We start from the raw sequence: 115,343 nt of genomic DNA, 5'->3' as shown, positions 1-115,343 counted from the left end.
GCCGCGGAGAACGGCGTGGACACCGTCCTGGTCATCCCGCCGCTGCCCTACCGCGCCGCGGCCGAGGTAGTCCAGCGGATCTGGCGCGCGGTGGCCGATTCGCCGGGCGAGCCGTCGACCGCCGGGCTGTTCGCGCTCGTCGCCGAGGTGCGCGACCTCGTCGTCGCGGCCGAGCGCGGCGCGTCGCCGCGCCCGCGCGCCGACCTCGACGTCGTCTTCTTCCACCGTCCGCTCGCCAGAAGGGCTGCCCGCCGATGACCGCGAAGCGCAACCGGATGCGGGAGCTCGTCAAGAGCTGGTTCACCGCGCAGGCCGAGCACATCACCGTCGAGTTCATCCCCGACGGCACGCCCCCGACCCCGGGCGACGGGTACCTGCGGCTGTGGCTGGTGGAGGGCTTCCTGGCGCAGCGGGTCAGCTGGACCCGCGAGCACTTCCCCGTCCTGCACGGCGGGGTGACCCTGCAGTTCCTCGGCGGCGAGGCGACCCCGTTCACCCGGTTCACGCGCACCGGCGGCGAGCTGACCACCCCTGGCGCGTTCCTGAACTACCCGATGACCCCGCTCGTGCCGTTCGCAGGCGGGACGGTGGAGGTCGAGGCGGCGCTCTACCGGGCCTCCGACGGCGGTCCGCTGGACACCGCGGTGGCGATCGCGGGCAACCTCGCCTCGCTGGTGGGCCCGCCGCTGTCCACCGCGGCGGCGGTCGCGGAGAAGGTGTCGGACGGCATCGCCACCGTGGTGGCCGGGCAGGCGGAGAGCCCCGTGCTCGGCGTGCACTGGGGCATGTCGGCCGCGGACGGCGGGCCGCAGGTGGCCCCGGGCTACCTCGCGGTGGTCAACGGGCACCCGCGCGACTACGCGGGCAAGCTGCGCATCGTCGACGACCGGCTGCACGGCGAGGACGGCCAGCTCACCGGCGTCGATTTCCTGGTGCTGCGGGTGGAATGCCTGCTCGAACGCGACGACTGGGCCTTCCCGGAACTGGAGCGCCTGCGGGTGGCGGCGCAGAAGGCGCTGGTGTTCGGGGAGACCGAGGCGTACGAGTACCACCTCAAGCTGGCGGTCACCACCGCGCTGGAATGCCCTGATCTCAGCCGCATCGACGCCCTGCGGGTCGCCAAGAAGGTGCGCGAGAGCATCGACGCCGCCAAGGAACTCGGCTTCGCCGCCCCCGCAGACGAGCTGTCCCTGGACCCGATCGCCCCGCACACGCTGCCCGGCAGGCACGAGGTGGCCGGGCTGACCGCGGCCGACCTGCTCGCCTAGCCGGGCGGCGGACGAGCCCCGCGGGCCTCGTCCGCCGCTTCGCGCGGGTTACCGCGGCCTGCTGGCCGTCATCGGGCCAACGAGGGCTCCGCGGCCGTCCACGACAAGAACTCGACACCGCTGGACAATGAGATGTCCAGCTTTTGTCCTGGTTTCTTCGAGTCGCGGACGAATACGCGGGCGGCTTCCCTGCGCACTTCCACGCAGTCGCCGCCGAAACAGAACGAACTGCGCCGCCACGGTGCTCCGGACTCCATGTTGACCGCCCCTCGAAGTCGACCGGCAATTCCGTCGCCCATTATTCGACGAGGTCAGGGCCGCGGATATCCGCCGAGCGGAGGGGACGCCGCCGCCGCTCGCTCGCCGGTGTGATGACCGCGCCCACGATCGAGTACCGTTCACAATCGGTGCACATCGATCCCCACCCGCTCCCACCTCTCCCCCACGCCCGCAGGGCGAGTGCAGATGCGCGAGCGATCGGGTAGCCTGCGGGTACAGCGCTAATCTGCGGTACGGCAGATTAGCTCACCGCTAGCTCGAATGGCGGTCACCCGTCCGAGTGATACGAGGAGTGAGGATGGACCGCCCGCCCGCCTCCAGCCCCCGCGTGGAGCGGGAGCGGCTGGCCGAGCTGCTGCGCAAACTGCGCGAGCGCAGCGGGTTGAACCAGGCCGAGGTGGCCGCGCGCACCGGGTGGTCGATGTCGAAGGTGCAACGCGCGGAGACCGCCGTGGTGAGCATATCCGCCAAGGACACCCAGGCGCTGCTCGACGTTTACGAGGTCGCCGACCCCGAACTCGCCCGGCGCATGCTGGCGATGGCCAAGGCGTCCCGGCGCCGCGACTCGTTCACCCCCTACAAAAGGTTCTTCAGCGCCGAATACCAGGACCTGCTCTCCTACGAGGAGTCGGCGACGGCCATCCGGTCGCTCAACTGCTTCGGCCTGCCCGGCCTGCTCCAGACCCAGGAGTACGCGCGGGCGCTGCTGTCGGTGAAGCACTCCGGGCCCAAGCTCGACGCGCTGGTCGAGGCCCGCGCCGTCCGCCAGCGCATCCTGGCCCAGCCCGGCGCGCCGACCTTCGAGTTCATCGTCGACGAGGCGCTGCTGCACCGCCAGGTCGGCGGGCGCGCCGCGCTGGCCCGCCAGCTCGACCACCTGCGGCGCGCGGCCCGGCGGCCCACCACCGCGCTGCGCGTGCTGCCCTTCGGCGCCGACGCCCACCTCGGGCACTGGGAGCAGTTCCTGGTCATCGACGTGCCCGGCGACGCGGCCGGGCGGGCGGCGGTGGAGACGATCGTCTACCGGGAGATCGGCGAGTCCGAGCAGCTGGTGCGCGGTGACGCCGACCGCATCGCCGAGTACGAGGCCGGATACGCCGCGGCCGCCGCCCAGGCGTTGGGCGTCGCGGACTCCCTGGACGTGCTCGACCGGCTCCGGCGTCGGCTGGACGACCCCGCGGAGGCAGCGCGACCCTTACCGAGGTGACCACCCGCGTCCGCAGGCAGCGCTCCCCCGCCCACCCCCCGGAGTACCGATGCCCAGCCTCCCCCCGAACCCGCACACCCCGTGCCGCCACCCCCCTGGCGGCGACATCAGCCCCCCGGCCTGGTCGGACCGGGCCTGGGACCAGCTCAGGCACCTGTGGCAGGACCGGTGGTGCGCCTACGGCGTGGTGACCCGCCTGGCGACGCGGCCGCTGGTGCTCGGTGGCGCGCTGGGGACGGCGCTGCTGTGCTACTACGAGCCGCTGGCGCTAGGAATCATGGCCGTTGGCGGTCTGCTCACGGCTGAAGTTGACCTGCTCACCCGACCGAAGAAGCGCCCGTGACCGGCGCTGGGCGATGAACTCCAGCACGTCGTCGACCTTCAGGCCGAACCCGATGGGCACCGCGAGCGCCAGGAGCAGCGCCAGCGCGGCGCTGCCGGTCAGCGCGTGGACCACCAGCACGACCAGCGCCGTGGCCGCGCCGCTGGCGATCCAGACGACGGCGCGGGGTGGGGGATCCTCAGCCACGGGCACCCCCGCGGGCCGAACCAGCCATGATCGAACCATCCCTGGGACCGGGGATCGGGTCGGGGTGCGGCGCCCGTGATCGGGCTCGCAGGCAGGCGATCCTGCCACAGCGGTCCGACCGCATGCTCACCACCACCAAGGGTCGCTTCCGGGCGCGACGCCGTTACACCATGACAGCTCAACCCCGCAACGCCTAGCCATACTCGCCGGTCGGCCCCCGATAGGACGAAACTTCGGGCCCGATTGCGCATCCACCGACAAATCCCTGACAACTGCGCCACCGAGCGGCTGCGGCAAGATTGCCCGGTGGAGACCTTCAAGCGGACGCCCTTGCAGCTGTTCACGCTCCCCCAGCACTTCGTGATCCCGCTGTTCCAGCGCACCTACGTCTGGAAGGAAGCCGAGCAGTGGGAACCCCTCTGGCAGGACATCCGCCGCGTGGCCGAACTGCGCATCGCCGAGCCGCACCAGCACCAGCAGCACTTCCTCGGGGCCGTCGTCCTGCAGGCCGACGCCGCGGGCACCAGCCGGGTGACGACCTGGAACGTCATCGACGGCCAGCAGCGGCTGACGACGCTGCAACTGCTGATGGACGCGACCGCCGCCGTGCTGGAGCAGACGGGCGGCGCCCGGCTCGCCAGCCAGCTCTCCGCGCTGACCCACAACTCCCCCAACTTCATCCCCGAGGGCGAGAGCTGCCTCAAGCTGCGCCACCTCAACTCCGACCGGGATCCGTTCGACGAGGTGATGACCGCCGAGCCGCCGGTCGACCACGCGAGCCTCAAGCACGCGGAATCGCAGATCACCAAGGCCCACCAGTACTTCAGCACGGCCGTGGTCGAGTGGCTGGGCGATCCGTCGGGTGAGGGGTTCGCCGTCCGGGCGGAGCAGTTGGCGACGGTTCTCCAAACGGATCTGCACCTGGTGACGATCGAGCTGGCGGCGGCGGAGAACTCCCAGGAGATCTTCGAAACCCCTCAACGCCCGCGGCACGCCGCTGACCGCGGCCGACCTGGTGCGCAACTTCGTCTTCCAGCAGTTGGCGGCCGAAGGGGCCGACACGAAGGCCGCCTACCAGCGGGACTGGCCGTTCGAGGCGAAGTTCTGGACCAAGCAGGTCAGCGCGGGACGCTACTCGCTCAGCCGCAGCTCCCTGTTCCTCAACCAGTGGTTGATGTCGCGCTTGGGCGAGGAGATCGGCCCGCAGTCCACTTTCGCCCGCTTCAAGTCCTACGTGGCCCAGCGCGGCGGGAAGGTCGCGGACCTGCTGCCGGTGCTCAAGCGGCAGGCCGACCTGTACGAGGCGTGGACCGAGGCGGCGGCTCGGCCCAGCGGCGACCTCGGTGTGGTCGAGATGGCGGTCTACCGGATGCAGGCGAGCGGGGTCGAACTCCTCAAGCCGCTGCTGATCTGGCTGCACGAGCCGGGCCGGGACCTGTCGCCCGCGGTCGTCGACCGGATCGTCACCGCGGCGGAGAGCTGGGTGGTGCGCCGCCAACTGCTCCGGCTCACCAGCTCCAACCTCGGCCGCACCGTCGCCGACATCATCAAGGCGCACTCGGCGACCCCGGCGGCCGACCTCGCCGGCCACATCATCGCCCACCTGGCGCGCTTGGACGTCACCAGCACGTACTGGCCGGGCGACGACGAGATCCGCACGGCCCTGGCCACCGAGGCCGCCTACCGCCGCTTCCCCCGGGTCCGCCTGCGCACGTACCTGGAGGCGATCGAGAACGCCTACCGCGCGGAAACCGGTCAGCCCCAAGTGGAGCGGGCGGGCTTCCCGATCGAGCACATCCTGCCGCAGAAGTGGTCCGACCACTGGCCCGCCGAGGACGAGCAGGAGCGGCAGGCCCGAGTCCACCGCCTGGGCAACCTGACCCTGCTCACCCACTCCCTCAACGCCAAGCTCTCGAACGCGCGGTGGGAGGACAAGCGCAAAGCCCTCCTCCACCACAACACCCTCAACCTCACCGGCCGCATCGTGGACGAACCCGAGTGGACCGAATCCCAGATCGATCGGCGCACGGCCGCCATGATCGACGCCCTGCTGCGGATCTGGCCGGTCCCCGCGGGCCACCAGGGCCACGTGGTCGACCCGCAGGCGAAGGCCCAGGACTGGGTCCAGCTCAAGCACCTGATGTCGGCAGGCCTGCTGGCGCCGGGCACCAAGCTCCACGCCACCCACCGCGACCACACCCACGTCGAGGCGACCATCACCCCCGAAGCCCACATCACCTTCCACGGCAAGCGCTTCGACACCCCGTCCGGCGCCGCCCGCCACCTCCGCCAGAGCCCCACCAACGGCTGGTACTTCTGGTCCCTCCCCGACGGCCGCCGCCTCAAGGACATCCGAGCGGAGTTCGCCAAACTGACCCCGGGCCCTTGACCGCTCACCTCCCACCCGGCGGCCGAGCAGCCCTCCGTCCGGCGAGGACCAGCCCCTTGATCTGCTCGGCCGCGCGCTCGGGGTCCACGTGCTCCCAGACGCGGACCACGACCCACCCCGCGGCGGCCAGCATCTGGTCGGTGTCGCGGTCCCGGCGGACGACGCCGCGGAGCTTGCGGCGCCACCAGGCGGTGTTGCTCTTCGGCAGGTGCGCGTGATCGGGGCAGGAGTGCCAGAAGCACCCGTCGACGAACACCGCGATTCGCGGGCCGCGGAGCAGGATGTCGACGCGCCTGCGCCGGTCGCCGCCCGGCACGGCCCGGTCCACCACGAACCGCAGCCCGACCCGGTGCAGGGCGCGGCGCAGCGCCAGCTCCGGCCCGGTGCCGGTCCTGCGGGTCCGCCGCATCACCCGGGCCGTCGCCTGCGATGACGCGAGCGGCGTCGGGCCGGGGTCGAAGTACTGGTACACGGAGCAAGGATGGCGGTGGGGCCCGACAAGAGCGGACCCCATGGCTGGTACTCCGCATCGGGGGCAGGCGGGCTGCTACTGCGGATTGCCGTCTGGGTGGTCGGCTAGGGATTTGCGGTACTCCGCTAGGTCGATCTCGTACTGGAGGCGCTTCTGCTCGTACTCCGCCCACGCCGTCGTGTCTTGTTGGCCGCCGGGGCTGCCGGGTGGGGTGCCGTAGGAGCCGACGGGGCGGTAGGTGGTGGTGGCGTTGGGGAGGGGGGTTGGGGTCGGGGTGAAGGTGTCGACGTAGAAGCTGCGTTGGCTGATGTCGTTGCGGAGGTGGCGGCCGGATGCGCTGAGGTCGTCGGCATCGATGTCGACTTCGAGGTCGGTCTGGGTGGTCATCGCGGACATGAACTGGCGGAAGGCGGCGCCGGTGTTCACCTGGGCGCGGATGAAGCAGGCGCGGAGGTGGCTGACCGTCTGGATGCCGAGCTTCTTGGCCACGTGGGTGAGGCCGGGCAGGGTGTTGGACTCCCAGACGAAGCCGGGGGTCTGGGTGAAGGCGACGTCGTAGTCGCACTGGACGAGGAGGTTGAGGGTCAGCCAGCAGACGTAGCACGGGACCTTGGTGCCGCTGATGGTCGCGCCGGTCGTCCAGCCCGCCGTCACCAGGGTCATCGCCAAGGCCTGCTCGGCGTGCCAGCCGGTCTTGGTCGGGGTCTCCACGAGGATGACCGCGTACTTGTGCTGCGGGGCGGCGACGTAGGCCGCGGCGGCGTCCGGGGTGAACGGGCCGAGCATCTGGAGCTGGTTGCGGGCCTGGTGCTGGAGCACGTTGAGGATCGACTGGATGCCCTTGCGGGAGCCGTGGTCGACGTGGTGGCCGGTCTCGTACTCGGCCAGCATGTTCGCGCCGTCGGTCTGCTGCGGGGTCAGCGGGTCGGTGCTGGCCGGGTCGAGGGCGAGGGCCTGGCCCGCGGCGCCGATCCGGTACGGGCGGGCCTTCTCCGGCAGGGCGTTGACGGGCTGGATGTCGCGCGCCGCCTCCTCCAGGAACGCCTTGAGCACCTCGCCGCGGAACTCCCGGATCTTCTCCTGGGCGTTGGCCGCCACGAACACCCGGTCGTTGACGAGCATGGACTGGTACTCCATGTCGCTGACGCGGCTCATGAAGATGTGGGCGAGGTGGCCGAGCAGCTGCAGGGCCTGCTCGCCCACCTTGAACCCCGGGTTGACGGCGAACACCTCGCCGTCGCGGTCGCTGACCCCGCCCTTGCGGTTGCCGAACGGGTGCTCCAGCCCCCGCCCGCCCTCGCGCAGGAAGCTGCGGAACTCGTCCTGCACGTTCTCGCCCTCGCCCTTGTGCGTCAGCTGGGAGACCCCGGTCTGCGCGGTGTCGCTCGTGCTCTCTTGCTCGATCCGACGCCGCTTGGACCGCTGCAGGGCCTCGTGCATCCCCTGGGCGATCTTCCGGTTGGTCTCGCCGGTCCGGTCCAGCGGGGCGGTGCGGGACGGCACGTCGGTGTCGTAGCGGTCGAAGTTGGCCACGAGCGTCGTCGCCCGCTGCTGGAGCACCGCCAGCACGGAGGGGTGGACCGGCTGGTCGAGCTTGGGCACCGCGCTGCGCCGGTGGGAGACCGGTGGCTGCGGCGCCTCGGGCTCCTCGCGCTTGCGCTTCATCCCGCCCCCGGCGGGGTTCGGGGCGTCTGGCTGCAGGCTCACGCTCGCCTCCTCACGGACCGGTCAGTCGGTCGGCAGCTCGGCGGCCACCGCCCGCTGCAAGGCGTCGATGATCTCCTCGTTGGACATCTCCTCCGGCGAGATGCCCAGCGCCCGCACGTCCGCGATCGCGGCGGCGATGGCCTCGTCGAGCGCGGTGTCGAGGTCCAACGGCTGCTGGACCCGCTTGGGCGCCATGTCCGGCGTCCACCCGGCGCTGTCGGTGGGCCGCTGCGCTCCGGTGTGGACGTACTTCCACACCGCGTCGACGGTGTCGTAGCCGTGCCACCAGCCGGGGTGGTCGTCGCCGGGGACCGGCTCGACTTCGACGTACCGCGGTGGGTGGGCGGGGTCGCGGTGCTCGGTCTCCGGTCCGGTGTGGGCGAGCGGTTCTGGGTCGGACTCCGGTTCGGCGTGGGTGCGCGGCGGTTCCGGGTGATCGGTTCCCGGTTCGGCGTGGGTGGCCGCGGCTGCCGCGTGCTCCCAGCCGTCGACCAGGTGCTCCAGCAGGGTGACAAGGGCTTGCGGGTCTGCGTCGGTGCTGATGACCTGCCAGAACTCGCTGTCCTCCGCCGGGTCGAGCCAGCCGCCGTCGGCGCTGGTGAAGACCAGCTCCAGCGTCCGGTCGTCCGCGTCCAGCCAGGCGAAGTCGGGGGCGGCCGGGAAGAACGCGCCCAGCCGCCCCACCAGCGGGCGGTGCCTGCCGTCGTCGGCCTCCGCCGCGGCCCGGATCAGGACCTTGGCCCGCTGGACCAGCTCGTCGGTCGGTCTCGTCATGGTCACCGCCCCGGATCGCGTCGTCCCACGCTAGGAGCGGGGCGATCCGGCGGCAGCACCCGAGGAGGCAGCGCAACGCGCGTCGGCGGCTGCCCCTTCGGGCGGCTGTGCTAGGGTCACCGCAACTGACTGGGAGGTGAGTTGATGTCTGACGCAGCGACCGTTGCCGCGTGCAACGTCTACCGGACCATCCTCACGCCCAGGATCCCGGCCTGAGACCGGGGTCCCCTGAATCCAAGGGTTCCTCAGTTGTCCAACACCATCTGGACCACCCGTCCGGAAACGCCCGAAGACATCCCCGCGATCCGCGAGATCACCCTCGCCGCCTTCCCCACCCCGCTGGAGGCGGGGATCGTCGACGCCCTGCGCGCCGACGCGGCGGCGTGGATCGACGGGCTGTCCATGCTCGCCACCGACCCCGACGGCACGCCGGTCGGGTACGCCCTGCTGACCCGGTGCCACATCGATGACGCGCCCGCCCTCGCCCTCGCCCCCTGCGCCGTGCTGCCCGCGGCCCAGCGCGGCGGCGCGGGCTCGGCCGCCATCCGGGCCGCGCTCGCCGCGGCCCGCGACCTCGGCGAACACGCCGTGGTCGTGCTGGGCCACCCCGAGTACTACCCGAGGTTCGGCTTCACCCCGGCCTCCGGGTTCGGCATCCATGCACCGTTCGAGGTGCCGGATGAGGCCATGATGGCGATGACCCTGGACGACTCGCGCCCGCTTCCCGCGGGCACGATCCGCTACCCGGCCGCCTTCGGCGTCTGATCCCCTGGTGCAGGCCCCGCCCCCGGGCGGGGCCTGCACCCCGGGTCGGGCCTCACCCGGGCGGGGAGATCGAGTTGCCCGTGGGGGTGGACGTGGGTTGTAGTGCTGGTCGGGCATCCTCCGGGCACCCCCTGGTGCGATCATCGGTGCCGTCCGGATGGGAAGGTGGGGCATGAGCACGTCGGTGCGGGCGCGTCGGAAGTCGTGGCGGTCGCTCAGCGGTAGGCAGCGCGGCGTCGTGGTCGCCTTGGGGGCGGTTCAGGTCGCGCTGGCGGCGGCGGCGTGGGCGGATCTGGCGCGGCGGCCCGCGGCGCAGGTGCGGGGCAGCAAGCGCTGGTGGGCGTGGGGCATCGCGGTGAACTTCGTCGGGCCGATCGCGTACCTGCGGTGGGGGCGTCGCTAGGTGACCGAGCTGAGCGACACCCGCGCCGCCTACGACGGCGTCGCCTCCCTCTACGCCGAGCTGTTCAGCGACATCCTCGCGTCCCTGCCGCTGGAGCGCGCCCTGCTGGCGGCGTTCGCCGACCTCGTGACCGGCCCGGTCGCCGACGTCGGCTGCGGCCCCGGCCACCTGACCGCCCACCTGCACTCCCTCGGCGTGGACGCCTTCGGCATCGACCTGTCCCCCGCGATGATCGCCACCGCCCGCGAAGCCCACCCCCACCTGCGCTTCACCGAAGGCTCCCTGACCGCCATCGACGTCCCCGACGGCGCCCTCGGCGGCATCCTGGCCTCCTACTCCACCATCCACACCCACCCCGACGACCTCCCCGCGGCCTTCACCGAGTTCGCCCGGGCCCTCACCCCAGGCGGCCACCTCCTCCTCGGCTTCTTCGCCACCGACGACCCGCTGCCGCAGGCGTTCGACCACAAGGTCACCCGCGCCTACCGCTGGTCCCCCGACACCCTCGCGGCCCTGCTGACCCAGGCGGGCCTCACCGAGGTCGCCCGCCTGCGCCGCGAACCCCTGGAGGGCGAGCGCTTCCACCAAGCGCACCTGCTGTTCCGCAAGCGGTCCTGAGCTAGAGCTCCCCGCCGGGTGGGAGGTCGTACCGGTACCGGGTCAGCGCGAGCCGGTTCGCTTCCGGCCGCCAGTCGCGCCAGATGCGCATGGACCCGCCTGCCGCCTGGGGCTTCCCGTCCTCGCCCTCGGTTATGGCGATCTGGTCGACCACCACCAGATCCGTCGGGTGGTGGTTGTGGGCGTGGGTCACCTCGTTCACGGTGAGCTCGACCGCCCCGACGGCCAGCACGCTCCCCTTCACCTCGACGTGGCGCTCCCGCCCGAGTCCCAGGACGAGCAGGTCGTACGGCTTGCCGAGCTCGCATGAACGGGAGTAGATCGGCGACTCCACCGACCCCTTGAGATCGTCGTGCACCGCCCGCACGACCGAGCCCAGCTCGGCGAGCCGGGCGGAGTCCACGGGGTTTGGCCAGCTTGTGGAAGCCGTCGCACGGCATGCGCCACCCCTTCCCGGTGGTGGGGACGCCGCGGGCGCGCCAGGAGTAGGACTCCTCCTCCGCCAGCGGGCCGGTCACGACCGACCAGCCGACGAGGGCGGGCTTGCCGCGCAGCGACTTGTGCCAGTGGAGCACCACATCGCCCGGCCTGGTCTCCGTCACCAGGGTGTACGACCACGTCTCGCCGCCGGTGCCGGTGCGCTGGGGTGCGTTCAGGTCGGCGCCGACGTCCGGGCGGTCGGTGATCTCCATCCAGTTGCGCTCCGCGGGACGACCTGCCCACCAGTCATTTATTCGCATGACTGCATCTTTGCCGATCCCGCGGCGCGCCCATCCCGTTGGCTCGACCCCGTAACGCCGGTCGGTGGGGAGCGACACTTGCGGGTATGGGCGATCATCTGCAGGTGCGGGTGGAGACCGTCGAGGTGGATGCCGCTGGGGGGCGGCAGATCGCGGCTCGGGGGCGGGCTTCGGAGTTGTTGGCGGATCGGCGGGGGGAGGTGCAGGACGGGATCCGGGCGGCGGTGGCGATGGTGCGGGACGCGATGGCCGAGGAGCGGGCCGATGGGGACGGGTGGCGGGTGTCGAGCATCGAGGCGACCTTCGGGATCTCGTTGGCCGCGGAGGCGGGGGTGATCTTGACCAAGGCGTCCGCCGAGGCGTCGTTCGAGGTGACGCTGACCATCGAACGCGGGTGAGCTACTGGGTCGGCCTGCGGCGGGACGGGCTGCGGGTGGGGGCGGGGTTCCTGGTGACCCGGCGCCACGTCGTCACCGCGGCGCACTGCGCGGGCGGGGGCGGCGACCTGGTGGCCGAGTTCGACGACGGCTTCGCGGTGGCCGCCGCGGTCGCCGAGGTGGTCAAGGGGGCGGATCTGGCCCTGCTGCGCCTCGACGGGCTCGCGCCGACCCGGCCTGCCCGGCTGGGGCGGGCCGCCGCTGGCGACCAGTGGCGGGCACCCGCCCGGCCGATGAGCACGGACCCGCGGCTGTCCGGGCAGGTCGTGGAGCCCGCCCTGCAGTACGAGTGCGTCGCGGGCGAGCAGCTCGAAGTGCTCCAGCTGCGCTGCGACGTGGAGCTCGGGACGTACCGCGGGTACTCGGGCGGGCCGGTCGAGTCGCGGTCCGCGGTGGTCGGGCTCCTGCTGGAGCAGTACCCGGACCGCCAGGACCCCGAGCGCTTCGCCGGGGTGCTGTTCGCCGCGACCACCGCCGAGATCTTCCGCCGGTTCGAGTGCCTGCGCGGGCCGAGCCCCACCGAGGACGTGCTCGCCGACGCGGGCGACGTGCTGCGCCAGGGCCGAGACTGGTTGGAGCAGGGGCTGATCAGCCCATCGGCGTTGGAGGTACTGCAAGTCCGCGTCGCCCGCAGCGTGGTCGACCAGACGATCGGCCGGAGCGCGCCATGAGCGAACGACCCACCCTCGCCCGCGCCGCGCACCTGCGCTCGCGCGGCATGCTCGACCAAGCCGCCGACGTGCTGCGCCGGATGATCGACGCGCGCGTGGACCTGCCCGCGGCGCGCATCGCCTTGGCGGTCGTGCTGGCGGACCGCGGCGACGAGGCCGCCGCGGAGTCGCTGCTCGATGCGGTGTTCCCCCGCACGGGACCGGACGACCCGGTGCGCGCGGCCGTTGCCGCGCTGCGCCAAGGGAAAGCGGAGCTCGCCGCCCGGCACATCGCCGAGGCCGAAGCCCGCCGCTGGGGTGATCCAGCCGGGCTGGCCGCCGCCCGCGCCGCGTTGGGCCAGCTCACCGGCGACCGGTTCCGCTGGGCCGCGATCCTGGACCGGCAGCGGGAGGTGGTGCGCCACCCGCAGGTCTCGGCCGAGCTGGCCGCGATCGACGCGGCGACCACCCGGCTGTCCGCCGAGTTCGGCCTCGCCGCCACCGCAGGCGACCGGGTGGCGATGGCGCGGCTGCTGGAGTCGCTGGAGATCACCGCCCAGCGCGCGGCCGCCATCCTGGGCGCATCGCACCCGACGGCCTACGCCAGCGCGGCCGCGCTCGCGTCCGCGGAGTTCCGCGCCCACCCCCGCTCCGACGCGAACCTGCGCAGGCTGGCCCTGCTCACCACCCTCGACCTGGGCCGGGACCACCCCCAGGCGGTGACCGCCCACCTCAACGCGGCGGTGGCGGGCTTCGAGGTGGCCCGCGCCGAGCGCCGGGACCTCGCCGAAGCGCTGGGCGAGCTGCGCAGCAGCGCGCGGGCCGCCGAGGACGTCCTCGGCCCCGACCACCCGACCACGGTCATCGCCTGGTCCAACGCGGCGTCGGCGGAGTTCGACGCCGCCCGGATCGGCGGTGATCCGCGCAAGCTGGCCGAGGTGCTCGACACGCTCACCACGACCGCCGGTCGGGTGGTCGCCGCGTTCGGCCGCGACCACCCAACCGCGCGCGTCCTCGACCGGGAGATCGCGCTGTGCCGGGATCAGGCCGGAGCGGGCGCGGGGACTTTGCTGACGCGCACCATCACCAGCACCGGCTTCGGCGATGACTACGTGTCCGTGGACCAAGCCGACCAGCTGATCAACCGGCGGCCGGCAACCCGGCTCCGGCAAGCCATCATCAACCACCTCGACCACTTCCGCACGGTCCAAGACCTCTACGACGAGTTGCGGAGCCAGGGCGAGGAGACGGGACTGACCACGGTCTACCGGACCGTGCGGGCGCTGGCCGACGACGGCGCGGTCGAGGTGAGGCACGCCCCCAGCGGGGAAACCCTGTACCGGCGTCCCGCGGCCATCCACCACCTGGTGTGCCGCTCGTGCGGTCGCACGGTCGAGGTCGCGGGTCCTGCGGTGGAGCAGTGGGCGAGCCGGGTCGCTGCGGAGCACGGCTTCACCGACATCAGCCCGAGCGTCGAGCTGTTCGGCCTGTGCGACAACTGCGGAGGAAACCCGTGGGACTAGGCGAGTCGGCACCGCGGCCGACCCCCTGCGGCTACCGTCGGCCCATGAGGGCTGGAGGTTCCCCGCGGGTGCGCGTCGGCCTCGCCGTCTTCGTCCTCGCCGCGCCGGTGCTGGCGGTCGCGCCGCCCGCCGCCGCACCCGCGCCGCCGCGCCTCGTCGCCGTCGAGCGCGGGTCGACGGGCCTGGACGAGCGCACCGCCCGCGCCTGGCACTGCGCCCGCGCGCTCGACCGGCCCGGCGGCGAGCAGGTCGCCAAGCAGGCGTGCGGCACCGGCAGCACCCGGGTCGGGTTCGGCCGCACCAAGGTCTACCTGCCGCGCTACGCCCTGTGCCGCCACCAGGACAGCAACATCTACCTCTGCGATCAGCAGGGCGGGACGTAGGGCAGGTCGGCGAAGTGCTCGGCCCACTGGTCGGGGGTCAGCGGGGCGTGCGCGCAGGCGGCCGCCGCGGCCAGCTCCGGGTCCAGCGGCCATCGCCGCAGCCGCACCGGCGACGCGCCCCGGTACTCCAGCCCGCTCGCGCTCTTGCTGTCGTGGGCGAAGACGAACGCGCCGACCGCGCCTGTGCCTGCGAGCGAGGCGATGCGGCGCGGCGCGGCGGGCTCGGTGATGTCCCAGAACGCGACCGCGCCGTGGCTGCTGCCGACCACCAGGGTGCGCCCGTCGGGGCTCACCGCCGTGTCGTTGACGATGCCTGGGACGTCGACGCGGGCCAGCTCCCGCGGCGGGCCCGCGGTGTCCCAGATGGTGACCGTGCCGTTCTCCCCGCCGAGCACCAGCCGCCGCCCGTCCGGCAGGAACGACAGGCTGGTGATCGCGTCCTCGTCGCCGGGGTCCAGCACGGCGGGCTGCCCCGGCCGGTCGAGGCGGGCGGCGTCCCAGACCAGCACCGAGCCGCCGACCAGCCTGCCGTCCTGCCAGCTCACGTCGGCCTGGGCGAGCAGGCCGCTGCGGTCGCTGTAGGCCACGTCCCAGTCCCCGCCCGGCAGGCGCGCGGCCTGGCGCGGCGAGCGCGGGTCGGACACGTCCCAGAGCCGGATCACCGCGCCCGGCCGCCATTCCCCGCCCGAGCGCTCGACGTCGACGGTCACCAGCACCCGCCCGCCGGGGCTCAGCGAGCAGATCAGCCCGCGCACCGGCAGCTGCCCGAGCTCGACGGGGCGCACGGGGTCGGCGATGTCCCACAGCCGCACGGCGGCGTCGCCGTCCTGGGTCACGGCGGTGCGGCCGTCGGCGGTGAAGTCGGCGCCGGAGGCCCCGCGCAGCGTGCCGAGGTTGCGGTCGGCGCGGAGCTGGGCGGTGTCGGTCACGGTGTTCTGCACGAGGACCATGCCGGGCACGGGTGTGGGCAGGGCGGCGCCGATCAGCTGCTCGGCGCCCGCGGCGTCGGTGGTGGCGACCAGGCTGGCGAAGGCGGCAGGCGACGGGTCGAGCCGGTAGGCCGCCAGGCTCAGCTGCGCGGCGCGGCCGGGATCGCTGCGGCTCAGCTCCACGGCGTCGCCTGCGACCTTGAGCGAGAGCGCGACGTCGCGCCGCCGCTGGGCCGTCCCGACCGCGGTCACCGCCAGCGCGGTGGCGACGACCGCGGCGACCAGCAGCACCGCCAGCACGCCGACGAGGTTGTGCAGCAGGCGGGTGCGCCTGCGCAGGGCCAGCCGCTCGCGCTCCTCCGCCGCGCCGCAGGCGACGAGGAAGGCGTGCTCGCGGCTGTTGGGCCGACCGCCGCCTGCGACCCACTCCCGGGCGACGGCCAGCCGCGCCCCGCGGTAGAGCGCGCCGGGGTCGCGGTCGTGCTGCACCCAGATCCGGGTGGCCTCGGCCAGCTCGCGGTGCACCCGCTGGCCGTCGCGGTCGGCGGCCAGCCAGCCGCCCAGCCGCGGCCAGGCCCGGATCAGCGCCTCGTGGCTGATCTCGATGCCGTCGTGGGCGCGCACCAGCAACCGCGCCTCGGTGAGGCGGTCGAGCACGACGGCGGTGCTCGGGTCGTCGTCGAGCTCGTCGGCGGGGACGCGGCGCTTGGTGTCCTCGGTGCGGTCGCCCAGCGCGACCAGGCGGCGGAACAGGTCCTTGGCGATGAGCCTGCCGCGGGCGTCGAGGGCGCGGAAGGCGGTCTCGGCGGTCTTGGCCAGCGCGCCGTCGATGCCGCCGCTGGCGGCGTAGGCGGTGGCGGTGAGGGTGGAACCCCTGCGCCTGCGCCAGGTCTCCAGCAGCGCGTGCGACAGCAGCGGCAGCGCGCCGGGGCGGCCGTGCGCCTGGGCGACCAGCGTGGTCAGCAGGGCGCTCTCGACGGTCAGCCCGGCCTGCGCCGCGGGCCCGGTGATGGCCCGGCGCAGCTCCTCCGCGGTCATCGGGCCGACCAGGACTTGGGCGTTGCGCAGGGCCGCGGCCAGCTCGGGGTGGGTGCCGCAGTGGGCGTAGAAGTCGGCGCGGACGCCGATCACCACCCGGCAGCGGTCGCCGTCGGCGGCGGCGAGCAGGGCGGTGATCGCCCGCGCCCGCTCCTGCGCGTCCTGGCAGAGGGTGAACATCTCCTCGAACTGGTCGACCACTAGCAGCAGCTCGGCGCCCTCGGGCAGCGCGGCGACCGCCTGCCGCAGCAGGCAGCGCAGCGCGGCGGGGTCGGCGGCCAGCTCGGCGCGGACCGCGCCCGCCGTGGCGCCGAGCAGCGCGGCCACGTGCACCGCGCACTCCTCCAGCGGGTGCGCGCCGGGCGTGAGGATCAGGGCGGGTCCGCGCTGCGCCCACCGCGCCAACAACCCGGCGCGCAGCGCGGACGACTTGCCCGCCCCCGACGCGCCGAACACGCCGAGGAACCGGTGCCCGCCCACCTGCTCGACCAGCTCGTCGACCAGCCGCTCGCGGCCGAAGAACCGGCCCGCGTCGGCCTGGCCGTAGGTGGCCAGGCCGACATAGGGGCCGCCGTCGGCCGGGGAGGGCGCGGCGGCGTCGTCGAGCTCGTCGGCCAGCGCCCGCCAACGCCGTCCCCACTCCTCGACGTCGCCGCCGCACACCCGGGCGTAGGCCAGGGTGACCTCCAGCGTCGGCAGCCGCTTGCCGCCCGCCGCCTCGGCCAGGGTCGACGCCGCGAAGTGCGCGTCGACCGCCATCCGCCGGTAGGGCGGGCAACCGGCTCGCCGCCGGAGCTGCCGCAGGTCTGCGGCGAAATCCACCAGCGGCGAGCCGTCCCGGTCCAGCGGGCGCTCGGGTCGAGGCACCGGTGATTCCCCCTCTCGTTGCCCAGGGTGGCCGTGTCCATCCCCCCACCACCCCGCTTCGGTGCGGAACAACCCGATCGCACCAAGGGGAATCCGCTGGACGGGTAGCGCGGGTCGCCGGGCTGCGGCCCCTGCCGGTCGACCCGCCCCAGGCCCGGGTCCACCACCGCAGGGCATCCCTTCCGAACCGCGCTGCCGAGCGGCGTCCCGTTCCGCCCTGGCCCCACAGGTCTACCGCGGTCACCGTTGTTCGCGCCCGACCTGAGCAGCCCGAACAACACGCGCCGGACAACGCGGGAGGCGGTCAGGTCCGGGCGGCGGTGACGAGGTTCCGCGCCGCCGCCGTCACCGGTTCGACCGCTGCGGCCAGCTCGGCGAGGGCGGCGCCGAGGCCGCTGAGGATGGTCGGGTCGGGCGCGGGGGCGGTGGCCTTGGCGAGGAGTTCGGCGGCCACAGCGCGGGCGGGCTCGGACAGCTCGCCGCGGTGGTCGTCGACAGCGGTGCGCAGGGCGGCGACGAGCGCGGGGAGATCCCCGCCCGCCACGGCCCGGGCGCGGGTGCCGACCGCCGCCGCGCCGATGGCGACCGAGCCGCCGAAGACCTGGAACCCGCGGTTGCCGTTCATCTGGCCGCCTTCGCCTGGGTGTGCTGGGTGGCGCGGGCCTGGTCGCCGACGGCGAGGGCGCCGACGTTGCTGACGCCGCCGGTCTGGATGACGCCGGAGTTGAGGATCGTGGTCTGCCTGCTGCGCAGGTCGGAGGTGTCGACGCCGTGGTGGTCGAGGAACTCGATGGCCGCGTCGAGCACCAGCCGCTCCACCAGTTTGAACGAGCGCTCGGCGTCGAGGAACTGGAACTCGGTGTGGAAGGACGCCGCGGCGGCGGCCTCGCGCGGGGAATAGCCCGCGCCGTAGTGGAAGTGCGGGTCGGCGATGGCGGCCTTGACCTGCTTGCGGTCGGTCCGGCGCACCGAGCGGCGGGTGGGCCCCGGGATCGGGGTGAACGGCGCGGCGACCAGCTGCAGCGGGCTCGACACCACATCGCCCAGCCAGACCGAGGCCCGCTCCAGGAACCCCGGCTCGCTCTCGGCCAGCAGCAGGTCGGCGCCGACCGGGTGCAGCAGCGTCCGCTCGCACTCGAAGTACAGCAGCTCCGCGTGGGCGGTGAAGCGCAGGAACGTGCTGGCGACCACCAGCCCGGCCGACGACGCCGCGTGCACGCACAGGTAGGTGCGCACCGGGCCGGGCAGCTCCGACCGCCACCGCTGCACATCCTCCGCGGAGGCCGTCTGCACCGGCGGGGCGGCCCGGTCGGGCAGCAGGGCGGGGTTGCCGATCAGCGTGCCGCCGTCGGCGAACACCCGGTCCGCCAGGACCAGCCCGACGAGCGGCACGCCGTGGGTCAGCGGGCTGCCGCGGTCGGCGGCGTCGGCCAGCCGCGCTGAGACGTAGGCGGTCAGCTCCGCGCCGGAGAAGCGGCTCAGCGGGGCGGGCGAGCCGGACAGGGTGTCCTCGGCGGAGCGCACCGCCAGAGCGAAGGACCAGCCGTCGACCGGCTTGCCGCAGCCGACGAAGGGCCGGTCGAGGAAGATGGTCACGTTGCCCTTCTGGGCGTCGGCCAAGGCGTGCAGGCGCGGGTGCGCCCACTCGGGCGCGGGCAGCGGGAAGCCGTGGCCGTCGCGGAAGCGGCCGCGTTCGAGGTGCGCGGCCCGCGACTCCAGTTCCCCGCGCCGCAGCCGCACCACGACCGCCCCCGCGACGAGGCCGATCAGCCCGACGGGGTGGACGAGGGTCAGCCCGACGGTGAACACCAGGACCCCGACGAGCCAGTTGCGGTAGCGCCGCTTGATGCGCAGCACGGTCAGGCAGTGCAGGGCGACCAGGACGGTGTCCACCCCGGGCGAATGCGCCGCCGCGGTCAGCCGCCCGGTGAATAGCAGCGCCGTCGTGGTCTTGGCGAAGCGGGCGCTGTGGTACACCCCGCGGCACAGCAGCCGGGTGATCTCGGTGTCGGCCGGGGTGCCCGGCCACGCCGGGTCGGCCGACACCGACCCGATCCCGCGCGGCCACACCTGCTCGCGGTCGCGCCGGGCCCGCGCGACGAGCAGCGTGACGGCCATCAGGAGCAGCGCCAGGACGAGCCCGCCGCCGCCGTCTTCGAAGAAGTCCTCAAGGGCGTCGAACAGGTCGTCGAAGATGTCGTCCACAATCGGCTCCCATCGGCCAATGCGACCTCAGCCGCTGTCATCTTCGCGTGCTGGCTGGTCTTGCGCGCGGGCCGGAAGCAGGTTGGAAACCCCGGTGTGCCGGTTCAGCCCGAGCGTGCGAGGTCGTCCAGGGCCCGCTGCACGCGGTCGGCGTCGTCGGGCCGGTGCTTGTCGCGGTAGAGGCGCAGGGCCTGCTGCCAGGCTTGCCGCGCCTGCTCGGGCTGGCCGATGGCGGCGTGGATCTCGCCGATGCGGTCGAGGGTGTCGGCTTGGAAGTAGGTGGCCTTGTGCGCGCGGAAGACGGCGAGGGCCGCGGTGCAGTGGGCGAGCGCGTCGTGCGGCCTGCCGGTGCGCTGGGCCAGGTAGCCGAGGCTGGCCAGGGTGTTGGCCTCGCCCACCCGGTAGTCGTGCCTGCGGCACAGGTCGAGCGCGGCCTGGCAGTGGGTGCGGGCGAGGTGGAAGTCGCCCAGGCGGGTGGAGAACCAGCCGACGGCGTTGAGCATGGCGGCTTCGCGCACCGGCTGGCCGAGGGCGCGGTAGAGCCGCAGCGCGCTGATGGCGTGTTCGAGGGCCTTGCGGTCGTCGCGCCGTCCCCACGCCCAGGTGAGGATGCGGTGGGCGTGGGCTCGGGACATCGGGTCGTCGGCTTCCTCGGCGACGCGCAGGGCTTGGTCGAGCTGGTCGAGGGCGGCGTCGTGCTCGCCGAGGTTGAGGTGGCAGTCGCCGAGGAGGCGATGGGCCAGGGAGAGCACCGCGGGGTCGCCGCACTCCCGGGCCGCGGCCAGGCCCAGCCGCCAGGTGGTGCGCCACTGGTGCAGGTGGGCCCAGCGGTAGTGGAAGGTGTCCAGCGACCAGGCCAGCTGGCAGACCAGCTTGTGCCAGCCCAGCGCGGCGGCCAGGTGCAGGGCGGCCAGCAGGCAGGCGTGCTCGGCCTCCAGCCAGGCGGCCGCCGGGGCGTGGTGGCGCAGCGGGAGCGGGTGGCAGTCGGGTGGGCGGGGGTCGATGCGGATCTGGTGGCGGTGCGGGTTCAGCAGGCGGTCGGCCTGGTGGGCGGTGTGCAGCAGGAAGTCCAGCAGGCGGCGCAGGGCGGCGTGCCTGCTCCCCTCGGTCAGGTGCAGGTGGCCTTGCTCGCCCGCGTAGAGGCGCAGCAGGTCGTGGAAGCGGTAGCGGCCGAACACCGGCTGGCTCACCAGGTGCGCGGTCTCCAGCTCCCGCAGCAGCGCCCGGGTCTCGGCCACCGGCAGCCCGGCCAGCGCGGCCGCGGCGGGCAGGCTGATGTCCGGGCCGGGCGCGAGCCCCAGCAGGGCCAGCAGCGTGGCGGCCCGGTCGGGCAGGGCCTCGACCGACCAGGAGAAGACCGCGCGCAGGTTCAGCGGGATCTCCCCCGCGTTCAGCCCGTCGAGCCGGGTCTTCTGGTCCCGCAGCTCCTCGGCCAGCGCCGCCAGCGGGAACTCCGGGTGGGTGAGCGCGCGGGCGGCGACGATGCTCAGCGCCAGCGGCAGCCCCGCGCAGCACCCCAGCAGCTCCGCCACGGCCTCCGGTTCCGCGGCCACCCGCTCGGCGCCGAGGTGGTCGACCAGCAGTTGCCGCGCTTCCTCCGCCGAGAGCACGTTCAGATCGATGGACCTGGCCCCGTGCACGGTGACCAGCCCGACGAGGTGCCTGCGGCTGGTCACCAGCACCGTGCACGACCGGCTCCCCGGCAGCAGCGGCACCACCTGGGCGGTGTCGCGGGCGTTGTCGAGCACGATCAGCATCCGCCGGTCCGCCACGAGGCTCCGGTAGAGACCGACCTGGGCGTCGAGGTCCACCGGCAGCTTCGTCGGGTCCTCCCCCAGCGCGTGCAGGAACCCGCGCATCGCCTCCGCCGCCGACATCGGCTCCCCCGACGGCGAGAACCCCCGCAGGTCCACGAACAACTGCCCATCCGGGAACCGCGCCGCCTGCTCGTGCGCCCACCGCACCGACAGCCACGTCTTCCCGATCCCGCCCGCACCGCCGATGGCCGAGATCACCACCGTCGCCCCCGACTCCGCGGCCTCCTCCAGCAGCGCGGTCAGCACCGCCAGCTCCGCCGCGCGTCCGGCGAACCACCGCGGCGGCAACGGGAGCTGGCGGGGGACGACCGCATTCGCCGCGCCGCCGAGGTGGATTCCGCCGTGCACGGCGCCGGCCTGGATGACCGGGCCCGCGGTCGTCACCGCCAGCTCGTTGCTGGTCGTCTCACCTGCCCCCGAACCCGTCATGCCCGCTCCCCGAGTCCATGGCCCCTGGCGCGCGAGTGATCACTATAACCTGGTTGGGAAAGAGGAATAAGCTACGACAATCAGCCACATCCCGCGGTGGTGACACCGTTTCCGGCTATTCCCGGAAATGGCGTCATCCGGCGTCGAGCTGGGCGTTGATCATGGATTCGAGCGCGGCGCGGCCGGGTGCGCCCAGGGCGTCCCCGAGCGCGGCGTGCAGGTGGTCGAAGGGGTCGGCGGCGGGCAGCTCCGCCAGCCGCTCGGCGAGTTCGGGGACTGTCCACAGTGCTCCGTCCTTGGTGATCCCCGGTCCGGCGGACCAGCCGCGGTTGAGGGTGATGGTCCCGCCGCGCACGGACAGCACCTGGCCGGTCAGCGGGCAGCCGGGGCTGACCAGGTAGGTCACCAGCGGGGCGACGACGGCGGGGTCTTTCGGGTCCAGTTCCCCTTCCGGCGCGGCCCGGTCCATGCCGGGCACGGGTGCGGTCAGGCGGGTGCGGACCATCGACGGGCTGACGCAGTTGACCCGCACGCCGAACCGGCGCAGCTCCAGCGCGTGGACGGTGGTCATGGCGGCGACCGCGGCGTTGGCGGCGGCGTAGTTCGACTGGCCCGGCAAGGGGTTGAGGGTGCCGGAGCCGGAGGCGGTGTTGACGATGGCGCGGTCGACACCCGCTCCCCCGGACCGCCAGTGCCGCGCCGCCCAGTGGCTGACGGCGAAGGTCCCCTTCAGCTTGACCGCCACCACGGCGTCGAACTCGGCTTCGCTGAGGTGCTCCAGCCCCTTGTTGACCTCGATGGCCGCGTTGTTGACCACCGCGTGCAGGTCGCCGAACTCGGCGACGGCGCGGTCGACCATGCGCCGGGCGTCGGCCCAGTCGGCGACGCTGCCGGTGTCGGCGACCGCCCGGCCGCCCCGCGCGCGGATCTCCTCGACCACCGCGGCGGCCACCCCCGTGTCGCCGCCGCGCCCGTCGACCGCCACACCGGGGTCGTTGACCACCACGTTCGCGCCTGCCGCCGCCAGGTGCAGCGCCTCGGCGCGCCCGATCCCCCGGCCTGCGCCGGTCACCAGCACGGTGCGCCCGCTCATCACGTGTCCGCTCATGCAGGCGAGATTACTACACCGAGTGCATCAATGCATTTGGTGTACTTATTCTCGCGGTGCACTAGGCTGGGCTGGTGACGGACGAGGCCGGACGCCGGGAGCGCAAGAAGCAGTTGACGCGGCGGTCCCTGGTGGAAGCCGCCGTGCGCCTGTTCGCCGAGCGGGGCTACGAGCAGACCAGCGTCGCCGACATCGCCGAGGCGGCCGACGTCAGCAAGCGCACCTTCTTCCTGCACTTCGCCACGAAGGAGGACGTCCTGCTCGCCGACGCCACCACGCGCGTCGACCTCGCCGTGCGGGCCATCGAGGAACGCGCGCCCGACGCCCCGTTGCGCGCGGCCCTGGCCGAGGCGGTGCGCAGGATGGTCACCGACGCCGCCGTCGGCGACCTGCCCAACGGCCTCGCCGCGCTCCGCGCCCGCCTGGTGGTCACCACGCCCGCCGTGCAGGCCCGCGTGCTGCACACCACGTTCACCGCCCAGACCCGCATCGCCGACGCCCTGCGGGCGGCGTATCCCGCCACTATGGACGCGATCACCGCCGCGACCGTCGTCGGCGCGGTCATGGGCGCGGTCAGCGCCGCGGCCGTGGCGAGCATCCAGCAGGGCGACCCGCCGGAGCGGACCCGCGCCGCGATGCTCACCGCCGCCGACACCGCGCTGCGCTGCGTCGAACCGGAGGCGGGCTGACCACAGTGGACTGTCGGTGCGCGCGGGCGCCGGACCGGTACCACTGGACCGCGAGGACGGCGGCGAGGGCGAGCTCCACCAGGTCTCCGCCGTAGTACATGAGTTGGGCGCCCGCCTGGAGGTCCGCGACCGGGTAGGTGGTGCCGGGCGGGGGCTCGGCGTAGAGGGACTTGGCGAGGACGGCGTGGGCGGCGCCTGCGGTCAGGAGGGTCAGGCCGCGCCAGGCGAGGCTCCAGCGGTGGCGCAGCGGGTCGAGCTGGCAGACGGCGAAGGTGAACAGCAGACCGGCCAGCAGGACGTGGACCTGCACCAGGGGGTGGTGGAGCGCGGCGGCGAGCGGGGTGCGGTAGAGCAACCACAGGCCGCCGACGTCCAGCAGCGCGGCCACGGGCGGGAAGAGCAGCCACCGGACCACCGACCAGCCCCCCGCACGCACGAACGCCCGACGAAGGCGACCCGGCGGCAGGGCGCGCAGGAGGAGCGTGAGGGGACGGCCCAGGACCAGCAGCAGCGGCGCAGCCATCGCCACGAGGAGGTGCTGGGCCATGTGACCGGTGAACGGCCCACCCGGCAGCGGCCCCATCCCCGCCCACACCAGCGCCGCACCCCCGCCAACGAACGAGACGTCCCGCGACACCGGCCACCCATGCCCCCGCCCCCGCACCCAACCCGCAGCGATGAGGTACACACCCACCACGACCACGGCCACCACCACCGCGATGGAGGCCACGTGCGGATGGTGAACGCCAGACATCAGCGACCTGCCCGCACGACCAGGAAACCGCCGAGCGCCAGCAGAGGCACACCCACAACCACGACCACCACCACAACGGAAGCCACCAGCAGGTGGCAGGCGCCGGACATCAGCGGCCCACCCCGCACGGCCAAGAACCCGCAGAGAGGCAGCAGAAGCACACCCACGGCGACCACCACCGCGACGAAGGCCCCTGCGGGTGGCGCTTACCGGACATCAGCGTTCCGCCCGCACGGCCAAGGAGCCTCCGAGCGCCAGCAGGAGCGCTGGCCCCCGCCCACTACCGCGACGGAAGCCACCTGCCGGTGGCGGGCACCGGGCATCAGCGGCGTGCGCGCACGGCCAAGAGGCGCGGAAAGCCAGCAGGAGCACACCCACGGCCACAGCACGACGGAGGCCGCTGGCAGGTGGCAGGCACGGGACGTCAGCGGCCTGCACGCGCGGCCAGGAAACCGCCGAGCGCCAGCAGAAGCGCCAGCCCCCGGCCCCTACCGCGACGGAAGCCACCTGCCGGTGGCGGGCACCGGGCATCAGCGGCTTGCGCGCACGGCCAGGAAACCGCCGAGGGTGAGTAGGAGCAGTCCAGTGCCGTTCCATGCCAAGTCGTAGGGCAGGAGGTCGACGTTGTAGCGGATTTGGTGGATGCGTAGGAGTTTGTGGTCCACGATGCCGTCGAACAGCTGGAAGGCGCCCAGGCCCAGGAACAGGCCCGCCCAGGCGTGGGCCGGTGAGAGGGTTCGGCGGCGGAGCAGGTCGGCGAGCAGGGTGAAGCCTGCGACCAAGCCGACGAGTTCGGCGGTGTGCAGCAGGCCGTCGGAGAGCAGGCCCACGGTTGGCGTCGCGCGGTCGTAGAAGTGGTGCCAGGCCAGGAGCTGGTGGAAGACGATCTCGTCGATCGCGGCCATCCCGGCGGCCCCCAGCAGGGCGCACACCCACAGCGAGCGCCCCGGACGGGTCCGGTGGGGCGAAGACCCGGCCGGGGGCGCGCCGCTGGTGGGCACCCGTCAGGCCAGTCGGGGCAGGGGGACCAGTTCGGTGACCGAGTACGGGGCCAGGCGCACCCGCAGGTCGTCCGGTGCTCGGCGGGGCGTCACCAGGCGCGGCGGGTGTGTGCGGCCTGCGAGCAGGCTGTTCGCCCAGCGGGCGACCCGGTTCGGCGCGGGGACGACCTCGCCGCCCAGCCAGCCCTGCACGATCAGGTCCTCGCCGCTGTGCGTCTCGACCGCGGCGGCCCACCCGCGTTCGCCGTCCCACAGCAGCGCCGCGTCCCGGTCCGGGAAGCCCGGCAGCCGCCCGTCGAGCGCCAGGTAGGCGCCCAGCGGCTCGGACTGCACGTAGGAGCTCTCGCCGGTCAGGCCGAGCCGCTCGGTCACCGCTCGGATGTAGCCGTGCAACCCGCGCACCAGTGCGTCGTCGAAGTCCAACTCCACGATTTCGCCGTCCTCTTCACCCCAGGGGCTCAGCGCCTCTGCTCGACGCACCTGCGAGGTTCCCGCAGCCGCCCGCGGTCAAACCCCCACCCCCTGTGAAGGCGGGCACACGCTCAGGCGGGAACGGCGTCGACTTCCCCGCCGGAGCGCCGCTTCCGGCGCGCATTGACGGCGGCCAACACCAGCGCCAAGGCGATGAGCACCGCACCTCGCAGCCACACGGTCAGGTCGATCTGGGTCATCAGCAGCACGCACGAGCCGATGCCCAGCCACGGGACCAGCGTGGGGACGCGGAAGTGGTCGGTGTCCGCGGAATCCCGGCGCAGGACGATGACGGCCACGTTGACGACGGTGAACACGATCACCAGCAGCAGCACCAGGGTCTCGGCCAGCGCCGCCACCTGGCCGGTCAGCGCCAGCACCAGCGACAGGGCGGTGGTGGCCAGGACCGCGATCCACGGCGTCCTGCGGTTGGGCAGCACCCGGGTCAGCGGCGACGGCAGCAGCCCGTCGCCCGCCATCCCGTAGGCGAGCCGGGAGGACATGATGCCGGTGAGCAGCGCCCCGTTCGCCACCGCGATCAGCGCGATCACGCCGAACAGCCAGGTCGGCACCCCGCCCGCGGCGCGCACGACCTCCATCAGCGGCCCGCTCGACGCGGCCAGCTGGCCGGTGGGCACCGAGGCGCTGGTGACGATCCCGATGAGCAGGTACACCGCCCCGGCGGTGGCCAGCGCGCCGAAGAGGGCGCGCGGGAACGAGCGGCGCGGGTCCTTGGTCTCCTCGGCGAGGTTGACCGAGGTCTCGAAGCCGACGAAGGAGTAGTAGGCCAGCACCGCACCGGCCAGCACGGCCCCGAACGGGCCCGCCTCCGGCGTGCCGACCTGGACCAGCCGCCCGAGGTCGGCGTCGCCGCGCAGGATGACCCACAGGCCCAGGCCGATCACCAGCAGCAGCCCGCTGACCTCGATGGCGGTGGCGACGACGTTGGCACGCAAGGATTCGCGGATGCCGTAGATGTTGAGCAGCGCCAGCCCGCCGAGGAAGACCGCGACCACGAGCGCGACCGGCAGCGAGACGAACTCGGCGAGGTAGTCGCCGCCGAAGGCCCGCGCGAGCGCCGCGACGGACACGATGCCCGCGGCGAGCATGCAGAAGCCGGTGAACGTCGCCGCCGCGGGGCCGAAGGCCAGGTTCGCGTAGTGCGACGCGCCACCGGCGCGCGGGTACTTGGTGGCCAGCTCGGCGTAGGAGCCCGCGGTGAGCCCGGCCAGCACCAGCGCCAGGACCAGCGGCAGCCAGACCGCGCCGCCGGAGGCGCCGGTGACCTCGCCGATCAGGACGTAGACACCGGCGCCGAGGATGTCCCCCAGGATGAACGTGAACAGCAGGGGCGTGGAGATCGCGCGCCGCAGAGGAACCGACATGCCCCAAGTCTCATGGGGACGCGCCCGCTCCGCATGACGCACTCGATCATGTCAGCTCCGCGGCCGGGCGGGTGGGACGAACACCGGGACCGGCGGGCCCGCGTGCTGGCGGGGCAGGGCGCGGGACTCGGTCGCGCGGTGGCTGAACTCCACCGGCTGGGCGCGGTCCGGGGTGGACGGGTAGGTCTTGGACATGGGCAACTCCTTGGTTGGTAAGGAAGATCTCAGCTGTGGCGGTGCAGGCGCTCGGCCAGGGCCGGGCGGCTGAGGCGGGCGGGGCGCGCGCACCGGGCGGGTGCGCGGCGGGCGAGGGAGTCGGCGACCAGGCGGGCCACCTCGGCAGGCGGCGGCACCACGGCGCCGGAGCGGGCGAGCACGATCGGCGGCTCGCCGGGCGCGGTCTCGATCGAGACCGCCCAGCCGCGCGACTCGGCCCAGACCAGCATGACCTCGCGGCCGGGGTGGTCGGGCGAGCGGCCGGTGAGGGCGAGGTAGGCGGTCGCGGTGTCGGTGACCTCCCAGGTGGTGCCCTCGGCGGGGACGCCGAGCAGGTCGGCGATGGCCTCGACGTAGCCCGCGAGCGCGCGGCCCAGCGAGTGGGTGCAGTCCGCGGTGCGGTCCGCCGGTGGCCCGGTCAGGACCGGGGTGGTGCTGCGTGGCAAGTGGACTCCGTCCAGCTCGGGAAAGCCTGCTCGCGGGCGCTGAGCGCAACCGAGAGGTGAATCGCCGGGCAACCGGGCACAACAACCGGGCCTCGCGATGACGGGGCGGCGATGCGGCTCCCGTTCACCGCCCAGTGTACGGCATCGATCGCCCCTGCGGTGGTTGTCGCGTACTTTCCCGCTCCCCAGCAGACTGAAACGCATGGGTGCGACGGTGTGGGTGGTGGCGGGGGCGCCGGGGGCCGGGAAGAGCACGGTGGCCTCGGCGCTGCTGGCCGTCCTCGACCCCGTGCCCGCCCTGCTGGACAAGGACACCGCCTACGGGGGCTTCGTGGCCGCCACGCTCGCCGCCGCGGGCAGGCCGCCGGGTGAGCGCGAGGGGCCGTGGTACGACGAGCACATCAAGGCGCACGAGTACGCCGGGCTCACCGCGCTCGCGCGCGAGATCAGCGGGCACGGCTGCCCGGTGCTGCTGTCGGGCCCGTTCACCGGCCAGATCCGCGACCCCGAGCGGTGGGCCGGGTGGGTGGCCGAGCTGGGCGGGGATGTCCGGTTGGTCTGGGTCCGCTCGGACGCGGCGACCCTGCGCGCCCGCCTGCTGGCCCGGGGGTCGCCGCGCGACACCGGCAAGCTCGCCGACTTCGCCGCCTTCACCGCCCGCATGCGGCCGGACGAGCCGCCGCCGGTGCCGCACCGGGAGATCGACAACCGCGCGGGCGCCCCGCCGATCCCCGACCAGGTGCGCGCACTGGTCCGCGATCTGGGTTGATACCGTCAACAACCACATCGCGGCTGCGCGCTCGGCCACCCCGCTGACCTGCGGCGAAGCCCGAGTCGCCGGCATCGGCCGCGGCTCAATTCTGTGAAAACACGTATCCCCCACTCGGTTTAGATACGTGCATCTGCGTGTTGCCCGGCGCTGAGCGGCCGTTTCATCCTTTCGGCCATGTCCGTCGATCCCTAACAGCAGCGGTGCTACCGGCCGCGCACTGTCCAAGCGGGCCGTGGTCGCGGCCCATTCCCGGTTAGGCGAAAGGCACATGCCCCCAACTGATCCGGCGCCCACCGCGCTCGTCGGCCGCGAGGACGAGCTGAGCAGGCTGCGGGCGGCGATCCGGCGCCCGCCCGCCCTCGTCCAGGTCGAGGGCGAGGCCGGGGTCGGCAAGAGCAGGCTGGTCCGCGAGCTGGTGGAGCTGGCGGGGCCGGGCGACCCCGCGGTGCTGGTCGGCTGCTGCCAGCACCTGCGCGAGCCGTTCATCCTCGGCGCGGTGCTGGAGGCGCTGCGGCGGGCGCGGCCCAGGCTGGCCCGCTGCCGGGAGCTGAACCCGGTCACCTCGGTGCTGCGCGCGGCCGTGCCGGAGCTGGCCGACCTGCTGCCGCCGCTGCCTGCGGAGATCGGCGACCCGGCGTTCGACCGGCACCTGCTGTTCCGGGCCGTCCGCGAGGTGCTGGTGGCCGTCGGGCCGACCCTGCTGGTGATCGAGGACCTGCACTGGGCCGACGACGGCACGCTGCAGCTGCTGCGGTTCCTGATGGCCGACCCGCCGCCGGAGCTGGCGGTGCTGGTGACCTACCGGCGCGAGGACGTGCCGGGCGGGATGCCGCTGGGCGCGGCGTACCGGCCGGGGGCCGGGGTGACCGCGGAGATCGTGGCGCTGCGGCCGCTGGACCCCGCCCAGGTGCAGGAGCTGGCCTCGGTGCTCCTGGGCGGGGCCGCGGTGGGCCGGGAGTTCGCCGCCGCGCTGCACGAGCACACCGCAGGGCTGCCGTTCGTCATCGAGGAGGTGCTGCGCTCGGACCGGGCCTGGGACGACGCGGTCGACGCGCGGCGGTGGGCGGAGCGGGCCGAGGTGCCGGTGCTGCTGGGCGAGGCGGTGGCCGAGCGGCTGGCGGTGCTGTCCCCGGACGCGGGCAGGCTGGTCCGCGCCGCCGCCGCGTTCGCCATCCCGGCCTCGATCGAGGTGCTGGGGGCGGTCGCCGAACTGGCTGGCGACCGGCTGCGCGCGGCGGCCGACGAGGTGCTGACCTGCGCGCTGCTGCGCGACGCAGGCGACGGCACGTGCGCCTTCCGCCACGCCCTCGCGCGGCAGGCGGTGTACGCGACGATGAGCCCCATCGAGCGCGCGGACCTGCACCGGCGGGCGGTGCGCCTGCTGGCCGCCATGAGCCCGCCGCCGCTGGTGCAGCTCGCCGAGCACAGCAGGCTGGCCAACCGGCGCGCCGACTGGCTGGCCTACGGCGAGGCCGCCGCCGACCAGGCGCTGGCCGTCTCCGACGGGATGGCGGCCTCGCCGCTGCTGCGGCTGCTGCTGGCCGAGCCCGGGCTGGCGGGCGCCGACGTCGACCGGCTCGGGGTGAAGCTGGGCGAGGCGGCCCTGCTCGGCCTGGACGTGCCCAGCTCGGCCGCGGTGCTCAAGCGGCTGCTGGTGGACGGCAGGCTCTCCGCGGCCGCCCGCGGGCAGGTCCGGATGCAGCTGGGGCTGCTGCTGCCGCGGGTGCTGCACGGCCTGGTCGAGGGGCGCGCCCAGCTCGAACTGGCCGTCGACGAGCTCGGCGCGCGCCCGGACCTGGCGGCCAAGTGCATGAGCGCGCTGGCCCAGCCGTTCGCAGGCGACACGCCCCTGCCGTCGCTGCTGCCCTGGCTGCTCAAGGCCGATGCGGCCATCGACCAGTGCGCCGACCAGGAGCAGAAGATCTCGCTGCTGGCCAACGTCGTCGGCTCGCTGGTGGCCATCGGCGACCCGGACGCGGGCGACCGGCTGGCCGCGCTGCCGCCGGTCCCGCGCACGCTCGGCGAGCAGCGGCAGATCGCCAGGGCGCACTGCAACCTGGGCGACTCGCTGACGATGACCGGCAGGCTCCGCGCGGCCGACGAGCACCTGCGGTTCGGGGTGAAGCTGGCCGAGGAGAGCGGCGCGCTGTACGTGCTGAGCACCGCGCGCAGCACCCGCATCCGGCTGGACTGGTTCCTGGGGGCCTGGGACGGCCTGGCCGACCGGGCCAGGTCGCTGCTGGTGGAGTACCGGGAGCTGACCGCCGTGGCCACCGAGCTGAACCTGGTGCTCGGCCAGCTCGCCCTCGCGCGCGGGGAGTGGGAGGCCGCGCGCGCCCACCTGGTGGAGACCGGCGTCCGCACGCCGCGGGAGTCGATCACCCACATCGCCCTCGGCGGCAGCGCCGGGCTGATCCGGCTGGCGCTGCGCGACGAGGACGTCGTGCTGGCGGTGGTGGAGGCCGACGCGGGCGTGGCGCTGCTGCGGCGCAAGGAGGTGTGGGCCTGGGCCGGTGAGCTGGCCCCGGCCGCCGTGGACGCCTACCTGGCCGCGGGCCGGGTGCTCGACGCCGAGGACCTGGTGCGGTCGGTGGCCGCGGGCATCAGCGACCGCGCCGCCCCGCTGGCCGCGGCCGCGCTGCACACCTGCCGCGGCGCGATCGCCGAGCACGCGGGCCGCTCGGGCGAGGCGCACCACAGCGCGGCCGCCCGGGCGTACGAGGAGCTGGGCGCGCCCTACCTGGCCGCGCTGGCCTGGGAGCGGGCCGACGCCCACCTGCTGGACGCCTGCGGCGAGCCCGCGATCGCCGCCTACACCCGCTCGGCCGAGCGCTACCACGCCCTGGGGGCCACCCACGACGCCGCCCGGTGCAGGCACCTGCTGCGCTCGCTCGGCATCGCCACGCCGTCGCGGCAGGGCAGGCGCGGCTACGGCAACCGCCTGTCGCCGCGGGAGAGCGAGGTGGCCCGCCTGCTGGCCGCCGGGCACACCAACAACGAGATCGCCCAGACGCTGTTCCTGTCCCCGCGCACGGTCGAGCAGCACGCCTCGCGGGTCCTGCGCAAGCTCAACGTCAGCTCGCGCCGCGAGATCCGCATGGCCGACGTGCGCTGATCGTCCGCTGTGGACAGCGGGGCCATCACCCCGGTGGAGGGGCCATCAATCGAAGGCATACCTGTTCACCCCCGCGCGCGTCGGGTACGAATGGGATGCCCGCCGAAGGAGGAGCCCCATGCCAGCGCCCGAGCACCCGAGCCGGTCCTTCGCCGGGGTGCTCGACGCCGCGATCACCGCGCGCGGGTGCACCCTGGACCGCCTCCGCCGCGGCCTCGCCGAGCGCGGGGTGGCCATCAGCATCGCCACGCTGAGCTACTGGCGGCGGGGGCTGCGGCAGCCCGAGGGCGAGCGCTCCCGCCGCGCGGTCCCCCTCATCGAGCAGTTGCTCGACCTGCCGCCGGGCGCGCTCAGCAGCCGGGTCGGCCCGCCGCGCCCGCGGGGGCGCTGGGTCAGCCGGGCCGACGCCACGCCGATCTCCGGGCTGATCGCCAAGCTGGCCACGCCCGGCGACGGCCGCCGTGCGCTGGTGTCGGTGCACGACGTGTTCACCGTGACCGAGTACGGCACCGAGCGCGGTGTGCGCTCGCGCATCGTCCTGCGCGGCCTCGGCGGGCGGGTCACCCGCTACGTGGTCGGCTACCAGTCCGACCACCCGGGGCTGGTGCCCGCGCTGACCGATGTGGACTACGCGAGCCTGGGCCGGGTGCTCACCGACGCCGAAGCCGGGTTCCTGGCCGTCGAGCTGATCCTCGACCGGCCCATCCGGGGCGGGGAGCACGCCGTGCTGGAGTACGGGTTCGGGTTCCGGGCTACCCCGCCGGTGGCCTGCTACTTCCGCAACCTGCGCAAGCCCGTCAGCGAGTACACCCAGCTCATCCGGTTCGAGGGCCGCCCGCCCGCGTTCTGCACGAGCTATTGGCAGGTCAACTCGACCGCGCCGGTCCAGATGGGCAAACCCGTGCGGATGGGCCGGTCCCGGGACTTCTGCGCGGTCGTGCGCGACGGGCGCTGCGGGATCATCGGCGCGGACTGGCGGTGGTGAGCGGTCAGCGGGTGGCGCGCAGCAGGTCGAGGTGCGGGGCGTGCTCGCGGACGAAGGCCCGGTAGGCGTCGCGGGCGAACTCGACCAGCTCGGGCAGCCTGCGGGCCAGCGCGCCGTCGCGGGGGCAGAGCATGATGTGCCGCTGCCACAACGGCCTGCCCGCGAGCGGGCGCACGACCACGCCCTCGCCCGGGTAGTAGACCGGCTGGCACGGCGCGACGGCCCGGCCTGCCGCGATGAGCGTGCGGACGGTGTCGGCGTTGGGGGTGGTGTAGGGGACCTCGGGGGTGAAGCCGTGCCGGGCGCAGGCGATGTGGAAGCTGTCCGGCCACCCGGCCCCGTTCGGCGGGCTCAGCGCCCAGCTGCGGTCGGCGAGGTCGCCCAGGGCGATCTCCGCCTGGTCGGCCAGCGGGTCGGTGCTGGGGAGGGCGACGCATACCGGCTCCTCGACCAGCACCTCGCACAGCAGCGCCTGGTGGGCGGGCAGCTCGAACCCCGGCAGGTCCGTCGTGGTCACCAAATCGAGCTTGCCCGCGGCGAGCATGTCGCGCAGCAGCAGCGGCGAGTACTCCATCGTCAGCCGCACCTCGGCGGCGGGCAGCTCCTCCCCCATCCGGTCGGCCAGCCCCAGCAGCACCGACCCGGCCGACCCGCCGACGGTGACCACCGGCTTGGTCCGCTCGGCGAACTGGGCCGCACCGCTGCGCAGCTCGTCGACCGCGGCGAGGATGGCGCGGGCGCGCAGCAGCACGTACTCCCCGACCGGGGTCAGCTCCACGCCTGCCGGGCTGCGGGTGAACAGCGGGGCCCCGATCTCGGCCTCCATCCGGCGCAGCCGCACCGAGAGCGCGGGCTGGGACAGCCCGAGCTGGGCGGAGGCCCGCGTCAGGCTCCCGGTCTCGGCGATCACGGCGACCGTGCGCAGGTGGCGGACCTCCAATTCCATCGGGGGAGTGTAGGTCGGCCCCCTGCCGACCTCAACCACGTTCGGCGACCGGGAGGACACGCTGCCGGGGTCAGCCAGCCAGGACCGACGCCGCGATCCGGCGCAGGCCCGCGGTGATCTCCTCCGGGGTCAGCCCCCGTTCGCGGCGCTGGTGGTCGTAGAGCTCGGGGGCCAGCGGGGCGAGCAGGGCGTCGGCCAGGGCGTCGGGGGCGGGGACGGCGGCGGCGACCAGCAGGGAGCGGACGTGGGCGCGCCAGAAGGCGTAGGCGCCGGTGGTGAAGCGGGCGCGGCCGGTTTCCGCGCCGAGCGCGAGGTGGCCGTGGTCCTCCAGCAGGTCGACCATCGCGGCGTAGAACGCGGCCAGGCGCTCGGGCGGGGGCGCGCCGGGGCCGAGCGGGGGCGGGCCGGCCATCAGGTGCTCCTGCAGCCGCCGCTCGTGCTCGTCGAGCAGGGCCAGGGCGATGGCGGCGACGTCGGGGTAGCGGCGGTAGAGGGTGCCGCGGCCGACCCCGGCGGCGCGGGCGATCTCCTCCATCGTCACCGGGCGCCGCTGGGCGAACAGCTCCTCGGCGGCGGCCAGCACCTTCGCCCGGTTGCGGGCGGCGTCGGCGCGCTCCCTCGGCGGGTCCGCGCCGAGCAGGTCCTTCCGGTGGCTCACCCGGTCAGCCTACTAACCGGACAGCGCGTCCGCTTGTGCTACGGTCAAGTGGACACAGCGTCCACTTAAGGAGGTCCGCATGCCGTCCCTGCTGCGCATCGACTCCAGCGCCCGCCGCGACTCGTTCTCCCGGCGGCTGGGCGAGGCGTTCGCCGAGGGCTGGGGCGAGGGCGGCGGGCACTGCGCCCACCGCGACCTCGCCGCCGAACCGGTCCCGCCGATCGACCAGGCGTGGACGGAGATCTGCGACAACCTGCTGCGCGGCCGGATCACCGAGATCCACCGCTACCCGGAGGCGGTGCGCACGCCCGAGCAGGCGGCGGCGTGGGCGGTCGTGCGGCCGCTGCTGGCCGAGCTGGTGGCCGCCGACGTGGTGGGGATCGGCGCGCCGATGTACAACTTCGGCATCCCCGCGGCGCTCAAGGCGTGGCTCGACCAGGTGACCTTCCCCAGGATGTCCTTGCGCGGCAAGCGGTTCGCCGTGCTCGGCGCGCGCGGTGGGACCTACGCGCCAGGCACCCCGCGAGCACCCTACGACCACCACGAGCGCTACCTGCGGGACTTCTTCCGCGGGCACTTCGGCGTCGACGACCCGGTCTTCATCACCGCCGAGCTGGTCAACGCCCGGGTCGACCCGCTGCTGCGCGTCCTGCGCGGCAAGCACGAGGAGTCGGCGGACCGGGCCCTGCGCGCGGCGCGCGAGCTGGGCCGGGAGTGGGCGCGGTGAGCTGGCTGCTGCTGGTGCTCGCGGGGCTGGTCGAGGTGGCGTGGTCGCAGAGCATCAAGCCCACGGAGAACTTCACCAGGCTGTGGCCGACGGTGCTGTGCTTCCTGCTCGCGACCGGGGCCGTGTACCTGCTGTCGAAGGCGATGGACGGCATCCCGGTCGGGACGGCCTACGCGGTGTTCACCGGAATCGGCGCGGTGGGGGCCGTCGTCCTCGGGGTCGTCGTCCACCGCGATCCGGTGACGGCAGGCCGGGCGGTCGCGCTCGGCCTGATCCTCGGCGGCGTGGTGCTGGCGTATGTCGCCGAATCCCGGCCGCAGGCGTGAGCCGTCCGGCACGATGGCACGGGTGAAGTCCCTCCGCGCCGCCCTGGACATCGTCACCGCGCCCTTCGACCCGGAGGGCTACCTGCGCAGGCGGCGGGCCCGCGGCGGCGACCCGGTGGTGGTGCGGGTACCGGGGTCGGGGCGCATGGTGATCACCGGCGACCCGGAGGGGGCGCGGGAGCTGTTCACCGGTCCGGTGGAGCTGTTCGGGGTGGCCCGGCCGAACATGGTGGAGCCGCTGCTCGGACCCGGGTCGCTGATCATGGTCGACGGCGAGCGGCACCGGCAGGAGCGGCGGCTGCTCACCCCGCCGTTCCACGGCAGGCGGATGCGCGCGTACGGGGCGATCATGCAGCAGGTGGCGCTGGACCGGCTGGCCCGCTGCCGGGTCGGCGAGCCGGTCGACCTGCAGCGGCTCGCGCACACCATCACGCTGGCGGTCATCGTGCGGGCGATCTTCGGCATCGAGGGCGGCGCCCGGGGCGAGCGGTTCGCCGCGGCGACCGCGCGGCTGCTCGCCGGGCACACCCCCGCGCTCGCGCTGCCCGCGTTCCGCCGCACGCTGGGCAGGCTCGGCCCGGCCGCGCGGCTGCGCGCCCGGCTCGCCGAGTTCGACGCGCTGCTCACCACCGAGATCGAAGCCCGGCGGGCCAGCGGCGTCGAGGACCGCGACGACATCCTCTCCCTGCTGCTGGGCGCCCGCTACGACGACGGCAGCGGCCTCTCCCCCGCCGACCTGCTCGACGAGCTGCGCACGATGGTCGTGGCAGGCCACGAGACCACGGCGACCTCCCTGGCCTGGGCGCTGTACCACCTGCACCGCGACCCGGAGGCGGAGCGGCGGCTGCGGGCGGAGCTGTCCCCGCTCGGCCCCCTCCCCACCCCCGACGACCTGGCCGCCCTGCCGTACCTCGGCGCGGTGTGCCAGGAGGCGCTGCGCCTGCACCCGGTGGTGCCGATGGTCGCCCGCATGCTCACCGCGCCGTGGCGCTTCCGCGGCATCGACCTGGTCGCAGGCGACACGGCGGCCGTCGCCACCTCGCTGCTGCACCACAACCCCGACATCTGGCCCGACCCGATGGCCTTCCGCCCGGACCGCTTCCTGGACCGCAAGCCGCGCTCGCACGAGTACGCCCCGTTCGGCGGCGGCCACCGGCGGTGCCTGGGCGCGGCCTTCGGCGAGCACGAGCTCCGCATCGTCCTGGGCACCCTGGTCAGCACGGCCGGCTTCACCCTGTCCCCGGCCGACCGCGCCCGCCCGGTCCCCCGGCCCCGCCCGCACAGCATCACCCTGGGCCCCAGCCGCGCCCTCACGCTCACCTACACCGACCCCGTGGCCGCCGATCGCTGACCCGAGCCGCGGGTCAGCCCGACACCGCCTCGCACAGCGGCTTCGGCCGCTGGACCACGGCGAGGACGGCGGGCTCGCCGCGGTCGGGGACGGGATGGCCCGGCAGCTCGCGGATGGCGTCGGAGAGGGCGGGGAAGACCGGGATCGAGGCGGCGGCCTCGCTCATCCGCAGCAGGCGCAGCGCCGTGCGGTCGTGGGCCACCACGCCGAAGCGGCTGCCGTGGGATGAGGCCCGGTAGGCGGCCTCGACCAGCAGGCGCAGGCCGGTGACGGCGAGGAAGGTGACCTCGGCCAAGTCCACCACGACGATCTCGGCGTCGGCGGCGGCCAGCGCGTCGGCGAACTGCGGCGCCGTGCTCAGGTCGACGTCGCCCGCGACCTTGATGACGAGCACGTCGGAGCGGTAGCGCACCCGCTGAGCGCGGAAGGTGGTGCTTGCGTGCATGCGAAACTGCCCTCTGGTCCTGGCCGGTCGCCCTGAGACCGGCTGCCGCAATATGCCTCTGCGCCGCGTGCCCTAAACGCCCTGTTCTGCCGTGAAGTGGCGCACCACCATCGCCGACAGCGCGGCCACGTCCGCATCGACCATCGGCGCGCCGGTCATGCCCATCCGGTGCAGCAGCGTGCCGACGATGACGTCGATGAGCAGCAGGACCCGGTGCGTCGGCTCGGCCAGCGCCTCCTCCAGGACCAGCCGGTAGGGGTCCTGCAGGCGCGACGAGAGGATCTCCCGCAGCCCGGCGTCGCTCACGGCGTCGACGAACACGCCCGCGAACGCCTCGCCGACCCCGGGTTCGGCGATCTTGGCCGCGGCCCAGCGGATGGCCGAGGCGATCAGCTCGGCCCGGTCGTCCCCGACCAGCGGGACGGGGCCGAAGGCGTCGAGGAGGCAGTCGGTGATCAGCGCGCCCTTGGAGGGCCAGCGCCGGTAGAGCGTCGTCTTGGCCACGCCCGCCGCCGCCGCGATGCGGTCCATGGTCGCGCCCGCGTAGCCCAGCTCGTGGACCGTGCGCAGGGTCGCGGCGAAGACCTCGGCGTCGATGCCCGCCCGCGGCCTCCCGGGCGACCTGGTCGGTCTCATGGCACCACGATACCCAATTCGCTACCATCGGTATCGCTACTAGCGGTAGCGTAATCCGAGGAGGGGACCATGCACGACGCCGTGCGCGCCGAGCGACCACCGCTGGGCATCCGCCTGGTGCACGCCCTGACCAGGGACCGGGACTGGTCGGCGGCGACGCCCGATGAGCTGATCGCCTACCGGGAGGCGGAGAACCGCAAGCGGTCGTCCAGGCTGATCCGGGTGGTCACCGGCTTCCCGGACCGGGAGGCTGTGATCGGCTGGCAGGAGATGGCGCTGCCCGACCGGACCGTCGCCGTCCGGGTGCACCGACCGCGGTCCGGCGGGGTGCTGCCGCTGGTGGTGCACGTGCACGGCGGCGGGTTCGTCGGCACCGCGGCGCAGAGCGACTGGGTGAACAGCCACCTCGCCGCCCGGCTGCCCGCCGTCGTCGTCTCCGTCGAGCACCGGCTCATCGACCCCGCGACGCCGCTGCCCGCCGCGGCCGCCGACGGCTGGGACGTGCTGCGGCACGTGGTCTCGCACGCGGCGGACTGGGGCGTGGACCCGCAGCGGGTGGCGGTCTTCGGGGAGAGCACCGGCGGGCTGATCGCCGCCCTGGCCGCGATCACCGCCCGGGACACCGGCGTGCCGCTGCGGGCCCAGGTGCTGGTCAACCCCGCGTTGGACGTGACCGACGCCGCGTACGACCACCCCTCCATCACCCGCCATGCGCGCAGCCCGATGCTGAAGATCGACGACCTGCGGCTGTTGCAGCGGATGGCCGTGCCCGCGGGCGACGACCCGCGCCGCTGGTCGCCGCTTCAGGCCGACGACCTCAGTGGCCTGGCCCCGGCGCTGGTGGTCGTGCCGACCGTCGACCCGATCGCCGACCACGGCCGCCGCTACGCCGAGCGCCTGCTGACCGCGGGCACGCCCGCCCGGCTCTCCGAGCACCCCGGCGCGACGCACGCCTTCCTCAGCACCCCCGGCCTGGTCCCCCAGGCGAAGGCCGCGCGGACGGCGGTCACCGCCTTCCTCCGCGCTCGGCTCCAGCCTGCCGACGAGTCCGCGCGCGGGATGGCGGCGGAGCGATGAGCCAGGCTCCAGCACTGCCCCGCGACGCGCGGAAAGAGGGGCCGCCGGTGGCCGCCCTCGATTCTGCCGAGCAGGCGCCGAAGCTGGGCTCGTTGCTGCGTCCCCACCTGCCCGGGTTCACCGCCGTGGTGCTCCTCCAGGTCGTGGGGGCGGTGGCGGGGTTGGCGCCGCTGCTGGCCGTGGCCGAGCTGGGGCGGACGCTGCTGGCGCCCGGCCCGATCGACAGCGGTCACGTGCGGTTCGTGGTGATCGCGGGGGCGGTGGGCATGGTCGTGCGGCTGGCGTTCACCGCGGCGGCCTCCGGCGTCGGGCACCTGCTCGACGACCGGGTGCAGTTGGACCTGCGCAGGCGGCTGGCCGGGCGGTTGGGGCGGGCGCCGCTGGGCTGGTTCTCCCGGCGGCGCACCGGCGAGCTGGCCAAGGTGGTCGGCGACGACGTGGCCGCCGTGCACCCGGTCATCGCCCACACCCCCGGTGAGCTGGTCGCCGCGTTCGTGGTGCCGCTGGTGTCGCTGGTCTACCTGTTCACCGTCGACTGGCGGCTGACGCTGATCACGCTCATCCCCGTTGCGCTGGCGGTGGCGATGGTCCCGCTGATGATGACCCCGACCCGCCTGCGCGAGCAGGAGGAGTTCGACGCGGCGATGGGGCGCATCGCCACCTCGGTGGTGGAGTTCGTCCAGGGCATCGCGGTGGTCAAGGCGTTCGGCGGGGGTGAGCGCGCCCACCGGGGATTCCGGACGGCCGTGGACGCCTTCGTCGGCAGCTTCCTGCGGATGGTGCGCGGGCTGTCGGGGATCGCCGCCGCCATGCAGGTGGCGCTGTCGCCGCCGTTCGTGCTGCTGGTCATGCTCGTCGGCGGCGCAGCGCTGGTGGCCTCGGGCGGGCTCGCCCCCGCCGACCTGCTGCCGTTCCTGCTGCTCGGCCTCGGCCTGACCGCGCCCGTCGCGGCCCTCGGCCACGGCTTCGACGACCTGCAGGCCGCCCGCCGGGCCATCGGCCGCATCCAGGACGTGCTGGCGGTGCCCGCGCTGCCGCAGCCCGAACGCCCGCTCGCCCCGCAGGGCCACCGGGTGGAGCTGCGCGGTGTCCACTTCGGATACGAGGCGGACCGCGACGTGCTGCGGGGCGTCGATCTGGTCCTCGAACCCGGGACGGTCACCGCGTTGGTGGGGCACTCGGGGAGCGGGAAGTCCACATTGGTCCAACTGCTGCCGCGCTTCTTCGACCCGACAGCCGGGTCGGTGTCCATCGGCGGGGTCGACCTGCGCTCCGTCGACAGCCGCGAGCTGCACCGGCTGGTCGCCTTCGTCTTCCAGGACGTCCGCCTGCTGCGCGCGTCGGTCGCCGACAACATCGCGCTGGCGGTCCCGCACGCCGACCGCGCCGAGATCATCCGGGCCGCGCGGCTGGCCGAGATCCACGATCGGATCACCGAGCTGCCGCACGGCTACGACACCGTCCTCGGCGCGGAGGCCACCCTCTCCGGCGGCGAGGCCCAGCGGGTGGCGATCGCCCGGGCCCTCCTCGCCGACCCCCCGATCCTGGTCCTCGACGAGGCCACGGCCTTCGCCGACCCCCGCACCGAACAGGCCGTCCGCCGAGCCCTGGCCACCCGCCAGGGCGACCGCACCACCCTGGTCATCGCCCACCGAATGGCCACAATCGCCGACGCAGACACCGTCGTAGTCCTCGACGGCGGCGTCGTCGCCGAACACGGCCCACCCGCCGAACTGCTGGCCGCAAACGGCCCGTTCGCAGCGTTCTGGCGCACCTATGAGGAAAGTGAGACCGGATGATCTCCACGTTGCTGCGGGTGCTCGGCCCCGGGTTCGCCCGGCCGGTGCGGCGGACCGCGGCGTTGATGACGGTGACCGCGGTGGCCGAGGGGGCCTCCTACGCGCTGCTGGTTCCGGTGTTGCGGGCGCTGTTCGGGGGCGATCCTGCCGGGGCGTGGCCGTGGCTGGGCGGATTCGGCGGTGCGGTCGCGCTCTACGCGGTGCTGCGCTACCTCAGCGACCTGTCCGGGTTCCGGGTCGGGACGACGTTGCTGCGGGGGATGTACCACCGGCTCGGCGACCATCTGGCTCGGCTGCCCGTCGGGTGGTACAGCACAGCGCGGGTCGGGGAGGTGTCGGTGCTGGCGGGCAAGGGTGTTCTGCGGAGCATGAGCGTGATCGCGCATCTGCTCGCGCCGTACATCTCCGCGTGCGTGACGCCGCTCGCGGTCGTCGCGGTGATGCTGGCCTACGACTGGCGGCTGGGGCTGGCCGCGCTGGCCGCCGCCCCAGTCGTGGTGGTGGTCCAGCGGTGGAGCGGGCGGGCGATGGCGACGAGGGACGCCGAGCGGGCCGCGCGTGACCACGACGCGACGGCGCGGGTGGTCGAGTACCTGCAGGCGCAGCCGGTGCTGCGGGCGGGCGGGCGCACCGGCGAGCGGTTCCGGCTGCTGGACGACTCGCTGACCGACCTGCAACGCGCGTCGCGGCGGACCGTGCTCGCGGCGCTGCCCGGGGTGGTCGGACTGGTAATGGTCGTGCAGGCAGCGTTCACCGCGCTGCTGGTCCTGGGGGCCTACCTGGCCGTCGGCGGGGGCATCGGGGTCGCGGAGGTGCTGGCGGTCCTGGTGCTGGCCGCCCGCTGCGCCGACCCGGTGCTGTCGCTGTCGGACCTCGGCGGGCAGCTGCGCGTGGCGCGGGCCGAGCTGGACCGGCTCGACGCCGTGCTGCGCACCGAGCCGCTGCCGCAGGCGGCCGAGCCCGTCCGGCCCGAGGGCGACGACGTGGAGTTCGACGGGGTGACGTTCCGCCACGGGGATCGGGTGGTGCTCGACGGCCTGTCGCTGGCCGTGCCGCAGGGGCGGCGGGTGGCGGTCGTGGGGCCGTCGGGCGCGGGGAAGACGACGCTGCTGCACCTGCTGGCCCGCTTCCACGACGTGCACGGGGGCGCGGTGCGCATCGGCGGGGTCGACGTGCGGGCGATGGACCCCGACGAGCTGATGTCCCGGATCGCGATCGTCTTCCAGGACGTCTACCTGTTCGACGGCACCATCGAGGAGAACATCCGCATCGGCCGCCCTGACGCGACCGACGCGCAGGTCCGGGCGGCGGCGAGCGCGGCGGGCCTGGACGAGGTGGTCGCCCGCCTGCCCGACGGCTGGTCGACGACCGTCGGCGAGGGCGGCGCCCGGCTCTCCGGCGGCGAGCGCCAGCGCGTCTCCATCGCCCGGGCCCTGGTCAAGGACGCCCCGATCGTCCTGCTGGACGAGGTGACCTCCGCGCTGGACCCGATCAGCGAAGCCGCCGTCCACCGCGGCATCGAACGCCTCATGGCGGGCCGAACGGTGCTGATGGTCGCCCACCGCCTCCGCACCGTCCAACGCGCCGACCACATCGCCTTCCTCGACAACGGCCGCGTAGTCGAGTCAGGCACCCACACCGACCTCCTCCGCAAAGGCGGCCGCTACGCCGACTTCTGGGCCATCTCGACCGCCTCACCCACCACCTGACACCACTCCGGCCGCGCCGAGCACCCGATGCGCAGGGCGTTCGGCGCGGCCGGTGAGGCGCTAAGCCGACTTCTGGGCCAGGTCGACCTCCTCGTCCGGTGGGGGGTGCCTTGGGGTGGGGGTGGAGCGGCGGGTGGCGGTGTGGAGCATGGCGGTGAAGACGATGAGCCAGAGGGTGGCGGCGGGCCAGGCTTCGGCGTGGCCGAGGGTGATCAGCCAGCCTGCGTTGGTGGCCTTGCCGAGTTCGGTGGTGGCGACGGCGTGCATGCCGACCGGGAAGACCATGCTCCAGAGCGCGGTCTGGTAGCGCACCGGCACGCCTTGGCGCAGGTGGCGCCAGGCCGTCAGGGCGATCAGGAGGGGGATCAGCCAGGTGCCGAACGACCACAGGGCCGCGCACACCGTCACCACCGCGCCCGGGGGCAGCAGGTGGACCGGCTGCGGCTGGGCGAGCTTGGCCCCCGCCAGCACCGAGATCGCGGCCGCGCCCATGAACACCCAGTAGGGCGGGGTGATGTCGGCGGGGTGCAGCAGGAGCCGGGCCAGGACGAGGGCGGCGATGAGCGGGTAGAGCAGCAGGCCGATGCCCCAGCACGCGGTGGCGAGGGCGGTCAGCGGGGCCGTGCCGGTGGCCGCGCCCAGGTCTGCGGCGGCGACGGCGACCGACTGGGTGCCCACGACCCAGAGGAACCAGGTGCCGTCGACGGCGGTGAGGCCGCCGCGGACCCGGCGGGTGATCATGGCGAACGGGATGCCGTGGGCCAGGACCAGCCAGCTCAGCGCGCCTGCGCCGAGCAGGACGGCGGCGGCGGGGTGCCAGCGCTCGGCCGTCGCCCGCCCGGCCAGCACGTCCGACGCCGCGGTCATAGCCAGGAAGGCGAAGCCGCGCTCCCCCGCCAGCCGGGCCACCACCGGCCGGGGCGGGCGCAGGCAGGTGGCGACCAGCAGGGCGAGGTAGCCCGCCGCGGCGACGGCGAGCAGCGCGGCGGAGAGCACCCGCACGTCCCGCAGCGCGGTCGACAGGATGCCGGTCGCCATGACGAACGCGAACGCGCCGGGGTCCGCCGCCCGCGGCGCGGTCAGGTTTCGTTCCACCCGCGTGGGCCTGGTCGGGTGGTGAGCCTGCGGGAGTCGCGCACGCGGTAGACCAGGTACGGCCGGAACAGGTACTGCACCGGGGCGGTGAGGGCGTGGACGAGCCTGCCGTAGGGCACCAGGGCCAGCAGGACCATGCCCGCGAGCGTGTGCAGCTGGTAGGACAGCGGCACGTCGACCATGAGCTCCGGGTGCGGGTGCAGGGTCAGGATGCCGCGGGTCCACGGGGCGATGGTGGCCCGGTAGTCGTAGCCACCGCCGCCGTTGGTCAGGACGGTGGCGGCCATGCCCAGCAGCAGCGCGGCCCCCAGCACGGCGTAGACCACCAGGTCGCCGCGGGTGGTGGCGGTGCGGACGGCCGGGGTGCGCCAGCGCCGCCAGGCGAGCAGGCCGAGCCCGGCGGTGGCGGCCGCCCCGGACAGCGTGCCCAGGCCGAGCGCGGCCAGGTGGTAGAGGTGGTCGTCGACGCCTGCGAACTCGGTGACGGCCTTGGGGACCAGCAGGCCCGCGACGTGCCCGCCGAGCACGAGCAGCAGGCCGAAGTGGAACACCGGGCTGGCGACGCGCAGCAGCCGGGACTCGTGCAGCTGGGAGCTGCGGCTGGTGATGCCGAAGCGGTCGTGCCGGAAGCGCCAGACGACGCCGCCGACGAGCACGGCGATGGCCAGGTAGGGCAGGACCGTCCATTCCAGGACAGACAGGGGGGTCATGGCTTGCCTTTCGCGGGCACGGTGTCGAGCACCGCGGCGACGGCCGATGCGTAGGGCGTGCCCAGGTCGGCCAGGCGCTGGTGCAGGGTGTGGAGCGCGGGGCGGAACTCGGCGACGACGCGCTCGCCCGCCTGCCCGCCGCGGGCGGCGAACTCCAGCACCATCGGCAGGTAGTCGGGCAGCTCGTCCTCGGGCGGGTGGAACCCGCCGCTGCGGTAGCGGGACTTGAGCTCGGCCAGGGACCGGCCGCGGCGGCGGGTGTCGCCGTCGGTGTACCAGGTGAGGTAGAGGCAGCGGCGGGCGCGGGTGTCGAACACCTCGACGTAGTGCCGCTCGGCCGCGCCGGGGTCGCTGTCGCGCAGGTGCGCCAGGACCGGGGCCAGCAGCGCCGCGGCGCCCGGCGGCGTCTCGGCCAGGCACTCGTGCAGCAGCGGGAGGCGGTCGCGCAGGGCGGCGTCCGGGTAGTGCAGGCACCACGCGGCGATCTGGCGCACCAGCGCCCGTCCGTCCGCTGTGGACTTGCGGAGCCTCATCGGCGGAACAGCCCGTCCGGCCGGCTGCCCGAGCTCCAGGTGAACAGCTCGGTCGGCCCGGAGCGCGCCCCGCCGCCCATGCCGGGGCCGCCGTCGGTGTCCAGCGAGCAGCCGGTGGCGATGCCCTCCAGCGCGTGCGCGCGGCCGATGCCCGCGGTGGGGATGACGTAGCGCTCGTCGTACCTGGCCAGCGCCAGCAGCCGGTACAGGTCGCGCACGGCATCGCCGAACATGCCGACCGCAGCGGCGGCTTTGGTGTCCGGGCGCTCGCCGAGGTTGACCGCCCGCATGTGCGAGCGCATGGCGGCCAGCTTGCGCAGGGCCAGCTCGACGGGCCCGGTGTCGCCCGCGGTGAACAGCTCGGCCAGGTACTCCACCGGGATGCGCAGGGCGTCGATCGCCCCGAAGAGGTTGTCGGCGGACTCCCCGTCGAAGCCGGTCTCGGCCAGGGCGTCGACCACCGGGGACAGCGGCGGGATGTACCAGACCATCGGCAGCGTGCGGTACTCCGGGTGCAGCGGCAGCGCGACGCGGTGCTCGACGATCAGCGAGCGCACCGGCGAGCGCTGCGCTGCGGTGATCCAGTCGTGCGGGATGCCCGCGCGCTCGGCCGCCGCGACCACCTCGGGGTCGTCCGGGTCGAGGAACACCCCCAGCTGGGCGGGGTAGAGCCGCTGTTCGTCGCGCACCGACGCGGCCGCGCCCACCCGGTCGGCGTCGTAGAGCAGCACGCCGATGTAGCGCAGCCGACCGACGCAGGTCTCCGCGCACACCGTCGGCTCGCCGACTTCCAGCCGCGGGTAGCAGAAGGTGCACTTCTCGGCCTTGCCGGTGCGGTGGTTGAAGTACACCTTCTTGTACGGGCAGCCGCTCACGCACCGCCGCCAGCCCCGGCAGCGGTCCTGGTCGACCAGCACCACGCCGTCCTCGACCCGCTTGTAGATCGCCCCGGACGGGCAGGAGGCGACGCAGGAGGGGTTGAGGCAGTGCTCGCAGATGCGCGGCAGGTAGAACATGAACGCCTGCTCGTACTCGAACTTGATGCGCTGCCCGGTCTTCTCCCGCAGCCTGCGCACCACCGGGTCGTCGGCGCCGTGCTCGGGCGTGCCGCCGAGGCTGTCCTCCCAGTTCGGCCCCCACTCCACGCTGGTCGGGGCCCCGGTGATGGCCGAGGTGGGCCGGGCGACGGGGGTGTCGTCGCCGAGCGGGGCGTCGGTGAGGGTGCGGTAGTCGTAGGTCCAGGGCTGGTAGTAGTCGTCGAGGGCGGGCATCGCCGGGTTGGCGAACAGCGACGCCAGGCCGCGGAGCCTGCCGCCGCCGCGCAGGCGCAGCCGCCCGCGCCGGGTCAGCTCCCAGCCGCCGCGCCAGCGGTCTTGGTCCTCGTACCGGCGCGGGTAGCCCTGGCCCGGCTTGGTCTCGACGTTGTTGAACCAGGCGTACTCCACGCCGGACCGGTTGGTCCACGTCTGCTTGCAGGTGACCGAGCAGGTGTGGCACCCGATGCACTTGTCGAGGTTCATCACCATCGCGATCTGCGCCATGACCCGCATCAGTAGGTCACCTCCTGGGAGCGGCGGCGGATCACGGTGACCTCGTCGCGCTGGTTGCCGGTGGGGCCGTGGTAGTTGAGCGCGAAGCTCTGCTGGGCGTAGCCGCCGATGAGGTGGGTGGGCTTGATGCGCAGCTGGGTCAGCGAGTTGTGGACGCCGCCGCGCTTGCCGGTCTCCTGGCTGCGCGGCACGTTCACCGTGCGCTCCTGGGCGTGGTAGAGGAAGACGGTGCCCGGCGGCATCCGGTGGGACACGATCGCCCGGGCGACGACGACGCCGTTGCGGTTGACCGCCTCGATCCAGTCGTTGTCGGACACCTCGATCGCCGCCGCGTCCTGCGGGCTGATCCAGAACGCGGGCCCGCCCCGGGAGAGGGTGAGCATCAGCGGGTTGTCCTGGTACTCGGTGTGGATCGACCACTTGGAGTGCGGGGTGAGGTAGCGGACCACCACCTCCCGGCCGTGGGGCCCGATCCGCGGCTCGCCCGCGATGCGGTGCTGGTCCAGCGGCGGCCGGTAGACCGGCAGCTGCTCGCCCAGCTCGGCGATCCACTCGTGGTCGAGGTAGACGTGCTGGCGGCCGGTCAGGGTGTGCCAGGGCTTGAGGCGCTCGACGTTGATGGTGAACGGGGCGTAGCGCCGCCCGCCCGACTCGTCGCCGGACCACTCCGGGCTGGTGGTGACCGAGGCGGGCCGCGAGCGGGTGTCGGCGAAGGTGACCCGGTGCCCGGCGGCGTGCTCGGCGAGGTCGGCCAGCGGCTTGCCCACCCGGGCCTCCACCGCGCGGAAGCCCTCGACGGCCAGCCTGCCGTTGGTGGTGCCCGACAGCGCGAGGATCGCGTCGGCGGCGCGCTGGTCGGTGTCGATCAGCGGCCTGCCCGCGGCCGGGCCGCCTGCGGCGACGCCGTTGCCGGCGGCCAGCCAGCGCAGCTCCGGCTCGACCTCGACGGTGTAGCCCTTGACGGTCGCGCCGAGCTTGTCCAGCAGCGGCCCGAGGGTCGCCAGCTTCGCCGCGACGGCCGGGTAGTCGCGCTCCACCACCGTCAGCGTGGGGAAGGTGCGCCCGGGCAGGGGCTCGCCGTCGCCTGCGCGCCAGTCGCGGACCGCGCCGCCGGGCTGGGCCGTCTCGCCGGGGGTGTCGTGCAGCAGCGCGGTGGCGACCACGTCCCGCCGCACGCCGAGGTGGGTCTTGGCCAGCTCGCTGAACCGGGCGGCGATGGTGTGGAAGATGTCGAAGTCGGTGCGGGTCTGCCACGGCGGGTCGACCGCGGCGTTGAAGGAGTGCACGAACGGGTGCATGTCCGTGCTGGACAGGTCGTGCTTCTCGTACCAGGTGGCCGCGGGCAGCACCAGGTCGGCGAACAGCGTGGTGCTGGTGTGCCGGAAGTCCAGCGCCAGCAGCAGGTCGAGCTTGCCCTCGGGGGCCTGCTCCCGCCAGCGCACCGAGCGCGGGCGCGCCGCTTCGGGCACCTCCTCGGCGCGCAGGTTCGACGCGGTGCCGAGCAGGTGCCGCAGGAAGTACTCGTTGCCCTTGGCCGAGGAGCCCAGCAGGTTCGACCGCCACACGGTGAGCACGCGCGGCCAGTTCTCCGGCGCGTCCGGGTCCTCGCAGGCGAAGCCCAGCCTGCCCGCCCGCAGCTCGGCGAGCACGTGCTCGCCCGCGTCGACCCCGGCTCCGACGGCCTCCTCGGCCAGGTCGAGCGGGTTGCGGTCGAAGGTCGGGTAGGACGGCATCCAGCCCAGCCGGGTCGCGGTGGCCAGGCAGTCGGCGACCGCGGCCCCCGCCAGCCTGCCGGGCGCGCCGGGCCAGGTCAGGGCGTCGGTGGTCAGGCCGTCGTAGCGCCACTGGTCGGTGTGGGTGTACCAATAGCCGGTGCCGATCATCTGCCGCGGCGGCCTGCACCAGTCCAGCGCGCCCGCGAGCGTGGTCCACCCGGTGAGCGGGCGCACCTTCTCCTGGCCGACGTAGTGCGCCCAGCCGCCGCCGTTGCGGCCCTGGCAGCCGGTGAGCAGCAGCAGGGTCAGGAAGCAGCGGTAGATCGTGTCGGAGTGGAACCAGTGGTTGGTGCCCGCGCCCATGACGATCATGCACCGGCCGCCGGAGCGCAGCGCGGTGTCGGCGAACTCCCGGGCGATGCGCGCCACCCGCTCGGCCGGGACGCCGGTCAGCTCCTCCTGCCAGCCCGGGGTGCCCGGGGCGGTGGCGTCGGCGTAGTCGGCGGGCCACTGCCCGGGCAGGCCCGCGCGGCCCACCCCGTACTGGGCCAGCAGCAGGTCGAAGACGGTGGTGACCAGGTGCCCGCCGATCTCGCGCACCGGGACGCCGCGCACCACGGCCGTCCCGGTCCCGTCGGGCTCGTCGAACCGCGGCAGCGCCACGGCCGCGGTCTGCGCCCCGCTGCCGTGGAGGGTTAGGGCGGGGGTGACCCCGGCCAGGTCGAGGTTCCAGCGGCCCGGCTCGCCGTCCCAGCGGAAGCCGAGCGAGCCGTTGGGGGCCAGCGGCTCGCCGGTCGCCTCGTCCACCAGCACCGTCCGCCACCGCGCCCCGGGCGACTCGTCGCCGAGGTCGGCCGCGCTGAGGAAGCGGCCGGGGACGTGCTGGCCGTCGGCGGTGGCCAGGGTGACCAGGAACGGCAGGTCGGTGTAGCGGCGCACGTAGTCGGCGAAGGCGGGCACGGTCCGATCCACGAAGAACTCCCGCAGCAGCACGTGGCCCATCGCTATAGCCAGCGCCGCGTCGGTGCCCGGGTGCGGGGCTAGCCACTCGTCGGCGAAGGTGGTGGCGTCGGAGTAGTCCGGGGAGACGACCACGACCTTCTGGCCGCGGTAGCGCGCCTCGGCCATGAAGTGCGCGTCCGGGGTGCGGGTCACCGGGATGTTGGAGCCCCACATCATCAGGTACGCCGCGTCCCACCAGTCCGCGGACTCCGGCACGTCGGTCTGGTCGCCGAACACCTGCGGCGAGGCGATCGGCAGGTCGGCGTACCAGTCGTAGAAGGACAGCATCGGCGCGCCGATCAGCGCCATGAACCGGGAGCCCACGGCGTGGGAGACCATCGACATCGCCGGGATCGGGGAGAAGCCCGCGACCCGGTCGGGGCCGTACCGCTTGATGGTGTGCACGTGCGCCGCGGCGGCCAGCTCCGCGGCCTCGGCCCACGGCACGCGCACCAGGCCGCCCTTGCCCCTGGCCCGCTGGTAGGCCCGCCGCTTCACCGGGTCGTCCACGATCGACGCCCAGGCCAGCACCGGGTCGCCGTGCACGCGCATGGCCTCCCGGTACATCTCCACCAGCACGCCGCGGGCGTAGGGGTAGCGGATGCGGGTCGGCGAGTAGGAGTACCAGGAGAACGACGCGCCGCGCGGGCAGCCGCGCGGCTCGTACTCCGGCCGGTCCGGCCCGATCGACGGGTAGTCCACGTCCTGGGTCTCCCAGGTGATGATCCCGTCCTTGACGTAGACCTTCCACCGGCACGAGCCGGTGCAGTTGACCCCGTGCGTGGAGGGGACCACCTTGTCGTGGCTCCACCGGTCCCGGTAGAAGCCGTCGGCGCCGCCGCCGCGGAAGACCGCGCGCAGGTCGTCGGTGCTCTCCTCCTTGGTCAGGAATAGCCCCAGCCGCAGCAGCGCGTCACCGGGCGTCCCGGTCGACTGCCCGGGGTCTCCCCGCAACGACCACACCACCATCCCCACCCCTCCCCGAAAACGGGCACGGAATCTTTGCCGAGCGGCAATGAGGCGCTCGGGGCAACCGTACTCCCTCCCATTTGCCAACTAGTTCCTTATGTCCGCATCCACGACTCCGATCACCGATTTCACTCGACTGGGGCATAGCAGCCAACGCGGAAATCACTATCGTCGGGAAACGTGAGCGCCCGTGCCCTCCTGCACGTCCGCGCCGCGGTTTGGGGCGAATCCGACAATCGCGTCGCACTACTCCTGCTGGCCGGGGAATCCCCCGACCAGCCGCCGGGCGGACTGGAAGACCCGCTGGTCAGCGCCCTGCTGCCGCGGGGCATGCCGGTTCTGCGCGGGGTCGACCCGCTCATCCTGCGCCGTCCGCCGGGATGGCGGGCCAGAATGGGCGACACCGGACACATCACGCTCGAATGGCCAGGCAGACGTCCGTTGCTGAATGGCATTCCCCTCCCGCTGCCGGATGCGTGGCGGTGGGTGGCCCGGCGCCAGCGGGCGGTCGCCCTGATCGCGGGCGGCCACCTCACCGAAATCCCGGCGCAACCGGCCGCGGTGGGCGCGCTCGCCGAATCCGGCGCGCTCGTGGGGGCCGCGGTCGAATACCTCGAAACCTGACGTCACCCGTTTGTCCCACGCCGATCGCGGTATCTTTTCCAGAATGCGACCAGCCGGTGGCGGCATTCACTGGAAACCGGTGGCCCGGACGCCCGCGACCGTCCTCTGTGGAGTCTGCGGCGGCTTGGCGGCCCACCGCCCGGCTCGACGGTCGTGATCTTCATCGGCCGAGCGGGCCCGGCAGCAGGCCGGCTCGACCCCACGCCCGGCGCGGTGCGGCGGGCAGCCCATCCCGCGGAGACCGGTCAGCCCATCCGATGCGCGCATCCGGCCGAACACATTCCAGTAATGGCTGCTCGGGACCGAGAAATGCACGACCGTCACGCTCTGCCCATTATGTGACCAAAGTCATCGGCCTACCAGTATGCCGAGTTTGCGCAGGTCAGCTCGGGTGCGTCGACCACATACCGCCACTGTGGGCGATTGTGTCGCAACCGTTGGCCCGCTACCGGCAAATCTGTTCGCACAGCCACACGAACGGCCTAGTCGGCACAACCGGGCACTACTTGTCACATTCGCCCCCGAGAGGGCAACAGCACTGATCAGCGCGCCCGGCCCGCAGTTTACTGAACGGTACTCAGCTCTCCGCAGAATCGGGCATCCCGATCTCAAACCAAGCAACGGGGTGAACTTGCGATGTGGCCCCCGACACCTTCTTACGCTCTGTCCACCGCACCCGCCCCACACCGGTTCCGGAGTGCGGGAAATGGTGGCGACCGGCGGTAGTCAGCTTGTGCGGACCGCAGTCCCCAGACGTATAGTCCGCTGGTGGCGAAAGCTTGATGACAACCATTTAACTGAGAGGAAGGGAAGCCCGATCAACAAGTCCGCGCCCAGGGCGGGGGGCGGATTTCAACCATCGGGCCACGCGACCATGTTCGACCTCTTGGACATTGATTTACCCCGATTACGGGAGAAGACCGGAACCCCCGGAATGCAACTGGCGATCTGCCGCGGGGGGCAGGTCCGGTCCATCACCGACGGCGTGGCCGACCACGAGACCGGCGCCCCCCTGCGCGCCGACGCCGCCGTCCCCATCGGCTCCATCACCAAGGTGTTCACCGCGGTCCTGGTCCTGGCGCTGGTCGCCGACGACGAGGTGGACCTCGACGCCCCGATCGCGGACTACCTCGCCATGCTGCGCGGCACGCCCATCGCGGGGGTGACGGTGCGGCAGCTGCTGACGCACACCTCGGGTGTGGTCAACGAACCGCCCGGCGACGGCGTCGCCGAGTCCGTCCCCCGATACCTGCGCGCGGTCGCCGCCTGCGGCACGCTGCACGAGCCCGGCTCCGCCTTCTCCTACGCCAACGCCGGGTCGACCATCCTGGGCGCGGTCGCCGCGCAGGTCACCGGGCTGAGCTGGGCCGAGGCGGTGGCGGCCGTGGTGCTCGACCCGCTCGGGATCGCGCCGCGGTTCGTCGGCTCGCACCCGGTCGTGCGCGGCCACGCCGTGGGCGGCGGCCGGGTCCGCCCGGTCGACCAGGCCATCGGCGCCGCGCAGGCCGCGGCGGGCGGGCTGGCGTGCTCGGCCGAGGACCTGGTGCGGCTGGGCCGCGCGCTGCTGGCGGGGGGCAGGCGCACCGGGCTCGACGAGGTGGACTTCGCGGCCATGCTGGTGCCCGAGCCCGCCGCCCGGCCGGTCGGCCTGGCCGACGGCTGGGGCCTGAGCCTGGCCCGCTTCGACACCGGGTCCACCTCGTGGTGGGGCCACGACGGGATGGCCAACGGCACCTCCTGCCACCTGCGGGTGCACCCCGCGGACGGCACCGTCGTCGGGTTCACCACCAACGCCACCAGCGGCCACGACCTCTGGCGCGCCCTGCTGCCCGCGCTGGCCGAGCGCGGGCTGGTCGTCGGCGACCACCGCCCGCCCAAGCCGCAGGGTCCGCCGCTGCGGTCGGTCGCCGGTTTCGCGGGCGACTACCGCAACGGCGACACCGACTACCGCATTGTCGCGCGCGGCCCCGAATTGGTGCTGGTGGTCGACGACGCCCCCTCGGCGCGGCTGGTCCTGTCCCACGACGGCGTGTTCGCGCTGTGCGACCCGGACTCCGGGGAGCGCGTGCAGACGGGATTGTTCCTCGCCGGCTCCGACAATTCGATCGCCGGGCTGCAAATAGCGGGCCGGGTGGCGCGGAAGGTTTCCTAGCCACCCGATAAAGCCCCACTGAACACCCCATTCGACTGCCGGTCGCCCCGTGGCCGAGCGGGCGATACCCCCTGTTCTCGAAAGGCTCACCGATGACGACTCGGGACGGTGCCCGGCTGGCGGATTTCCTCGCCGGGTGGGTCGCGGACACCCCGGACGCGCCCGCGCTGCGGCACCCGGGCGGCGAACTCTCCTTCGCCGAGCTCGACGCCGCGGCGGGCGGGCTCGCGCGGCGGCTGCTGGCGCTGGGCGTCGGCCCGGAGCGGCTGGTCGCGCTGGCGCTGCCGCGGTCGGCGGAGATGGTGGTCGCCCAGCTGGCCGTGCTCAAGGCGGGCGCGGCGTTCCTGCCCGTCGACCCGGACTACCCGCCCGAGCGCATCCGGCACATGCTCGCCGACGCCGCCCCCGCGGTGGTGGTGGCCGCCGCCGACCGGACGCCGCCCGACTGCGCTGCGCCGGTGCTGCTGCTCGACGGCAGCACCGAGCCGGGGATGCCCGCGGTGGCGACCGAGGCGGCGCACCCGGCCTACGTCATCTACACCTCGGGGTCCACCGGCAGGCCCAAGGGCGTCGTCGTCACCCACGCCGGGCTGGCGGCCTTCGCCGCGGCCGAGGCCGAGCACTTCCAGGCGGGCCGCGGCGACCGGGTGCTGCTGTTCTCCTCCCCCAGCTTCGACGCCGCCGTGCTGGAGCTGTGCCTGGCGCTGGCCGCGGGGGCGACGATGGTCGTGCCGCCACCGGGCCCGCTGCTCGGCGCGGACCTCGCTGCGGTGCTGGGGCGCGAGCGCATCACCCACACGCTGATCCCCCCGGTCGCCCTGGCCACCGTCGACCCGGTGGACCTGCCGCACCTGCGGACGCTGGTCGTCGGCGCGGACGCCTGCCCGCCGGACCTGGTCCGGCGCTGGGCCCCGGGCCGACGCATGATCAACGCCTACGGGCCGACCGAGGCGACCGTCGTCGCCACCTGGAGCGAGCCGCTCTCCCCCGGCGGCCCCGATGGCGACGTGCCGATTGGCACGCAGATCCCGGGCACGCGGGTCTACGTGCTCGACGCCGACCTGCGCCCGGCCGACACCGGCGAGCTGTACGTCGCGGGTGACGGCCTCGCCCGCGGGTACCTGGGCAAGCCCGGGCTGACCGCGCAGCGGTTCGTTGCCGACCCCTACGGCGCCCCCGGCACCCGGATGTACCGCACGGGCGACCTCGTGCGCCGCGGCGACGACGGGCAGCTGCGGTTCCTCGGCCGCGTCGACCACCAGCTGAAGATCCGCGGCTTCCGGGTCGAGCCCGGCGAGGTGGAGGCCGTGCTGCGCGAGCAGCCGGGCGTGCGGGACGCGGTCGTGGTGGCCCGCGCGGACGCCAGCGGCCTCAAGCGCCTGGTGGCCTACGTGGTGGGAACCGACGGCGCCGGGCTGCGGGAGCGGCTGGCGCAGGTGCTCCCCGCGCACCTGGTGCCCGCTGCGGTCGTCGGCCTGGCGGCGTTCCCGTTGTCACCCAACGGGAAGCTGGACCGCTCGGCGCTGCCCGAGCCGGTCTGGCAGACCACGACCGCACGCCCGCGGACGGCTGCGGAGGCCGCCGTGACCGCGGTGTGGGCGCGGATGCTGGGGCTGCCGGAGGTGGGCGTCGACGACGACTTCCTCGCCGTCGGCGGCGATTCCATCCTGGCGACCCGGATCGCGGCCGAACTCGGCGTCGGCCCGCGGGAGGTGTTCCAGGCCCGCACGCCCGCCGCCCTGGCCGAGCTGGTGGGCGGGTCCGCGGCAGCGGAGCCGATCGAGCCCGCCGCGGGCCCGGTGCCCCTCTCGGCCGCGCAGCGCAGGCTGTGGCTGCTCGACCGCGCCGACCCCGGTTCGACCGAGTACAACACCGGCGTCGCCGTCCACCTCGCGGGCGCGCTGGAGGTCGCCGCCTTGCGCGAGGCCCTGAAGGCGGTGGCGCGCAGGCACGAAGCGCTGCGCACGACGTTCCGCGACGGCTACCAGATCGTCTCCCCCGACGCCGCCCTGCCGCTGCGCGTGAGCACGCCCGCGGACCGCGAGCAGGCGATGACCGACGAGCTCCGCACGCCGTTCGACCTGGAGACCGGCCCGCTGACGCGCGCGGTCCTGCTCGCCGACGGCCCGGAAGACCACGTGCTGCTGGTCGTCCAGCACCACATCGTCACCGACGGCTGGTCGGTGCGGCTGCTGGTCGAGGAGCTGCTGGAGCACTACCGCGCCGCCGTCGACGGCGACGAGCCGGACGTGCCCGCGCTCGCGGTGACCTACCGCGACTTCAGCGCGTGGCAGCACGCCCGGCTGACCGACGACGCGCTGGAGCCGCACCTGCGGCGGCTGCGCGCGGACCTCGCCGGGCTGCCGGTGCTCGACCTGCCGACCGACCACCCCCGGCCGCCGGTCCGCTCGCGGGCGGGCGCGGCCCACCGCGTCGACCTGGGCGCCCCGCTGGCCGAGGCGCTGGCCGGGCTGGCGCGGGCCGAGCAGGCGTCGCTGTTCACCGTGCTCACCGCCGCCGTGCAGGTGCTGCTGTCCACCTACACCCGCCAGCGGGACGTCGCGGTCGGCACGATCACCGCGGGGCGGGAACGGCCGGAGGTCCACGACCTGCTGGGGTTCTTCGTCAATACCGTGGTGCTGCGGTCCAGAGTGGATAGACGGGGAACGGTGTCCGACCTCATCGCCGCGGTACGGGAGACCGTGCTGGAGATGTTCGGCCACGCCATCGTGCCGTTCGACCGGCTGGTGGAAGAGCTCAAGCCGGCGCGCGACGCCGCGCGTACGCCGCTGGTGCAGGCGCTGGTCCTGCTCCAGCAGCCCGAGCCCGGGCCGCGGGAGGTCGCCGGGCTGCGGGTGGCCGAGCGCCCCCTGCCCCGCCCGGCGGCCCGGTTCGACCTGGTCTTCGAGTTCACCCCGCGCGCCGACACCCTCGATCTGGTCGTGGAGTACGACACCGCCCTGTTCGAGCCCGCGACGGTCGACCGCATCGCCGCGCACCTCGCCCGGCTGCTGGCGGCCTTCGCCGAGGCCCCGGGCGCGCGGCTCGGCGAGCTGTCCGCGCTGGCCGACGACGAGCGGGCGCGGGTGCTGGAGGAGTGGAACCCGCCGGTCGCGCCCGCGACCGACGCCGTGCTCCCGGAGCTGTTCGACCAGCAGGTCGCACGCACCCCGGATGCCGTCGCGGTGGCGTGCGACGGGACGGAGCTGACCTACCGGGAGCTGGCCGAGCGAGCCAACCGGCTCGCGCGGGAGCTGGTGGCGCGCGGCGCGGGCCCGGAGCGGTTCGTGGCGGTCGCGCTGCCGCGCACGCCGGAACTCGTGGTGGCGCTGCTGGCCGTGCTGAAGTCGGGCGCGGCCTACCAGCCGATCGACCTGGCCTACCCGGCCGAGCGCATCGCCGCGCTGCTCGCCGACACCCGCCCGGCGCTCATCCTCAGCGAGGCCGACGGGCTGCCGGGCACCGTGCTCGCCCCCTCCCGGCTCGACCTGTCCGGGCACTCCCCCGACCCGCTGCCCGCGCGCGTGCGGCCGGACCAGCCCGCCTACGTCATCCACACCTCCGGCTCCACCGGCCGACCCAAGGGCGTCGTGGTCCCGCACACCGCGGCCGCCGACCTCGCCGCGTGGGCCGCCGCCGAAACGGGCCCCGCCCTGTCCAGGGTGGCCGCGTCGACCTCGCTCAACTTCGACGTCTCGGTGTTCGAGATCTTCGGCCCGCTGCTGTCGGGCGGGTGCGTCGAGCTGGTCAGGGACGTGCTGGCGCTCGGCGAGGGCGCGGCGGCCGGGGCCAGCCTGATCAGCGGCGTGCCGTCGGCGTTCACCCAGCTCCTGGCTGGCGGCGGGCTGGCGGCGCGCCCGTCGCTGGTGGTGCTGGCGGGCGAGGCGCTGACCCCGCACGTCGCCCGGCAGGTCGCCGACGCGCTGCCCGGGGCGCGCATCGCCAACATCTACGGCCCCACCGAGGCCACCGTGTACGCCACGGCCTGGTTCGCGGGCGACGACATCGCGGGCACCGTGCCCATCGGCAGGCCGATCACCGGCGCCCGCGCGTACGTGCTCGACGACGACCTGCGGCCGGTCCCGGTCGGCGTCCCCGGCGAGCTGTACCTGGGCGGGCGCGGCCTGGCCCGGGGCTACCTCAACCAGCCCGGCCTGACCGCGAGCCGCTTCGTCGCCGACCCGCACGGCGGGCCGGGCGCGCGGATGTACCGCACCGGCGACGTGGTCCGCTGGAGCGCCGAGGGCGAGCTGGTCTACCTGGGCCGCGCCGACCACCAGGTCAAGATCCGCGGCTTCCGGGTCGAGCTGGGCGAGGTCGACGCCGCCCTGGTGCGCCACGACGAGGTCCGCGAGGCCGTCACCGTGGTCCGCGACGACGGCGGGCACCGGCGGCTGGTGTCCTATGTGGTCGGTTCAGCCGATCCGGCCGGGCTGCGCGGCTTCCTCGCCCGGTCGCTGCCGGACTACCTCGTCCCCGCCGCGGTGGTCGGGCTCGACGCGCTGCCGCTGACCCCCAACGGCAAGCTCGACCGCGCCGCCCTGCCCGCGCCCGACTTCGCCGCAGGCACCGACCACGTCGCCCCGCGCACGGAGACCGAGCGCGTGCTCGCCGAGGTCTGGGCGGCGGTGCTGGGCGTCGAGCGGGTCGGCGTGCACGACAACTTCTTCCTGCTCGGCGGCGACTCCATCCTCGGGCTGCGGGTCGCGGCGCGGGCCAGGGAGCGCGGGCTGCGCGTGGTGTCCCGGGACCTGTTCACCCACCAGACGATCGCCGCGCTGGCCCCGCACGTCACCGCCGCGGTCCGCGCCGACCAGGGCCGGGTGACCGGCGACGCGCCGCTGACCCCGGTCCAGCACTGGCTGTTTGAGACCAACAACCACCCGGACCACTTCGCGCAGACGATCACCCTGGCTCTCACCCCCGATGTCGACCTCGACACCCTGCGCGCCGCGCTCACCGCCCTGGTCGACCACCACGACGCGCTGCGCACGCGGTTCGAGAACGTCGACGGCGCATGGCGCCAGCACACCGCGGCCACCGAGACCGCCGACCCGCTGGACGCCACCATCACCCTGGCCACCGGGCCGATGCTCAGCGCCCGGCTCACCGGGTCGAGCCTGGAGCTGGCGATCCACCACCTCGTGGTCGACACCGTGTCGTGGCAGATCCTGCTCGAAGACCTCGGCACCGCCTACGCCCAGCTCCGGCGCGGCGAGCCGGTGCGCCTGCCCGCCAAGAGCACGTCCTTCCGCGACTGGGCCCACGCCCTGGCCGCGCACGCCCAGGCGGGCGGGTTCCTGGGCGAGCAGTGGTCGCAGCTCGACCCCGCGCTGCCCGTCGACCACCCGGGCGACCCCATCGGAACCCGCGAGGTCACCACACGCCTGACCCGGGAGCAGACCGCGGCGCTGCTGCACGAGGTCCCCGACGCCTACCGCACGCGGATCAACGACGTCCTGCTCGCCGCGCTCGGCCGGGTGCTGGCCGACTGGACCGGCCGCGACGCGGTGCCGGTCACCGTGGAGAGCCACGGCCGCGAGGACGACCTGATCCCCGACCTCGACCTGTCCCGGACGGTCGGCTGGTTCACCGCGATGCACCCGGTCGCCGTGCGCGGGCACGCCGACTGGGCGACCGCGCTCAAGGCCACCAAGGAAGACCTGCGGGCGATCCCCCACCACGGCATCGGCTACGGCGCCCTGCGCCACCTGTCGAAGGACCTCCCGGCCGTCGCCGAGCCGCTGATCAGCTTCAACTACCTCGGCCAATCCGACCTGCCCGACACCGCCGGGCTCGTCACCGGGGTCGAACGCCCGCTGGAATTGGTCACCCACCCGGACGCCCGGCGCCCGCACCTGCTCGACGTGGTGGCCAAGGTCGAGTCCGGCGAGCTGTCGGCCACCTGGTTCTACTCCCCCGGCGTGCACGACGAGGCCACCGTCGCCCGCCTGGCCGATGCGCTGACCGCCGCGCTCGCCGAGATCATCGCCCACTGCGCCGAGCACGGCGGCCGCACGCCCGCCGACTACCCGCTCGCGCGCCTCACCCAATCCCAAGTGGACGAGCTGGTGGGCGACGGGCGGGACGTCGAGGACCTGTTCCCGCTGACCCACGCCCAAGCGGGCATGGCCTTCCACCGGGGCTCTGGCGCCTACTTGCAGCAGATCGACTTCGTGCTCGACGACGTGCCCGACCCCGGCGCGCTGGCCCGGGCGTGGCAGACCGTGGTCGACCGCACGCCCGCGCTGCGCGCCGAGCTGGTGTGGGAGGGCGTGGCCGAACCGCTGCAGCGCATCCGGCGCGGGGTGCGGCTGCCGGTGCGGCTGCTCGACTGGACCGGCCTCGACCAGGCCGCCGAGCGGGAGCGGCTGCTGGCCGCCGACCGCGCCGAGGGCGTCGACCTGGCCACCGCCCCGCTCACCCGGGTCGCCATCGCGCGCCTGTCGCCGACGCGGGTGCGGGTGCTGTGGACGTTCCACCACGTGCTGCTGGACGGCTGGAGCCTGTTCCACGTCCTGTCCGACGTGCTGGCCGCGCTGCGCGGGGACGGCGTCCCCGAGCGGCCGCCGTTCCGCGACCACCTCGCCTGGCTGGCCGAGCAGGACCACGCCGCGGCCGAGGCGTACTGGCGCGAGGCGCTGGCGGGGATCACCGACGCGACCGGGCTGCCCTTCGACCGCCAGCCCACCCAGGGCCACGAGGCGCGGTCGAGCGGCCGGGAGGACGTCCGCCTCGACGCGGGGTCCACCGCCGCGCTCACCGCCTTCGCCCAGCGGCACGGCCTGACCCTGGGCACCGTCCTGCGCGGCGCGTGGGCGCTCATGCTGGCCCACCACGACCTGGGCAAGCGGGACGTGCTGTTCGGCACCACCGTCTCCGGCAGACCCGCCGAGCTGGCGGGCGTGGAGTCGATGGTGGGCATGTTCATCACCACCATCCCCACCCGCGTCCGGGTCTCCCCCGGCGACGCGCTGCTGCCGTGGCTGCGCGCCCTGCAGGACGAGCAGGCCCGCGCCCAGCGGTACGACTACCTGCCGCCCGCCCGCGTCCGGGCGGGCACCGGCCTGCCCGAGCCGCTGTTCCACAGCATCCTCGTGGTCGAGAACTACTCGGTCACCGAGCACGGGCTGCACGAGCTGACCGGGGTGGAGACGACCAACTACCCGCTGAGCGCGGTGGTCTACCCGGGCGCGGAGCTGGGCGTGACCATCGGCTACGACCCCGCCCTCTTCGACGCGGCCACCGCCCGGCGCCTGGCGGGCAGGCTGCTGACCCTGCTGCGCGGCATGGCCGCCGACCCGGACCGGCCCGCGCTGGAGATCCCCGTCCTCGACGCCGACGAGCGCGCGCAGCTGACCGGGTGGCAGGGCGGGGCGGAGGCCGCCCCGGCGGGGACGGTCCCGCAGGTGTTCGCCGAGCGCGTCCGGACCGCGCCCGACTCCCCCGCCGTGGTCTCCGACAGCGGATCGATGACCACCGCGGAGCTGGCGGAGCGCGCCAACCGGCTGGCGCACCGGCTGCTCGCGCTCGGGGTGCGGCCGGAGGAGCCCGTCGGGCTGCTGCTGGACCGCTCGCCCGAGGTCGTGGTCGCCGAGCTGGCCGTGCTCACCGCGGGCGCGGCTTACCTCCCGATGGACGCGCGGGCCCCGCTGTCCCGCCAGCACGACCTCCTGGCCGCGGCAGGCGCGCGCGTGGTCGTGACCGACCGGGACTACGAGTGGAACCACGTGGTGCGCGTCGATGACCCGACGCTGGCCGGTGAGTCCGCCGAAGCGCCAGCGGTGGCGATCGCCCCGGAGAACCTGGCGTACGTCATGTACACCTCGGGGTCGACGGGCACGCCGAAGGGGGTGGCCGTCCGGCACGCCGACATCGCCGCCCTCGCCGCCGAGCACCGGTTCGCCCCGCACGACTGCGTGCTGCTGCACTCCCCGCTGGCCTTCGACGCCACCACCTACGAGATCTGGGCCCCGCTGCTGCGCGGCGGGCGGGTCGCCGTCGCCCCGCCCGGCGACCTCGACCCGGTGCTGCTGCGGCGGCTGGTCGCCGAGCACGGGGTCACCGGGATGTTCGTCACCTCAGGCCTGTTCCGGGTGCTGGCCCAGGAGGACCCGGGCTGCATGGCGGGGCTGCGCGAGGTGTGGACCGGCGGCGACGTGGTGCCCGCCGCGGCCATCCGGGCGGTGCTGGCCGCCTGCCCGGGGCTGACCGCCGTGGACGTGTACGGGCCGACCGAGACCACCACGTTCGCCACCTGCCACCCGATGACGGGCGAGGTCCCGGAGAACGTGCCGATCGGCAGGCCGCTGGACGGCATGCGCGCCTACGTGCTCGACGCCGACCTGCGGCCGGTCCCGATCGGCGCGCCCGGCGAGCTGTTCCTCGCCGGGGCCGGGCTGGCCCGGGGCTACCTCGGCCAGCCGGGCCGCACCGCGGACCGCTTCCTGGCCGACCCGTTCGCCGCGGGCGGGCGGATGTACCGCACGGGCGATGTGGTGCGGTGGTCGGCCGACGGGGACCTGCACTTCCTCGGCCGGGTCGACGACCAGGTCAAGGTGCGCGGGTTCCGCATCGAGCCCGGCGAGATCGGGGCCGTGCTCGGCCGCCACCCCGACCTCGCCCAGGCGGTCGTCGTCGCGCACCGCGACGGGGGCCGGACCCGGCTGGTCGGCTACGTCGTGCCCGCCGACGGCCGCACCGCCGACCCGGTGGCGCTGCGCGAGTTCCTGGCCGCCGCGCTGCCGGACTACATGGTCCCCGCCGCGCTGGTGCCGCTGGCCGCGCTGCCGCTGACCGCGAACGCCAAAGTGGACGTCCGCGCCCTGCCCGAGCCGGACTGGTCGTCGGCGGAGCGGCACGTCGAGCCGGGCACCGACGCCGAGCGCGTGCTGGCCGAGATCTGGGCGGGCCTGCTCGGCGCGGACCGGGTCGGCGCGCTGGACAACTTCTTCGAGCTGGGCGGCGACTCGATCCTGAGCATCCAGATGGTCTCCCGCGCCCGCTCGGCCGGTCTGGCGCTGACCGCGCGGGAGGTCTTCACCCACCCGACGCTGGCCGCGCTCGCCGCCCGCGCGACCCCGCTGGCCGACACCCCCGCCGACCAGGGCCCGGTCACCGGGCCCGCGCCGCTGACCCCGATCCAGCTCTGGTTCCTCGACGCCCCCAACCCCGACCACGGCCAGTTCACCCAGGCCATGACGCTGCACCTGGGGCCGGACCGGGACGCCGTGCGCCGCGCGGTGAACGCGGTGGTCGAGCACCACGACGCGCTGCGCATGCGGTTCACCCGCGACGGCGACGGCTGGCGCCAGCACGGCACCGCGCCCGAGCCGGTCGACGTCGAGGAGGCCTGCGGCGAGCCGGAGGCGGTCGCGCGGGCGCTCGCCGAGCGGCTCGACCTCGCCGACGGCCCCCTGCTGCGCGCCGCGCTGCTGCCCGACGCGGAGCTGGTGCTGGTCATCCACCACCTGGTGGTCGACGGCGTGTCGTGGCGGATCATCGTCGAGGACCTGGCGACGGCGTACGCGCAGGCCACGAGCGGGCAGCCGATCCGGCTCCCGGCCAAGACCACCTCCTTCCGCGACTGGGCGCAGGCGTTGCGGGAGCGCGACTTCAGCGGCGAACTCGACCACTGGCGCGGCATCGACGCCGATCCCGAGCTACCCGTCGACGGGTCGGGGACCGGGACCGTGGCCACGATGTGCGAGGTGGCGGCCCGGCTGGACGCGGCGACGACCCGGGCGCTGCTCAACGACGTGCCCGCCGTCTACCGCACCCGCGTGGACGACGCCCTGCTGGCCGCCCTCGGCCACGTCCTCACCGGCTGGACCGGCCGGGACCGGGTGCTGGTCGACCTGGAGGGCCACGGCCGCGAGGAGGACGCGGTCGACGCGGCCGTCGACCTGTCCCGCACGGTCGGCTGGTTCACCACCATCTACCCGGTCGAGCTGCACGCGCACCCGGACTGGGCGAGCGCGCTCAAGGCGACCAAGGAGCACCTGCGGGCCGTCCCCGGCCGCGGCATCGGCCACGGCGCGCTGCGCCACCTGGCGCGGGCGCTGCCCGGCGCGGCGCCGCGGATCAGCTTCAACTACCTGGGCCAGTTCGACGGCGGCCTCGGCGGGCACGCCCACCCGGGCATGCCGCGCCCGCACCAGCTCGACATCGTCGCCCAGGTGCGCGACGGCGAGCTGGAGTTCACCTGGTACCACGACCGCGACCGCCACCGCGCCGAGACCGTGCGCGGCCTGGCCGAGGGGCTGCTGGCCGCGCTGCGCGGGATCGTCGCCCACTGCGCCGAACCGGGCGCGGGCGGGCGCACGCCGTCGGACTTCCCGCTGGCCCGGCTCGACCAGTCCCAAGTGGACTCCCTGGCGGGCGCGGTGGACGACGTCTACCCGCTCACGCCCATGCAGGAGGGCATGGTCTTCCACTCGCTGGACACCGACGCCTACTTCAATCAGGTCGTGCTGACCCTCGACGGCATCGACGACCCGCACGCGCTGGCGACGGCGTGGCGGGACACGGTCGCGGCCAACCCGGTGCTGCGCACGCAGGTGTGGGAGGGCGCGCTGCAGGTCGTGCGCGGGGACGTGGAGCTGCCGGTCGAGGTGCTGGACTGGTCCGGGCAGGACCGGGCCGCCGCGCTGGCCGATTTCCTCGCCGCCGACCGCGCGCGGGGCATCGACATCACCGCGCCGCCGCTGCTGCGGGTGGCGATCGCGCCCGAGCCGGGCGGGCGGGCCGTGGTGGTGTGGACCTTCCACCACGTGCTGCTCGACGGCTGGAGCGCCGCCGAGGTGTTCGGCGAGGTGTGCACCCGGTACGCGGGCGGCGAGCCCGCGCGGCGCAGGCCGTTCCGGGACTACCTGGCCTGGCTGGCCGAGCGCGACCAGAGCGAGGCCGAGCGGTTCTGGCGGGCCGAGCTGGCCGGGGTCGCCGAGCCGACGCCGCTGCCGTTCGACCGCCGCCCGGCGGGCGCGCACCGGGCCGCGTCGAGCCGCACCGCCCGGCTGGAGCTGCCCGCCGACGTCTCCGAGCTGGTGCGGGCGCAGGCCCAGCGGCACGGGCTCACCGTCAGCACGGTCGTGCAGGGCGCGTGGGGCCTGCTGCTGGCGCGGTTCAGCGGCCGCGACGACGTGGTGTTCGGCACCACGGTGTCGGGGCGGCCGCCGGACCTGCCCGGGGTGGAGTCGATGGTGGGCCTGTTCATCAACACCGTGCCCACCCGGCTGCGGGTGCGCCGCGGCGTGCCGGTCGCCGAGTGGCTGGCCGAGGTGCAGACCCGCCAGGCCGAGGCCCGCCGCTACGACTACGCGGCGCTGAGCAGGCTGCGCGCCTGGAGCGACGTGCCCGCGGGGGCGAACCTGTTCGACAGCATCGTGGTGTTCGAGAACTACCCGTTCGACGGCGACGCGCTAGCCGCCACCGGCGTGCGGCTGGTGGAGAGCAGCGACGACGAGCCGACCAACTACCCGATCAGCGTCGTCGCGCGACCCGGGGACACCCTGGTGCTGGACATCGACCACGACCCGGCCCTGTTCGACGCGGCCACCGCGGCGCGGCTGGCCGACCACCTCCGGCTGCTGCTGACCGCCATCGCCACCGACCCGAGCACGCCGCTGGACGCGCTGCCGGTGTTCACCGACGCCCAGCGCGCGGCGCTGGCCCCGACCCCGGAGCCCGAGCCGGAGACCGTCACCGACCGGTGGGCGCGGGTGCTCGCCGCGGACCCGGACGCCACCGCGGTGGTCGCCGACGAGTTGTCCTGGTCGCGCGCGGAGCTGGACGCGCGGGCGAACCGGCTGGCGCGCGAGCTGCGCGGAATCGCCGCCGAGGAGCCGGTCGCGCTGCTGATGGACCGCTCGCCGCAGGTCGTCGTCGCCGAGCTGGCGGTGCTCAAGGCGGGCGGCGCCTACCTCCCGCTGGACACCCGCGCCCCGCGCACGCGGCTGCGCGAGCTGGTCGGGCAGGCAGGCGCGCGGATCGTGCTCACCGACCGGGCGTGGGCGTCGGTGGCCGCCGAGATCGGCACCGCGGTGCGGGTCGATGACCTCGACGACCGGCCGGTGGGACCACCTGCGGTGGAGATCGCGCCGGACAGCTTGGCCTACGTCATGTTCACCTCCGGATCGACGGGCACGCCGAAGGGCGTGGCGGTGCGGCACCGCGACATCGCCGCGCTGGCCGCCGACGACCGCTTCGCCGGGCACGGCTGCGTGCTCCTGCACTCCCCGCTGGCCTTCGACGCCACCACCTACGAGCTGTGGGTGCCGCTGCTGCGCGGCGGCCGCGTCGCCGTCGCCCCGCCCGAGGAGGTGGACCCGGCGCTGCTGCGGCGGCTGGTCGCCGACCACGGCGTGGACGGGCTGTGGCTGACCGCCGGACTGTTCCGGGTCGTCGCCGAGGACGACCCCGGCTGCCTGGCCGGGCTGCGCGAGGTGTGGACCGGCGGCGACGTGGTGCCCGCCGCGTCGGTGCGCGCGGTGCTCGACGCCTGCCCCGGGCTGACCGTGGTGGACGGCTACGGGCCGACCGAGACGACGACCTTCGCCACCGCCTACCGCATCCCCGGGCAGCCGCCCGAGGTCATCCCGATCGGCGCGCCGCTGGCCGGGGTGCGGGCGCACGTGCTCGACGCCGACCTGCGGCCGGTCCCGATCGGCGCGCCGGGCGAATTGCACCTGGGCGGCAGCGGGCTGGCCCGCGGCTACCTGGGCAGGCCCGGGCTCACCGCGGCCCGGTTCGTCGCCGACCCGTTCGGCGCGCCCGGCGAGCGGCTGTACCGGACCGGGGACGTGGTCGCCTGGACCGACGAGGGCGAGCTGCGCTTCCTGGGCCGGGTGGACGACCAGGTGAAGATCCGCGGCTTCCGGGTCGAGCCGGGCGAGGTCGAGGCGGTGCTGGCCGAGCACCCCGGGGTGCGCCAGGTGGTCGTGGTGGTGCGCGCCGACGGCCGGGCCAAGCGGCTCATCGCCTACGTGGTCGGCGACGCGGGCGGCTTGGCCGAGTTCGCGGCCGAGCGGCTGCCGGACTACCTGGTGCCCGCCGCGATCGTGCCGATGGCGGAGTTCCCGCTCACCGCCAACGGCAAGGTCGACCGCCGCGCGCTGCCCGAGCCCGCCGCCGAGGCGCCCGCCGCGGCCCGGGTGGCCCCGCGCACGCCCGCCGAGGCCGCGCTGGCCGAGGTGTGGGCGGGGGTGCTCGGGGTGGCCGTCGGGGTCACCGACGACTTCTTCGCCCTCGGCGGCGACTCCATCCTCAGCATCCAGGTGGTCACCCGGGCCCGCGCGCACGGGCTGCGGATCACCCCGCGGGACGTGTTCGACCACCCGACCGTGGCCGGGCTCGCCGCGGTCGCCCAGCCGTTGGCCGCCGCGGGCGACGACGGCCCGGTCACCGGGGACGCGCCGCTGACCCCGGTGCAGCGCTGGTTCTTCGACACCATCGGCGCGGACCCGACCCGGTTCGACCAGTCGATCGCGCTCACCCTCACCCCCGGCTTCGACCCGGCCGCGCTCGACACCGCCCTGCGCGCGCTCGTGGAGCACCACGACGCCCTGCGGATGCGCTACACCCGCGAGCCGTCCGGGTGGCGGCAGCACAACGCGGGGCCGGACGACCGCCCGGTGACCGGCGGCGGCTACGACCTCGGCGCGGGCAAGCTGGTCAGCGCCGAGCTGTCGGGATCGGTGCTGCGCCTGGGCATCCACCACCTGGTGGTCGACGGCGTGTCGTGGCGCATCCTGCTCGAAGACCTCGACATCGCCTACCGGCAGGCGTTGGCGGGCGAGCGCGTCGACCTGGGCAGGCGGACGACGGCGTTCCGCGACTGGGCGCGCGGCCTGCTCGCGCACGCGGGCGACTTCGCCGACGAGGCGCCGTACTGGCGCTCGGTGGTCGCCGGGGACGCCGCCCTGCCGGTGGACCTGGCCGGGGCGAACTCGGTGGCCTCGACCGCGGAGACCACGGTGTGGCTCGACGCCGAGGAGACCGCCGCCCTGCTGCGCGACGTGCCCGCCGCCTACCACGCGCGGGTCAACGACGTGCTGCTCACCGCGGTCGGGTCGGTGCTCACCCGCTGGGCGGGGCGGGACCGGGTGGTGGTCGAGGTCGAGGGCCACGGGCGCGAGGACGTCGTGCCCGGGGCCGACTTGACCCGGACCGTGGGCTGGTTCACCACGATGTACCCGGTGGCGCTGGAGCGCCGCGACGACCTCGCGGAGGCGTTGCGCGCCACCAAGGAGACCCTGCGGGCCATCCCGCGCAACGGCATCGGCTACGGCGTGCTGCGGCACCTGGCCGGGGAGTTCCCCGAGGTCGCCGACCCGGCGGTGGGGTTCAACTACCTGGGCCGGTTCGACTGGTCCGCCGTCACCGGTGGGCTGGTGGCCGAGGTGGGGTCGCTGGGGTCCGATGTGGGCCCCACGTCGAGCAGGCCGCACCTGCTCGACGTCGTGGCCCGGGTCGAGGGCGACCGGCTCGGCATCACGTGGATGTACTCGACCGAGGTGCACCGCGCCGAGACCGTGGCGGGCCTGGCCGAGCAGACCGCGGCGGCGCTGCGGCGGATGATCGGGATGGGCGGGGGCGGGCACACGCCCTCGGACTTCCCGCTCGTCCGGCTCGACCAGTCGCAAGTGGACTCGCTGACCGGGGGGCGCGCGGTGGAGGACATCCTCCCGCTGACGCCGATGCAGGCGGGCATGGTCTACCACGGCGTCGCGCAGGCCGAGCAGGGCGTCTACGTCGAGCAGGTGACCTTCGTCGTGGCGGCCGACGACCTGGGCGCGCTGGCGGCGGCGTGGCGGCACGTCGTCGCGCACACCCCCGTGCTGCGCACCGCCGTCGCCTGGGACGGGCTGCCCGACCCGGTGCAAGTCGTGCACCGGGAAGTGGAGCTGCCGGTCACCGAGCTGGACTGGACCGGCGGCGACGACGCCGAGTTGCTGGCGGAGCTGCTGGCCGCCGACAAGGCGTGCGGCATCGACGTGACCGCGCCGCCGCTGCTGCGGGTGGCGCTGGCCCGGCTGTCGCCGACCGAGGTGCGGGTGCTCTGGACGTTCCACCACGTGCTGCTGGACGGCTGGAGCGTCTTCCACGTGCTGGGCGACGTGCTCGCCGCCTACACCGCCCTGCGCGCGGGCCGGACCCCCGCCCCCGCCGACCGGCCGCCGTTCCGCGACTACCTGCACTGGCTGTCCAGCCAGGACGCCGAGCGGGCGGCGGAGCACTGGCGGACGGTGATGGCCGGGTTCGCCGAGCCGACCCCGCTGCCGCTGGACCGCCTGCCGGGCCCGGAGCACGCCGCCCGCTCCGCCCGGTGGGTGGCCGCCGAGCTGGGGGCCGAGCGCACCGCGGCGCTGACCGCGTTCGCCCGCAGGCACCAGCTCACGGTGAACGCGCTGGTCCAAGGCGCATGGGCGCTGCTGCTCGCGGCGCACAGCGGCCACCGCGACATCTGCTTCGGGGCGACGGCCGCGGGCAGGCCCGCCGACCTGCCCGGCGTCGACCGGATCACCGGCATCTTCATCACCACGCTGCCGGTGCGGGTGCGCGTGCCCGGGGAGCAGCCGGTCGTGGCGTGGCTGCGGGCGCTGCAGGCCGACCAGGCCGCGGCGCGCGCGGCCCAGCACGTCTCCCCGGCCGTCGCGCAGGCCGGGAGCGACCTGCCCGCGGGCGTGGCGGCCTTCGACAGCATCGTGGTGTTCGAGAACTACCCGGTCACCCAGGAGGAGTCCGGTCCGCGCCTGCGCGACCTCGACGCGCGGGAGACCACCAACTACCCGCTGACGCTGGTCGCCGCGCCTGGCGAGCGGCTGGGCATCGAGCTGGGCTACGACCCCGACCTGGTGGGCGCGGACAGCGCTCAGCGGCTGTGCGAGCACGTGGTGTCGCTGCTGGAGACGCTGGTGGACCACCCGGAGACCCCGCTGGGCGCGCTGGACCTGCGCCCGCCCGCCGACCGCGCGCTGGTGGCGCAGTGGAGCGGGGCCGCGGCGGCCGCGGACGGGCTGATCACCGAGCGCATCGCCGCCCAGGACCCGGATCGGTCCGCGCTGGTGGGCGAGCAGGGCGAGGTGACCTACGGCGAGCTGGCGGCCAGGGCCAACCGGCTGGCGCACCTGCTCGTGGAGCGGGGCGCCGGGCCGGAGTCGGTCATCGCGCTGGCGCTGCCGCGGTCGGTGGAGATGGTGGTGGCGCAGCTCGCCGTGTGGCAGGCGGGCGCGGCCTACCTGCCGATCGACCCGGCCTACCCCGCGGAGCGGATCCGGTTCATGCTCGCCGACGCCGACCCGCTGCTGCTCATCACCGCCCCCGGCCTGGTTGACGGGGTGGACGTGCCGACGATCGAGCTGGACGCGACCACCGCGGCGGACCGGCCCGACCACGCCCCCCGGGTCGAGGTGCGGCCCGAGCACCCGGCGTACGTCATCTACACCTCCGGGTCCACCGGGCGGCCCAAGGGCGTCGTGGTCACCCACGCCGGGCTGCCCGCCTTCGCCGCGGCCGAGATCGCGCACCTGGACTGCGGGCCGGGCGACCGGGTGCTGCTGTTCTCCTCCCCCAGCTTCGACGCCTCGGTGCTGGAGCTGTGCCTGGCGCTGCCCGCGGGCGCGGCGCTGGTGGTGCCGCCCGCCGGGCCGCTGCTGGGCGAGCACCTGGCCGACGCGCTCATCCGGCACCGGGTGACGCACGCGCTCATCCCCCCGGTCGCGCTGGCCACGCTCGACCCCGGCACCGAGCTGCCGGACCTGCGCACGCTCGTCTCCGGCGGCGACGCCTGCACCCCCGAGCTGGTGCGCCGCTGGGCGCCGGGCAGGCGGATGATCAACGCCTACGGCCCCACCGAGTCCACTGTGGTCACCGCGTGGAGCGGGCCGCTGGCGCCGGGCTGCGGCACGCCGATCGGGCGGCCGGTCCCCGGGACCGCGGTGCGGGTGCTCGACGCCGACCTGCGGCCGGTGCCGGTCGGCGCGCCGGGCGAGCTGCACGTCGGCGGGATCGGCCTGGCCCGGGGCTACCTGGGCAGGCCGGGGCTGACCGCGCAGCGGTTCGTGCCCGACCCCGACGGCCCGCCCGGGTCGCGGCTGTACCGCACGGGCGACCGGGTGCGGTGGACCGCCGACGGGGTGCTGGAGTTCCTGGGCCGCACCGACCACCAGGTCAAGGTGCGCGGCTTCCGGGTCGAGCCCGGCGAGGTCGAGGCGCGGCTGCGCGAGCACGCCGGGGTCGACGACGCGGTCGTGGTCGCCCGGGACGACCGGCTGGTCGCCTACGTGACCGGCAAGGTCGACACCGGCGCGCTGCGGGCCGCGCTGGGCCGCTCGCTGCCGGAGCACCTGGTGCCCGGGGTGGTCATGGCCCTGCCCGCGCTGCCGCTGACCCCCAACGGCAAGCTCGACCGGGCCGCGCTGCCCGAACCCGACGTGGCGGCCGGGCCCGGCCGGGTCGCCCCGAGCACCGACACCGAGGCGGTGCTCGCCGAGATCTGGGCCGAGGTGCTCGGCCTGCCCGAGGTGGGCGTGACCGACAACTTCTTCGACCTCGGCGGCGACTCGGTGCGCGCGCTGCGGGTCGGCTCCCGCGCGCGGGAGGCGTTCGACGTCGCCCTGTCCCCCCGCGACGTGCTCACCGCCCGCACCGTCGCTGCGCTCGCCGAGGTCGTGGAAGACCTGGTCCTGCTGGACCTGGAGCGCGCCGCACTCGTGCCCGAGGAGGCCACCGAATGACGACCTCGCGCCAGGACCGCGCCGCCAAGCTGCCCGCCCACCTGCGGGAGAAGCTGGCCAAGCGGCTCGCGGGCCGAGCCACCCGCGCCGATGTGATCCCCGCGGCCGACCGCGGCGGCCCGCTGCCGCTGTCCAGCGCGCAGCGGCGGCTGTGGTTCCTCGCCCAGCACCAGGCCAGCGGCTACACCAGCGCCGTCGCCCTGCGGCTGACCGGCAGGCTGGACCGGGCCGCGCTGACCGCGGCCCTGGACGCGCTCGTCGCCCGCCACGAGTCGCTGCGCACGACCTACACCGACGGCCCCGCGCAGGTGGTGCACCCGCCCACCGGGATGCCGTTGAAGGTCGTGGCCTGCGCGGGCACCGACATGGATACCGACGTGGATGCCGTGCTGGAGCACGAGTACGCCCAGCCGTTCGACCTGCGCGAGGGCCCGGTGGCGCGGGCGGTGCTCGTCGTGGAGTCCGCGACCTCGCACGTGCTGCTGCTGCTCGCCCACCACATCGCCACCGACGGCTGGTCGATGGGGGTGCTGGTCGCCGAGCTGGGCGAGCTGTACGCGGGCGCCGCCGAGCTGCCCGCGCCCCCGGTCGCCTACGGGGACTTCGCCGTCTGGCAGCGCGAGCGGCTCGACGGCCCGGCGCTGGAGGCGCAGGTCGCGCACTGGACGGCCGGGCTGGCCGGGCTCACCCCGCTGGAGCTGCCCACCGATCGGCCGCGCCCCGCGACGGCCTCGGGGGCGGGCGCGGTGCACGAGTTCCGGCTCCCGGCCGCGCTGAGCGCGGCGCTGGTGGAGCAGGCGCGGGCCCGGCAGGTGACGCTGTACCCGGTGCTGGCGGCGGCCTGCCAGGTGCTGCTGTCCCGCTACGCCCGCCAGCGCGACGTCGCGGTCGGCACGGTCACCACCGGCCGGGGCAGACCCGAGCTGGAGCGGGTCGTCGGCTTCTTCGTCAACACCGTCGTCCTCCGGTCCGATGTGGACCCGTCCCTGCCGTGGCACGCCTTCCTCGACCGGGTCAACGAGACCGCGCTGGAGGCCTTCGCCCACGACGAGGCGCCCTTCGACCGGCTCGTCGCGGCGACCGGCGCGACCCGCGAGGCGGGCCGCAACCCGCTGTTCGACGTCATGGTGCTGCTGCAGAACACCCCCGCCCCCGGCAGCGGGTTCGGCGACCTGGCCGCCCGCCCGGTCCCGGTGGGCAGGCACACGGCGAACTTCGACCTCACCTGGGAGTTCCAGGAGGTGGACGGGACGCTGGCCGGGTCGGTGGAGTACGCCACCGACCTCTTCGACGCCGCCACGGTCGAGCGGATGGCCCGCCACCTGGTCGCCCTGCTGGAGTCCGCCGCCGCCGACCCGGACTGCCCGGTCGGGCGGCTGGCCATGATGACGCCCGAGGACCGGGCGGCCCTGGCCCTCGGCGACCGCACCGCCGCCGCACCCGCCCCGACGACGGTGCTCGACGCCTTCGCCGCACAGGTCCGCCGCACCCCGGACGCCCCCGCGGTCACCGCCGACGGCACCACCCTGACCTACGCCGACCTCGACGCGCGGGCCGACCGGCTGGCGCGGCGGCTGCTGGCCGAGGGCGTGCGCCCGGAGGAGCGGGTCGGCCTGCTGCTGGAGCGCTCGCCCGCCGCCATCGCCGCCCAGCTCGCCGTGCTCAAGGCGGGCGGGGCCTACCTGCCGCTGGACTCCCGCTCCCCGGACCAGCGCATCGAGCAGGTGCTGACCGCGGCGGGCGCGCGCGTGCTGATCACCGACCGGCAGGCGCCGGGCGGCTGGCACGGCACCGTCTTGCTGCCGAACTCCGGTGTGGACGGTCCGGTGCTGCCCGGGGCGCGCGTCGCGCCGGACAGCCTGGCGTACGTCATGTTCACCTCGGGCTCGACCGGGACGCCGAAGGGCGTGGCCGTGCGGCACGCCGACATCGCGGCCCTGGCCGCCGACGCGCGGTTCGCGGGCGGCGACCGGGTGCTGGTGCACTCGGCGCAGGCGTTCGACGCGAACACCTACGAGGTGTGGGTTCCGCTGCTGACCGGCGGCACCGCGGTCGTCGCCCCGCCCGGTGAGGTCGACGCCGCGGCGCTGCGGCAGGCCGTCGAGCGGCACGGGGTGACCGCCGCGTGGGTGACCGCGGGCCTGTTCCGCGTGCTGGCGCAGGAGGACCCGCTGGCCTTCGCGGGCCTGCGCACCGTGCTGACCGGTGGTGATGTGGTCCCGTCCGCGGCGGTCCGGCGCGTGCTGGCCGCCTGCCCCGGGCTGGTGGTGGTCGACGGCTACGGCCCGACCGAGACGACCACCTTCGCCACGACCCACGCCGTCGCCGAGCCGGTCCCGGAGGCCATCCCGATCGGCACGCCGCTGGACGGCATGGCCGCCCACGTCCTCGACGCCGACCTCAACCCGGTCCCGCCCGGCGTCCCGGGCGAGCTGTACCTCGCGGGAGCCGGCCTGGCGCGCGGCTACCTCGACCAGCCGGGCATGACCGCGGGCGCGTTCGTGGCCAACCCGTTCGGGCCGCCTGGCTCGCGGATGTACCGCACCGGCGACGTGGTCCGCTGGACCGGTGGGGTGCTGGCCTTCCTCGGCCGCGCCGACGACCAGGTCAAGATCCGCGGCTTCCGGATCGAGCCGGGCGAGGTCGAGACGGCCCTGTCCGCGCAGCCGGGCGTCGCCGAGGCCGTGGTGCTGGCGCGCCGGGAGACCGGGGGCGCGCGGCTGGTGGCCTACCTCGTCGCCGAGGGCGCGCAGCCGGACACCGAGGAGCTGCGGGCCCGCCTGCGCCGCAGCCTGCCGGACTACCTGGTGCCCTCGGCGTTCGTGTGGCTGCCCGCGCTGCCGATCACCGCCAACGGCAAGGTCGACCGCCGCGCCCTGCCCGCCCCCGAGCTGCCCACGACCACCCGGACCGCCCCGCGCACGCCCGAGGAGGCGGCGCTGGCCGCGGTGTGGCGGGACGTGCTCGGCGTGGCCGAGGTGGGCGTGGCCGACAACTTCTTCGAGCTGGGCGGCGACTCCATCCTCAGCATCCAGCTGGCCTCCCGGGCGCGGGCCGCCGGGCTGCCGGTCACCTCCAAGGACCTGTTCCAGCACCAGACGATCGCGGACCTGGCGGCCAACCTCGCCGCGCCTGCCGAGGCCGTCGCCGAGGTGGTCGCCGGTCCGGCCCCGCTGACCCCGATCCAGCGCTGGTTCCTCGACCCGCGGCCGGAGCAGGCGCACCACTTCACCATGTCGGTGTTCGTCGACCTGGCCCCGGACGTCGACCTGACCGCCCTGCAAGCCGCCCTCGACGCGCTGGTCGCCCACCACGACGCCCTGCGCACCCGGTTCGCCGACGGCGTGCAGGACATCGCGCCCACCGGCGGCTGCCCGCTGGTGCTCGGCGCGGACGTCGAGGAGGACGCGCTGGCCGCCCAGACCGGGATGGACCTGGCGCGCGGGCCGCTGCTGCGGGCGGTGCTGTTCCCCGACCGGCGCCTGCTGCTGACCGCCCACCACCTGGTCGTGGACGGGGTGTCCTGGCGCATCCTGCTCGCCGACCTGGAGACCGCCTACCGGCAGGCCGCCGCGGGCGAGCCGGTCGAGCTGGAGCCGGTGGGCACGGCCTTCGGCCAGTGGGCGCACCGGCTCGCCGAGCACGTCGCCGACGGCGGCTTCGCCGAGGACCTGGACTTCTGGCGGTCGCAGTCCGGGTCCGCCGATCTGCCGGTGGACGGGCCGGGCGAGCCGGTGGGCGTGGCGGCGGTGACCGTCCGGCTCGGCCGCGACGACACCGCCGCCCTGCTGCGCCAGGTGCCCGCGGTCTACCGGACGCAGGTCAACGACGTGCTGCTGAGCGCGCTGGGCCGCACGCTGGCCGACTGGACCGGCCGCGACCGGGTGCTCGTCGAGATGGAGGGCCACGGCCGGGAGGACGTGCTGCCCGGGATCGACCTCTCCCGCACGGTCGGCTGGTTCACCAGCCAGTACCCGCTGCTGCTGCGGGTGGCGGACGGCTGGGCGGACACCCTCAAGTCCGTCAAGGAGCAACTGCGCGCGGTGCCGCGGCGCGGGCTGTCCTACGGGGCGCTGCGCTACCTGGGCGGGCACGACGACCTCACCGCCCACCCGCAGATCAGCTTCAACTACCACGGCCAGTGGGACAGCGGCGCGGCAGCCGACGGGCTGATTCGCGGCCGGTCCACCCCGCCGGGCGCGGACGCCCCGCGCGAGCGCCGCCGCGACCACCTCATCGACGTCGCCGGGGTGGTCGACGGCGGCGAGCTGGAGCTGACCTGGCTCTACTCCCCCGGCGTCCACACCGCCGAGACGGTGCGCCGCCTGGCCGAGGACATGGCGGCGAACCTGCGGGCGATCGCCGCCCACTGCGCCGACCCGGCCGCGGGCGGCCGCACGCCGTCGGACTTCACCGCGACCGGCCTCACCCAGGAGCAGGTGGACCGGCTCGTGGGCGACGGGCGGGACGTCGAGGACATCTACCCGCTGACCCCGCTGCAGGCGGGCATGCTCTTCCACAGCCTGGTGGACGAGACCTCCGGCGCCTACCACGACCAGGCCCGGCTGCGGCTGACCGGCGTCGGCGACCCGGGAGCGCTGGCCCGCGCGTGGCAGGAGACCGTCGACCACAACCCGGTGCTGCGCGGCTCGATCGCCTGGCGCGACCTGCCCGAGCCGGTCATGGTCGTGCACCGCCGCGTCACCCTGCCCGACGACGACTCGCCGATCGATCTGACCCGGGCGCCGCTGATGCGCCTGTCGATCACCCCGCTGGGCGGGGACGAGGTGCGTCTGGTGTGGACGTTCCACCACATCCTGCTGGACGGCTGGAGCCTGGGCCAGGTGCTGGCCGAGGTGTGCGAGCGCTATGCCGCCATCGTGGGCGGCCGCCCGCCCGTGGTGCCCGCCCGCGCGCCGTACCGGGACTACCTGCGGTGGCTGGCGTCGCGCGACACCGCCGCGGCCGAGCAGCACTGGCGGGGCGTGCTAGCCGGGTTCACCGACCGCACCCCGCTGCCCTTCGACCGCCCGCCCGCCGAGGCGCACCGCGCGGAGTCGTCGTGGTCGGTCCGGCTCGCCCTGACGCCCGCGCGCACCGAGGAGCTGCGGGACGTGCTGCGGCGGCGGGGCCTGACGGTCAACACGGCCGTGCAGGGCGCGTGGGCGCTGCTGCTGTCCTGCTTCTCCGGGGAGCGGGACGTCGTGTTCGGCACGACGGTGTCCGGCAGGCCGGACGACCTGCGCGGGGTCGAGGGCATGGTGGGCATGTTCATCAACACCGTGCCCACCCGCGCGCAGATCGCAGGCCACCGCGACCTGGCCGGGTGGCTGGCCGACCTGCAGGCCCAGCAGGCCGAGTCGCGCCGCCACGACTTCGCGCCGCTGGCCCAGATGCGCGCGTGGAGCGGTGGCGCGGGCGCGCTGTTCGACAGCTCGGTGGTCTTCGAGAACTACCCGTTCGACGAGGCGGCGACCGGCGGCATCGGCATCGCCGAGGTCGACGCCACCGACACCACCACCTTCCCGCTGAGCGTCCGCGCCCACCTGGACGACCGGCTGCGCGTCGAGCTGTCCTACGACCCGGACCTCTTCGACACCGGCACCGCCCACCGCATCGCCGACCACTACGCCTGCCTGCTCGACGCGCTGGTCGACCTCGACCGCCGCGTCGCGGACCTGCCCGCGCTCTCGGCGGCCGACCGCGAGCGCGTGCTCGTCACGTGGAACGGCGACGCCGAGCCGGTGCCGGGGCCGACGATCCCGGAGCTGTTCGCGGCCCAGGCCGCCCGCACGCCCGACGCCGTCGCGCTGACCGATCGCGGCGAGCACCTGACCTACGCCGAACTCGACGCCCGCGCCAACCGCCTCGCCGCCCTGCTGGCAGCACGCGGCGCGGGGCCGGAGCGCCTGGTGGCCCTGCTGCTGCCGCGCTCGGCCGACCTCGTCGTCGCCGTGCTCGCGGTGCTCAAGTCGGGCGCGGCCTACCTGCCGCTGGACCCGTCCTACCCGGCCGAGCGGATCGCCCGGACCATCGCCGACGCCCGGCCCGTGCTGCTGGTGGCCGAAACCGCGGTTGAGTCCGAAGTGGACGTCATCGTGCTCGCCGACACCGACCTCTCCGGCGTGCCCGCGGTCGCGCCGGAACCGGCGCTGCTGCCCGAGCACCCGGCCTACGTCATCTACACCTCCGGGTCGACCGGCGTGCCCAAGGGCGTGGTGGTCCCGCACTCGGCCGTCACCCGGCTGTTCTCGGCCACCGACCACTGGTTCGGCTTCGACGGCTCGGACGTGTGGACGCTGTTCCACTCCTACGCCTTCGACTTCTCGGTGTGGGAGCTGTGGGGGCCGCTGCTGCACGGCGGCAGGCTGGTCGTGGTGCCGCACGAGGTGTCCCGCTCGCCGCGGGAGTTCCTGCGGCTGCTCTCCGCCGAGCGGGTCACCGTGCTCAACCAGACGCCCTCGGCGTTCTACCAGCTCATCGCCGCCGACCAGGGCGAGCCGCTCGCGCTGCGCTACGTGGTGTTCGGCGGCGAGGCGCTGGAGCCCGCGCGGCTGAGCGGGTGGCGCGGCGGCGACACCCAGCTGATCAACATGTACGGGATCACCGAGACGACCGTGCACGTCACGCACATGCCGGTCGACGCGGGCACCCGCGGCTCGCTCATCGGCGCGCCGATCCCGGACCTGCGGGTCTACGTGCTCGACGCCGACCTGCGGCCGGTGCCGCCCGGGGTCACCGGCGAGGTGCACGTCGCCGGTCCCGGCCTGGCGCGCGGCTACCTGCGGCGGCCCGGGCTCACCGCCGAGCGCTTCACCGCCGACCCGTTCGGCCCGCCCGGCTCGCGCATGTACCGCTCCGGCGACCTGGCCCGGTGGACCGCCGACGGCGTCCTGGAGTACCGGGGCCGCGGCGACCAGCAGGTCAAGATCCGCGGCTTCCGCATCGAGCTGGGCGAGGTCGAGGCCGCGCTGCTGGCCGACCCGGCGGTGCGCGAGGCATGCGTGGTCGACCGGGAGGACGAGCCGGGGCACCGCAGGCTGGTCGCCTACCTGGTCGGCTGGACCGGGGACACCGCGGCGCTGCGCGAGCGGCTGGCCGCGACCCTGCCCGCGCACATGCTGCCCGCGGCGTTCGTCGCCGTCGACCGGCTGCCGCTGACCCCCAACGGCAAGCTGGACCGGCGCGCCCTGCCCGCCCCCGGGACCGACCGGGCCGAGCCCGCCGACCTGGCGACCGACGCCGAGCGCGCGGTCGCGCAGGCGTGGTCGGCCGTGCTCGGCGGGCGGGTCGGCGCGGCGGACAACTTCTTCCACCGCGGCGGCGACTCGATCATGAGCATCCGGGTGGCCGCGCTGCTGAGCACGGCGTTCGGGGCCGAGGTGTCCCCGCGGGCGGTCTTCGACCACCCCACGGTCGCCGAGCTCGCCGCCGCCCTGTCCGAGGCGGCCGGGGTCCGGCAGGCGATCCCGCGCGCCGACCGCGCCGCCGCGCTCCCGCTGTCGTTCAACCAGCAGCGGCTGTGGTTCCTCGACCAGTTCGAGCCCGGCGGCACCGAGTACCTGACCCGCTTCGCCGTCCGCATCACCGGCCCGCTCGACGTCGACGCCCTGCGCGCGGCGTTCACCGGCCTGGTCGCCCGGCACGAGGCCCTGCGCACGACGCTGCGCGCGGTCGACGGCCAGGGCGTGCAGGTCATCCGCGAGCCCTGGTCGTTCGACCTGCCCGTCACCGAGGTGGCGCGGGTGGAGGAGGCCTTGGCCGCGGAGGCGGCCACGCCGTTCGACCTCGCCGACGGCCCGCTGATCCGCGCCCGCCTGCTGCGGCTCGGCGCCCAGGAGCACGTCCTGGCGGTGACCCTGCACCACGTGGTCACCGACGGCTGGTCGATGGGCGTGCTGCTGGAGGACCTGCGCGCGCTGTACGCGGGCGAGGACCTGCCGCCGCTGCCCGTCCAGTACGCCGACTACGCCGCCTGGCAGCGCGACAGCCTCACCGGGGACGCGCTGGCCGACGGGTTGGTCTACTGGCGTGGCCAGCTGGCCGACCTGCCGGTCCTCGACCTGCCGACCGACCGGCCGCGCCCGGCCGTGCGCACCGCCAACGGCGCGCTGCGGCACTTCGAGATCCCGGCCGAGGTCGCCGCGGGCCTGCGGCGGCTGGCGGGCGCGCAGGACGCGACCCTGTTCATGGTGCTCGTCGCCGCCGCGCAGGCGCTGCTGCACCGCTGGACCGGGCAGCGCGACGTGGCTGTCGGCACGGTCGTCTCCGGCCGCGAGCACCCGGACCTGGCCCGGCTGGTCGGCTTCTTCGCCAACACCCTGGTGCTGCGGTCCACTGTGGAGGGCGACTTCGCCGACCTGCTGGCCCGCACGCGGCAGACCGTGCTCGACGGCATGGCCCACCAGGACGTGCCCTTCGAGCGGATCGTCGACGACCTCGGCGTGGAGCGCGACACCAGCCGCAACCCCCTGTTCGACGTGATGGTCCTGCTGCAGAACACCACCACCGAGCCGTTCGCGCTGCCCGGCCTGCGCATCGGCGAGGTGCCCATGCAGGCCGCGACCGCCACCTGCGACCTCACCTTCGAGTTCGCCGAGCACGGCGGCGCGCTGCTGGGCTCGGTGGAGTACAACACCGACCTGTTCGACGCGCCCACGGTCGAGCGGCTGACCACGCACCTCAAGACGCTGCTCGCGGGCATCTGCGCCGACCCGGCCGCGCCGGTGGACGCGCTGCCGCTGCTGCCGCAGGCCGAGCGCGACCTCGTCCTGCACCGCTGGCAGGGCCGCCCCCTGCCCGAGCAGGCGCCCGCCTTCCCCGAGGTGCTGGCGGCGCAGATCCGGCGGACGCCGGACGCGACCGCGCTGGTCACCGCGACGCGGACGCTGACCTTCGGCGAGCTGGGCGAGCGGGTCGACCGGATGGCCCGGCGGCTGCGGGCGTTGGGCGCGGGCCCCGAACGGGTCGTCGCGGTGCGGCTGCCGCGCGCCGAGCAGGTCCCGGCGCTGCTGGCCGTGCTCAGGGCGGGCGCGGTGTACCTGCCGGTGGACCCGGCGCTGCCCGCCGAGCGGCTGCGCTACCTGCTGGCCGACGCCGCGCCCGCCATCGTCATCGGCCCGGAGGACCTCGACACCCTCGCCGCCGCCGACGCGCCCGAGGTCGAGCTGCCCGCGCCCGACCCGGCGCACGGCGCGTACCTGATCTACACCTCCGGGTCGACCGGCAAGCCCAAGGGCGTGCTCGTGGAGCACCGCCAGCTGAGCCACCTCTACGCCGACCACCTGGCCGACCTCATCGAACCGGCCGGGATGGCGCGGTTCGGGCTCACCGCGGCGTTCACCTTCGACACCTCGTGGGAGGGGCTGCTCTTCCTCGCCGCGGGCCGCGAGCTGCACGTCCTCGACGACGACGTCCGACTCGACCCGGTGGCGCTGGTCGACTACATCGCCCGCGAGCGCATCGACGTGCTCGACCTGACCCCCACCTACGCCCAGCAGCTCGTCGCCGCAGGCTTGCTCACCGACGCCCGCCACCGGCCGTCGCTGGTCATGCTCGGCGGTGAGGCGGTCGGTGCCACGCTGTGGCGGGCCTTCGCCGCCGCGCCCGACACCGAGGCGGTCAACTACTACGGGCCGACCGAGTGCGCCGTCGACACCTTCCGCGCCCCGGTCCGCGGGTCCGCGCCGGTGATCGGCAGGCCGACCCGGGGCGTGCAGGGGTACCTGCTGGACGAGTCGCTGCGGCCGGTGCCCATCGGCGTGGTGGGCGAGCTGTACCTCGGCGGCGGGCAGGTGGCCCGCGGCTACCTCGGCCGCCCCGGCCTGACCGCGCAGCGGTTCGTGGCCGACCCCTTCGGCCCGCCCGGCTCCCGGATGTACCGCACCGGCGACCGGGCCAGGTGGACCGCCGACGGCCGGGTGGAGTACCTGGGCCGCGCCGACGACCAGGTGAAGGTGCGCGGCTTCCGGATCGAGCCGGGTGAGGTCGAGGCCGCGCTGCGCGAGCACCCCGAGGTCGCCGACGCCGCGGTCGCCGCGGTGGACCACAACGGGCACAAGCGGCTGGTCGCCTACGTGACCCCGGTGCTCGACACCGCGCCGCTGCGGGTGTGGCTGCGCGACCGGCTGCCCGACCACATGGTGCCGTCCGCGGTGGTGCCGCTGGCCGCGCTGCCGCTGTCCAGCAGCGGCAAGGTCGACCGGCGGGCCCTGCCCGTCCCGGACTTCGCCGGGCTGCTCGACACCGCCTACGTCGCCCCGCGCACCGAGACCGAGCGCGTGCTGGCCGGGGTGTGGGCGGGGGTGCTCGGCGTGGAGCGGGTCGGCGTAGAGGACAACTTCTTCGGCCTCGGCGGCGACTCCATCCTCAGCATCCAGCTGGTGTCCCGGCTGCGGGAGGCCGGGCTGCGGGTCAGCGCCAAGGACGTGTTCCTGCACCAGACCATCGCCGAGCTGGCCCCGCGCTGCACGGCGGCCGAGGCCGCGCGCAGGGCTGCGGTGACCGGTCCGGCACCGCTGACGCCGATCCAGCGGTGGTTCGTCGAGACCGCGCCGAACCCGGACCGCTTCACCATGTCGATGCTGCTCGACCTCGCCCCGGACGCCGACCCGGACCGGGTGGAGGCCGCGCTCGACGCGCTGATCGACCACCACGACGCCCTGCGGACCCGGCTGCTGCCCGACGGGACGCAGGACGTCACCGCGGACGGCCCGCACCGGGTCGGTGTGCGGGTGGACGCGATCGACGCCGCGACCGCCGACGCCGTGCGCGAGCGGTTGAGCGTGACCGACGGCCCATTGGTCGGCAGCGTCCTCGGCGGCGGGCAGCTCCTGCTGGTCGTGCACCACCTGGTGGTCGACGGCGTGTCCTGGCGCATCCTGCTGTCGGACCTGGAGACCGCCTACGACCAGCTCGCCCGGGGCGGGCCGGTGCGGCTGGGCGAGCGCGGCACCGGCCTGCGCGACTGGGCGGCGCTGCTGGCCGAGACCGACTTCAGCGCCGACGAGCCGTACTGGGCCGCCGCCACCGGGCCGGTCGAGCTGCCCGCCGACCGCGACGGCGCCAACACCGGCTCCTCCGCGCGCACCCTGTCGGTCCGGCTGGAGCAGGCGGAGACGGCCGCCCTGCTGCACGCCGTCCCGGCGGTGTACCGCACGCAGGTCAACGATGTGCTGCTGAGCGCGGTCGGCCGGGTGCTGGCCGAGTGGACCGGCCGCGACCGCGTCCTCATCGCCATGGAGGGCCACGGCCGCGAGGACATCGGCGACGCCGACCTCGCCCGCGCGGTCGGCTGGTTCACCGTGGAGTACCCGCTGGCGCTGGACATCCCGGCAGGCGACTGGGGCCGGGTGCTCAAGGCGGTGAAGGAGCAGGTGCGGGCCGTGCCCCACCGGGGCCTGTCCCACGGCGTGCTGCGGGAGCGGCTGGCCCCGCACCCGTGGCCGCGCGTCAGCCTCAACTACCACGGCCAGTGGGAGGCGGGTGAGGGCGCGACCGGGCTTGTCCGCGGCACGCACACCGGGGTTGGCTCGGACGTCGACCCGGCGGCCGAGCGCCAGCACGAGATCGACATCACCGGGATCGTGCAGGACGGCAGGCTGGAGCTGGGCTGGACCTACTCCACCGGGCGGCACGACGAGACCACCGTCCGCGCGCTGGCCGAGAAGGTGCTGGACGCCCTGCGCGCGATCGTCGCCCACTGCGCCGACCCGGCCGCGGGCGGACGCACGCCCTCGGACTTCCCGCTGGCCCGCCTCACCCAGGAGCAGGTCGACCGGATCGTCGGCGACGGGCGCGGGGTGGCCGACGTGCTGCCGCTGACTCCGCTGCAGGCGGGCATGCTCTTCCACAGCCTGGTCGATACCGCGTCCGGGGCGTACTTCAACCAGCTCGCCGTGCCGCTGTCGGGGGTGTCCGACCCGACCGCGCTCGGCCGGGCGTGGCAGGAGGTCGTGGACGCCAACCCGCTGCTGCGCACCCACGTGGTGTGGGAGGACGTGGACTGGCCGGTGCAGGTCGTGCACCGGCGCGCCGAGGTCCCGGTGTCGTATGTGGACGACAGGGATGACCTGCTCGCCGAGGACGCCGCCGCGGGCATCCGGCTGGACCAGGCGCCGCTGATGCGGGTGACCATCGCCCGGCGCGGTCCCGGCGAGGTGCTGATGATCTGGACCTCGCACCACGTGCTGCTCGACGGCTGGAGCACCGGCCAGGTGTTCGCCGAGGTCTGCGAGCGGTACGCGGCGATCACGGGCGGCCGCGCGCCCGCGGTCCCGCACCGCGCCCCGTTCCGCGACTACCTGGCGTGGCTGGCCGAGCAGGACGCCGAGCAGGCGCGCGACTACTGGACCGGGCTGCTGGCCGGGGTCACCGCCCCGACGCCCCTGCCGCTGGACCGCCCGCCCGCGGAGGCGCACCGCACCGAATCCGCCCGCACGGTCGCCGTCGCGGTGGACGCCGACGAGTCCGCGCGGCTGCGGGCCGCCGTCCGCGCCCACGGCTTGACGGTGAACACGTTGGTTCAGGGCGCGTGGGCGCTGCTGCTGTCGCGCTACGCCGGGACCGACGACGTGGTGTTCGGCACCACCGTCTCCGGCCGACCGGCCGAGCTGCCCGGGGTCGAATCGATGGTCGGCATGTTCATCAACACCGTGCCCACCCGGGTGCGGATCACCGCCGACTCCATCGCCGACTGGCTGCGCGCCGTGCAGGACCAGCAGAGCGAGTCCCGCCGGTTCGACCACGTGTCGCTGACCGACCTGCAGGCGTGGACGAAGGTCCCGTCGCTGTTCGACAGCGCGGTGGTGTTCGAGAACTACCCGATCGAGGAGGGCGCGGCCGACAGCGGCCTGCGCGTCGGGGCGGTCGAGGCGACCGACACGACGAACTTCCCGCTGATGCTCAGCGCGTTCCTCGGCGACGGGCTCACCCTGCGGCTGGCCTACGACGAGCGGCTGTTCGACCCGACCACGGCCGACCGGCTCGCCCGGCACCTGCGCTTCCTGGTCACCGCCATCGGCGACAACCTCGGCACGGCGCTGGCCGACCTGCCCGCGCTCTCCGCCGCCGAGGCCGCGGAACTGGCCGAGCGCAACGCCACCGGCACCGCGGCGGTCGGCACGGCGGCCGACACGGTGATCGCGCGGTTCTCGGCGCAGGTCGAGCAGACCCCGCACGCGGTCGCCGTGGTGGGCGATGCGGTGAGCTGGACCTACGCCGAGCTGGACGCGCTGGCCAACCGGCTCGCGCACCGGCTGATCGGGCTGGGGGTGACCGCCGAGCAGCCGGTCGCGCTGCTGCTGGGCCGCTCCCCCGCTGTCGTGCTGGCCGAGCTGGCCGTGCTCAAGGCGGGCGGGGCGTACGTCCCGCTGGACGCCCGCGCGCCCGAGGCCCGGCTGCGGCGCATCCTGGCCGAGACCGGCGTCGGGGTCCTGATCACCGACGACCCGACCAGGGCCGCCGATATCCACAGTGGACTCATCGTGGACTGCGAGCCGGGGGAAGCCGAAGCGGCCCCCGTGCCGGTGCACCCGGAGAGCCTGGCCTACGTCATGCACACCTCCGGGTCGACCGGGGTGCCCAAGGGCGTGGCGGTGCGCCACCGCGACATCGTGGCGCTGGCCGCCGACCGCCGCTTCGCCGAAGGGCACGAGCGGGTGCTGCTGCACTCCCCGCACGCCTTCGACGCCACGACCTACGAGGTGTGGGTGCCGCTGCTGACCGGCGGCGCGGTCGTCGTGGCCCCGCCCGGCGACCTCGAACCGGCCACCCTGCGGGCCCTCATCGCCCGGCACGGCCTCACGGCGGTGTGGCTGACCGCGGGCCTGTTCCGGCTCGTCGCCCAGGACGACCCCGCCGCGCTGCGCGGGCTGCGCGAGGTGTGGACCGGCGGCGACGTGGTGCCCGCCGCCGCCGTGCGCCGGGTCCGCGAGCACTGCCCTGACCTGCTGGTGGTCGACGGCTACGGCCCGACCGAGACCACCACCTTCGCCACGGCCCACGCGGTGGCGGGGCCGGTGCCCGACCCGGTGCCGATCGGCACCCCGCTGGACGGCATGCGCGCCTACGTGCTCGACGCCCAGCTGCGGCCGGTGCCCCCGGGCGCGCCCGGCGAGCTGTACCTGGCGGGCGCGGGCCTGGCCCGCGGCTACCTCGGCAAGCCTGGCCTGACCGCCGAGCGCTTCATCGCCGACCCGCACGGCGGCGGGCGGATGTACCGCACCGGCGACATCGTGCGCTGGACCGCCGACGGCGCGCTGCGCTTCCTCGGCCGCGCCGACGACCAGGTCAAGATCCGCGGCTTCCGGGTCGAGCCCGGCGAGGTGGCGGCGGTGCTGGCCGAGCTGGTCCCGGACGCGGTGGTCGTGGTCCGCACCGACGGCGGCCGGGCCCGGCTGGTCGCGTACGCGGTCGGCGTCGAGGACGTCGAGCCGGTGCGCGCGTGGCTGGCCGAGCGGCTGCCCGACTACCTGGTGCCGGAGGCCGTCGTCGCGCTGGACGCCCTGCCGCTGAGCGCCAACGGCAAGGTCGACCGGGCCGCGCTGCCCGCCCCCGCGGCCGCCACCGGCACGCGCACCGCGCCCCGCACGGCTGCCGAACAGGCTGTGGCCGCGGTGTTCCGCGAGGTCCTCGGCGTCCCGGAGGGGACCGGGATCGCGCGGGAGGACGACTTCTTCAGCCTCGGCGGCGACTCCATCCTGAGCATCCGGGTCGCCTCCGCGCTGCGCCGGGCCGTCGGCGCGGACCTCTCGCCGCGGGCGCTGTTCACCCACCGCACGGTCGCCGCGCTGGCCGCCGCGCTCGACGGCGCGTCCGTGCCCGCGGTCATCCCGGCGGTGGCCGGGGACGGGCCGCAGCCGCTGTCGTACGCCCAGCAGCGGTTGTGGTTCCTGCACCAGTTCGCCCCGGAGGACGGCGCGTACGCCTCGGCGATCGCCCTGCGCCTGCGCGGGGAGCTGGACGTGCCCGCGCTGCGGGCCGCGCTGGCCGGGCTCGTCGCCCGGCACGAGTCCCTGCGCACGGTGTTCCCGATGGTCGACGGCCAGGGGACGCAGGTCGTCCTGGCCGAGGCCGAGCCCGCGCTGCCGATCAAGGAGGTGGCCGAGGACGGCATCGACGCGGTGCTGGCCGAGGAGCGGGTCAAGCCGTTCGACCTGGCGAACGGGCCGCTGCTGCGGGCGGCGCTGCTGCGCGTCGGGCCGCGCGACCACGTGCTGAGCCTGGTCCTGCACCACATCGTCACCGACGGCTGGTCCAACGGCATCCTGCTGCGCGACCTGGCGGCGCTGTACGCGGGCGAGGAGCGGCCCGCGCCCGCCGTCCGCTACGCCGACTTCGCCCGCTGGCAGCGCGACCGGGTGGAAGGGGAGCTGGGCGGGCAGCTGGCGCACTGGCGGGAGCGGCTGGCCGGGCTCGAACCGCTCGACCTGCCGCTGGACCGCCCGCGCCCGCCGGTGCGGCCCACGCGCGGCGGGGTCGTCCGGTTCACCGTGCCCGCCGACCTGCTGGAGCAGGTGCGCGGCCTCGCCCACCGCCACGGCGGGACGCTGTTCACCGGGCTCGTGGCCGCCTGCCACGCGCTGCTGGCCCGCTACACCGGCAGCCGCGATGTCGCGGTCGGGACCGTCACGTCCGGGCGTGACCGGGGCGAGCTGTCCGATGTGGTCGGCTTCTTCGTCAACACGCTGGTGCTGCGGTCCGAAGTGGACCCCGATCTCGGCTTCGGCGCGCTGCTCGACCGGGTGCGCGCCGACGTGCTGGCCGCGTTCGACCACCAGGACGTGCCGTTCGAGCGGGTGGTGGACGAGGTCGCCCCCGAGCGCGACCCGAGCCGCAACGCGCTGTTCGACGCGATGGTCGTGCTGCAGAACAGCGGCGGCGACGGGGCACTGGCCCTGCCCGGGCTGGACGTGGCCGAGCTGGCCCCGCCGTCCGGGGCGACGACCTGCGACCTGGTGTTCGAGTTCCAGGAGCGCGACGGGGAGCTGGCCTGCGCGCTGGAGTACGCCGCCGACCTGTTCGACCCCGCCACCGTCGAGCGGATGGCGGCCCACCTGCACGCCCTGCTGCGCGGCGCGGTCGCCGACCCGCAGGCGCCGCTGGCTGGCATCGAGCTGGACGGGCGCCGCTGGCTCACCGGGCCGGAGCTGGCCGTCGACCCGGTCCTGGTGCCCGACCAGCTCACCGCGACCGCGGCCCGCCTGCCCGACGCCACGGCGCTGGTCTGCGGGCCCACCCGGCTGACCTACGCCGAGCTGGAGGCCGCGACCAACCGGCTTGCTCGCCACCTGGTCGAGCGGGGCGCCGGGCCGGAGCGGGTCGTGGCCGTGCTGCTGCCGCGCTCGGCGGAGTCGGTGATCGCCCTGCTGGCCGTGCTCAAGGCCGGGGCCGCGCACGTGTGGATCGACCCGGCGCTGCCCGCCGACCGGATCGACGCGCTGCTGGCCGACACCCGGCCGGTGGTCGTCATCGACTCCCCGGTCGACGCCAGCGGCTTCGACCCGACCCCGCCGCAGCGCGACCTGCGGCCGGAGCACCCGGCCTACGTCATCCACACCTCCGGGTCGACCGGCAGGCCGAAGGGCGTCGTGGTCGAGCACCGGGCGCTGTCGGCGCTGTTCACCGCGCAGCGCCAGCGGTGGGCGCCGCACGGGCGGGTGCGCGGCGCGCTGACGGCCAGCTTCTCCTTCGACGCATCCTGGGACCTGCTGCTGCTGATGGTCGCAGGCCACGAGATCCACGTCATGGGCGACGACGAGCGCCGCGACCCGCGGATGCTGCTGGACTACGCCGCCGAGCACGCCGTCGACCTGATCAGCTGCACCCCCACCATCGCCCGGCACCTGGTCGCAGAGGGCCTGCTCGACGGCGGTGCAGGCCGCCCGTCGCTGCTGCTGCTCGGCGGCGAGGCCGTCCCGGTGGACCTGTGGCGGGCGGTGGCCGAGTCGCCGCACGTGCGCGGGGTCAACCTCTACGGGCCGACCGAGACGACCGTGGACGTGGTGTGGCGGGACATCGACGGGCCGGTGCCCGAGATCGGCGCGCCGCTGCCGAACGTGCGCGCCTACGTGCTCGACGCGGCGCTGTCCCCGGTGCCCGCAGGGGTCGTGGGCGAGCTGTACGTGGCCGGGCCGCAGGTCGCGCGCGGCTACCTCGGCCAGCCGGGGCTGACCGCGCAGCGGTTCGTCGCGGACCCGTTCGGCCCGCCCGGGTCGCGGATGTACCGCACGGGCGACCGGGTGCGCTGGACCGCCGACGGCGCGCTGCGCTACCTGGGGCGCGCGGACGAGCAGGTCAAGATCCGCGGCTTCCGGGTCGAGCCCGGCGAGGTCGAGGCGATGCTGCGGACCTGCCCCGGCGTCGCCGACGCGGCGGTGGTCGTGCGCGCCGACGGCGGCCACCCGCGGCTGGTGGCCTACCTCGTCGGCGGGTGCGACCCGGAGGAGGCGCTGCGGACCGCCCGGCGGCGGCTGCCCGAGCACATGGTGCCCGCCGCCGTCGTGGTGCTCGACCGGCTCCCGCTCGGCCCGACCGGCAAGCTGGACCGGCGCGCGCTGCCCGCGCCGGACCTGGCCGCCACCGACGGCTACGTCGAGCCCGACGGCGCGGTGGCGCGGGAGCTGGCCGCGATCTGGGCGCGGGTGCTCGGCCTGCCGCGGGTGGGCGCGCGGGACAACTTCTTCGCCCTGGGCGGGGACTCGATCCTGAGCATCCAGCTGGTCACCGAGATCCGCCGCGCCGGGTACCGGATCAGCACGCGCGACCTGTTCCTGCACCAGACCGTCGAACGGCTCGCCGAGGTGGTCGTGGTCGAGGACGCGGGCGGCAGCGACCGGGCGCCGGTGGTGGGGCCCGCGGCGCTGACCCCGATCCAGGCCGACTTCCTCGGCTCCGGCCCGGCCAATCCGCACCACTTCAACCAGGCGATGCTGGTCGAGCTGCGGGACCGCCCGGACATCGCCGCCCTCGACACCGCCTTGGCCGCCCTGCCGCTCCAGCACGACGCGCTGCGCATGCGCTTCGCGTTCGACGGGACGTGGACGGCGTACAACACCGAGCCCACGGCGACGTCCGTGCTCACGGTGCACGACCTGTCGGGGTCGACTGCGCTGCAGGAGGACATGACGCGGATCGCGGACGCCGCCCACGCGGGCTTCGACCTCGGCTCGGGGATGCTGTTCCGCGCGGAGCTGTTCGACACCGGCGACCGGGCGCTCCTGCTCCTCATCGCCCACCACCTGGTCGTGGACGGCGTGTCGTGGCGCATCCTGCTCGACGACCTGGAGCGCGGGTACGCCCAGGCGTCCGCGGGGCAGCCGATCGACCTGGGCGGCAAGACCACGTCGTTCCGCGACTGGTCCCACCGCCTCGCGGAGTTCACCGCCGCGGGCGGACTCGACCACGAGCTGGACCACTGGTCCGCGGTCGAGTCGGCCCCACCGCTGCCGCGCGACGAGGTTCCGGGCGGGTGCGGGACCGTGGTGGTGGGCCTGTCGGCCGCCGACACCGACGCCCTGCTGCGCGCCGCGCCGACGGCCTACCGGACGCGGGTGAACGACGTCCTCCTAGCCGCCCTCGCCACCGCCCTCCACGACTGGACCGGCCACGACCTGGTGTCGATCACCCTGGAGGGCCACGGCCGCGAAGACCTCCTCGACGACGTCGACCTCTCCCGAACGGTCGGCTGGTTCACCACGGTCTTCCCGGTCGCAATCCGCGTCCCGGCCACGGACGACACGCGGACGTTGGTGCGGGCGGTGCGCAAGCAGCTGCGGGCGACGCCGAACAACGGCTTCGGCTTCGGCGCCCTGCGCCACCTGGGCTCCCCGTCGACCCGCGAACGCCTGACGGCGGCCCAACCTGAGATCGCCTTCAACTACCTGGGCCAATGGGACGGCACCGAACCCGACTCCGGCCTGATCCGCACCACCCTGGGCACCCTCGGCACCGACGCGGACCCGTCGACCCCGCCGCGGCACCTGGTGGAGGTGGTCGGCGCAGTGCAAGACGGCACCCTCACCTTCTCCTGGTACTACCGCGCCGACCAGCTCCACCACTCCACAGTGGAGTCGATCGCCACCGCCTTCCTCACCCAGCTCCACCACATCGCCGAGGGCGCCCGATGACCACCCCAACCCCTGCCAACCTCCCCTACCCATCGGGGTACGGGAAGCAGCCGACACCGCGCTCCACCAGGCCCGAGGCGTCCCCTGTCCGCACGTCCTTCCGCTTCCCCGGGGGCGTCCGATGACGGCCTCCCGGAATGACAGCGGTGTGGTGGCGCGGGCCAAGGGGTCGTTGGCGCGCAACCGGGATTACCGGTTGCTCTGGTCCGGGCAGGCGTTGGCTGAGGTGGGAATCGGCGCGGCGGGCGTGGCGTTGCCGGTGTTGGTGCTGGCGGTGACCGGGTCGGCGGTCGCGTCGGGGGTGGTGGTGGCGGCGTATGCCGGGGCGCAGCTCGCGGTGGGGGTGCCCGCGGGGGTGCTGGTGGATCGGTGGGATCGGCGGCGGGTGCTGGTGGTGTGCGAGGCCGTGCAGGCGGTGGCTGCGGCGGGGATGGCCGCCGTGGTGTGGGCGGGGGTTGCGACGGTGCCGGTGTTGATGGCGCTGGCCGCGGTGCTCGGCGGGTGCCGGGCGGTGTTCGAGCCCGCCGAGGCCGCGACCCTGCCCGCCCTCGTCCCCGCCGACCAGCTCTCGACCGCGGTGGCGATGAACGCCGCCCGCGGCTCGCTGGGCATGCTCGCGGGCAACGCCGCAGGCGGGGTGCTCTACGCCCTGCGGCAGTGGGCGCCGTTCGGGACGCAAGCCCTGGCCCACGCCGCGTCCTTCGTCCTGCTGCTGTTCCTGCGCGTGCCCGCCCGCCAGCCCACCACCCGCGCGCCCTTCCGCCGCGAGCTGGCCGCCGGGCTGCGGTTCGTGTGGCAGAACCGGACGATGCGCGCGGTCACCGGCTGCGTCGTCGGGCTGAACTTCCTGTTCCAGGCGTTCTACCTGGTCACGCTCGCCTTGGTCGTGCGGGCGGGCGCGCCGCCTGCCGAGGTGGGGTTGATGGCGGCCCTGCTGGGGGCAGGTGGCGTCGTCGGTGCGCTGGCCGCACCGCGGCTGTGCCGGGTGCTCGCACCGCGCATGGCGGTCGTGGGCACGATGTGGGCCATCGCGGGCCTCATGCCGCTGGTGAGCCTGATCGACAACACCTACGCCATCGGCGGTCTACTAGCGGCGGCAGCGTTCCTGGCCCCCACCGCGAGCACCGCCATCACCACCTACCAACTCTTGAACACCCCGGATGAGCTGCGCGGCCGGATGGCCGCCACCGTCACCGTCGCCTTGGGCCTGGCCGCCGTCACCGGCCCGGCGACCGGCGGCCTGCTCGCCGACACGACGACCCCGGCGACCGCCGCGCTGCTCTGCGCGGCGGCCACCGCGGTGCTGGCCCTCGCGGCCACCCCCGCCCTGCGCGGATTCCCCACCCCGAGATAGGAGAACCCGATGGACGACGACACCACCTACCGCGTGCTGGTCAACGACGAGGAGCAGTACTCGCTGTGGCCCGCACACCTCGACATCCCGGCGGGCTGGCGGTTCGAGGGCACGACCGGCACCCGCGAGGAGTGCAGCAAGCACGTGGACGAGGTGTGGACCGACATGCGCCCCCGCAGCCTGCGCGAGCACATGGACCGCGTCTGACCCGAAGGGGCGCCTCCTCCGGGGGCGCCCCTTTACGTCCATTGTGGACAAGCGGATCAGTTCATGGCGACGATGCTCGCGTTCAGCGCGGTGGCGAAGGCGACCCAGGCCAAGTACGGGATGAGCAGGAACGCGGCGACCCGGTGCTTGCGGTAGAACGCCACCAGCAGGACGGCGATGACGATCAACAAGGCCACGATGTCGACCAGCGCCCAGCCGTAGGCCCGGGCGGCGAAGAACAGCGGCGTCCACGCGGCGTTGAGGACCAGTTGCACCGCGTACAGGACCAGCGACCCCGTGAACCCGTGCTTGCGCCACACCAACCAGCCCGAGATCGCGATCAGCACGTACAACGCCGTCCACACCGGCCCGAACAGCCACGACGGCGGTGCCCACGCAGGCAGCCGCAACTCCTGGTAGGTCGACGAGGACGACACCGCGGCGAGCGAGCCCACCACCGCGACGACGGCGACGGCCGCCCCGAAGCCGATCAAGCCTGCGATCTGGCGGGGGCGCGGCACCGAAGCGGTCATCACCCCACCGTAGGCGCCGCCGAGCCTGCCCGCAGACCTGCGGGAGCAGTAGCCTGGCATGAGCAGACGCGGACGGGAGGCGTGGCGCAGATGACCGACCCGCACATCCACGTCGAGCGGAAGGTGCTGGAGTCCGGCACCACCATCCGCAACCTGATCTCCTCGACCCTGGGCCGCGCGACGGACGCGCCGACCTCGGTCACCACCGGCTGCGGGCTCCAGGTGCCCTACGCGATGACCTCGCCGCGGCCGGAGAGCGTCACCTGCCTACCCTGCCGCGAGCACGCGGAGCAGGAGTACCTGCGCTTCGCCGACCAGTTCGAGCGCCTGGGCCGCACCCCGGGGCTGCCGGGGGTGGACGTCAGCGCCACCCAGCTCGCCCAGGCCGTGGCGCAGCTGCGCGACCTCGCGGCCCGGTTCGGCGAGCGCTAGCGTTCGGCCACCGGCTCCGCCTCGGGCTCGGCGTCGTCGGCGGGCTGCGCCTGCGTGACGGCATCCGGGAACTGCGCGAGCAGCTCGTCGTAGATCGGCGTGTGGACGCTCACGGCGAACCATCCCCTCCTCGGCTGACGCCGGGGACTTCCCCACCGCGCGCGACGGCTAAACCTCGATCGCCGAAGGTCAGCCGGTCGGTCCGGTCTGCTCACCGCCGTCGGCCTGGTGGGCGGTCAGGTAGTCCAGGGTGGCGGTGAGGGCGAGGATGCGGTCGAGCATCAGCGGCCGGTTGTCCAGATCCAGGCGCACCCCGGCAGTGGTCGCGCGCCGGTGGATCTGCAGCAGACCGGCAAGGCCCATCGAATCGCACCAGGTCAAGGCGGTGAAGTCGAGGCCGAGGTGGGTGCGGCCGGGCTCGGCGATAAGCCGGGACGCGGCGGCGACGAGCTGGTCGGTGGTCAGGTAGTCCAGCGCGCCCGCGATGTGGATGCGGGCGCTGGTCGGGCTGGTTTCGGTGGTGAGGGAGAATTCTGTCACGCGGGGTCGTCCAGGGTGTGGCGGGCAGCGGTCAACATGCGCGTGGCGCGCGGGAAGTCGGTGAGCTGGGCCGCGAGCAGGTCGAGCGCGGACGCCAAGCCGGTGGTGGGGGACTCGCGAGCCCCCAGGATAGTTGCGCTCCACGCGACGTGCTCGGTGAGGAGCGCTTCATCATCCACGTAGAGCGCGCTGGCGAGGAAGTCGACCAGCCTGGCCAGCTCGTCCGGGTCGGAGTCGGGCAGCGCGCCGATGGTGTGCCTGACCAGCTGGGGAGCCGATCGGGTGACCAGCGTGTACTCCTGGTCGACCAGGTGGGGGAGGACGTCGACGGGCTGGTGGGCGACGCCGGGGGCGGGCGGGGCGACGCCCGCGGCGAGCTGGTCGGCCGCGGCGCGGGCGTCCGGGGCCCAGCCGTCGGCGCCGAGCAGCCGGGCGTAGCGGCCGTCGGACCCGAACGCGGGCCCGCCCGCGATGACCGGCACGCCGGTGGCCTGGCAGGCGGTGATCGCGGCGTGCGCCGCCGGTAACCGGGTGGGGATGGACACCGACAGCGCGACCGCCTCCGGCCCGCGCTGGTGCAGGTGGGTGATGAGGTGCGGGGTCGGCACCTGGGCGCCGAGGAAGTCGACCCGCCAGCCGCGCAGCCGCAGCACCTCGGCCAGCAGCCGGGCGGGCAGGGCGTGCCACTCGCCGTCGACGCAGGCCACGGCGACCGCGCCGCGGTCGGGCGCGCGCCGGGCGGCCGGGTGGTGGGCCAGCGCGGCGATCACCCGGTCATTGATCGCGGTCGCGGCGTGCTCGCCCGCGACGGAGATCCGGTTGGCCGCCCACTCCACGCCCACCCGGGCCTGGACGGGGGCGATCACCTCCAGCAGCGCCGCCTCCGGGTCGAGCCCGGCGTCGACGGCGGCGAAGAGGGCGTCCACCGCCGCGTACTCGTCCCCCGCCAGCGCCGCCTCCCAGAGGCGTTCCCGCAACGCGGGCACATCGACCGCGGCGGGTGAGGTGGTCGCAGGTGCGCTGGTCATGCGGTGAACCTCCCCCGGGTGTGGCCGTCGACGGCGCTCAGGTGGGCCCGCCGCGGCGCGGTGATGGCGACCAGGGCGATGTCGTCGTGCCGCCGCGGCCCGATCCAGCCGGTGACGAGCATCTGGACCCGCTCGACCACGGCCTCGGCAGGCAGCCCGGCGCAGTCGGCCAGCGCGGCCCGCAGCCGCTCCTCGCCGAAGAGCTCATCGCCCAGCGGCCCGCCCCGGGCCTCGATCACGCCGTCGGTGTAGAGCAGGCAGGTCTCGCCGGGGGCGAGGTCGACCTTCGCGGTGGTCGACCGGACGGTCGGCAGCACCCCGATCAGCGTCCCGCTGGTGTCCGCCTCCACCACATCCCCATCTGCTCGCACGATCAGCGGCCTTGGGTGCCCGGCGCTGGTCAGGCGCAGCTCGACCTGCCTGCCGGTGCGGACCACCGAAGCCAGCACCAGGGTGGCGAACCGGGTCTGCTCGACGTCGAGGAGGGTCGAGTTGAGCAGTTCGAGCACGCGCTGGTGGTCGTCCGCCAGGGAGGTCAGGGCGTGCAGGGTGTTGCGGATCTTGCCGGTGAGCACCGCGGCCGAGAGGCCCTTGCCGCACACGTCGCCGAGCACGACCAGGGTCTCCCCGTCGGGTCCGGCGTGCGGGTGCACGTCGTAGAAGTCGCCGCCGACGAGGTCGCTGTTGTCGGAGGCGCGGTAGCCGCCTGCGAACTCCACCCCGTCGACGTGGTGCAGCCGGGGCGGCAGCAGCGCCCGCATCAGGGTGCCGGTGATGTCGGCCTGGTTCGCGTAGAGCCGCGCCGCCGACAGCGCCGCGCCCGCCCGGGCGGCGAAGAGGCGGGCGAAGACCTCCTCGGTGTCGGTGAACGCCCGCTGGTCGCTGGCCCGCAGCAGCACCAGCGCCCCGGCCGGGACGCCGTGGCCGGGCAGCGGGGTGATCACCACCGAGCCGACCGGCCCGGTGAGGCCCGCGGGCATCAGCCACTCCGGCAGCGCGGCCGGGTCGATCCAGCGGGAGGGCACCGGGGGGAAGCCCTGCAGCGCCTCGCTCAGCCCGGCGACCGCGGCGGCGTCGGCGTCGACCGCGCGCGTGCCGAAGGCGCCGTCCGGGCCGCAGTAGGCCACCTGGAGCCGGGGCCCGGTGGCCGGCCCGACCAGCACGGCGGCGTCGGCCAGCCTGCGCGCGGCCAGTTCGACGGTGGCGCGCATGCACCGGTCGAGGTTGAGCGAGGACAGCAGGACGTTGGACGCCTCGACGAGGAAGGCGGTGCGCTCGCGCTCGACGCTCAGCGCCGCTTCGGCCAGCCGCAGGTCGGTGTCCTCGTCCAGCCACCAGACGACCTCGCCGGTGGGCAGCGGGGTGGCGCGGGCGCGGAAACCGCGCTCGCCCAGCAGGCCGTGCCCGTCGACGAGCCAGTCCGGGACCGGGGACCCCGCGGTCAACCCGGGGAAGAGCGCCGCGGCCGCCGTGTTCACCATCACGACCGTCCCCGCGGCGTCGGCGACCAGCGCCGGGTAGGGCGCGGAGGACCACAGATCGGTCGTCCGCGCCATTTTCGGGTGCTGCGTATGGTGAGGCCGCTCACCTTGTGTTTGCTTGATAACAACAACCTAATCGGGACTTCCCTGGGCAGCAAGCGACGCGGGTTAGAGTGAGCCGGAAACAGCGCAGCGGAGCGGAACGACGTGAGCCAACACCCGACGGTGGACCTGCAGATCAAGACGATCCCGAACGGCCGGTCCGCCACCATGAGCGGCGAACTGGACCTGCTCACCGCCCCCGCGGCCCTGGCCGAGCTGACGACCGCGCTGGCCGAGGCGAGCAGCGTCCTGGACATCGACGCCACCGGGATCGCATTCTGCGACTCCGCCGGGCTGCACCTGCTGCTGGAACTCCACAAAACCGCCACGCGCTCGGGCAAACTGGTCGTGCTCTCCGGCCGCAGCCGGGCGGTGAACCGCGTTCTGGAAATCACCGACACCGCGGCGCTGTTCCCGGAAAGCGCCACCTGACCGCAGCGGGCGGTCAGGGACCAGCCCGGCGGGCATCGCGGCGGCGGGCGGTCCCGCGGCCCGCGTAGGCGCCGGTCGGGCCGGCGCGGCGTCGGCGCGCGAGCCGGCGGGCGCGGCGGCGGCGGCGGGAGGGCCGGGCGGTGCGGCCGGGGCGCAACCTGGCAGGCATGCTGCGCAGGCGCCTGCCCATCAGGACGATGGCTTCCAGGGCCACCGCGACCGGCGTCCGTCGAGTCATCGGGATGTCCCCTTCCGGGTTCAGCTGGTCAAGATCTGCGGGGACAGGGTCTTGAGCATCGCGTTGGCCCACTTGAGCTGACGCAGCGTGTGCGGGTGGCAGCGCTCGGCCAAGCCGAGCAGGTCGGTGTCCTTGGCCGCCTGGGCGCCTTGGGCCAGCAGCTCCCAGTCCAGCGAGACGCCCGCGGCCTTGCGGTGCAGGCGGCGCAGGTCGGCCAGCAGCAGGACGCCCGGCAGGGCGGTGCGGCCGGTCAGCTCGCTGAGCTTGCCGCGCACGGTGTGCAACGGGCCGGTGTCGCCGGGCGGGGTGTCGTCGAGGCGCAGGCCGCGGGCCCGGCCGACCGCGGCCAGCTCCCGCAGGTGCGCGGCGGACCAGCCCGCCAGGTCGCGGGCGACGTGGTGGATCTCGTGCTCGACCTTGTGCCGGTCGGAGATCCGCACCAGCTCCCTGGCCAGCGACTTCTCCGAGCGGTGCAGCTCGCGCACCGCGAGGTCAAGTTTCATCGGGCGCTCCTGGCGGCCTCGGCCGTCCGCTCGGTGACCCGCGCGGCCGGGCCGCCCGCGGTGGACGGGAGGTCCGCGGCCACCGGCGCGGATGCGGTGGTGGTGGGGGCGGGCGCGGCCCGGTCGCCTGCGCCGACCCGGGTGAGCGCGGCCGCGGAGGTCTTGAACAGCGGCTGCTTCGACACCGGATCCCAGTCGGTCACGGTCAGCTCGTTGGCGGCGCGGCCGGTGCGCTCGGTGGCGTCCCAGTAGCCGTAGTGGAACGGCAGGAACAGCACGCCATCGCGGATCCCGGTGATCCGCACCCGGGCGCGGACCGCGCCGCGCGGGCTGGTGATCTCGGCGAGGTCGCCCTCGGCCAGGCCCAGGCGGGCGGCGTCGGCAGCCGAGACCTCCACCCACACCTCCGGCGCGGCGTCGCGCAGCTGCGGCGCCCGCCCGGTCTTGGTGCGGGTGTGGAAGTGGTAGAGCGTGCGACCGGTGATCAGGGCGAAGGGGTGGTCGGCGTCGGGGGCCTCGTGCGGGGGCAGGTACTCGGCGCCCTTGAGCATCGCCTTGCCGTCGGGGTTCGCCGCCTTGTACTCGGCGGCGTCCACCGGCGCCCCGGTCACCAGGTCGCGGCCGTAGCTCTCGCAGTAGTCGGGCGCGGCGAAGAAGCGCCCGTCGGGGTAGAGCCGCTCGGTGTCGTCGGGGTGCTCCTCGGTGCACGGCCACTGCACCCCGCCCGCCGCGCGGAGCTTGGCGTAGGTCAGGCCGCTGTAGTCGCACGGCCTGCCCGCGGACGCCCGCTTCCACGCCTCGAAGGCCGACTCCGGGTCATGCCAGGGCGGGAACGGCTCGCCGTCCTTGTCGCGGAAGTCCATCGCGCGGGCGTAGTCGAGGAAGATGTCGAGGTCTGCGCGGGCTTCCCCGGGCGGGTCGACCGCCTTCTCCGACAGGTGCACCGTCCGGTCGGCGTTGGTGAACACGCCGGTCTTCTCGCCCCACATGGCCGCGGGCAGCACCACGTCGGCGAGCGCGGCGGTCTCGGTGAGGTAGCAGTCCTGCACCACCAGGAAGAGGCGGTCCTGGCTGAGGATCGAGCGGACGCGGGCCAGCTCGGGCAGCGAGACGGCCGGGTTGGTCGCCGAGACCCACAGCATCCGCAGCGTCCCGTTCTCGGCGTAGCGCAGCATCTGCATCAGGTGCGTCGGCGAGGAGTAGTGCGGGATCTGGCGCTGGTCGAGGTTCCACAGCGCGGCCAGCTCGGCGACGTGGGCGTCGTTGGCCCAGTTGCGGAAGCCGGTGAGGTCGCCGTCCGCGCCGCACTCGCGGGTGTTCTCCGCGGTCGGCTGGCCGTTCATCTGGAGCACGCCGCAGCCGGGCTTGCCGAGCATCCCGCGCAGCAGCACGAGGTTGTTCACCTGCACGGCCGCCGCGGTGGCCTGGTGGGACTGGTAGAAGCCCTGGAGCACCGTGCACAGCAGCCGCCGCGCCTGCCCGACGAGCCGGGCGGCCGCCCGGATGCCGTCGGCGTCGACGCCGCAGATCTCCGCGACACGCTCGGGCGGGTAGTCGGCGACCACCTTCGCCAGCTCGGAGAAGCCGATGGTGCTGCGGTCGAGGTAGTCCCGGTCGATCCAGCCGTTGCCGATCACCTCGTGCAGCAGGCCGTTCATCAGGGCGAGGTTGGTGCCGGGCAGCGGGGCCAGGTGGATGGTGGCGGCCTTGGCCACCGGGGTCGGCCGGGGGTCGACGCACAGCAGCGCGGGCGGCTGCGGCCCGGCCAGCCGGTCGAGCACCCGGCTCCACAGCACCGCCTGCGTCTCGGCGGCGTTGTGCCCGAACAGCGCGATCACGTCGGCGTGGTCGACGTCGGTGTAGGAGGCGGGCTGGCCGTCGCAGCCGAAGGACTCCTTGAGCGCGGCCGCGGCGGTCGCGGTGCAGAGCCGGGTGTTCCCGTCGAGGTGGTTCGTGCCGATCGCGCCGTGCCCGATGGCGGCAAGCGTGTAGTACTCCTCCGCATAGAGCTGGCCGCTGGTGTAGAACCCGATCGCGGAGCTCCCCTGCTCCTCCAGCAGGTCCTTGCTGCGCTCGACGATCCGGCCCATGGCCTCGTCCCAGGCGCACTGCACGAGCTGCCCGCCGCGCCGCACCATCGGCCGGGTCAGCCGGTCGGGCGCGGCCATCGCCTGCCAGCCGTAGAGGTCCTTGGGGTCGAGCCTGCCGTGGTTGACCCGGTCGTCGGCGCGGCCGCGGACCCCGACCACCCGCCCGTCCTTGACGGCCAGCTCCATCCCGTCCCCATTGGAGTGCAGCACCGCCGCCGTGGGCACCCACCGGTCGACGTCCTCGGGGGCCACCCCGTCGACCAGGTGGGAATCCACCCGCACCGGCCACGGCTCCCCCGGTCCGTAGGGCGTGCGGGTGCCCCACGGCTCGGCTATCCCATCCCTGTCCGCCACCGGTGCGGCATTCCCCCGGGTGGATTGGGGCAAACCCCATCTCCTGCCAGCTCAGGTCACCGGTCGTACGGTGGGCGGGTGCGGGCCTGCGGCGGTGCGTGGGATGTGGCGGTGGTCGGCGCCGGGCCCGCGGGGGCGGCTGCGGCCATCGCGGCGCTGCGGGTCGACCCGGGCGCCCGGGTGGTGCTGCTGGATGCCGCCGACTTCCCGCGGGACAAGGTGTGCGGGGACGGGGTCGCGCCGCACGCGGTGGAGCTGCTCGCCGGGCTCGGCGTCACCGGGATCACGGCGGGGACCGCGCCGGTCACCCGGCTCCGGCTGGTGTCGCCGGGCGGGGTCGAGGCCGCCCGGTCGTTCGCCCGGCCCGCCTACGTCGTGCCGCGCGCGGTTCTCGACCACCGGCTGGTGCAGGCCGCCCAGGACGCGGGCGCGGTCCTGCGCAGGCGGCGGGTGCGCACGGTTCGGCAGACGGGGGACGCGGTGCTCGTCGACGGGGACATCCGCGCTCGGGTGGTGATCGGCGCGGATGGCGCGGAGTCGGTGGTGCGGCGGCAGTGCGGCGCACGGGCCGCCCCGCCCGGCACCACCGCCCTCGCCGTGCGCGGCTACGCCCCATCCGAGGCCTGGCCCGCCGCCGAGCAGTTGCTCGTCCTCGACGCTGCCCGCTGGCCCGCCTACGCCTGGGTGTTCCCCATCGGCGACGGCACGGCCAACATCGGCTACGGCGAAGTCCTCCGCGACCCACCACCCACCCGCGCCCAGCTGACCGACCGGCTGCACCACCTGCTCCCCGCGTGCCCGCCCCTGCCGCTGCGCGGCCACCGCCTCCCGCTCTCCCCCGGCCGCCCCGCCCCCGGCCGCGGTCGCATCCTGCTCGCAGGCGACGCCGCCTCGCTCATCAACCCGCTCACCGGCGAGGGCATCCACTACGCCGTCCTCTCCGGCATCCTCGCGGGCGAAGCCGCCTTGACCCCGGACCCCGCCCGCGCCTACCGCCGATCCCTGCGTGCGCACCTCTCCCGCCACCTCCGCCACACCGACCTCCTCGCCCGCCTCACCCGCCGCCCCTGGCCCCTCGACCTGGCCACCACCGCCGCCGCCCGCGACCAGCGCGCGTTCGACCAGCTCACGGAGATCGGCCTGGGCACGGGCGCCCTCACCCCGCACCTGCTGGCCGCGCTCGCACTGTCGCTGCGGCAGGGCAGGCCACATCGGTGAACGACACCGCCCCGACCGTGTCCGGTCGGGGCGGTGTGGTTGATCAGCGGAGGCCGATCAGCACGGGTCGAGGAGCCAGCACAGGGAGTAGGTCGCCCGGTAGGTCGTGTTCCCAGCGGGGGCGGTGATGTTGTGGGTTTGGGCCCCGCCGTCGGACCAGTTGGCGTAGCGGTGCTTGAGGTTCAGCAGGCCCAACTGCTGGGGGCTGGGGGCGCTGATGGAGTTGCTGGAGCCCACGATCACCGTGCGGGTGAAGGGGGTCACCGACTCCGCGCCGCCGACGGTCAGGCGGGCGCCGGACGGGTTGGACGTGAAGGTGAGGTCGACAGTCCGCGGTTGCAGGGGCACGGTGGTGCTGGCGCTGCGGCCCGACGAGTCCGTCGCGGTCAGGGTCAGCTCCAGGTGCGACGGGTACTCGTGGTCCGGCGCGATGAACGAGCCAGACGCGGTCCCGGTCCAGTTCTGCACCACGTGCTCGTGGCAGGAGCCCTGGCTGGAGCAGTGCTGGATGGACAGCCGCCAGCGCAGCGCCGACGCGGGCAGCGGACCGTCCTGCGGGTCGACGGCCTGGCCCGCGAACGGGACCGCCTGCCCGACCTGCCACCGCAGCGCCGTCGTCGGGGTGTCGATCACCGGCACCGGGTCGATGCCCGTGGGCGGGCCGACGGTCACCGCGACCGTGGCGGTGTCCGACGCGCCGTCGGGATCGGTGACCCGCAGACCGACCTCCACCACGCCCGTCGCGGCATAAGTCCGGGTGGGGTTCACGGCCGTGGAGTCGTCGTAGGCGCCGTCGCCGTCGAGGTCCCAGGCGTAGGCGAGGGTGTCGCCCGCGTCGGGGTCGGTGGAGCCGCCGGCGTCGAACTGCACCGCGAGCGGGGCCGGGCCGGACGACGGGGTGGCCGTCGCCACCGCGTTCGGCGGGCGGTTGCCGTAGGAGACCCGGCGCAGCTCGCCCGCGCCGAGGGCCACGTAGTACAGGTCGCCGCCGGGGCCGATGAGCACCTGGACGGGGATGTTCGCCCCCGTCACGAACGGCACGGTGGCTGCGGGGTCGGGCTGGCCGCCCGCGCCGAGCGGCATCGCCCAGATGCAGCCGCGGGAGCTGTCGGCGAAGAACAGCGCGCCGCGGTAGGCAGGCGGGTAGGTGCTGGCGCCGTCCTCGAAGGCGATGCCGGAGATCGACGACCCACCGGTGGGGCAGGCGTCGCCGGGCACGACCTTGGCCGCGTGGTTGTAGGCGTAGTGCGGCGCGGTCTGCCCGCCCGCGCTGTAGAGCGACTCGCAGAGGGCCAGGTTCGCGCCGTCGTAGCCGGACTGCCGGGCCGCGCCCTCGAAGCAGGGCCAGCCGAAGTTCTCCGCGGTCGCGTCGGTGGCGTCCGGGATGCGGTTGATCTCCTCCCAGGTGCCCCAGCCGACGTCGCCGAGCCACAGCTCGGCGGTGCCGGGGCGGAACCCGAAGCGGAACTGGTTGCGCAGGCCGTAGGCGATGACGCGGCGGGCGTTGGCGTCCGGGCTCGCGGCGAAGGGGTTGCCCGCCACGCCTTCCCCGGTGTCCGGGTCGACGCGGATGACCGTGCCGTCGAGGGTCACCGGCTCGCCCGCCGGGCGGCGGACCGACTGCGAGCGCAGCGCCCCGCCGCGCGCGTCGGGCGGGGCGAGGTTCACCCCGGCCGGGGACGGCGGATCGGCGCAGGGGTTGCCGACCTGGCCGTAGTCGGCGAAGTTGAAGCTGGCCCCGTCGCCGCCGCCCGCGTAGAGCGCGCCGTCCGGGCCGAAGGCGACCGTGCCGATGGAGTGGCTGGGGAACTGCTGGCACCAGTCGGTGATCAGCGGCTGCTCGGCGACGGCCACCCCGCCCGCGCCCATCGTCAGCTTGGACAGCCGCGCGGTGACCACGCAGCCGCGGTCGGTCGCGCCGGGCGGGGTCGGGCACTGGTCGCCCCAGCGCGGGGCCGTCCCACCGGGCAGCGCGTCGTGGGTGTAGGCCACGTAGACGTAGGGGCGGGCCGGGAACTGCGGGTCCACGGCGAGGCCGAGCAGGCCGCGGTCCCAGAAGTCGTGCGTCTGGGCGCGCAGGTCGGCGAACACGGTCGCGGTCGGGTCCGACGGCGAGTCGAACACCTTGACCAGCCCGCTCTTCTCGGCGATGAACACCCGCCCGTCGGGGGCGAACGCCGCGTTCGTCGGCGCGGTGAGCCCGCCGATCACCACCGAGTCGCTGAACCCGGTCGGCACCACCGCCGCGGCGGCCGGCGCCGCCACCGTCACCGCCGTCGCGGCCACCACGCAGGCAGCGGCGCAGGCCACCCCGCGCCGCACCGGTCTGACGCGACCACTCCGCGCATTCACCACGCGCCCCACCCCATCCCTCGATCTAGTTACACAGTCGTCGAGGTAGTGGCGAAAGTGCTCATGGGTGTTACAACGTGCCGGTCAATCACCGGTTGCACCGTCCCCCTCATCAGCGATCACCCGGCGCGGGAACGACCTTCCGCGCCCTACCCGATCGTGTGATCGGATCAGCCGCGCACCGCGACCGCGGTCATCCTGGGGCACGTGGATGACGTGCGCGGCGACGAACCCCGGGCCACCGCCCACCACGGCGCCCGCCGGTCCCGGCCCGGTCCGCCGGGCGATCGGCGGCGGCGATGACGACCTCGGCGCCGCGCCCGGATTCCCCGGCGGCCGAGCGGGCGGGCACCGGTCGCCGGACGCTGATGCTGGCCCTGGCCACGCTCGGGTTCGCGCTGAACTTCTGGGCCTGGGCCCTGCTCAGCCCGCTGGGCCCGATGTTCCAGGACGACCTGCGGCTCAGCTCGTTCCAGCAGGCGCTGCTGGTGGCCGTCCCGGTGGTGGTCGGGTCGCTGGGCCGCATCCCGGTGGGCGCGCTGACCGACCGCTACGGCGGGCGGCTGATGTTCCCGCTGATCTCGGCGCTGACCATCGTCCCGGTGCTGTTCATCGGCCTGGTCGGGCACTCGTCGCTGGCCGCGCTGCTGATCGGCGGCTTCTTCCTCGGCCTGGGCGGCACGGCGTTCGCCGTCGGCGTGCCGTTCGTCAACGCCTGGTTCCCGCCCGAGCGGCGCGGGTTGGCCATCGGGATCTTCGGCGCGGGCATGGGCGGCACGGCGATCAGCGCGCTCACGACCGTGCGGCTGGTGGATTCCGGCAGCGTGGCCACGCCGTTCGTGGTGACGGCCGCGGTGCTGGCGGTCTACGCGGTCATCGCCGCCCTGCTCCTGCGCGACGCCCCGGGGCGGACCGTGCCCACCGGGTCCTTCGGCCGCAGGCTCGCCGCCACGCTCAAGCTCCCGGTGACCTGGCAGGCGTCGTGGCTGTACGCGGTCGCCTTCGGCGGGTACGTCGCGTTCTCGGTGTACCTGCCCGCCTACCTCAAGACCGACTACGGCCTCACCCAGGCCGACGCCGCGGCCCGGATGGCCGGGTTCGTGCTGCTGGCCGTGCTGCTGCGGCCGATCGGCGGGTGGCTGTCGGACCGGGTCGGCCCGATCACCGTCCTGGTCGCGTCGCTGGCCGTGGTGGCGGTGGGGGCGGCCGTGCAGGCGTTCACCCCGTCGCTGGCCCCGGTGGGCACCATCGCGTTCCTGGCGATGGCCGCCGCGCTCGGCGCGGGCAGCGGCGCGGTGTTCGCCCTCGTCGCGCTGATGGTCCCGCCCAAGGACGTCGGCTCGGTCACCGGCGTGGTCGGCGCGGCGGGCGGGCTCGGCGGCTTCGTCCCGCCGCTGGTCATGGGCGCGCTGTACGGCGCGTTCAGCTCCTACGCCCTCGGGTTCGCCGCGCTGGCCGTGGTCGCCGCGGGCACCCTCGCCTTCACCCTGACCGCGGTGCGCCGCAACGTCCGCCGCTGACCGCCACCGGGAGCCCGCACATGCAGCCACGAGGAGCACGGTGAGCACCGACACCCCCGCGGGCCTGGACACCGGCCTGACCGACGCGCTGATCCGCACCCGCCGCTTCTTCACCAGGGCCGAGGTCTCCCCGGACCTGCGGACGCTGCACAAGATCGGCGGCCGGCAGGCCGACGAGTTCTACCGGGACCGGTGGAGCCACGACAAGGTCGTGCGCTCGACCCACGGGGTGAACTGCACCGGGTCGTGCTCGTGGAAGGTCTACGTCAAGGACGGGATCATCACCTGGGAGGCCCAGCAGACCGACTACCCCTCCGTCGGCCCCGACCGGCCCGAGTACGAGCCGCGCGGCTGCCCGCGCGGGGCCGCCTTCTCCTGGTACACCTACTCCCCCACCCGCGTGCGCTACCCGTACGTGCGGGGCGTGCTGCTGGAGCTGTACCGGGAGGCCAAGGCGCGCACGGGCGATCCCGTCCTGGCGTGGGCCGAGATCGTCGACGACCCCGGGCGGGCGCGCCGGTACAAGTCCGCGCGCGGCCGGGGCGGGCTGGTGCGGGCGAGCTGGGACGAGGCGACCGAGCTGGTGGCCGCCGCCCACGTGCACACGATCAAGCGGCACGGCCCCGACCGGGTGGCCGGGTTCTCCCCCATCCCGGCGATGTCGATGGTCTCGCACGCCTCCGGGGCCCGGTTCGTGTCCCTGGTCGGCGGGGCGATGCTGTCGTTCTACGACTGGTACGCCGACCTGCCCGTGGCCTCGCCGCAGGTGTTCGGCGACCAGACCGACGTGCCCGAGTCCGGCGACTGGTGGGACGCCGGGTACCTGATCATGTGGGGCTCCAACCTGCCGGTCACCCGGACCCCGGACGCGCACTGGATGGCCGAGGCGCGCTACCGGGGCCAGAAGGTGGTCGCCGTCGCCCCCGACTACGCCGACAACGTGAAGTTCGCCGACGACTGGCTGGCCGTGCGGCCGGGCACCGACGGCGCGCTGGCGATGGCGATGGGCCACGTGGTGCTGCGCGAGTTCTTCGTCGACCGCGAGGTCCCGTACTTCACCGAGTACGTCAAGCGCTACACCGACCTGCCGTTCCTGGTGCGGCTGGACGAGCGCGACGGGGTGTTCGTGCCGGGCAAGTTCCTCACCGCGGCCGATCTGGACGGCCAGGACGGGGAGAACGCGGCGTTCAAGACCGTGCTGCTGGACTCGGCGACCGGTGAACCGGTGGTGCCGGGCGGCTCGCTCGGCTTCCGCTTCGGCGAGTCCGGCGCGGGGCGCTGGAACCTCGACCTCGGCGAGGTGGACCCGCTGCTGACCCTCGCCGGGGACGACGCGGTGGTCGTGGCGCTGCCGCGGTTCGACAGCCCGGGCTCGGTCCGGCGCGGCGTTCCCGTGCGCCGGGTCGGCGGGCACCTGGTCACCACGGTGTTCGACCTGATGCTGGCCCACTACGGCGTCGAGCGCGCAGGCCTGCCCGGGACCTGGCCCCGCGGCTACGACGACCCCGACGAGCCGCACACCCCGGCGTGGCAGGAGCCGATCACCGGGGTGCCCGCCGCGGCGGCAGCGCGCATCGCCCGGGAGTTCGCCGCCAACGCCGCCGAATCCCGCGGCCGCTCCATGATCATCATGGGGGCAGGCGCGAACCACTGGTTTCACTCCGACACCATCTACCGGGCCTTCCTCGCCCTGACCACGCTGACCGGCTGCCAGGGCGTCAACGGCGGCGGCTGGGCGCACTACGTCGGGCAGGAGAAGTGCAGGCCCGTCACCGGCTGGACCCAGCTGGCGTTCGCGCTGGACTGGACCCGCCCGGCCCGGCAGATGATCCAGACCGCGTACTGGTACCTGCACACCGACCAGTTCCGCTACGACCACTTCGGCGCCGACACCCTCTCCGCCGCCACCGCGGGCGGGCGGCTGGCGGGCCTGACGACGGCGGACGTGATCGCCCAGTCGGCCCGGCTCGGCTGGATGCCGTCCTACCCCACCTTCGACCGCAACCCGCTGGACCTGGCCGACGAGGCCGAGGCAGCGGGCGCGCCGATCGGCGAGCACGTGGTGTCCGAGCTGAAGGCCGGGCGCTTGCGCTTCGCCTGCGAGGACCCCGATTCGCCGGAGAACTTCCCGCGCGTGCTCAGCATCTGGCGGGCCAACCTGCTGGGGTCGTCGGCCAAGGGCAACGAGTACTTCCTCAAGCACCTGCTGGGCACCGACAACGCCGTGCGGGCCGCGGAGGCCCCGCCGGGCGCGCGCCCGCGCGACGTGGTGTGGCACGCGGAGGCCCCGGTCGGCAAGCTGGACCTGCTGCTGACGCTGGACTTCCGGATGACCAGCACGACGCTCTTCTCCGACGTGGTGCTGCCCGCGGCGACCTGGTACGAGAAGCACGACCTCAACACCACCGACATGCACCCGTTCGTGCACTCGTTCAACCCCGCCATCGCCCCGCCCTGGCAGACCCGCACCGACTGGGCGGCCTTCCAGGCCATCGCCGAGGTCTTCAGCAGGCTCGCCGAGACCCACCTCGGGGTGCGCAAGGACGTGGTGGCGACCGCGCTGCTGCACGACACCCCGGACGAGCTGGCCACCCCGCACGGCCGGGTGCGGGACTGGAAGGCGGGCGAGTGCGAGCCCGTCCCCGGGGTGACCATGCCGAAGCTGGCGGTGGTCGAGCGCGACTACCCCGCGGTCGCGGCGAAGATGGGCGCGCTCGGGCCGCTGGCCGAGGAGCTGGGCGCGACGACCAAGGGCGTCACCTTCCGCATCGGGCGCGAGGTGGACTACCTGCGGCACAAGAACGGCGCGATCCGCGGCGGCCCCGCCGACGGGCGGCCGTCGCTGGTGCGCGACGTGCACGCCTGCGAGGCGATCCTCGCCCTGTCCGGCACCACCAACGGGCACCTGGCCACCCAGGGCTTCCGGTCCCTGGAGCAGCGCACCGGCAGGCCGCTGGCGGACCTGGCGGCCGAGCACGAGGGCAAGCAGATCACCTTCGCCGACACCCAGACCGCGCCCGTCCCGGTCATCACCTCCCCGGAGTGGTCGGGCAGCGAGACCGGCGGCAGGCGGTACTCGCCGTTCACCATCAACGTCGAGCGGCTCAAACCGTGGCACACCCTGACCGGGCGCCAGCACTTCTTCCTCGACCACGACTGGATGGCCGAGCTGGGCGAGCAGCTCCCGGTCTACCGGCCGCCGCTGGACATGGGCGCGCTGTTCAACGAGCCGCGCGTCGGCGAGCAGGGCGAGCTGGGCATCGCCGTGCGGTACCTGACCCCGCACAGCAAGTGGTCCATCCACTCCGAGTACCAGGACAACCTGCTCATGCTCAGCCTGTCCCGCGGCGGACAGACCATCTGGATGTCCACAGCGGACGCCGCGAAGATCGGTGCCGCGGACAACGACTGGATCGAGGCGGTCAACCGCAACGGCGTCGTCGTCGCCCGGGCGATCGTGTCCCACCGCATGCCCGAGGGGACCGTCTACATGCACCACGCCCAGGACCGGCTGATCGACGTGCCGCTGGCCGAGACGTCCGGGCAGCGCGGCGGCATCCACAACTCGCTGACCCGCCTGCTGATCAAGCCCTCGCACCTCATCGGCGGCTACGCCCAGCTGTCCTTCGCCTTCAACTACCTCGGCCCGACCGGCAACCAGCGCGACGAAGTGACCGTCATCCGCCGCCGCTCCCAGGAGGTGACCTACTGATGGTCAGCCTGCTGACGAACCAGCGTGACCTCAGGGGAACCGCGACGGCGGGCGACCGCGGTGACCACCGAACCGAGATCGCGCGCAAGGCGACGGCAGCCGGAATCCCGGGGAGGCGGACGTGCGCGTGATGGCCCAGATGGCGATGGTGATGAACCTCGACAAGTGCATCGGGTGCCACACCTGCTCGGTCACCTGCAAGCAGGCGTGGACGAACCGGTCCGGGGTCGAGTACGTGTGGTTCAACAACGTCGAGACCCGGCCCGGGCAGGGCTACCCGCGCACCTACGAGGACCAGGAGCGGTGGCGCGGCGGCTGGGCGCTGAACAAGCGCGGCAGGCTCGTGCTCAAGGGCGGCGGGCGGCTGCGCAAGCTGCTGACCATCTTCAGCAACCCCAAGCTGCCCAGCATCGACGACTACTACGAGCCCTGGACCTACGACTACGACACCCTCACCACCGCGCCCCTTCAGGAGCACACCCCGGTGGCCCGGCCGCGGTCGCTGATCAGCGGCAAGCCCACCAAGATCAGCTGGTCGGCCAACTGGGACGACAACCTCGGCGGCGCGCCTGAGCACGGGCACCGGGACCCGCTGCGCAAGGGCATCGAGGACAAGGTGCGCTTCGAGTTCGAGCGCACGTTCATGTTCTACCTGCCGCGCATCTGCGAGCACTGCCTCAACCCGTCCTGCGCGGCGTCCTGCCCGTCGGGGGCGATCTACAAGCGCAGCGAGGACGGCATCGTCCTGGTCGACCAGGACCGCTGCCGCGGGTGGCGGATGTGCGTGTCGGGGTGCCCGTACAAGAAGGTGTACTTCAACCACCGCACCGGCAAGGCCGAGAAGTGCACCTTCTGCTTCCCGCGCATCGAGGTCGGCATCCCCACGGTGTGCGCCGAGACGTGCGTCGGCAGGCTGCGCTACATCGGCCTGGTCCTCTACGACGCCGACAAGGTCCTCGAAGCCGCCGCCACGCCCAAGGACACCGACCTCTACGAGGCCCAGCGCGCGGTGTTCCTCGACCCCCGCGACCCGACCGTGGTCCGGGAGGCCGAGCGGGCGGGCATCCCGGCGGACTGGATCGACGCGGCGCAGCGCTCCCCCATCCACGCCCTGATCAACACCTACCGGGTCGCCCTGCCGCTGCACCCGGAGTACCGCACGATGCCGATGGTCTGGTACATCCCGCCGCTGTCGCCGGTGGTCGACGTCGTGCGCGACACCGGCCACGACGCCGAGGACCACGGCAACCTCTTCGCCGCCATCGACGCCCTGCGCATCCCGGTGGAGTACCTGGCCCGGCTGTTCACCGCGGGCGACGTCGCGCCGGTCGACGCCGTGCTGCGCAGGCTGGCCGCGATGCGCTGCTACCTGCGCGACATCAACCTGGGCCGGGAGCCGCGCGAGGAGATCGCCGCCCGGGTCGGCATGACCGGCGAGCAGGTCTACGACATGTACCGGCTGCTGGCCCTGGCCAAGTACGACGAGCGCTACGTCATCCCGCCCGCGCACTCCGAGATCGCGCACGGCCTGGAGGAGCTGGCCACCGAGTGCAGCCTGGACTACGAGGGCGGGCCGGGCATGGGCGGCTCCGGCCCGTTCGGCGAGAACTCCGGTGGGGCCGCGCCGATCGCGGTGGAGAACTTCCGCATGCTGCGCGACCGGCAGACCACCGACGCGCTCGCCCACCCCGGCCGCGACCGGGTCAACCTGCTGAACTGGGACGGCAAGGGCCGCCCGGACGGGCTGTTCCCGCCCAGGGCCGACCACCCGGGCGGCGGCGACCCGGCAGGCGAGGTGGAGCCGAAGCCGTGAACGCCGTCGCCTGGCAGGTCCAGTCCCTGCTCATCGGCTACCCGGACCGCGTGCTGCTGGACCGGCTGCCGCTGCTGCGCACCGCCACCGACGCGCTGCCGGACCCGGTGGCCGCGCCGCTGCGGATCACGCTGGCGCACCTGGGCAGCACCGACCCGACGGCGCTGGCCGCCGACTACGTGGCCACCTTCGACCACCACCGGCGGTTCAGCCCCTACCTGACGTACTTCACCCACGGCGACACCCGCAAGCGCGGCATCGCCCTGCTGCGGTTCAAGCACATCTACCGCGCCGCGGGCCTGGTGCTCGACGACGGCGAGCTGCCCGACCACCTCGCCGTCGTGCTGGAGTTCGCCGCCAGCGGGGACGCCGACGCGGGCGTGCGGCTGCTGGTCGAGCACCGGGCGGGCCTGGAGCTGATGCGGCTGGGCCTGCACGAGCACGGCTCGCCGTGGGCGCACGTGGTGGACTCGGTGTGCGCGACCCTGCCCCCGCTGGGCAGGCGCGACCACGACGAGGCCGCCCGCCTGGCCGCCGACGGACCACCGGAGGAAGCGGTCGGCCTGGCCCCGTTCGGCCCGCCCGCCCGGGAAGGGGAGCGCTGGTGAACTCCGCGAGCACGCTGGACATCCTGCTGTGGGTCGCCGTCCCGTACGCCGCGCTCGCGGTGTTCGTCGTCGGCCACATCTGGCGCTACCGCTACGACAAGTTCGGCTGGACCACCCGGTCGTCGCAGCTCTACGAGAGCAGGCTGCTGCGGCTGGGCAGCCCGCTGTTCCACTTCGGCATCCTGCTGGTGGCAATCGGGCACGTCGGCGGCCTGCTCATCCCCAAGTCGTGGACCGAGGCCGTCGGGATCAGCGACACCGCCTACCACGTGGTGGCCGTGGTGCTCGGCGTCCTCGCGGGCGCGTGCACGCTGGCGGGCGCGGCGATCCTGGTCTACCGCAGGCGCACGGTGGGACCGGTGTTCTCGGCGACGACCCGCAACGACAAGATGATGTACGTGCTGCTGGTAGGCGCCATCGTCCTCGGTCTGGGCACGACCGTGCTCGGGAACCTGACCGCGGACCCGCACGACTACCGCGAAACCGTGTCCCCGTGGTTCCGGTCGATCTTCATCCTGCAGCCGGAGCCCGCCCTGATGGCCGCCGCGCCGATCGGGTTCAAGCTGCACGCGCTGGTCGCGTTCGCCCTGTTCGCGTTCTGGCCGTTCAGCAGGCTGGTGCACGTGTTCTCGCTCCCGCTGGGCTACCTGACCCGGCCGTACGTGATCTACCGCAGCCGGGACCAGCAGTTGGGCAGCCGCACGGCGCCCAGAGGATGGGAGCGCGTACCGTGACCGACCACCCCGTCGTGACCCAGGTGGACCAGCTCGCCGTCGAGCTGCTGGCCGAGGCCCGCACGCACCCGGCGCACCGGGCGGCCCGCACGCTGGTCACCGGCACCTCGCAGCGGGCCACCCTGATCGCGATGGCCGCGGGGGCCGAGATGGCCGAGCACGACTCGCCGCCCGCCGCGACGCTTCAGGTGATCAGCGGCCAGGTGCTGCTGCACACCGCGGGCGAGGAGCGGCAGCTCGGCGCGGGCCAGCTCACCCCGGTCCCGCCGAACCGCCACTCGCTCAAGGCGCTGGCCGACAGCGCCGTCCTGCTGACCGTCGCGCTGCGGTGAGGCTCAGGGCGCGGTCGGGCGGACGATGGCGACCGGGCAGGTCGCGTGCTGCAGGACCCCCTGGCTGACGGAGCCCAGCAGCATCCCGCGGAAGCCGCCTGCGCCCCGCGAGCCGACCACGAGCAGGGCGGCGTCGCCCGCCAGCTCGGTGAGGGTGCGGGCCGGGTGGCCGCGGGTGACGGCCCGGCGGATCGGCACGTCCGGGTACTTCTCGGCCCAGCCCGCCATCGCCTCGGCGAGCGCCCGCGCCTGCTCGGGCTCCTCGTCGTCGGCCAGCAGGACGGCGGTGGGGCCGCGGCCCCGGGAGTTGACCATCAGCGCCAGCACGCCGGTGCGCAGCCGCCTGGCCTCGGTGAAGGCGAACTCGATGGCGTCCAGCGAGTTCGCCGAGCCGTCCACGCCGACCACGACGTCGCCGCGGGCGACCGCGCGGGTCTCGCCCGCCGCCTCGCGGACGACCACCACCGGGACCGGCGCGTGCGCGGCGACCTGGACCGCGGTGGAGCCCAGCAGCAGCCCGCTGAACCCGCCGAGGCCGCGCGAGCCCAGCACCACCAGCCCTGCCGTGCGGGCCGCGCGCAGCAGCGCGGGCACGGCGGAGGTCTCCGGCATGTCCGTCTCGACCTCGACGTCCGGAGCCGTCTCGCGGGCGCGCTGCTCCGCGGTGGTGAGGATGCGCAGCGCGTCGTTGCGCAGGCCGCCCTCGGGATCGCCGAACTCGGCCGGGCCGACCGGGACGCCCAGCTTGGGCCAGATGAAGGCGTGCACGACGCGCAGCCCCGTCCCCCGCGCCGCCGCCTCGCGCGCGGCCCACCCGACGGCGGCCAGGCTCGACTCCGACCCGTCCACCCCGACGACGACCGGGGCGTTCTCGACCGGCATTGCAACCTCCTCGTTCGGTTACCTCCACGATCGGCCGATCGGGGGTCGGTGGGCAGTCACGGAGAGCACGCCCCAGCCGGGGCTTTGGTCCCATCGGTCCCGGGCCCTCCAGGGGGCTGGGGCGCGGCGCGGCCAGTTGGTAGGTTCCGGATCATGGAGACGCCGCCCGCGCCCGGCAGCCGGGACGGGCGGCCGGACGGCGGAGTCGACGATCCCTCGGCAACGCGCAACACCCTGAGCGGATCGGCTGCGGCGTCGGTCCAGGCCCGGGACATCCGCGGCGGCGTCGCCCAGCACTACCACTCCCCCGGCCGGTGGGGCTGGACCGCGCTCCTCACCAGCCTGCTGATCCTGGGCGGCGTGCTGCTGGTCGTCACCACCCGGGAGGACGAGCCGCCCGTGCCCGACGGCGATCCGCTGTTCGCCACCGTGCAGCCGATCACCGACCCGTGCCTGTCGGACTGGTTCACCACCCGGCCTGCCGAGCAGGTCCGGGCGCGCCACGACGGCGGCGAGCCCCGGTCGTGGACCGACCTGGACTACCTCGCCGACGGGGCCAGCGCCGAGGTGGGCAAGGTCGTGGTGACCCTGCAGGGCCGCCAGGCCGACCGCAGCGTGACGATCACCGGGATGGCCGTCGAGGTGCTCTCCCGGGCACCGCCGCCCCCGGGGATCGTGCTCGACGCGCCGTGCGCCGACGCCGAGCTGTACCGCTACGTGGAGGTCGACCTCGACGCGGAGCGGCCCCGGCCGGTCGGCAGGCCGGTGGACCCCAACGCCGCCGCCGAGGCCGCCCGCCACGGCTGGCGGGCCGAGCCGGTCGCCTTCCCCTACGAGATCAGCAGCACCGACGCCGAGTCGTTCGTCATCAGCGCGGCCACCGAGCTGTGCGACTGCACGTGGATCGTCCACTTCGACTGGTCCTCCGGCGGGCGGACCGGCAGGCTGACCCTGCCGGGCGACGGCGGGGCGTTCCGGGTCGTCGCGGGCGCGGGCGCGCCCCGGTGCAGCACCCTCCCCGGGCTGGTGTGCCGATGAGGCCCGACCGCCACCGCACCCTGAACCGGCTGCTGGCCGTGCTGGCGCTCGCGGTCTTCGCGGGCGTGGGGCTCGTCCTGCTCCTCGACGACGACCCGGTGCCGGTGCCGCAGGAAGCCCCGTGCGGCGAGCCCGCGAGCACCGATGTGGACGGCCGCCCGCTCGACTTGGACACCGCGCGCGACGTCGCCGGGGTGCACGCGGCGGCCTGCGCGGGCGACTACGACGCCCTGCTCGCCTTCCTGCCCGACAGCTCGCGGATGCCGATGCCCATCTCCCCGTCCGACATCGTGGCGGGGTGGCGGCGGGCGGACCCCGCGGGCGTGAAGCTGCGGGCGGTGGCCGCGGTGCTCGAACGCCCCGGCGTCGGCGGCCAGGGCGGCCTGACCTTCTGCGACCCGGACCTCGGCCTGGTCGCCTTCAGCCGCGGGACCAAAGACATGGAACCCGGGCTGGGCACGATCGAGTACCCCAGCGCGGGCCGTCCGGTCGACTGCTCGCAGCCGGGCTGACGCCTCTGCCGTGCGTGCCACCCCCGCTCCTTCCCGCTGGTCGCAGTACCCCGGCGGCAGGCGGGCCAGGCGGCGTTCCCCCGATCGGGCAGGCGAGGTCGCCCGGACAGGGGACGGCCCGCCTGCATCGCGCAGGCGGGCCGGTGGATCAGGGCGCGGGGGTGAACCGCGGGATGATCCAGTAGTTGCTGCTGTTCCAGGTGTCGGTCGGGTAGCCGCCGCCGTAGCGGTAGACGCCCGCGCCGACGGGGGTGTGGAAGGGGGCGCGGAAGATCGCGCCGCTGAAGTAGTCCTCGGAGACGGCGTAGCCGCCCGCGGGGGTGTAGTAGGACAGGGTGTAGTCGGTGTTCGGGGTCAGCTGCACCGGGGTGGCGAAGGTGAAGGGCTGGTACCGGCCGGTGCCCGCCGTCGCGGTCGTCTCGGCCAGGAGGGCGCCGTCGGCGGACCACAGGTGCACGGTGATGGGACCGGTGTACGCGCCGCGCCAGAGGTAGCCGCTGGGGATCGCGCCCGGCCGGTCGACCTGGAACCGCAGCCCGAGCTCAACCGCCTGCGAATCGGGGTCGTCGACGCGCTGGGTGCCGGGGAGGTCCAGCAGGTCGAGGGTCAGGGTGTGGCCGTAGGTGGGCGGGGGCGCGGCGGCGCCGCCCGCGGTGAAGGTGAACGGCCCGTGGACCGCGCCGCCCTGGGTGGGGGTGAAGGCCCGAAGGTGGAAGGAGACCGGGCCGGGGGCGGTGGGGGTGTGCAGCAGCGACCACGTCTCCGCGCGGTAGTCGGTCGGCTGCCAGGTGACCCCCGCGTCGAAGCTGATCTCGACCCGGGTCACATCCCCCGCCTCCCCATTGATCGCCGCCCCAGCGATCCGCAGCGGCACACCGACCTGAACGGGCGCCCCCGGCGTCGGATAGGCGACCGAGGGCACCGGCGCCGCACTGGCCGTGCCGTGGAGCAGAACTGTCCCAGCAGCAGCCACAAGAACCGCCGCAGCGGCAGTGAAGATCCTTCTCATACCCCTCCGCATCGGCCCCCACCCACCCCGCGTTAGGCCCTCCCACCGGCAGCAACACCGGCACGCCGCCCAACAGATGCAGCCTGCCTCCACCCGGCCCACGGCAACCATCGGCCCTCCCCGCTAGGTGGTCGGGAGGGCCGGGAGTCGGCGGAATCGAGGTCTGGCAGAGGTGGGAGCGGTGGCGGCTTGCCTCCCTGGGCAGCCAGGGAGGACCGGGGTTCAGCGGTACCGGGGCCAGCAGCGGCGGTCCGCCGCCCGAGCGGCCAGAAGAGGCCGGGGGTCGGCGGTCCCCGAGGGCTGGCAGATGGATGCCGCGACGACCCGGCACCTGCGCGGCCTGGGTCTAGCCAGCAGCGGCGGAGGTCGGCAGGGTGGGCGCGGTGGCGGTCCCGTCGGCCCGCGTGGCCTGGAGGACCAGGTTCAGCCGCATCGTGGTCAGCAGGTGAGTGCGGCGGCGGCCGGTCGGCTGGACGGACAGGAGGACCAGGGTCCCGGCAGCGCCGAGCGACGCCAGGCGGGCGCGGCGCCCCGGCACCCGAGCGGGCAGGAAGACCGAAATCGGGCAGCACCAAGGGCTAGCGGGTCGATGCGGGAGCGCCCAGCGCCCGAGCCTGCGGGAAGACCGAGATCCGGCAACGCCGAAGATCCGGCAGGTCGACAGGGCGGCGACCCGACGCCCAGGTGGCGAGAGGGTCAGGGTTCGGCGGTGCTGAGGGGCCAGCAGGTGGATGCGGTGGCTACCCGTCGCCCGGGCGAGCAGGAAACCGAGATCCGGCAGCACCAACGGCCAGCAGCTCGACACGGGGCGGCCCACCGCCCGAGCCTGCAGGAAGACCGAGACCGGGCAGCGGCGAAGACCCGCAGGTCGACACGGCGACGACCCTGCAGCCGAGCGGGCAGGAGTGTCGATACCCGGCGGTGCCAAAGCACCAGCAACTCGACACGGCGGCGACCCGAACACTCGGGCGGCGGGACGGTCCGGATCGCCGGTGCCGAAGCGCCAGCAACTCGACACGGCGGCGACCCGAACACTCGGGCGGCGGGACGGTCCGGATCGCC

76 protein-coding genes and 1 pseudogene (1 of these 77 running past the window's edge) are annotated in these 115,343 nt (G+C 74.6%); 39 read left to right on the top strand and 38 right to left on the bottom strand.

Translation table 11 applies throughout. From position 1 onward, the window contains the following. On the top strand, positions 1-258 hold the final stretch of the coding sequence (locus tag ACWEPX_RS21425) for a hypothetical protein (RefSeq protein ID WP_451898972.1). The gene continues 4,251 nt to the left of window position 1, outside the view; only the last 258 of its 4,509 coding nucleotides appear in the window; its start codon lies beyond the left edge, outside the window; the stop codon is at positions 256-258. Continuing rightward, positions 255-1,268 carry a hypothetical protein gene (locus tag ACWEPX_RS21420; RefSeq protein WP_451898971.1) on the top strand — a complete coding sequence of 338 codons (1,014 nt, stop codon included), beginning with the start codon at positions 255-257 and terminating at the stop codon, positions 1,266-1,268. Before ACWEPX_RS21425 ends, ACWEPX_RS21420 begins: the two co-directional genes overlap by 4 nt. Before the next feature lie 68 nt (positions 1,269-1,336). Here ACWEPX_RS21420 and ACWEPX_RS21415 read toward each other — a convergent pair whose 3' ends face one another. Next, positions 1,337-1,525 carry a DUF397 domain-containing protein gene (locus ACWEPX_RS21415; protein WP_451899034.1) on the bottom strand — a complete coding sequence of 63 codons (189 nt, stop codon included), beginning with the start codon at positions 1,523-1,525 and terminating at the stop codon, positions 1,337-1,339. Positions 1,526-1,845: 320 nt separating this feature from the next. Between ACWEPX_RS21415 and ACWEPX_RS21410 the strand changes: the two genes are divergently transcribed. Beyond that, positions 1,846-2,754: a helix-turn-helix domain-containing protein gene (locus ACWEPX_RS21410; RefSeq protein WP_451898970.1), complete on the top strand. Its 909-nt coding sequence runs from the start codon at positions 1,846-1,848 to the stop codon at positions 2,752-2,754. Between the two features lie 268 nt (positions 2,755-3,022). On the opposite strand, the gene ACWEPX_RS21405 is transcribed toward ACWEPX_RS21410, so the two are convergent. After that, a complete protein-coding gene (locus ACWEPX_RS21405) occupies positions 3,023-3,283 on the bottom strand; it encodes a hypothetical protein (protein ID WP_451898969.1) in 261 nt (86 codons plus the stop codon). 306 nt (positions 3,284-3,589) lie between these two features. Between ACWEPX_RS21405 and ACWEPX_RS21400 the strand changes: the two are divergent. Continuing rightward, positions 3,590-4,198, top strand: a pseudogene (locus ACWEPX_RS21400) (DUF262 domain-containing protein); the annotation flags it as partial. Positions 4,199-4,298: 100 nt separating this feature from the next. Continuing rightward, positions 4,299-5,672 carry a GmrSD restriction endonuclease domain-containing protein gene (locus ACWEPX_RS21395; protein WP_451898968.1) on the top strand — a complete coding sequence of 458 codons (1,374 nt, stop codon included), beginning with the start codon at positions 4,299-4,301 and terminating at the stop codon, positions 5,670-5,672. Positions 5,673-5,676: 4 nt separating this feature from the next. On the opposite strand, the gene ACWEPX_RS21390 is transcribed toward ACWEPX_RS21395, so the two are convergent. The 3 genes from ACWEPX_RS21390 to ACWEPX_RS21380 all read right to left on the bottom strand — a co-directional run bounded on the left by ACWEPX_RS21390 (position 5,677) and on the right by ACWEPX_RS21380 (position 8,625). Beyond that, entirely contained in the window at positions 5,677-6,144 is a 468-nt protein-coding gene (locus ACWEPX_RS21390; RefSeq protein WP_451898967.1) for a very short patch repair endonuclease, read from the bottom strand. 75 nt (positions 6,145-6,219) lie between these two features. Next, positions 6,220-7,851 carry a hypothetical protein gene (locus ACWEPX_RS21385; protein WP_451898966.1) on the bottom strand — a complete coding sequence of 544 codons (1,632 nt, stop codon included), beginning with the start codon at positions 7,849-7,851 and terminating at the stop codon, positions 6,220-6,222. A 21-nt stretch (positions 7,852-7,872) separates the two neighbouring features. Beyond that, positions 7,873-8,625, bottom strand: a complete 753-nt coding sequence (locus ACWEPX_RS21380) for a hypothetical protein (RefSeq protein ID WP_451898965.1) — start codon at positions 8,623-8,625, stop codon at positions 7,873-7,875. Between the two features lie 249 nt (positions 8,626-8,874). Between ACWEPX_RS21380 and ACWEPX_RS21375 the strand changes: the two genes are divergently transcribed. The 3 genes from ACWEPX_RS21375 to ACWEPX_RS21365 all read left to right on the top strand — a co-directional run bounded on the left by ACWEPX_RS21375 (position 8,875) and on the right by ACWEPX_RS21365 (position 10,411). Continuing rightward, positions 8,875-9,390, top strand: a complete 516-nt coding sequence (locus tag ACWEPX_RS21375; RefSeq protein WP_451898964.1) for a GNAT family N-acetyltransferase — start codon at positions 8,875-8,877, stop codon at positions 9,388-9,390. A gap of 172 nt (positions 9,391-9,562) precedes the next feature. After that, on the top strand, positions 9,563-9,793 hold the full coding sequence (locus ACWEPX_RS21370; protein ID WP_451898963.1) for a PLDc N-terminal domain-containing protein: 231 nt from the start codon (positions 9,563-9,565) through the stop codon (positions 9,791-9,793). Further along, positions 9,794-10,411, top strand: a complete 618-nt coding sequence (locus ACWEPX_RS21365) for a class I SAM-dependent DNA methyltransferase (protein WP_451898962.1) — start codon at positions 9,794-9,796, stop codon at positions 10,409-10,411. A 1-nt stretch (position 10,412) separates the two neighbouring features. Here ACWEPX_RS21365 and ACWEPX_RS21360 read toward each other — a convergent pair whose 3' ends face one another. Further along, entirely contained in the window at positions 10,413-10,814 is a 402-nt protein-coding gene (locus tag ACWEPX_RS21360) for a protein NO VEIN domain-containing protein (RefSeq protein ID WP_451898961.1), read from the bottom strand. 423 nt (positions 10,815-11,237) lie between these two features. Here ACWEPX_RS21360 and ACWEPX_RS21355 point away from each other — a divergent pair, with 423 nt between their 5' ends. The 4 genes from ACWEPX_RS21355 to ACWEPX_RS21340 are packed head-to-tail and all read left to right on the top strand — an operon-like array spanning position 11,238 to position 14,144. Beyond that, positions 11,238-11,549, top strand: coding sequence for a CU044_2847 family protein (locus ACWEPX_RS21355; protein WP_451898960.1), 312 nt, complete (start codon positions 11,238-11,240; stop codon positions 11,547-11,549). Further along, positions 11,546-12,259, top strand: a complete 714-nt coding sequence (locus ACWEPX_RS21350; RefSeq protein ID WP_451898959.1) for a trypsin-like peptidase domain-containing protein — start codon at positions 11,546-11,548, stop codon at positions 12,257-12,259. The genes ACWEPX_RS21355 and ACWEPX_RS21350 overlap by 4 nt, the downstream gene beginning before the upstream one ends. Further along, positions 12,256-13,761, top strand: a complete 1,506-nt coding sequence (locus tag ACWEPX_RS21345) for a transcriptional repressor (RefSeq protein ID WP_451898958.1) — start codon at positions 12,256-12,258, stop codon at positions 13,759-13,761. Before ACWEPX_RS21350 ends, ACWEPX_RS21345 begins: the two co-directional genes overlap by 4 nt. Before the next feature lie 44 nt (positions 13,762-13,805). After that, positions 13,806-14,144, top strand: a complete 339-nt coding sequence (locus ACWEPX_RS21340; RefSeq protein WP_451898957.1) for a hypothetical protein — start codon at positions 13,806-13,808, stop codon at positions 14,142-14,144. Here ACWEPX_RS21340 and ACWEPX_RS21335 read toward each other — a convergent pair. From ACWEPX_RS21335 to ACWEPX_RS21315, 5 genes are all read right to left on the bottom strand, one after another. Then, entirely contained in the window at positions 14,126-16,978 is a 2,853-nt protein-coding gene (locus ACWEPX_RS21335; protein ID WP_451898956.1) for a WD40 repeat domain-containing protein, read from the bottom strand. The genes ACWEPX_RS21340 and ACWEPX_RS21335 overlap by 19 nt on opposite strands. A gap of 304 nt (positions 16,979-17,282) precedes the next feature. Next, complete coding sequence (locus tag ACWEPX_RS21330) at positions 17,283-17,603, bottom strand: hypothetical protein (RefSeq protein ID WP_451898955.1); 321 nt, start codon at positions 17,601-17,603, stop codon at positions 17,283-17,285. Next, positions 17,600-19,183: a hypothetical protein gene (locus ACWEPX_RS21325; protein WP_451898954.1), complete on the bottom strand. Its 1,584-nt coding sequence runs from the start codon at positions 19,181-19,183 to the stop codon at positions 17,600-17,602. The genes ACWEPX_RS21330 and ACWEPX_RS21325 overlap by 4 nt, the downstream gene beginning before the upstream one ends. A gap of 104 nt (positions 19,184-19,287) precedes the next feature. Continuing rightward, complete coding sequence (locus ACWEPX_RS21320; protein ID WP_451898953.1) at positions 19,288-21,429, bottom strand: tetratricopeptide repeat protein; 2,142 nt, start codon at positions 21,427-21,429, stop codon at positions 19,288-19,290. Positions 21,430-21,562: 133 nt separating this feature from the next. Beyond that, the gene (locus ACWEPX_RS21315) at positions 21,563-22,537 is read right to left on the bottom strand and encodes an SDR family NAD(P)-dependent oxidoreductase (RefSeq protein ID WP_451898952.1); all 975 of its coding nucleotides are present in this window, start codon (positions 22,535-22,537) and stop codon (positions 21,563-21,565) included. Between the two features lie 74 nt (positions 22,538-22,611). Here ACWEPX_RS21315 and ACWEPX_RS21310 point away from each other — a divergent pair, with 74 nt between their 5' ends. Beyond that, on the top strand, positions 22,612-23,226 hold the full coding sequence (locus tag ACWEPX_RS21310; protein ID WP_451898951.1) for a TetR/AcrR family transcriptional regulator: 615 nt from the start codon (positions 22,612-22,614) through the stop codon (positions 23,224-23,226). Here ACWEPX_RS21310 and ACWEPX_RS21305 read toward each other — a convergent pair. The 7 genes from ACWEPX_RS21305 to ACWEPX_RS21275 all read right to left on the bottom strand — a co-directional run bounded on the left by ACWEPX_RS21305 (position 23,177) and on the right by ACWEPX_RS21275 (position 27,499). Continuing rightward, on the bottom strand, positions 23,177-23,956 hold the full coding sequence (locus ACWEPX_RS21305) for a cytochrome c oxidase assembly protein (protein WP_451898950.1): 780 nt from the start codon (positions 23,954-23,956) through the stop codon (positions 23,177-23,179). The genes ACWEPX_RS21310 and ACWEPX_RS21305 overlap by 50 nt on opposite strands. A 23-nt stretch (positions 23,957-23,979) precedes the next feature. Then, entirely contained in the window at positions 23,980-24,147 is a 168-nt protein-coding gene (locus ACWEPX_RS21300; RefSeq protein ID WP_451898949.1) for a hypothetical protein, read from the bottom strand. A 363-nt stretch (positions 24,148-24,510) separates the two neighbouring features. After that, positions 24,511-24,912, bottom strand: a complete 402-nt coding sequence (locus ACWEPX_RS21295) for a DUF2243 domain-containing protein (protein WP_451898948.1) — start codon at positions 24,910-24,912, stop codon at positions 24,511-24,513. A 72-nt stretch (positions 24,913-24,984) separates the two neighbouring features. Further along, on the bottom strand, positions 24,985-25,461 hold the full coding sequence (locus ACWEPX_RS21290) for a DUF6292 family protein (RefSeq protein WP_451898947.1): 477 nt from the start codon (positions 25,459-25,461) through the stop codon (positions 24,985-24,987). Between the two features lie 62 nt (positions 25,462-25,523). Next, positions 25,524-26,837: an APC family permease gene (locus ACWEPX_RS21285; protein ID WP_451898946.1), complete on the bottom strand. Its 1,314-nt coding sequence runs from the start codon at positions 26,835-26,837 to the stop codon at positions 25,524-25,526. Between the two features lie 51 nt (positions 26,838-26,888). Beyond that, on the bottom strand, positions 26,889-27,032 hold the full coding sequence (locus tag ACWEPX_RS21280) for a hypothetical protein (RefSeq protein ID WP_451898945.1): 144 nt from the start codon (positions 27,030-27,032) through the stop codon (positions 26,889-26,891). A 29-nt stretch (positions 27,033-27,061) separates the two neighbouring features. Continuing rightward, positions 27,062-27,499, bottom strand: a complete 438-nt coding sequence (locus ACWEPX_RS21275) for a DUF6292 family protein (protein WP_451898944.1) — start codon at positions 27,497-27,499, stop codon at positions 27,062-27,064. 202 nt (positions 27,500-27,701) lie between these two features. Here ACWEPX_RS21275 and ACWEPX_RS21270 point away from each other — a divergent pair, with 202 nt between their 5' ends. The 3 genes from ACWEPX_RS21270 (at position 27,702) to ACWEPX_RS21260 (ending at position 32,371) form a co-directional block, all read left to right on the top strand. Beyond that, on the top strand, positions 27,702-28,268 hold the full coding sequence (locus ACWEPX_RS21270; protein ID WP_451898943.1) for an AAA family ATPase: 567 nt from the start codon (positions 27,702-27,704) through the stop codon (positions 28,266-28,268). A 271-nt stretch (positions 28,269-28,539) separates the two neighbouring features. Then, positions 28,540-31,386 carry an ATP-binding protein gene (locus tag ACWEPX_RS21265; RefSeq protein WP_451898942.1) on the top strand — a complete coding sequence of 949 codons (2,847 nt, stop codon included), beginning with the start codon at positions 28,540-28,542 and terminating at the stop codon, positions 31,384-31,386. Positions 31,387-31,504: 118 nt separating this feature from the next. Continuing rightward, positions 31,505-32,371: a hypothetical protein gene (locus ACWEPX_RS21260; RefSeq protein ID WP_451898941.1), complete on the top strand. Its 867-nt coding sequence runs from the start codon at positions 31,505-31,507 to the stop codon at positions 32,369-32,371. A 4-nt stretch (positions 32,372-32,375) separates the two neighbouring features. Here ACWEPX_RS21260 and ACWEPX_RS21255 read toward each other — a convergent pair whose 3' ends face one another. Both ACWEPX_RS21255 and ACWEPX_RS21250 read right to left on the bottom strand, forming a co-directional pair. Further along, entirely contained in the window at positions 32,376-33,317 is a 942-nt protein-coding gene (locus ACWEPX_RS21255; RefSeq protein ID WP_451898940.1) for a LysR family transcriptional regulator, read from the bottom strand. Between the two features lie 70 nt (positions 33,318-33,387). Next, positions 33,388-33,975 (bottom strand): TetR/AcrR family transcriptional regulator, encoded by a 588-nt coding sequence (locus ACWEPX_RS21250; protein WP_451898939.1) that lies wholly within the window; start codon positions 33,973-33,975, stop codon positions 33,388-33,390. 79 nt (positions 33,976-34,054) lie between these two features. Between ACWEPX_RS21250 and ACWEPX_RS21245 the strand changes: the two genes are divergently transcribed. The 3 genes from ACWEPX_RS21245 to ACWEPX_RS21235 are packed head-to-tail and all read left to right on the top strand — an operon-like array spanning position 34,055 to position 36,379. Then, positions 34,055-34,702 carry an FMN-dependent NADH-azoreductase gene (locus tag ACWEPX_RS21245; RefSeq protein WP_451898938.1) on the top strand — a complete coding sequence of 216 codons (648 nt, stop codon included), beginning with the start codon at positions 34,055-34,057 and terminating at the stop codon, positions 34,700-34,702. Then, positions 34,699-35,028, top strand: a complete 330-nt coding sequence (locus tag ACWEPX_RS21240; RefSeq protein WP_451898937.1) for a DMT family transporter — start codon at positions 34,699-34,701, stop codon at positions 35,026-35,028. Before ACWEPX_RS21245 ends, ACWEPX_RS21240 begins: the two co-directional genes overlap by 4 nt. Positions 35,029-35,050: 22 nt before the next feature. Next, positions 35,051-36,379 (top strand): cytochrome P450, encoded by a 1,329-nt coding sequence (locus ACWEPX_RS21235; protein ID WP_451898936.1) that lies wholly within the window; start codon positions 35,051-35,053, stop codon positions 36,377-36,379. A 13-nt stretch (positions 36,380-36,392) separates the two neighbouring features. Here the strand turns inward: ACWEPX_RS21235 and ACWEPX_RS21230 are convergent, their stop codons facing one another. Together ACWEPX_RS21230 and ACWEPX_RS21225 are read right to left on the bottom strand one after the other, a co-directional pair. Then, complete coding sequence (locus ACWEPX_RS21230) at positions 36,393-36,824, bottom strand: STAS domain-containing protein (protein ID WP_451898935.1); 432 nt, start codon at positions 36,822-36,824, stop codon at positions 36,393-36,395. A 72-nt stretch (positions 36,825-36,896) separates the two neighbouring features. Then, positions 36,897-37,460 carry a TetR/AcrR family transcriptional regulator gene (locus ACWEPX_RS21225; protein WP_451898934.1) on the bottom strand — a complete coding sequence of 188 codons (564 nt, stop codon included), beginning with the start codon at positions 37,458-37,460 and terminating at the stop codon, positions 36,897-36,899. A gap of 69 nt (positions 37,461-37,529) precedes the next feature. Between ACWEPX_RS21225 and ACWEPX_RS21220 the strand changes: the two genes are divergently transcribed. Genes ACWEPX_RS21220 through ACWEPX_RS21210 form a run of 3 tightly spaced genes read left to right on the top strand, consistent with a single transcriptional unit; the run spans position 37,530 to position 42,045 of the window. After that, on the top strand, positions 37,530-38,537 hold the full coding sequence (locus tag ACWEPX_RS21220; protein WP_451898933.1) for an alpha/beta hydrolase fold domain-containing protein: 1,008 nt from the start codon (positions 37,530-37,532) through the stop codon (positions 38,535-38,537). 47 nt (positions 38,538-38,584) lie between these two features. Further along, positions 38,585-40,336 carry an ABC transporter ATP-binding protein gene (locus ACWEPX_RS21215; RefSeq protein ID WP_451898932.1) on the top strand — a complete coding sequence of 584 codons (1,752 nt, stop codon included), beginning with the start codon at positions 38,585-38,587 and terminating at the stop codon, positions 40,334-40,336. Beyond that, on the top strand, positions 40,333-42,045 hold the full coding sequence (locus ACWEPX_RS21210) for an ABC transporter ATP-binding protein (RefSeq protein WP_451898931.1): 1,713 nt from the start codon (positions 40,333-40,335) through the stop codon (positions 42,043-42,045). The genes ACWEPX_RS21215 and ACWEPX_RS21210 overlap by 4 nt, the downstream gene beginning before the upstream one ends. Before the next feature lie 60 nt (positions 42,046-42,105). On the opposite strand, the gene ACWEPX_RS21205 is transcribed toward ACWEPX_RS21210, so the two are convergent. From ACWEPX_RS21205 to ACWEPX_RS21185, 5 genes are read right to left on the bottom strand one after another with little or no spacing between them, the layout of a single operon-like run. Then, a complete protein-coding gene (locus ACWEPX_RS21205; RefSeq protein WP_451898930.1) occupies positions 42,106-43,140 on the bottom strand; it encodes a tellurite resistance/C4-dicarboxylate transporter family protein in 1,035 nt (344 codons plus the stop codon). Continuing rightward, positions 43,125-43,850, bottom strand: coding sequence for a respiratory nitrate reductase subunit gamma (gene narI / locus ACWEPX_RS21200; protein WP_451898929.1), 726 nt, complete (start codon positions 43,848-43,850; stop codon positions 43,125-43,127). The genes ACWEPX_RS21205 and narI (ACWEPX_RS21200) overlap by 16 nt, the downstream gene beginning before the upstream one ends. Continuing rightward, positions 43,847-44,383 (bottom strand): nitrate reductase molybdenum cofactor assembly chaperone, encoded by a 537-nt coding sequence (narJ, locus tag ACWEPX_RS21195; protein WP_451898928.1) that lies wholly within the window; start codon positions 44,381-44,383, stop codon positions 43,847-43,849. The genes narI (ACWEPX_RS21200) and narJ (ACWEPX_RS21195) overlap by 4 nt, the downstream gene beginning before the upstream one ends. Further along, positions 44,380-45,933, bottom strand: coding sequence for a nitrate reductase subunit beta (narH, locus tag ACWEPX_RS21190; RefSeq protein ID WP_451898927.1), 1,554 nt, complete (start codon positions 45,931-45,933; stop codon positions 44,380-44,382). The genes narJ (ACWEPX_RS21195) and narH (ACWEPX_RS21190) overlap by 4 nt, the downstream gene beginning before the upstream one ends. Further along, a complete protein-coding gene (locus ACWEPX_RS21185; protein ID WP_451898926.1) occupies positions 45,933-49,604 on the bottom strand; it encodes a nitrate reductase subunit alpha in 3,672 nt (1,223 codons plus the stop codon). The genes narH (ACWEPX_RS21190) and ACWEPX_RS21185 overlap by 1 nt, the downstream gene beginning before the upstream one ends. A 195-nt stretch (positions 49,605-49,799) precedes the next feature. Between ACWEPX_RS21185 and ACWEPX_RS21180 the strand changes: the two genes are divergently transcribed. The 6 genes from ACWEPX_RS21180 (at position 49,800) to ACWEPX_RS21155 (ending at position 90,818) form a co-directional block, all read left to right on the top strand. Further along, a complete protein-coding gene (locus ACWEPX_RS21180) occupies positions 49,800-50,243 on the top strand; it encodes a hypothetical protein (RefSeq protein ID WP_451898925.1) in 444 nt (147 codons plus the stop codon). A gap of 364 nt (positions 50,244-50,607) precedes the next feature. Further along, positions 50,608-52,395 (top strand): serine hydrolase domain-containing protein, encoded by a 1,788-nt coding sequence (locus tag ACWEPX_RS21175; protein WP_451898924.1) that lies wholly within the window; start codon positions 50,608-50,610, stop codon positions 52,393-52,395. A gap of 92 nt (positions 52,396-52,487) precedes the next feature. Next, positions 52,488-70,130: a non-ribosomal peptide synthase/polyketide synthase gene (locus ACWEPX_RS21170; protein WP_451898923.1), complete on the top strand. Its 17,643-nt coding sequence runs from the start codon at positions 52,488-52,490 to the stop codon at positions 70,128-70,130. Then, entirely contained in the window at positions 70,127-89,257 is a 19,131-nt protein-coding gene (locus tag ACWEPX_RS21165; RefSeq protein ID WP_451898922.1) for a non-ribosomal peptide synthase/polyketide synthase, read from the top strand. Before ACWEPX_RS21170 ends, ACWEPX_RS21165 begins: the two co-directional genes overlap by 4 nt. Positions 89,258-89,378: 121 nt before the next feature. Beyond that, on the top strand, positions 89,379-90,611 hold the full coding sequence (locus ACWEPX_RS21160) for an MFS transporter (protein ID WP_451898921.1): 1,233 nt from the start codon (positions 89,379-89,381) through the stop codon (positions 90,609-90,611). Positions 90,612-90,620: 9 nt separating this feature from the next. Continuing rightward, positions 90,621-90,818, top strand: a complete 198-nt coding sequence (locus ACWEPX_RS21155) for an MbtH family protein (protein ID WP_451898920.1) — start codon at positions 90,621-90,623, stop codon at positions 90,816-90,818. 56 nt (positions 90,819-90,874) lie between these two features. Here the strand turns inward: ACWEPX_RS21155 and ACWEPX_RS21150 are convergent, their stop codons facing one another. Then, entirely contained in the window at positions 90,875-91,351 is a 477-nt protein-coding gene (locus ACWEPX_RS21150; protein WP_451898919.1) for a TspO/MBR family protein, read from the bottom strand. A 90-nt stretch (positions 91,352-91,441) separates the two neighbouring features. On the opposite strand from ACWEPX_RS21150, the gene ACWEPX_RS21145 reads away from it, so the two are divergent. Beyond that, a complete protein-coding gene (locus ACWEPX_RS21145) occupies positions 91,442-91,783 on the top strand; it encodes a hypothetical protein (RefSeq protein ID WP_451898918.1) in 342 nt (113 codons plus the stop codon). Positions 91,784-91,972: 189 nt separating this feature from the next. On the opposite strand, the gene ACWEPX_RS21140 is transcribed toward ACWEPX_RS21145, so the two are convergent. Genes ACWEPX_RS21140 through ACWEPX_RS21130 form a run of 3 tightly spaced genes read right to left on the bottom strand, consistent with a single transcriptional unit; the run spans position 91,973 to position 94,907 of the window. Then, entirely contained in the window at positions 91,973-92,323 is a 351-nt protein-coding gene (locus ACWEPX_RS21140; RefSeq protein WP_451898917.1) for an STAS domain-containing protein, read from the bottom strand. Then, positions 92,320-93,351, bottom strand: a complete 1,032-nt coding sequence (locus ACWEPX_RS21135) for a cobalamin B12-binding domain-containing protein (RefSeq protein ID WP_451898916.1) — start codon at positions 93,349-93,351, stop codon at positions 92,320-92,322. Before ACWEPX_RS21135 ends, ACWEPX_RS21140 begins: the two co-directional genes overlap by 4 nt. Then, positions 93,348-94,907 (bottom strand): SpoIIE family protein phosphatase, encoded by a 1,560-nt coding sequence (locus tag ACWEPX_RS21130; protein ID WP_451898915.1) that lies wholly within the window; start codon positions 94,905-94,907, stop codon positions 93,348-93,350. Before ACWEPX_RS21130 ends, ACWEPX_RS21135 begins: the two co-directional genes overlap by 4 nt. A 150-nt stretch (positions 94,908-95,057) precedes the next feature. Between ACWEPX_RS21130 and ACWEPX_RS21125 the strand changes: the two genes are divergently transcribed. Next, complete coding sequence (locus ACWEPX_RS21125; RefSeq protein ID WP_451898914.1) at positions 95,058-95,366, top strand: STAS domain-containing protein; 309 nt, start codon at positions 95,058-95,060, stop codon at positions 95,364-95,366. A gap of 13 nt (positions 95,367-95,379) precedes the next feature. On the opposite strand, the gene ACWEPX_RS21120 is transcribed toward ACWEPX_RS21125, so the two are convergent. Genes ACWEPX_RS21120 through ACWEPX_RS21110 form a run of 3 tightly spaced genes read right to left on the bottom strand, consistent with a single transcriptional unit; the run spans position 95,380 to position 98,551 of the window. Beyond that, complete coding sequence (locus ACWEPX_RS21120; RefSeq protein WP_451898913.1) at positions 95,380-95,604, bottom strand: hypothetical protein; 225 nt, start codon at positions 95,602-95,604, stop codon at positions 95,380-95,382. A gap of 20 nt (positions 95,605-95,624) precedes the next feature. After that, complete coding sequence (locus ACWEPX_RS21115; protein ID WP_451898912.1) at positions 95,625-96,107, bottom strand: hypothetical protein; 483 nt, start codon at positions 96,105-96,107, stop codon at positions 95,625-95,627. Next, positions 96,104-98,551 (bottom strand): molybdopterin oxidoreductase family protein, encoded by a 2,448-nt coding sequence (locus ACWEPX_RS21110; protein WP_451898911.1) that lies wholly within the window; start codon positions 98,549-98,551, stop codon positions 96,104-96,106. Before ACWEPX_RS21110 ends, ACWEPX_RS21115 begins: the two co-directional genes overlap by 4 nt. A 105-nt stretch (positions 98,552-98,656) precedes the next feature. Here ACWEPX_RS21110 and ACWEPX_RS21105 point away from each other — a divergent pair, with 105 nt between their 5' ends. After that, complete coding sequence (locus ACWEPX_RS21105) at positions 98,657-99,769, top strand: NAD(P)/FAD-dependent oxidoreductase (protein ID WP_451898910.1); 1,113 nt, start codon at positions 98,657-98,659, stop codon at positions 99,767-99,769. A gap of 57 nt (positions 99,770-99,826) precedes the next feature. On the opposite strand, the gene ACWEPX_RS21100 is transcribed toward ACWEPX_RS21105, so the two are convergent. After that, positions 99,827-102,091, bottom strand: coding sequence for a PQQ-dependent sugar dehydrogenase (locus ACWEPX_RS21100; protein ID WP_451898909.1), 2,265 nt, complete (start codon positions 102,089-102,091; stop codon positions 99,827-99,829). A gap of 329 nt (positions 102,092-102,420) precedes the next feature. On the opposite strand from ACWEPX_RS21100, the gene ACWEPX_RS21095 reads away from it, so the two are divergent. The 6 genes from ACWEPX_RS21095 to ACWEPX_RS21070 all read left to right on the top strand — a co-directional run bounded on the left by ACWEPX_RS21095 (position 102,421) and on the right by ACWEPX_RS21070 (position 110,840). Next, the gene (locus ACWEPX_RS21095) at positions 102,421-103,641 is read left to right on the top strand and encodes an MFS transporter (protein WP_451898908.1); all 1,221 of its coding nucleotides are present in this window, start codon (positions 102,421-102,423) and stop codon (positions 103,639-103,641) included. A 40-nt stretch (positions 103,642-103,681) separates the two neighbouring features. Further along, positions 103,682-107,353: a nitrate reductase subunit alpha gene (locus tag ACWEPX_RS21090; protein ID WP_451898907.1), complete on the top strand. Its 3,672-nt coding sequence runs from the start codon at positions 103,682-103,684 to the stop codon at positions 107,351-107,353. Positions 107,354-107,474: 121 nt separating this feature from the next. Further along, entirely contained in the window at positions 107,475-109,166 is a 1,692-nt protein-coding gene (gene narH, locus ACWEPX_RS21085) for a nitrate reductase subunit beta (protein ID WP_451898906.1), read from the top strand. Next, complete coding sequence (narJ, locus tag ACWEPX_RS21080; RefSeq protein ID WP_451898905.1) at positions 109,163-109,774, top strand: nitrate reductase molybdenum cofactor assembly chaperone; 612 nt, start codon at positions 109,163-109,165, stop codon at positions 109,772-109,774. The genes narH (ACWEPX_RS21085) and narJ (ACWEPX_RS21080) overlap by 4 nt, the downstream gene beginning before the upstream one ends. Next, on the top strand, positions 109,771-110,508 hold the full coding sequence (narI, locus tag ACWEPX_RS21075) for a respiratory nitrate reductase subunit gamma (RefSeq protein WP_451898904.1): 738 nt from the start codon (positions 109,771-109,773) through the stop codon (positions 110,506-110,508). Before narJ (ACWEPX_RS21080) ends, narI (ACWEPX_RS21075) begins: the two co-directional genes overlap by 4 nt. Then, positions 110,505-110,840 carry a hypothetical protein gene (locus tag ACWEPX_RS21070; protein ID WP_451898903.1) on the top strand — a complete coding sequence of 112 codons (336 nt, stop codon included), beginning with the start codon at positions 110,505-110,507 and terminating at the stop codon, positions 110,838-110,840. The genes narI (ACWEPX_RS21075) and ACWEPX_RS21070 overlap by 4 nt, the downstream gene beginning before the upstream one ends. A gap of 3 nt (positions 110,841-110,843) precedes the next feature. Here ACWEPX_RS21070 and ACWEPX_RS21065 read toward each other — a convergent pair whose 3' ends face one another. Then, the gene (locus tag ACWEPX_RS21065; RefSeq protein ID WP_451898902.1) at positions 110,844-111,722 is read right to left on the bottom strand and encodes a universal stress protein; all 879 of its coding nucleotides are present in this window, start codon (positions 111,720-111,722) and stop codon (positions 110,844-110,846) included. A 153-nt stretch (positions 111,723-111,875) separates the two neighbouring features. On the opposite strand from ACWEPX_RS21065, the gene ACWEPX_RS21060 reads away from it, so the two are divergent. Beyond that, positions 111,876-112,760, top strand: a complete 885-nt coding sequence (locus ACWEPX_RS21060) for a hypothetical protein (RefSeq protein ID WP_451898901.1) — start codon at positions 111,876-111,878, stop codon at positions 112,758-112,760. Beyond that, entirely contained in the window at positions 112,757-113,272 is a 516-nt protein-coding gene (locus tag ACWEPX_RS21055) for a hypothetical protein (RefSeq protein WP_451898900.1), read from the top strand. The genes ACWEPX_RS21060 and ACWEPX_RS21055 overlap by 4 nt, the downstream gene beginning before the upstream one ends. Positions 113,273-113,420: 148 nt before the next feature. On the opposite strand, the gene ACWEPX_RS21050 is transcribed toward ACWEPX_RS21055, so the two are convergent. Beyond that, positions 113,421-114,281: a DUF4082 domain-containing protein gene (locus tag ACWEPX_RS21050; RefSeq protein WP_451898899.1), complete on the bottom strand. Its 861-nt coding sequence runs from the start codon at positions 114,279-114,281 to the stop codon at positions 113,421-113,423. A gap of 346 nt (positions 114,282-114,627) precedes the next feature. Further along, positions 114,628-114,819, bottom strand: a complete 192-nt coding sequence (locus ACWEPX_RS21045) for a hypothetical protein (protein ID WP_451898898.1) — start codon at positions 114,817-114,819, stop codon at positions 114,628-114,630. Positions 114,820-115,343 lie beyond the last annotated feature (524 nt).

Source organism: Actinokineospora sp. NPDC004072 (assembly GCF_053604195.1).
This window is presented reverse-complemented; position numbering and strand designations above follow the sequence as displayed.

Bases quoted from the DNA above. Each gene is read 5' to 3' on its own strand.
- ACWEPX_RS21230 (WP_451898935.1), bottom strand. From the start codon at position 36,824: ATGCACGCAAGCACCACCTTCCGCGCTCAGCGGGTGCGCTACCGCTCC.
- ACWEPX_RS21265 (WP_451898942.1), top strand. From the start codon at position 28,540: ATGCCCCCAACTGATCCGGCGCCCACCGCGCTCGTCGGCCGCGAGGAC.
- ACWEPX_RS21420 (WP_451898971.1), top strand. From the start codon at position 255: ATGACCGCGAAGCGCAACCGGATGCGGGAGCTCGTCAAGAGCTGGTTC.
- ACWEPX_RS21130 (WP_451898915.1), bottom strand. From the start codon at position 94,907: ATGGCGCGGACGACCGATCTGTGGTCCTCCGCGCCCTACCCGGCGCTG.
- ACWEPX_RS21095 (WP_451898908.1), top strand. From the start codon at position 102,421: ATGACGACCTCGGCGCCGCGCCCGGATTCCCCGGCGGCCGAGCGGGCG.
- ACWEPX_RS21345 (WP_451898958.1), top strand. From the start codon at position 12,256: ATGAGCGAACGACCCACCCTCGCCCGCGCCGCGCACCTGCGCTCGCGC.
- ACWEPX_RS21145 (WP_451898918.1), top strand. From the start codon at position 91,442: ATGACCGACCCGCACATCCACGTCGAGCGGAAGGTGCTGGAGTCCGGC.
- ACWEPX_RS21055 (WP_451898900.1), top strand. From the start codon at position 112,757: ATGAGGCCCGACCGCCACCGCACCCTGAACCGGCTGCTGGCCGTGCTG.
- ACWEPX_RS21270 (WP_451898943.1), top strand. From the start codon at position 27,702: ATGGGTGCGACGGTGTGGGTGGTGGCGGGGGCGCCGGGGGCCGGGAAG.
- ACWEPX_RS21255 (WP_451898940.1), bottom strand. From the start codon at position 33,317: ATGGAATTGGAGGTCCGCCACCTGCGCACGGTCGCCGTGATCGCCGAG.
- ACWEPX_RS21160 (WP_451898921.1), top strand. From the start codon at position 89,379: ATGACGGCCTCCCGGAATGACAGCGGTGTGGTGGCGCGGGCCAAGGGG.
- ACWEPX_RS21165 (WP_451898922.1), top strand. From the start codon at position 70,127: ATGACGACCTCGCGCCAGGACCGCGCCGCCAAGCTGCCCGCCCACCTG.
- ACWEPX_RS21280 (WP_451898945.1), bottom strand. From the start codon at position 27,032: ATGTCCAAGACCTACCCGTCCACCCCGGACCGCGCCCAGCCGGTGGAG.
- ACWEPX_RS21380 (WP_451898965.1), bottom strand. From the start codon at position 8,625: ATGACGAGACCGACCGACGAGCTGGTCCAGCGGGCCAAGGTCCTGATC.
- ACWEPX_RS21120 (WP_451898913.1), bottom strand. From the start codon at position 95,604: ATGACTCGACGGACGCCGGTCGCGGTGGCCCTGGAAGCCATCGTCCTG.
- narI (WP_451898929.1), bottom strand. From the start codon at position 43,850: ATGACCCCCCTGTCTGTCCTGGAATGGACGGTCCTGCCCTACCTGGCC.
- ACWEPX_RS21050 (WP_451898899.1), bottom strand. From the start codon at position 114,281: ATGAGAAGGATCTTCACTGCCGCTGCGGCGGTTCTTGTGGCTGCTGCT.
- ACWEPX_RS21355 (WP_451898960.1), top strand. From the start codon at position 11,238: ATGGGCGATCATCTGCAGGTGCGGGTGGAGACCGTCGAGGTGGATGCC.
- narH (WP_451898927.1), bottom strand. From the start codon at position 45,933: ATGCGGGTCATGGCGCAGATCGCGATGGTGATGAACCTCGACAAGTGC.
- ACWEPX_RS21320 (WP_451898953.1), bottom strand. From the start codon at position 21,429: ATGACGGGTTCGGGGGCAGGTGAGACGACCAGCAACGAGCTGGCGGTG.
- ACWEPX_RS21065 (WP_451898902.1), bottom strand. From the start codon at position 111,722: ATGCCGGTCGAGAACGCCCCGGTCGTCGTCGGGGTGGACGGGTCGGAG.
- ACWEPX_RS21245 (WP_451898938.1), top strand. From the start codon at position 34,055: ATGCCGTCCCTGCTGCGCATCGACTCCAGCGCCCGCCGCGACTCGTTC.
- ACWEPX_RS21155 (WP_451898920.1), top strand. From the start codon at position 90,621: ATGGACGACGACACCACCTACCGCGTGCTGGTCAACGACGAGGAGCAG.
- ACWEPX_RS21175 (WP_451898924.1), top strand. From the start codon at position 50,608: ATGCCGAGTTTGCGCAGGTCAGCTCGGGTGCGTCGACCACATACCGCC.
- ACWEPX_RS21115 (WP_451898912.1), bottom strand. From the start codon at position 96,107: ATGAAACTTGACCTCGCGGTGCGCGAGCTGCACCGCTCGGAGAAGTCG.
- ACWEPX_RS21170 (WP_451898923.1), top strand. From the start codon at position 52,488: ATGACGACTCGGGACGGTGCCCGGCTGGCGGATTTCCTCGCCGGGTGG.
- ACWEPX_RS21135 (WP_451898916.1), bottom strand. From the start codon at position 93,351: ATGACCAGCGCACCTGCGACCACCTCACCCGCCGCGGTCGATGTGCCC.
- ACWEPX_RS21415 (WP_451899034.1), bottom strand. From the start codon at position 1,525: ATGGAGTCCGGAGCACCGTGGCGGCGCAGTTCGTTCTGTTTCGGCGGC.
- ACWEPX_RS21260 (WP_451898941.1), top strand. From the start codon at position 31,505: ATGCCAGCGCCCGAGCACCCGAGCCGGTCCTTCGCCGGGGTGCTCGAC.
- narJ (WP_451898928.1), bottom strand. From the start codon at position 44,383: ATGAGGCTCCGCAAGTCCACAGCGGACGGACGGGCGCTGGTGCGCCAG.
- ACWEPX_RS21340 (WP_451898957.1), top strand. From the start codon at position 13,806: ATGAGGGCTGGAGGTTCCCCGCGGGTGCGCGTCGGCCTCGCCGTCTTC.
- ACWEPX_RS21410 (WP_451898970.1), top strand. From the start codon at position 1,846: ATGGACCGCCCGCCCGCCTCCAGCCCCCGCGTGGAGCGGGAGCGGCTG.
- ACWEPX_RS21220 (WP_451898933.1), top strand. From the start codon at position 37,530: ATGCACGACGCCGTGCGCGCCGAGCGACCACCGCTGGGCATCCGCCTG.
- ACWEPX_RS21370 (WP_451898963.1), top strand. From the start codon at position 9,563: ATGAGCACGTCGGTGCGGGCGCGTCGGAAGTCGTGGCGGTCGCTCAGC.
- ACWEPX_RS21225 (WP_451898934.1), bottom strand. From the start codon at position 37,460: ATGAGACCGACCAGGTCGCCCGGGAGGCCGCGGGCGGGCATCGACGCC.
- ACWEPX_RS21285 (WP_451898946.1), bottom strand. From the start codon at position 26,837: ATGTCGGTTCCTCTGCGGCGCGCGATCTCCACGCCCCTGCTGTTCACG.
- ACWEPX_RS21330 (WP_451898955.1), bottom strand. From the start codon at position 17,603: ATGAACGGCAACCGCGGGTTCCAGGTCTTCGGCGGCTCGGTCGCCATC.
- ACWEPX_RS21060 (WP_451898901.1), top strand. From the start codon at position 111,876: ATGGAGACGCCGCCCGCGCCCGGCAGCCGGGACGGGCGGCCGGACGGC.
- ACWEPX_RS21315 (WP_451898952.1), bottom strand. From the start codon at position 22,537: ATGAGCGGACACGTGATGAGCGGGCGCACCGTGCTGGTGACCGGCGCA.
- ACWEPX_RS21210 (WP_451898931.1), top strand. From the start codon at position 40,333: ATGATCTCCACGTTGCTGCGGGTGCTCGGCCCCGGGTTCGCCCGGCCG.
- ACWEPX_RS21150 (WP_451898919.1), bottom strand. From the start codon at position 91,351: ATGACCGCTTCGGTGCCGCGCCCCCGCCAGATCGCAGGCTTGATCGGC.